102 protein-coding genes and 5 pseudogenes (1 of these 107 running past the window's edge) are annotated in these 115,343 nt (G+C 63.5%); 38 read left to right on the top strand and 69 right to left on the bottom strand.

Going from position 1 to position 115,343, the window contains the following annotated elements; translation table 11 throughout:
• Positions 1-622, top strand: the 3' portion of a protein-coding gene (locus tag H3V53_RS11790; protein WP_336598044.1) for a LysE family translocator. 17 nt of this gene lie to the left of the window's left edge; only the last 622 of its 639 coding nucleotides appear in the window; its start codon lies off the left edge, out of view; it ends in the stop codon at positions 620-622.
• Positions 623-759: 137 nt separating this feature from the next.
• On the opposite strand, the gene corA is transcribed toward H3V53_RS11790, so the two are convergent.
• From corA to H3V53_RS11770, 4 genes are all read right to left on the bottom strand, one after another.
• Positions 760-1,737 (bottom strand): magnesium/cobalt transporter CorA, encoded by a 978-nt coding sequence (gene corA / locus H3V53_RS11785; RefSeq protein ID WP_336598043.1) that lies wholly within the window; start codon positions 1,735-1,737, stop codon positions 760-762.
• Between the two features lie 224 nt (positions 1,738-1,961).
• Positions 1,962-2,516, bottom strand: a complete 555-nt coding sequence (locus H3V53_RS11780; RefSeq protein WP_336598042.1) for a hypothetical protein — start codon at positions 2,514-2,516, stop codon at positions 1,962-1,964.
• A 65-nt stretch (positions 2,517-2,581) separates the two neighbouring features.
• The gene (locus H3V53_RS11775) at positions 2,582-2,977 is read right to left on the bottom strand and encodes a type II toxin-antitoxin system VapC family toxin (protein WP_336598041.1); all 396 of its coding nucleotides are present in this window, start codon (positions 2,975-2,977) and stop codon (positions 2,582-2,584) included.
• Positions 2,964-3,242 (bottom strand): FitA-like ribbon-helix-helix domain-containing protein, encoded by a 279-nt coding sequence (locus H3V53_RS11770; protein WP_336598040.1) that lies wholly within the window; start codon positions 3,240-3,242, stop codon positions 2,964-2,966. Before H3V53_RS11770 ends, H3V53_RS11775 begins: the two co-directional genes overlap by 14 nt.
• Positions 3,243-3,408: 166 nt before the next feature.
• On the opposite strand from H3V53_RS11770, the gene H3V53_RS11765 reads away from it, so the two are divergent.
• Positions 3,409-4,029 carry a P-loop nucleotide/nucleoside kinase family protein gene (locus tag H3V53_RS11765; protein ID WP_336598039.1) on the top strand — a complete coding sequence of 207 codons (621 nt, stop codon included), beginning with the start codon at positions 3,409-3,411 and terminating at the stop codon, positions 4,027-4,029.
• 129 nt (positions 4,030-4,158) lie between these two features.
• Here H3V53_RS11765 and H3V53_RS11760 read toward each other — a convergent pair whose 3' ends face one another.
• From H3V53_RS11760 to H3V53_RS11750, 3 genes are all read right to left on the bottom strand, one after another.
• Positions 4,159-5,256, bottom strand: a complete 1,098-nt coding sequence (locus tag H3V53_RS11760) for a saccharopine dehydrogenase family protein (protein ID WP_336598038.1) — start codon at positions 5,254-5,256, stop codon at positions 4,159-4,161.
• 217 nt (positions 5,257-5,473) lie between these two features.
• Complete coding sequence (locus tag H3V53_RS11755) at positions 5,474-5,938, bottom strand: Lrp/AsnC family transcriptional regulator (protein WP_336598037.1); 465 nt, start codon at positions 5,936-5,938, stop codon at positions 5,474-5,476.
• 117 nt (positions 5,939-6,055) lie between these two features.
• A complete protein-coding gene (locus tag H3V53_RS11750) occupies positions 6,056-6,940 on the bottom strand; it encodes a LysR family transcriptional regulator (RefSeq protein ID WP_336598036.1) in 885 nt (294 codons plus the stop codon).
• 160 nt (positions 6,941-7,100) lie between these two features.
• On the opposite strand from H3V53_RS11750, the gene H3V53_RS11745 reads away from it, so the two are divergent.
• Together H3V53_RS11745 and H3V53_RS11740 are read left to right on the top strand one after the other, a co-directional pair.
• Positions 7,101-7,616, top strand: coding sequence for a Spy/CpxP family protein refolding chaperone (locus H3V53_RS11745; RefSeq protein WP_336598035.1), 516 nt, complete (start codon positions 7,101-7,103; stop codon positions 7,614-7,616).
• 213 nt (positions 7,617-7,829) lie between these two features.
• On the top strand, positions 7,830-8,267 hold the full coding sequence (locus H3V53_RS11740; protein ID WP_336598034.1) for a PGDYG domain-containing protein: 438 nt from the start codon (positions 7,830-7,832) through the stop codon (positions 8,265-8,267).
• A gap of 21 nt (positions 8,268-8,288) precedes the next feature.
• Here H3V53_RS11740 and H3V53_RS11735 read toward each other — a convergent pair whose 3' ends face one another.
• From H3V53_RS11735 to H3V53_RS11700, 8 genes are all read right to left on the bottom strand, one after another.
• Positions 8,289-8,654: a DUF3022 domain-containing protein gene (locus H3V53_RS11735; RefSeq protein ID WP_336598033.1), complete on the bottom strand. Its 366-nt coding sequence runs from the start codon at positions 8,652-8,654 to the stop codon at positions 8,289-8,291.
• 48 nt (positions 8,655-8,702) lie between these two features.
• A complete protein-coding gene (locus tag H3V53_RS11730; protein ID WP_336598032.1) occupies positions 8,703-9,518 on the bottom strand; it encodes a YhfC family intramembrane metalloprotease in 816 nt (271 codons plus the stop codon).
• 100 nt (positions 9,519-9,618) lie between these two features.
• Positions 9,619-10,689, bottom strand: coding sequence for a LacI family DNA-binding transcriptional regulator (locus tag H3V53_RS11725; protein WP_336598031.1), 1,071 nt, complete (start codon positions 10,687-10,689; stop codon positions 9,619-9,621).
• The gene (locus tag H3V53_RS11720; RefSeq protein WP_336598030.1) at positions 10,686-11,654 is read right to left on the bottom strand and encodes a 2-hydroxyacid dehydrogenase; all 969 of its coding nucleotides are present in this window, start codon (positions 11,652-11,654) and stop codon (positions 10,686-10,688) included. The genes H3V53_RS11725 and H3V53_RS11720 overlap by 4 nt, the downstream gene beginning before the upstream one ends.
• A 4-nt stretch (positions 11,655-11,658) precedes the next feature.
• The gene (locus tag H3V53_RS11715; protein WP_336598029.1) at positions 11,659-12,939 is read right to left on the bottom strand and encodes an MFS transporter; all 1,281 of its coding nucleotides are present in this window, start codon (positions 12,937-12,939) and stop codon (positions 11,659-11,661) included.
• 199 nt (positions 12,940-13,138) lie between these two features.
• The gene (locus tag H3V53_RS11710; protein ID WP_054926284.1) at positions 13,139-14,101 is read right to left on the bottom strand and encodes a PfkB family carbohydrate kinase; all 963 of its coding nucleotides are present in this window, start codon (positions 14,099-14,101) and stop codon (positions 13,139-13,141) included.
• Positions 14,102-14,147: 46 nt separating this feature from the next.
• Positions 14,148-14,912 carry a sugar phosphate isomerase/epimerase family protein gene (locus H3V53_RS11705; protein WP_336598028.1) on the bottom strand — a complete coding sequence of 255 codons (765 nt, stop codon included), beginning with the start codon at positions 14,910-14,912 and terminating at the stop codon, positions 14,148-14,150.
• 127 nt (positions 14,913-15,039) lie between these two features.
• The gene (locus H3V53_RS11700; protein ID WP_336598027.1) at positions 15,040-15,954 is read right to left on the bottom strand and encodes a LysR family transcriptional regulator; all 915 of its coding nucleotides are present in this window, start codon (positions 15,952-15,954) and stop codon (positions 15,040-15,042) included.
• A gap of 130 nt (positions 15,955-16,084) precedes the next feature.
• On the opposite strand from H3V53_RS11700, the gene H3V53_RS11695 reads away from it, so the two are divergent.
• The 8 genes from H3V53_RS11695 (at position 16,085) to H3V53_RS11660 (ending at position 23,792) form a co-directional block, all read left to right on the top strand.
• Positions 16,085-17,152, top strand: coding sequence for a YeiH family protein (locus H3V53_RS11695; protein WP_336598026.1), 1,068 nt, complete (start codon positions 16,085-16,087; stop codon positions 17,150-17,152).
• A gap of 223 nt (positions 17,153-17,375) precedes the next feature.
• Positions 17,376-18,113 carry a glutathione S-transferase gene (locus H3V53_RS11690; RefSeq protein WP_336598025.1) on the top strand — a complete coding sequence of 246 codons (738 nt, stop codon included), beginning with the start codon at positions 17,376-17,378 and terminating at the stop codon, positions 18,111-18,113.
• A gap of 144 nt (positions 18,114-18,257) precedes the next feature.
• A complete protein-coding gene (locus H3V53_RS11685) occupies positions 18,258-19,991 on the top strand; it encodes a ClcB-like voltage-gated chloride channel protein (RefSeq protein WP_336598024.1) in 1,734 nt (577 codons plus the stop codon).
• Positions 19,992-20,202: 211 nt separating this feature from the next.
• Positions 20,203-21,540 carry a C45 family peptidase gene (locus tag H3V53_RS11680; RefSeq protein WP_336598023.1) on the top strand — a complete coding sequence of 446 codons (1,338 nt, stop codon included), beginning with the start codon at positions 20,203-20,205 and terminating at the stop codon, positions 21,538-21,540.
• Between the two features lie 322 nt (positions 21,541-21,862).
• The gene (locus tag H3V53_RS11675; protein WP_054926296.1) at positions 21,863-22,114 is read left to right on the top strand and encodes a hypothetical protein; all 252 of its coding nucleotides are present in this window, start codon (positions 21,863-21,865) and stop codon (positions 22,112-22,114) included.
• A 76-nt stretch (positions 22,115-22,190) separates the two neighbouring features.
• On the top strand, positions 22,191-22,427 hold the full coding sequence (locus H3V53_RS11670) for a DUF2795 domain-containing protein (RefSeq protein WP_336598022.1): 237 nt from the start codon (positions 22,191-22,193) through the stop codon (positions 22,425-22,427).
• Positions 22,428-22,452: 25 nt separating this feature from the next.
• Entirely contained in the window at positions 22,453-23,310 is an 858-nt protein-coding gene (locus H3V53_RS11665; protein WP_336598021.1) for an AraC family transcriptional regulator, read from the top strand.
• A 107-nt stretch (positions 23,311-23,417) separates the two neighbouring features.
• Positions 23,418-23,792, top strand: coding sequence for a cupin domain-containing protein (locus tag H3V53_RS11660; protein ID WP_054926301.1), 375 nt, complete (start codon positions 23,418-23,420; stop codon positions 23,790-23,792).
• A gap of 37 nt (positions 23,793-23,829) precedes the next feature.
• On the opposite strand, the gene H3V53_RS11655 is transcribed toward H3V53_RS11660, so the two are convergent.
• On the bottom strand, positions 23,830-24,486 hold the full coding sequence (locus H3V53_RS11655) for a TetR family transcriptional regulator (RefSeq protein WP_054926303.1): 657 nt from the start codon (positions 24,484-24,486) through the stop codon (positions 23,830-23,832).
• Positions 24,487-24,775: 289 nt separating this feature from the next.
• Between H3V53_RS11655 and H3V53_RS11650 the strand changes: the two are divergent.
• From H3V53_RS11650 to H3V53_RS11640, 3 genes and pseudogenes are all read left to right on the top strand, one after another.
• Positions 24,776-25,881: pseudogene (locus tag H3V53_RS11650) on the top strand (efflux RND transporter periplasmic adaptor subunit).
• Entirely contained in the window at positions 25,878-29,000 is a 3,123-nt protein-coding gene (locus tag H3V53_RS11645) for an efflux RND transporter permease subunit (RefSeq protein WP_336598020.1), read from the top strand. The pseudogene H3V53_RS11650 and the gene H3V53_RS11645 overlap by 4 nt, the downstream one beginning before the upstream one ends.
• Positions 29,001-29,002: 2 nt before the next feature.
• Positions 29,003-30,474: pseudogene (locus tag H3V53_RS11640) on the top strand (efflux transporter outer membrane subunit).
• A gap of 93 nt (positions 30,475-30,567) precedes the next feature.
• On the opposite strand, the gene H3V53_RS11635 reads toward H3V53_RS11640, so the two are convergent.
• Positions 30,568-33,108, bottom strand: coding sequence for a penicillin-binding protein 1A (locus H3V53_RS11635; protein ID WP_336598019.1), 2,541 nt, complete (start codon positions 33,106-33,108; stop codon positions 30,568-30,570).
• Between the two features lie 633 nt (positions 33,109-33,741).
• Between H3V53_RS11635 and H3V53_RS11630 the strand changes: the two genes are divergently transcribed.
• The 4 genes and pseudogenes from H3V53_RS11630 to H3V53_RS11615 all read left to right on the top strand — a co-directional run bounded on the left by H3V53_RS11630 (position 33,742) and on the right by H3V53_RS11615 (position 36,931).
• Positions 33,742-34,020, top strand: a complete 279-nt coding sequence (locus H3V53_RS11630) for a plasmid mobilization protein (RefSeq protein ID WP_336598018.1) — start codon at positions 33,742-33,744, stop codon at positions 34,018-34,020.
• Positions 33,981-34,421: a hypothetical protein gene (locus H3V53_RS11625; protein WP_336598017.1), complete on the top strand. Its 441-nt coding sequence runs from the start codon at positions 33,981-33,983 to the stop codon at positions 34,419-34,421. Before H3V53_RS11630 ends, H3V53_RS11625 begins: the two co-directional genes overlap by 40 nt.
• Positions 34,422-34,930: 509 nt before the next feature.
• Positions 34,931-35,611: a PspA/IM30 family protein gene (locus H3V53_RS11620; RefSeq protein WP_054926344.1), complete on the top strand. Its 681-nt coding sequence runs from the start codon at positions 34,931-34,933 to the stop codon at positions 35,609-35,611.
• A 109-nt stretch (positions 35,612-35,720) separates the two neighbouring features.
• A pseudogene (locus tag H3V53_RS11615) lies at positions 35,721-36,931 on the top strand (tetratricopeptide repeat protein).
• Between the two features lie 117 nt (positions 36,932-37,048).
• Here the strand turns inward: H3V53_RS11615 and H3V53_RS11610 are convergent.
• Positions 37,049-37,688 (bottom strand): annotated as a pseudogene (locus tag H3V53_RS11610) (TetR family transcriptional regulator).
• A 196-nt stretch (positions 37,689-37,884) separates the two neighbouring features.
• On the opposite strand from H3V53_RS11610, the gene H3V53_RS11605 reads away from it, so the two are divergent.
• Positions 37,885-39,375 carry a flavin-containing monooxygenase gene (locus H3V53_RS11605; RefSeq protein ID WP_336598016.1) on the top strand — a complete coding sequence of 497 codons (1,491 nt, stop codon included), beginning with the start codon at positions 37,885-37,887 and terminating at the stop codon, positions 39,373-39,375.
• Positions 39,376-39,549: 174 nt separating this feature from the next.
• Here H3V53_RS11605 and H3V53_RS11600 read toward each other — a convergent pair whose 3' ends face one another.
• The gene (locus tag H3V53_RS11600; RefSeq protein WP_336598015.1) at positions 39,550-40,221 is read right to left on the bottom strand and encodes a class I SAM-dependent methyltransferase; all 672 of its coding nucleotides are present in this window, start codon (positions 40,219-40,221) and stop codon (positions 39,550-39,552) included.
• Positions 40,222-40,796: 575 nt separating this feature from the next.
• Between H3V53_RS11600 and H3V53_RS11595 the strand changes: the two genes are divergently transcribed.
• Entirely contained in the window at positions 40,797-42,206 is a 1,410-nt protein-coding gene (locus H3V53_RS11595; protein WP_336598014.1) for a methyl-accepting chemotaxis protein, read from the top strand.
• A gap of 107 nt (positions 42,207-42,313) precedes the next feature.
• On the opposite strand, the gene H3V53_RS11590 is transcribed toward H3V53_RS11595, so the two are convergent.
• From H3V53_RS11590 to H3V53_RS11575, 4 genes are all read right to left on the bottom strand, one after another.
• Positions 42,314-43,132: an ABC transporter permease subunit gene (locus H3V53_RS11590; RefSeq protein WP_054926316.1), complete on the bottom strand. Its 819-nt coding sequence runs from the start codon at positions 43,130-43,132 to the stop codon at positions 42,314-42,316.
• Complete coding sequence (locus tag H3V53_RS11585; RefSeq protein ID WP_336598013.1) at positions 43,129-44,061, bottom strand: ABC transporter permease subunit; 933 nt, start codon at positions 44,059-44,061, stop codon at positions 43,129-43,131. The genes H3V53_RS11590 and H3V53_RS11585 overlap by 4 nt, the downstream gene beginning before the upstream one ends.
• Positions 44,058-45,221 (bottom strand): ABC transporter ATP-binding protein, encoded by a 1,164-nt coding sequence (locus H3V53_RS11580; RefSeq protein ID WP_336598012.1) that lies wholly within the window; start codon positions 45,219-45,221, stop codon positions 44,058-44,060. Before H3V53_RS11580 ends, H3V53_RS11585 begins: the two co-directional genes overlap by 4 nt.
• A gap of 114 nt (positions 45,222-45,335) precedes the next feature.
• A complete protein-coding gene (locus H3V53_RS11575; protein WP_054926319.1) occupies positions 45,336-46,436 on the bottom strand; it encodes an extracellular solute-binding protein in 1,101 nt (366 codons plus the stop codon).
• A gap of 828 nt (positions 46,437-47,264) precedes the next feature.
• On the opposite strand from H3V53_RS11575, the gene H3V53_RS11570 reads away from it, so the two are divergent.
• The gene (locus tag H3V53_RS11570; RefSeq protein ID WP_336598011.1) at positions 47,265-47,468 is read left to right on the top strand and encodes a DUF1289 domain-containing protein; all 204 of its coding nucleotides are present in this window, start codon (positions 47,265-47,267) and stop codon (positions 47,466-47,468) included.
• A gap of 132 nt (positions 47,469-47,600) precedes the next feature.
• Here H3V53_RS11570 and H3V53_RS11565 read toward each other — a convergent pair whose 3' ends face one another.
• The 5 genes from H3V53_RS11565 to H3V53_RS11545 form a co-directional block, all read right to left on the bottom strand.
• Positions 47,601-48,245 (bottom strand): OmpW/AlkL family protein, encoded by a 645-nt coding sequence (locus H3V53_RS11565; RefSeq protein WP_336598010.1) that lies wholly within the window; start codon positions 48,243-48,245, stop codon positions 47,601-47,603.
• Between the two features lie 94 nt (positions 48,246-48,339).
• Positions 48,340-49,530 (bottom strand): NAD(P)H-dependent flavin oxidoreductase, encoded by a 1,191-nt coding sequence (locus tag H3V53_RS11560; RefSeq protein WP_336598009.1) that lies wholly within the window; start codon positions 49,528-49,530, stop codon positions 48,340-48,342.
• A gap of 182 nt (positions 49,531-49,712) precedes the next feature.
• Positions 49,713-51,149 (bottom strand): aldehyde dehydrogenase family protein, encoded by a 1,437-nt coding sequence (locus H3V53_RS11555; protein ID WP_336598008.1) that lies wholly within the window; start codon positions 51,147-51,149, stop codon positions 49,713-49,715.
• 159 nt (positions 51,150-51,308) lie between these two features.
• A complete protein-coding gene (locus tag H3V53_RS11550) occupies positions 51,309-52,901 on the bottom strand; it encodes an ABC-F family ATPase (RefSeq protein WP_054926329.1) in 1,593 nt (530 codons plus the stop codon).
• Between the two features lie 95 nt (positions 52,902-52,996).
• Positions 52,997-53,890, bottom strand: coding sequence for an NAD(P)-dependent oxidoreductase (locus H3V53_RS11545; RefSeq protein WP_336598007.1), 894 nt, complete (start codon positions 53,888-53,890; stop codon positions 52,997-52,999).
• A 189-nt stretch (positions 53,891-54,079) separates the two neighbouring features.
• On the opposite strand from H3V53_RS11545, the gene H3V53_RS11540 reads away from it, so the two are divergent.
• Entirely contained in the window at positions 54,080-54,289 is a 210-nt protein-coding gene (locus tag H3V53_RS11540; protein ID WP_336598006.1) for a dodecin, read from the top strand.
• Between the two features lie 205 nt (positions 54,290-54,494).
• Here the strand turns inward: H3V53_RS11540 and H3V53_RS11535 are convergent, their stop codons facing one another.
• The 4 genes from H3V53_RS11535 to H3V53_RS11520 form a co-directional block, all read right to left on the bottom strand.
• Positions 54,495-55,589: a BMP family ABC transporter substrate-binding protein gene (locus H3V53_RS11535; RefSeq protein WP_054926332.1), complete on the bottom strand. Its 1,095-nt coding sequence runs from the start codon at positions 55,587-55,589 to the stop codon at positions 54,495-54,497.
• 79 nt (positions 55,590-55,668) lie between these two features.
• A complete protein-coding gene (locus H3V53_RS11530) occupies positions 55,669-56,598 on the bottom strand; it encodes an ABC transporter permease (protein ID WP_336598005.1) in 930 nt (309 codons plus the stop codon).
• Positions 56,599-56,620: 22 nt separating this feature from the next.
• Positions 56,621-57,721 carry an ABC transporter permease gene (locus H3V53_RS11525; protein ID WP_336598004.1) on the bottom strand — a complete coding sequence of 367 codons (1,101 nt, stop codon included), beginning with the start codon at positions 57,719-57,721 and terminating at the stop codon, positions 56,621-56,623.
• A 60-nt stretch (positions 57,722-57,781) separates the two neighbouring features.
• On the bottom strand, positions 57,782-59,395 hold the full coding sequence (locus tag H3V53_RS11520; RefSeq protein WP_336598003.1) for an ABC transporter ATP-binding protein: 1,614 nt from the start codon (positions 59,393-59,395) through the stop codon (positions 57,782-57,784).
• A gap of 267 nt (positions 59,396-59,662) precedes the next feature.
• On the opposite strand from H3V53_RS11520, the gene H3V53_RS11515 reads away from it, so the two are divergent.
• Positions 59,663-60,592 (top strand): LysR substrate-binding domain-containing protein, encoded by a 930-nt coding sequence (locus tag H3V53_RS11515; protein WP_028370402.1) that lies wholly within the window; start codon positions 59,663-59,665, stop codon positions 60,590-60,592.
• A gap of 74 nt (positions 60,593-60,666) precedes the next feature.
• Here H3V53_RS11515 and H3V53_RS11510 read toward each other — a convergent pair whose 3' ends face one another.
• Positions 60,667-62,076 carry an 8-oxoguanine deaminase gene (locus tag H3V53_RS11510; RefSeq protein ID WP_336598002.1) on the bottom strand — a complete coding sequence of 470 codons (1,410 nt, stop codon included), beginning with the start codon at positions 62,074-62,076 and terminating at the stop codon, positions 60,667-60,669.
• 626 nt (positions 62,077-62,702) lie between these two features.
• Between H3V53_RS11510 and uraH the strand changes: the two genes are divergently transcribed.
• Positions 62,703-63,056, top strand: a complete 354-nt coding sequence (gene uraH, locus H3V53_RS11505; protein WP_336598001.1) for a hydroxyisourate hydrolase — start codon at positions 62,703-62,705, stop codon at positions 63,054-63,056.
• A gap of 230 nt (positions 63,057-63,286) precedes the next feature.
• Positions 63,287-64,480, top strand: a complete 1,194-nt coding sequence (locus H3V53_RS11500) for a urate hydroxylase PuuD (RefSeq protein WP_336598000.1) — start codon at positions 63,287-63,289, stop codon at positions 64,478-64,480.
• Between the two features lie 498 nt (positions 64,481-64,978).
• Here H3V53_RS11500 and H3V53_RS11495 read toward each other — a convergent pair whose 3' ends face one another.
• From H3V53_RS11495 to H3V53_RS11450, 10 genes are all read right to left on the bottom strand, one after another.
• Positions 64,979-65,491, bottom strand: coding sequence for an ureidoglycolate lyase (locus tag H3V53_RS11495; RefSeq protein ID WP_336597999.1), 513 nt, complete (start codon positions 65,489-65,491; stop codon positions 64,979-64,981).
• On the bottom strand, positions 65,488-66,501 hold the full coding sequence (gene alc / locus H3V53_RS11490) for an allantoicase (RefSeq protein ID WP_054926352.1): 1,014 nt from the start codon (positions 66,499-66,501) through the stop codon (positions 65,488-65,490). The genes H3V53_RS11495 and alc overlap by 4 nt, the downstream gene beginning before the upstream one ends.
• An 88-nt stretch (positions 66,502-66,589) precedes the next feature.
• The gene (gene uraD / locus H3V53_RS11485; protein ID WP_336597998.1) at positions 66,590-67,111 is read right to left on the bottom strand and encodes a 2-oxo-4-hydroxy-4-carboxy-5-ureidoimidazoline decarboxylase; all 522 of its coding nucleotides are present in this window, start codon (positions 67,109-67,111) and stop codon (positions 66,590-66,592) included.
• A complete protein-coding gene (gene puuE / locus H3V53_RS11480; protein ID WP_336597997.1) occupies positions 67,108-68,061 on the bottom strand; it encodes an allantoinase PuuE in 954 nt (317 codons plus the stop codon). Before puuE ends, uraD begins: the two co-directional genes overlap by 4 nt.
• Before the next feature lie 154 nt (positions 68,062-68,215).
• Entirely contained in the window at positions 68,216-69,082 is an 867-nt protein-coding gene (locus H3V53_RS11475; protein ID WP_336597996.1) for an aspartate/glutamate racemase family protein, read from the bottom strand.
• Between the two features lie 49 nt (positions 69,083-69,131).
• Positions 69,132-70,628 (bottom strand): NCS1 family nucleobase:cation symporter-1, encoded by a 1,497-nt coding sequence (locus H3V53_RS11470; RefSeq protein ID WP_336597995.1) that lies wholly within the window; start codon positions 70,626-70,628, stop codon positions 69,132-69,134.
• Between the two features lie 391 nt (positions 70,629-71,019).
• Positions 71,020-71,736 carry a GntR family transcriptional regulator gene (locus H3V53_RS11465; protein ID WP_336597994.1) on the bottom strand — a complete coding sequence of 239 codons (717 nt, stop codon included), beginning with the start codon at positions 71,734-71,736 and terminating at the stop codon, positions 71,020-71,022.
• A 326-nt stretch (positions 71,737-72,062) separates the two neighbouring features.
• Positions 72,063-72,989 (bottom strand): muramoyltetrapeptide carboxypeptidase, encoded by a 927-nt coding sequence (gene ldcA, locus H3V53_RS11460; protein WP_336597993.1) that lies wholly within the window; start codon positions 72,987-72,989, stop codon positions 72,063-72,065.
• Positions 72,990-73,002: 13 nt separating this feature from the next.
• Positions 73,003-73,581 (bottom strand): tRNA adenosine(34) deaminase TadA, encoded by a 579-nt coding sequence (tadA, locus tag H3V53_RS11455; protein WP_336598051.1) that lies wholly within the window; start codon positions 73,579-73,581, stop codon positions 73,003-73,005.
• An 83-nt stretch (positions 73,582-73,664) separates the two neighbouring features.
• Positions 73,665-74,066, bottom strand: coding sequence for a DnaJ family domain-containing protein (locus tag H3V53_RS11450; RefSeq protein WP_054926358.1), 402 nt, complete (start codon positions 74,064-74,066; stop codon positions 73,665-73,667).
• 277 nt (positions 74,067-74,343) lie between these two features.
• On the opposite strand from H3V53_RS11450, the gene H3V53_RS11445 reads away from it, so the two are divergent.
• Both H3V53_RS11445 and H3V53_RS11440 read left to right on the top strand, forming a co-directional pair.
• Positions 74,344-74,472, top strand: a complete 129-nt coding sequence (locus tag H3V53_RS11445; protein ID WP_336597992.1) for a hypothetical protein — start codon at positions 74,344-74,346, stop codon at positions 74,470-74,472.
• 139 nt (positions 74,473-74,611) lie between these two features.
• A complete protein-coding gene (locus tag H3V53_RS11440; protein WP_336597991.1) occupies positions 74,612-75,298 on the top strand; it encodes an outer membrane lipoprotein in 687 nt (228 codons plus the stop codon).
• 166 nt (positions 75,299-75,464) lie between these two features.
• Here the strand turns inward: H3V53_RS11440 and H3V53_RS11435 are convergent, their stop codons facing one another.
• Positions 75,465-76,283: a response regulator transcription factor gene (locus H3V53_RS11435; protein WP_336597990.1), complete on the bottom strand. Its 819-nt coding sequence runs from the start codon at positions 76,281-76,283 to the stop codon at positions 75,465-75,467.
• Between the two features lie 154 nt (positions 76,284-76,437).
• Here H3V53_RS11435 and H3V53_RS11430 point away from each other — a divergent pair, with 154 nt between their 5' ends.
• From H3V53_RS11430 to H3V53_RS11410, 5 genes and pseudogenes are all read left to right on the top strand, one after another.
• A complete protein-coding gene (locus tag H3V53_RS11430) occupies positions 76,438-77,283 on the top strand; it encodes a carbon-nitrogen hydrolase family protein (RefSeq protein WP_336597989.1) in 846 nt (281 codons plus the stop codon).
• Between the two features lie 137 nt (positions 77,284-77,420).
• The gene (locus H3V53_RS11425; RefSeq protein ID WP_336597988.1) at positions 77,421-78,761 is read left to right on the top strand and encodes an APC family permease; all 1,341 of its coding nucleotides are present in this window, start codon (positions 77,421-77,423) and stop codon (positions 78,759-78,761) included.
• Positions 78,762-78,908: 147 nt separating this feature from the next.
• On the top strand, positions 78,909-80,120 hold the full coding sequence (locus H3V53_RS11420; protein WP_336597987.1) for a putative DNA modification/repair radical SAM protein: 1,212 nt from the start codon (positions 78,909-78,911) through the stop codon (positions 80,118-80,120).
• 27 nt (positions 80,121-80,147) lie between these two features.
• Positions 80,148-81,616: pseudogene (locus H3V53_RS11415) on the top strand (UdgX family uracil-DNA binding protein).
• Between the two features lie 22 nt (positions 81,617-81,638).
• Positions 81,639-82,178: a GNAT family N-acetyltransferase gene (locus H3V53_RS11410; RefSeq protein ID WP_336597986.1), complete on the top strand. Its 540-nt coding sequence runs from the start codon at positions 81,639-81,641 to the stop codon at positions 82,176-82,178.
• A gap of 64 nt (positions 82,179-82,242) precedes the next feature.
• Here the strand turns inward: H3V53_RS11410 and guaA are convergent, their stop codons facing one another.
• Genes guaA through guaB form a run of 4 tightly spaced genes read right to left on the bottom strand, consistent with a single transcriptional unit; the run spans position 82,243 to position 86,285 of the window.
• Complete coding sequence (gene guaA, locus H3V53_RS11405) at positions 82,243-83,826, bottom strand: glutamine-hydrolyzing GMP synthase (protein WP_336597985.1); 1,584 nt, start codon at positions 83,824-83,826, stop codon at positions 82,243-82,245.
• Entirely contained in the window at positions 83,819-84,037 is a 219-nt protein-coding gene (locus tag H3V53_RS11400) for a hypothetical protein (protein WP_336597984.1), read from the bottom strand. The genes guaA and H3V53_RS11400 overlap by 8 nt, the downstream gene beginning before the upstream one ends.
• Complete coding sequence (locus H3V53_RS11395) at positions 84,030-84,818, bottom strand: hypothetical protein (protein WP_336597983.1); 789 nt, start codon at positions 84,816-84,818, stop codon at positions 84,030-84,032. The genes H3V53_RS11400 and H3V53_RS11395 overlap by 8 nt, the downstream gene beginning before the upstream one ends.
• A gap of 6 nt (positions 84,819-84,824) precedes the next feature.
• Complete coding sequence (guaB, locus tag H3V53_RS11390; RefSeq protein ID WP_054926366.1) at positions 84,825-86,285, bottom strand: IMP dehydrogenase; 1,461 nt, start codon at positions 86,283-86,285, stop codon at positions 84,825-84,827.
• A gap of 324 nt (positions 86,286-86,609) precedes the next feature.
• Here guaB and H3V53_RS11385 point away from each other — a divergent pair, with 324 nt between their 5' ends.
• Positions 86,610-87,584, top strand: a complete 975-nt coding sequence (locus tag H3V53_RS11385) for a DMT family transporter (protein ID WP_336597982.1) — start codon at positions 86,610-86,612, stop codon at positions 87,582-87,584.
• Positions 87,585-87,674: 90 nt separating this feature from the next.
• Here the strand turns inward: H3V53_RS11385 and H3V53_RS11380 are convergent, their stop codons facing one another.
• Together H3V53_RS11380 and H3V53_RS11375 are read right to left on the bottom strand one after the other, a co-directional pair.
• The gene (locus tag H3V53_RS11380) at positions 87,675-88,007 is read right to left on the bottom strand and encodes an RnfH family protein (protein WP_336597981.1); all 333 of its coding nucleotides are present in this window, start codon (positions 88,005-88,007) and stop codon (positions 87,675-87,677) included.
• Positions 88,004-88,441 carry a type II toxin-antitoxin system RatA family toxin gene (locus H3V53_RS11375; RefSeq protein ID WP_028370462.1) on the bottom strand — a complete coding sequence of 146 codons (438 nt, stop codon included), beginning with the start codon at positions 88,439-88,441 and terminating at the stop codon, positions 88,004-88,006. Before H3V53_RS11375 ends, H3V53_RS11380 begins: the two co-directional genes overlap by 4 nt.
• Before the next feature lie 131 nt (positions 88,442-88,572).
• On the opposite strand from H3V53_RS11375, the gene smpB reads away from it, so the two are divergent.
• Positions 88,573-89,019 (top strand): SsrA-binding protein SmpB, encoded by a 447-nt coding sequence (gene smpB, locus H3V53_RS11370; RefSeq protein WP_054926368.1) that lies wholly within the window; start codon positions 88,573-88,575, stop codon positions 89,017-89,019.
• A gap of 82 nt (positions 89,020-89,101) precedes the next feature.
• On the opposite strand, the gene H3V53_RS11365 is transcribed toward smpB, so the two are convergent.
• From H3V53_RS11365 to ppsA, 3 genes are all read right to left on the bottom strand, one after another.
• Entirely contained in the window at positions 89,102-90,028 is a 927-nt protein-coding gene (locus H3V53_RS11365) for an SPFH domain-containing protein (protein WP_336597980.1), read from the bottom strand.
• Between the two features lie 93 nt (positions 90,029-90,121).
• Entirely contained in the window at positions 90,122-90,565 is a 444-nt protein-coding gene (locus H3V53_RS11360; RefSeq protein WP_336598050.1) for an NfeD family protein, read from the bottom strand.
• Between the two features lie 128 nt (positions 90,566-90,693).
• Entirely contained in the window at positions 90,694-93,099 is a 2,406-nt protein-coding gene (gene ppsA / locus H3V53_RS11355; protein ID WP_336597979.1) for a phosphoenolpyruvate synthase, read from the bottom strand.
• Positions 93,100-93,630: 531 nt separating this feature from the next.
• Between ppsA and ppsR the strand changes: the two genes are divergently transcribed.
• Positions 93,631-94,446 carry a posphoenolpyruvate synthetase regulatory kinase/phosphorylase PpsR gene (gene ppsR, locus H3V53_RS11350; protein WP_054926387.1) on the top strand — a complete coding sequence of 272 codons (816 nt, stop codon included), beginning with the start codon at positions 93,631-93,633 and terminating at the stop codon, positions 94,444-94,446.
• A gap of 65 nt (positions 94,447-94,511) precedes the next feature.
• Here the strand turns inward: ppsR and H3V53_RS11345 are convergent, their stop codons facing one another.
• From H3V53_RS11345 to rpsB, 16 genes are all read right to left on the bottom strand, one after another.
• Entirely contained in the window at positions 94,512-95,294 is a 783-nt protein-coding gene (locus tag H3V53_RS11345) for a TrmH family RNA methyltransferase (protein WP_336597978.1), read from the bottom strand.
• A gap of 83 nt (positions 95,295-95,377) precedes the next feature.
• Positions 95,378-96,136 carry a ribonuclease HII gene (rnhB, locus tag H3V53_RS11340; protein WP_336597977.1) on the bottom strand — a complete coding sequence of 253 codons (759 nt, stop codon included), beginning with the start codon at positions 96,134-96,136 and terminating at the stop codon, positions 95,378-95,380.
• A complete protein-coding gene (gene lpxB, locus H3V53_RS11335) occupies positions 96,133-97,302 on the bottom strand; it encodes a lipid-A-disaccharide synthase (RefSeq protein ID WP_336597976.1) in 1,170 nt (389 codons plus the stop codon). Before lpxB ends, rnhB begins: the two co-directional genes overlap by 4 nt.
• Positions 97,303-97,305: 3 nt before the next feature.
• On the bottom strand, positions 97,306-98,094 hold the full coding sequence (gene lpxA, locus H3V53_RS11330; RefSeq protein ID WP_054926380.1) for an acyl-ACP--UDP-N-acetylglucosamine O-acyltransferase: 789 nt from the start codon (positions 98,092-98,094) through the stop codon (positions 97,306-97,308).
• A gap of 164 nt (positions 98,095-98,258) precedes the next feature.
• Positions 98,259-98,720 (bottom strand): 3-hydroxyacyl-ACP dehydratase FabZ, encoded by a 462-nt coding sequence (fabZ, locus tag H3V53_RS11325; protein ID WP_054926381.1) that lies wholly within the window; start codon positions 98,718-98,720, stop codon positions 98,259-98,261.
• Between the two features lie 205 nt (positions 98,721-98,925).
• Positions 98,926-100,002: a UDP-3-O-(3-hydroxymyristoyl)glucosamine N-acyltransferase gene (gene lpxD, locus H3V53_RS11320; protein ID WP_336597975.1), complete on the bottom strand. Its 1,077-nt coding sequence runs from the start codon at positions 100,000-100,002 to the stop codon at positions 98,926-98,928.
• A gap of 102 nt (positions 100,003-100,104) precedes the next feature.
• On the bottom strand, positions 100,105-100,635 hold the full coding sequence (locus tag H3V53_RS11315; RefSeq protein ID WP_336598049.1) for an OmpH/Skp family outer membrane protein: 531 nt from the start codon (positions 100,633-100,635) through the stop codon (positions 100,105-100,107).
• A 47-nt stretch (positions 100,636-100,682) separates the two neighbouring features.
• Positions 100,683-102,995, bottom strand: a complete 2,313-nt coding sequence (bamA, locus tag H3V53_RS11310; RefSeq protein ID WP_054926384.1) for an outer membrane protein assembly factor BamA — start codon at positions 102,993-102,995, stop codon at positions 100,683-100,685.
• 65 nt (positions 102,996-103,060) lie between these two features.
• Complete coding sequence (gene rseP, locus H3V53_RS11305; protein ID WP_336597974.1) at positions 103,061-104,446, bottom strand: RIP metalloprotease RseP; 1,386 nt, start codon at positions 104,444-104,446, stop codon at positions 103,061-103,063.
• 7 nt (positions 104,447-104,453) lie between these two features.
• Positions 104,454-105,659: a 1-deoxy-D-xylulose-5-phosphate reductoisomerase gene (locus H3V53_RS11300; protein ID WP_336597973.1), complete on the bottom strand. Its 1,206-nt coding sequence runs from the start codon at positions 105,657-105,659 to the stop codon at positions 104,454-104,456.
• 21 nt (positions 105,660-105,680) lie between these two features.
• The gene (locus H3V53_RS11295; protein WP_336597972.1) at positions 105,681-106,502 is read right to left on the bottom strand and encodes a phosphatidate cytidylyltransferase; all 822 of its coding nucleotides are present in this window, start codon (positions 106,500-106,502) and stop codon (positions 105,681-105,683) included.
• Complete coding sequence (uppS, locus tag H3V53_RS11290; protein ID WP_054926388.1) at positions 106,496-107,278, bottom strand: polyprenyl diphosphate synthase; 783 nt, start codon at positions 107,276-107,278, stop codon at positions 106,496-106,498. Before uppS ends, H3V53_RS11295 begins: the two co-directional genes overlap by 7 nt.
• Before the next feature lie 72 nt (positions 107,279-107,350).
• The gene (gene frr / locus H3V53_RS11285; RefSeq protein WP_336597971.1) at positions 107,351-107,911 is read right to left on the bottom strand and encodes a ribosome recycling factor; all 561 of its coding nucleotides are present in this window, start codon (positions 107,909-107,911) and stop codon (positions 107,351-107,353) included.
• Between the two features lie 94 nt (positions 107,912-108,005).
• Positions 108,006-108,719, bottom strand: coding sequence for a UMP kinase (gene pyrH, locus H3V53_RS11280; protein ID WP_054926390.1), 714 nt, complete (start codon positions 108,717-108,719; stop codon positions 108,006-108,008).
• A 243-nt stretch (positions 108,720-108,962) separates the two neighbouring features.
• Positions 108,963-109,844, bottom strand: coding sequence for a translation elongation factor Ts (gene tsf, locus H3V53_RS11275; protein WP_336597970.1), 882 nt, complete (start codon positions 109,842-109,844; stop codon positions 108,963-108,965).
• A 186-nt stretch (positions 109,845-110,030) separates the two neighbouring features.
• On the bottom strand, positions 110,031-110,783 hold the full coding sequence (rpsB, locus tag H3V53_RS11270) for a 30S ribosomal protein S2 (RefSeq protein ID WP_012400734.1): 753 nt from the start codon (positions 110,781-110,783) through the stop codon (positions 110,031-110,033).
• Positions 110,784-111,250: 467 nt separating this feature from the next.
• On the opposite strand from rpsB, the gene map reads away from it, so the two are divergent.
• Complete coding sequence (map, locus tag H3V53_RS11265; RefSeq protein ID WP_054926392.1) at positions 111,251-112,063, top strand: type I methionyl aminopeptidase; 813 nt, start codon at positions 111,251-111,253, stop codon at positions 112,061-112,063.
• Positions 112,064-112,085: 22 nt separating this feature from the next.
• Positions 112,086-114,665 (top strand): [protein-PII] uridylyltransferase, encoded by a 2,580-nt coding sequence (locus H3V53_RS11260; protein ID WP_336597969.1) that lies wholly within the window; start codon positions 112,086-112,088, stop codon positions 114,663-114,665.
• Positions 114,666-115,343 lie beyond the last annotated feature (678 nt).

Below are 115,343 nucleotides of genomic sequence, written 5' to 3'. Positions count from 1 at the left end.
GTTCCCGCTGTTTCTCGTCGCCGTGACCGTGCTCAATCTGACGCCCGGTCCGGACATCGCGTACGTCGCCGGACAGAGCATCGCGCAGGGGCGGCGCGCGGGATTGCTTTCCGCACTTGGGGTCGCGTTCGGCGGCTGCCTGCATACGCTCGCGTGTGCTGTTGGGATCACGGCGCTGCTGGCGGCGTCGCCGGGCGCCTTCAACGCGATCAAGTGGATGGGCGCCGCGTACCTGATGTACCTCGGCCTCAGGATGCTATGGCCGACGGCCGCCGCCGTGGCGAAAGGCGAAAGCGCGCCCGACGCGCCCCGTCTGTCGCGCGGCACGCTGCTCTTTCGCGGCTTCGTGACAAACGCGTCGAACCCGAAGGTGTTGCTGTTCTATATTGCTTTCTTCCCACAGTTCGTCAGCGCCGACAGCGCGCACAAGACCCTTGCGTTTCTCGTACTGGGCGCCGTGTTCGTCACCCTCGGGCTGATCAATGATTGCGTGATCGCGTGGCTGGCCGCGACGGCCGCGCGTGCGGTGCGTTCGCGGCCGGCCGTGCGGCGGTGGATCGATCGCGTGGTAGGCGCCGGTTTTATCGGCCTGGGCGTGCGGCTGGCGCTGACCAAACGCTGACCAAGCGCTGACGCAGCGTTGACGCAGCACGGGCTGCGAGCCGATCCCGCGACGACAGGCGGGCGCGCCAGCAAGCGTCCGTGCTCGCGCGCGCATGCGTTTGCCCGCCCCGCTCGCGCCCGTTGCGCCCGTTGCGCCTACAGCCAGTTCGCTTTCTTGAACCGCCAGTACAGAATCAGATCGACCACGATCATCGCAAGGATGCACGTGGGATAGCCGTATTGAAACTTGAGTTCAGGGATGTGCTCGAAGTTCATCCCGTAGATGCCGGCGATCATGGTCGGCACGGCAAACAGCGCCGCGAACGAGCCGAGCCGCTTGGTGACTTCGTTCTCGGCGAGCGAGATCATGCCGAGGTTCACCTGGATGGCCGTGACGATCATTTCGCGGCGGCCTTCGATGGTCCGCACGATGCGGTCGAGGTGATCGTAGACATCGCGGAAGTACGCCTGCATGCCGAGGCAGATAGTCGGGATGCGCCCGCCCGTCAGTTTGCTGATGCCTTCGAGCAGCGGCGCGATGTGATGCTGCAGCATCACCAGACGGCGCTTCAACGAGTAGAGATCTTCGATGATCGCGCGCGAAGCGGACAGATCGTGCTTGTCGAAAATGCGGTCTTCGATTTGCTCGATCTCAGTACCGATGGCCTCGAGAATCGGAAAGTAGCGATCGACGACGTTGTCCGCCAGTGCGTACAGCACGAACGCGGAGCCTTCCTTGAGCAACTGCGGTTCGCGCTCGCAACGCGCGCGCACTTCCTGGAAGCCGTGCCGCGTGCCGCGACGCACCGACAGCACATAATTCACGCCGACGAACACGTCGACTTCGCCGATCAGGAATTCGCCGTCGTCGTCGGTTTCGATTGTGTGCATGACGGCGAACAGCGAGTCGCCGTATTCCTCGATCTTCGGAGGTTGATGGCCGTGACGCACATCTTCCACGGCGAGTTCGTGCAGCCCGAACTCGTGCTTCATCACTTCGAGCTCGCCAGGGCCAGGATCTTTCAGCGCAACCCAGACGAAGCATTCAGGCTTGGCGACGTAGACGCTGATGTCGTCGATTTCGATGTCGGCCAGCTTGCGGCCATCCTGATACGCGGCGCAATTGATCAGCATGATGTTGAGTACCTTGAAAACAATCGGCTTTGCGGATTACAAATTGTTAGTCTCGACGGACAGCCGGGCGGGCCCCGATGCGCTGCCGCGCAAAGCCGCGCGACGCGCGGTTTCAAGCCACGATGTTACGTTGAGTTCGGCTCGAACGCTGTTTCCGGCTGTTTCCCGATCTTTCCGATTGTCAAGCGGTCAACAGCTGTCAACGGCGCGGAACAGCCGAGCCGTCAATTGGCCACCCGGTTCAACAATATCCTGTGGTTGTCGTTGAACGACACGCTCGCGCGATTCGAATAGCGCGTGTCCGGCGTAACGATGAAGTTGATCTCGACGACGGGATCGAACTGCGTCGACACGCCGATGCGATGCGTGCCCGGCGTGAGCCAGAATACGATGTGCTCGCCGTTCATGATGTCGGCGACCTGCTCGCCGTCGACATACACGAGCGCGTCGCGAAAGCGCACGATGACGTTGTCGGTGCGTTCACGGCGCAGGTCGACGGCGACCTTGCCCGCGGCCGGCTGCGTGTAGCCCTGCCTGACGATGCGTTCGGCGGGAACGTCCTTGAACGGCACCTTGTCGGCGGGCGTGGCGGCGCAGCCAGCGAGCGCCACCGCCAGCGCGATCGAGGCCACCGCGGCAGGCGCGCTCGCGTCGCCCGCCTTGCTCGCCGCCGCTGCAACCCGCGCTTTGCCTCGCGCTTTGACCCGCGCTTCGGTCCATGCCCCGAGCCGCGCCGATATTCGCGCCATATTCATTGCATGGCCGTGCATGCGTCGCATGCTTCGTCCCCTTCTCTTGTTGTAAGGCGGCCGGCCCGAGTCACACCGCCCCATTGCGCCTGATGTCATGCGTTGACAGGCTGGAACGGGTTGAGCACCCGCGCGCCCGTGCCATCGAAGTCTGCCACGTTGCGCGTCACGATGGTCAGGTTGTAGATCAGCGCCGTCGCTGCGATCAGCTTGTCCAGCGAGCGTTCGCCGTTCGGTACACGCAGATAACCCCATGTCTGCGCAACGTCGGTGCCGATGTTCAGGATATGGCTGCTGAACGAATCGATGATCGTGTCGAGCCAGTTCTCCAGCCGCAAAGCCTGGAGTTTGTCGCCGCGGTGCCGGATCAGGTCGACACCGCGCCGCAATTCGCCCACCGTCACCACGGACAGATAGAGACGCTGCCCCTGATCTTTCGCCGCGTCGAAAAAAGCCTGAACGCCGGGATTCGCGCGGCTACTCTTGCGCATTTCGCTGATTACATGGGTATCGATCAAATACACCCGGTCCCTCGCTTTGATCAGTTGCGTCGTTGAGGCGCTCGAAGTCAGCGTCCTCCCCGACATCGGGCATGCTCATCAGCAACTCCGCGAAGCTGAGCTTTTTTGGCTGAACGAGTGCCTGCGCCAGGATTTCCCGATGTTCTGCTTCGACGCTACGCCCATGAGCTGCCGCCTGCTCGCGCAGATTCTGTACCAGCGTATCGTCCAGACCTCGGACTAAAAGATTCGCCATGACCTATCTCTCGCACGTGTGATAGCAATGATATCACCGACTCGGCCGAATGGCATAGCGCTTGCCGCAGTACGCCGTCGCGTTCAAGATCGGTTCAGACAACTTACGCAGCAATTTAGACCGCTCTCATCCACGCTTGCATCGACTTCTCTGGAGACTCATCGTCGTGACGCATCTGGTTTTTATCTGTGGCCACGCCGGCACCGGCAAGACGACGCTCGCTCGACGGCTGATCGGCCCATTGATACGGGCGACGGGCGAGGCGTTCTGCCTGCTCGACAAAGACACGTTGTACGGCGTTTACAGCGCGGCTGCGATCGGCGCGCTGACGGGCGATCCCAACGATCGCGACAGCCCGCTTTTTCTGCAGCACTTTCGCGACCCGGAGTATCGCGGGCTGTTCGATACGGCCGCCGACAACTTGCGGCTCGGCATCGGCGTGATCGCGGTCGGCCCGCTGTCGCGCGAAGTACGCGAGCGCAAGCTGTTCGATCACGCATGGCTTGGCGTGCCGAAAGACGTGAAAATTAGTGTGGTGTGGGTGTCGGCAGACGAAGACACGGCGCGCGAGCGGATCATCGCGCGCGGCAACCCGAATGACGCCTACAAGCTCGCGCATTGGGACGAGTACCGCCAGCGCCGTTTCACGCCGACGCCCGAGCAATGCGATGGACTGCTGACATTCGACAACACCGCGCCGAAGCCCGCCGATGACGACGCGCTCGTCGCGCGGATCGTGCAAGCGCCGCGCACATCGGGCGCGACGCTGCCGCCCGTGCCCGGCTGATTTCCTCCCGCGCTGCCAACGACCAAACGGGCACCCGCCAGAGTGGCCGGACGCCCGTTTCGCTTGCCTCTTCACTGGCTCTCTGCGGAGCCTCGTTGATACGTGACGGCCCTCGTCAGCGCTTGAACCTCAGACGGTCGCCAGCGCGTCGAGCGTGCGGCCCTCGTACAGCTGGCCAAAGCGGTTGGCGAGAAACGCCTGCAGCGGCACCTGCTCCTGGCGCACGAAGCCGCTTTGCGGCAGCTTGTTCTCGCGGAACAGATCCAGCACCGCGCACATCGCGCCCGCCGTCGTGATCTGGATGGCGCTCATCGGCACGCCGCAGACGGTCTTCGCGAAGATCTTGCGCGTGAACACTTCCTGCACCAGCTGACCGTCGCGCACGCCCGTCACGGTGATGAAAACGAGCACGACGTCCTGCGCCGTCGACGGCACCGAGCGGCGCATGATCGTCTTGAGCGTGTCGCGGTCGGACGACAGGCGCAGGTCTTCGAGCAGGAACTGCATCAGGTCGCGATGGCCGGGATAGCGCACCGACTTGTAATCGAGCGTCTCGACGCGGCCCGACAGCGTCTCGCACAGCGTGCCCAGCCCGCCCGACGTGTTGAATGCCTCGTACTCGATGCCGTCCAGCGAAAAATGCTCGAGGCCTTCGAGCGGCTGCACCCATTGCGTGCGGCTATCACGGATCGCCTCGCAGGGCTGGCAGTATTCGTTGATGAGCCCGTCGACGCTCCACGTCAGGTTGTATTTCAGCGCATTGGTGGGGAATTCCGGCAGCGCGCCGACGCGCATCTTCACGTCGCGGATTTCGCTGAACCGGTTTGCCAGCTCGTGCGCGGCGATGCCGATGAAACCCGGTGCGAGACCGCACTGCGGCATGAACGCATGGTCGGCGCCATCGGCGATCGCGCGGATCGCATGCGTCGCGCGCACGTCTTCCGTCAGATCGAAGTAATGCACGCCCGCGCCTTTCGCCGCCGATGCGACGCTCACCGCGAGGTAGTACGGCAGCGCGTTGACGAGGGCGTCGAACCCCTGGATTTCGGCGCGCAACGCGGAAGCGTCGGCGGAGTCGACTCGACGGGTCGGGATGCCTTGCGCGGCCAGTTTGTCGAGCGCGTGCTGGTCGCGGTCCATCGCGAGCACTTCGTAGTCGCCCGTTTCGCGCAACATATGAGCAATGGTGTGACCGATCAGACCTGCGCCAACGATGGCAACTTTCATGCGCTTCTCCTTTGTTCTCGATTCGATTGATGTCGGCCGCCGTAGCGAACCCCTCTATTGAGCAGTTTAGGGAGAAGCGAAGCCGGTTTATAGACGCAAAGTGCTGCGCAATGACCATCGTTTTCGTCGAAATGACGATGCATTCAGACAATATGTCGAAAAGTTATCAAAACGGCGTAAACGTCGCCACGCGTGAGCGCACACGCACGCAGCCAGTTCACCCGCCGCTCATCCCGCGATCGATCTTGCGCGCGAGGATGATCGACGTCGTCGTGCGCTCGACGCCTGCGAGGCCGCCAATCTGGTCGAGCAGATCGTTCAGGCGGTCGGGCGAATCCGCGCGCAGCCACGCGACGTAATCGAACTCGCCGCTCACCGCGCACAGCAGCTGCACTTCCGGCATCCGGTTGAGCTTCCTGAGCACGTCCGCGCCGAACTTCGGCGCGATGATGATGCCGACATACGCGTGCATGCTGGCGTCGAGCACGTCCTGGCCGAGCCGCACGCTGTAGCCGGCGATCACGTTCGTCTTTTCGAGCCGCGCGATGCGCGCGATCACGGTGGTGCGCGCAACGCCCAGTTGCCGCGCGAGGTTCGCGACGCTTTCGCGCGCATTGGCCTGCAGCAGCGCAACGAGGTTGCGGTCGAGTTCGTCGAGTTGATCGAGGCGCGGTGGTCTCATCGATTGACAGCCGTCATGAAGCGTTGAAGTGGAAGCCCGCCGCGCGGCGAGCCGATGACGCGGATTATGCACCCGCGCATGCCGCGCGATGCATGCGCGCTGCACATGTCGCGACGCTCAGCCGCCGAGCCGTTCGATCACGAAGTCGATGAACGTCGTGAGCTTCGGCGTAGGCTGATGGTCGCGCGGATAAATCAGATGCACGGGGGCGCCGTCGGGCAGGAAGTCTTCGAGCACCGACACCAGTTCGCCGCTTTCGATCTCGCGCGCAAGCAGCGCCTCCGGCTGCAGCACGAGGCCGAAGCCGCGCATCGCCGCCACCTTCAGCGCCTGGCCGTTGTTCGCGCGAAAGCGTCCGGGGCGCAGCTGGCACGCAGTGTCGGTGTCGCCGTCGAGCCGCCACATGCCTTCGCGTCCCCAGTGCAGAAAACCGAGGCATTCGTGCTGTGCGAGGTCGGCGGGCGTCTGCGGCGTGCCCATGCGCCGCAAGTAGGCGGGCGATGCGCAAGCACGCATCCGGTAAGGTTTCAGCCGCCTCGCGACGAGACTCGAATCGGGCAGGCGCCCAATACGCACGGCGGCATCGAAACCTTCTTCGACCAGATCGGTGATGCGGTTGGACAGATCGAGTTCGAGGCTGACGTCGGCGTACGCCGCGAGATAGTCCGTCATCACGGGCGAGAACACCTCGACGCCATACGTGAGCGGCACCGTCACCTTCAGCGTGCCGCGCGGCGCGGACGTCATCGCTTCGGCAAGCGACTCGGCCGCTTTCACGTCGGCGAGAATCCGCCGGCACTGCTCGTAATACTGACGGCCGATTTCCGTGAGGCTCTGGCGGCGCGTCGTGCGTGTCAGCAAACGCGCGGACAGCTGCGACTCGAGCGAGCGGATATGCTTGCCGACCATCGCCGACGACAGCTCGAAGCGTTCCGCGGCTGCTGTCAGGCTGCCCGCTTCGACGACGGCGACAAAGACTTCCATGCTGACGAATTTATCCACCGGCTATTTCCCGATCGTTTCGGTTGTAAGCAGTTGTCGCAATGCGGTCGCAATGCCGCGATAACGTGATACTAATAGCCCACCGTTCGATGCACGTCGAAGAACACGCACGACGCTTCGCCAGGGTTCAGTCTCATACGAACAGACAACAGGAGTCTCAATGAAAAAAACGCTCGTTATTCTCGCCTCCGCACTCACGATGAGCGCCGCCTTCGCGCAGACGGCAGCGCCTGCGGGCGCATCCGGTCCGGCCATGGCGATGCCGGCTTCGCAGACTTCGGGCAAGGCGCAACACGAACAACGCGTCGAAGATCGCATCCAGTATCTGCACACGCAACTGAAGATCACGTCGGCGCAGGAATCGCAATGGAATGCGTTCGCCGATGTCATGCGCAACAACAGCGAAACGATGGGCAAGCTGTTCGAAGCGCGTCACGCGAACCAGAACATCTCCGCACTCGACGATATGAAGCAGTACGCCGAGATCACCCAGGCTCACGCGGACGGCACGAAGAAACTCGTGGATGCATTCGAGCCGCTCTATAACAGCTTCTCGCCGGAACAAAAGAAGCTCGCTGACCAGACCTTCCGCCGTCAGCCGCCCGAGGGCCGCCCGCACCATCATCGTCAGGGCAAGCCGGCCGCGCCGGCGTCGGATGCGACCGTCAAGCCGTAATCTGTATTTGCGCATGCTAGCCGCGCTGCGCACGACGCCTGCCCTCACCGGCAGGCGTTTTTTGTTTGGCACCGCGGGAATCTGGCATCATGCGCGCCTGCGCCGCGTTTGCTTCGATGCCGGCTTGCTTGCTTCGTTGCTTGCTTCCTGCAGCGACGTTCGCATTGGCCTTCGCTTACGCCGCCCTGTCAATCTCACTAGCCTGCCCGCCTCATGCTCGAACTGAAGAACATCGACCTGCTCACCGATCCCGCCGCGCAACGCGTCGTCAAGGACGAAACCGTCGCCGTGCAATTCGCCGAAGGCGACGGCGAACTGATGAGCCTCGAAGGGCCGAACCGCTACACGCGCGGCGATGCGCTGATCACGGGCTCGACGGGCGACCGCTGGGTCGTGTCGCGCGAGCGCTTCGACGCGAAGTACCTGCCCGCCGACGCCGCGCTCGCACACGGTCAGCCCGGTCCGTATCGCAACCGTCCCGCCGTGGTGCTTGCCCGGCAGATGACCGAAGCGTTCTCGCTCGCGCGCTCGGCGCAAGGCGGCGACATTCTGAAAGGCACGGCCGGCGACTGGATCATGCAATATGCGCCCGGCGATTACGGCGTGGTGCAGGCCGCGCGCTTCGCGAAGGTGTATCGGTTCGCCGACTGAGAAAGGCCGGCGGCCGCCGCCTCACGCGAACTCGTCGCCGAGTTCGACGCTCACCTCACGCGGCACGGTCTTGCCGGCCGCGTGCTCCTCTTCCAGCGAACCCAGCATCGCTTCCACATACGCGCGCAGCACCGCGAAGCTGCGGCCCCGCGCGCGCGGCGGCATCGCGCGATAACGCGCGAGCGCGGCGGGCGCGATCGCGATCGTCAGCTCCATCCGGCGCGCCGTCGAGCCGAACCGCATCGCCACCCAATGCACGATGATCCGCGGCACGCCGTTCTCGTCGGGACGCTCGAAAAACTGCGTCTGCTCGGGAAAGAGATCGCTGATCACGCGGGCCAGTTCTTCGATCTCCGCGTTCGCGCACTCGTACTGATAGGCTTCCATGTCGATTGGCCTCGGGCCTTGTCTATTAAGCGATAAGTCTGTTCGAATTCAGGCCGCGCGCACGCCGCGCCGGTGCAATCCGATCAGCACCGCGGCCACGGCGACGCCCGCAACGGCATACATGGCATCGACCGTGACGAGCGAGAGCAGCCCCGCCTGCGACATCGCCGCCGGTACGTCGACGAGTGCATGCGCCGCAATGGCGACGGGCAGTATCGCACGCGAGCCGGCGCGCACGCCGCGCCACATCAGCACGGACAGGCCGAGCTGGAACACCAGCGCTGCCACGCGTTCGACCACGAACACGCCTGCCATGGCCGGCGACAGATTCGCGAGCAGCAGATGAATGCGCATCAGCGCGCCGGGCGGGACGTTGGCCAGATAGCTGTCGAGCTGCCCGCGATTTTCCAGCACGCCGAACACGATCCATTGCGCCTGCACAATCACGCCGACAAGCCATGCTTCGGCACCGCCGTGGCCGAGACCGTACGCAAGCGCCGTCGCATCGCCCGCGCGGCCATTTGAGGTTTCCCGCGAATGGCGCTGCGCCAGCCAGCGCATCGCGATGAAACGCCCCACTTCCTCGCAGATGCCCGCAACAAATACGCCAAAGACGACGAACGCAACCGGGTCCGACAGCCATTCGCTCGTCGCCGGGTTCTGGCGCAACAGATAGTCGTTGAGGGCGCGCTCGATCACCATCGCGGACAATGCGAACACGGCAATGCCCGCAATCGCGTCGCGCCGGTTCAACGCAAACGGCACGCGCCAGCGGCGGTACAGCAAGATGGGAAGCAGCGCGACGACGAGCGTCGCGGCGATGAGCACGGCAAGCGTGATGGGCGATACGGGCAAGGCGGACATGGGCTCGGCGCGGCGGCATGAAACGGCCGCGAACAGTAGGCTAGCCGCGCATTGTAGCGGCGCGGCCGTCCCGATGCCGAATATCCCAACCGCCCCACGCTCAGCGCGCCGTCGACGCGCGCTCGATCAGTTCGCCCGGCAGCAGACAGTCGCGCGCGCCGGACTGCGCGCCGTCGATGCGCTCGTGCAGAAACTCGACGGCCCGATAGCCGATGTCGTAGGTCGGCTGGCGGATCGTCGTGATGCCTGCGAGTTCGGCCCATTCGGGGTCGTCGATCGACAGCAGCGCGACGCGTTTCTGCCAGTTCGCGCCGTGCCGCTGGTTCAGATGCCGCGCGAGGGCCAGCGCGACAAGGCCGTTCGCGGCAAACAGCGCGACGCGCGGCGCCGCCGCGGCGCCGTCGCGCGGCTCGTGCGCAGCGATCGCGGCATCGAGTTCTTCATCTAGCGCGGCCAACGTCTGCGCGAGTTCGTCGGCATCGCCGAGCTCGAGCACGACCGTGCGCCCGCTCACGTGCGGATACTGCGTGAGCGCCCGGTGAAAGGCCGCTTCGCGCTGACGCCGCGAGCTGACCCGCTCGAACGGCTGCACGACGAACCACAGCCGGTCGAAGCCGCGCTCGACGAGATGCCGCGTCGCGAGCACCGTTGCGCCTTCGTTGTCCAGGCCGACCATATCGGTGACGAGCCCTTCGACCGACCGGTCGACCAGCACGGCCGGAATCCCGCCGACGCCGACAGGCCGCAGCGTCTCTTCGCTGACACCGAGCGCGTTGACGATCACGCCTTCGACGCGATACGTGGTAAGCAGTTGCACGAAGCGCCGCTCCATGTCGACTTCGTTCGCGGCGTGGCAGATCAGCGGCATGTAGCCAAGCGCATGACACGCGGCTTCGACGCCTTGCAGCACCTCGACGGAATACGGGTTCGTCAGATCGGCGACGAGCATGCCGATCAGCCGGTTGCGGCCGCGCTTGAGGCCGCGCGCCATCTGGTTCGGCTGGTAGTCGAGCCGCTCGATGGCGGCCTCGATGCGCGCGCGCAGTTGCGGCGACAGCACGCTCAGCTCGCCGTTCAGATACCGCGAGATGCTCGTCTTGCCCGTGCCCGCTTCGCGGGCGACGTCGCTGATGGTTGCGCGGCGGGGCGCGCCGGCCGTGGGTGTGTTCATCGCGAAAGGACTTCGCGGTTGACGATGTTGATTTTCAGCGTGCCGTCGAGCGCGCCGACCAGATTTTCCGCCGCGCAGCGCGCCATCGCGTGGCGCGTCTCGTGCGTCGCCGAGCCGATGTGCGGCAGCGCGACCACGTTGTTCATTTTCAGCAACGGCGACTGCGGATCAAGCGGCTCCTTCTCGAACACATCGAGGCCCGCGCCGTGAATCGTGCCCGCCTGCAACGCTTCGATCAGCGCGCGTTCGTCGACTGTCTGGCCGCGCGACGCGTTGATCAGGATCGCGCTTTTCTTCATCTTGCGCAGCTCGTTCGCGCCGATCATGTGACGCGTTTGCGGCGTCAGCGGCACTTGCAGACAGACGAAATCGGATGTAGCGAGCAGTTCGTCGAGCTCGACGCGGCGCGCGCCGTAGCGCTGTTCCGCTTCCGCGTTCGCACTGCGGTTCGTGTAGAGCACCTTCATGTTGAAGCCGAGCGCCGCGCGCCGCGCGACGGCCCCGCCGATGCGCCCCAGCCCCACGATACCGAGGGTCTTGCCCTGCACGTCGACGCCATACCGCTCTGGCCCGATGCTGGCCGTCCACTCGCCCGCCTTCACCCAGTCAGCGAGTTCGACGACCCGCCGCGCGCTCGCGAGGATCAGCGAGAACACGGTATCCGCCGTGGATTCCGTCAGCACGTCGGGCGTGTGCGCGAGCACGATGCCGCGCTTCGTCAGATCGGCGACGTCGAAGTTGTCGTAGCCGACCGAGATGGTCGACAGCGCCTTCAGCTTCGATGCGCCGTCGAGCATGGCGGGCGTGATCTTCACGCTCGCGCCGATCGCGCCGTCGGCGTCTTTCAGCGCGGCGACGAACGCGTCGTGTTGCGCGGCGTCGGCCTGCATCACTTCGGCATGCTGCTGGAGATACGCGAGCACATCTTCGGGCAGCGGCTTGTACGCGACGATTTTACGTTTCATCGATTCACTTTCCTTGCAGCGGCGTGGCGAGCTTCGGAGTCTGCATCGGCTGCGGCTTGACGGCAAGCGTCAGCACGACGGCCGCGACGAGCGCAACGCTCATGAACACATACGACGCAGCGGGCGACCCCGTCGCGCCATTCAGATAGCCGACGACATACGAACCGACGAACGAACCGAGCGCGCCCATGCTGTTGATCAGCGCCATCGCGCCGCCCGCGACGTTCTTCGGCAGCAGTTCCGGCACGATTGCGAAGAACGGACCGTATGGCGCGTACATCGCAGCACCCGCGATCACGAGCAGCGCATACGACATCCAGAAATGCGTCGAGCCGAGCGCGTACGAACCCGCGAACGCCGCCGCCCCGATCAGCAGGAACGGCCACACGAAAGCACGCCGGTTATTCAGTCTATCCGACGCCCACGACGCCGCCAGCATCGCAATCGTTGCAGCCAGATAGGGCAGCGCGGACAGCCAGCCCGTTTCGACCATGCCGAGCGACGAACCGTTCTTCAGAATGGACGGCAGCCACAGCACGAAGCCGTACACGCCGATGCTCCAGCAAAAATATTGCGCGCACAGCTTCATCACGGCCGGCGTGCGAAACGCCTCGCCGTAGTTGCGCACGGGCTTGATCGCGGCCTGTTCGGCGCGCAGCGTGTCCGCGAGCTGCTTCTTGTCGGCGTCCGAGAGCCACGTCACCTGCTCCGGCTTGTCCTTCACGATGAACCACCAGCACACGGCCCACACGATGGCAGGCACGCCCTCCGCGATGAACATGTGGCGCCAGCCGAACGAGTGCACCAGATAGCCGGACACGACCGACATCCACAGCACCGTCACCGGGTTGCCGAGTATCAGGAACGTATTGGCGCGCGAGCGCTCGCGTTTCGTGAACCAGTTGGCGATGAAGATCAGCATCGCGGGCATCACGGCCGCCTCGACGACGCCGAGCACGAAACGGATCGCCATCAGCGAAGGGATATTGCTCACGACGCCCGTCAGCGCCGCGCAGCCGCCCCACAAAACGAGGCTCCAGAACACGAGCTTCTTGACGCTGCGCCGTTCCGCGTAGATCGCGCCGGGAATCTGGAAGAAGAAGTAGCCGAGAAAGAACAGCGCGCCGATCAGCGACGACAGCCCCTTGCTGATGCCCAGATCCTGATTGATGCCGGCGGCGGCCGCGAAACCGTAGTTCGCGCGGTCGAGATAGGCAAGGCTGTAGGTGATGAACACGATCGGCATGATCGTCCACCAACGGCGAATCGCGAGTGATGAGGACATATGTGTCTCCTGTGTCGCCCGAGGCTGCGCGCGTGCGTCAGCCGGGTTTCGTGCAAGAAGGTCGCCGGCGCGAGCCGGCTTCCCGACGCTGTGCTGCGTGTGCTTCGTGCGCCGCGCTTTTGCTACTGGAGCGATCGCGCGGCCGGGCATCTTGTTGTTGTGTATGTCGTTGTCTTGTTCGACGAGGCTCGCGGGCTTGTCAGGCTGCCAGCACGTCGCGGCTTTCGAGCGCGTCGAGTTCGGCGCGCGTGGGCAGGCCTTCGGAATCGCCGATCACCTGGATGGCCAGCGCGCCGATGCGGTTGCCGCGCGCCACCGCCTGCGGCAGCGTGCGCCCTTCGAGCAGTGCGCTCACGACGCCCACCGCGAAGCCATCGCCCGCGCCGACGGTATCGACGACGTTCTCGACCCGCTGCGCCGCGACGACACCCGCATCCGTCGCCGTGCGGAAGTACGCACCTTGCGCGCCGAGCTTGACGATCACGCCCTTTGCGCCGCGATCGAGGTAAAACTGCGCGATGTCCTCGGCCTTCGTGTAACCCGTCAGGATCTCGCCCTCGCCGATGCCGGGCAGCACCCAGTCGGCGAACGTGGCCAGTTCGTTCAGCGCGGCCGCCATCGCTTCGCGCGACGGCCACAGCGTCGGCCGCAGGTTCGGATCGAACGAGATCGTCTTGCCCGCCTGCCGCATTTCGCGCGCCAGATGGAATGCGAGTTCGCGCGAACTCGCCGAAATGGCGGGCGCCACGCCCGTCAGATGCAGATGGCGCGCGGGCAACACATATTCGGGCACGTAATCGTCGAGCGACAGATGGCTCGCCGCCGAACCCTTGCGAAAATATTCGATGGCGGGATCACTGCCGTCGTCGTTCTTCGACTTCAGCTGAAAGCCCGTCGGATAGCGCGCGTCCGTCATCACGCAGCCCTGGTCGATGTGCTCCTTCGCGAGCGTGTCGCGCACGAACTGGCCGAACGAATCGGCGCCGACGCGGCTCATCCAGCCCACCTTGAAGCCCAGACGCGAGAGGCCGATCGCGACGTTGAGGTCGGCGCCCGCGATGCGCTTCGTGAACTGGCCGACGCCCGCGAGCGCGCCCGTTTCGGCCGCGACGAACATCGCCATCGCTTCGCCGTAGGTGATGACATCGAGTGTCGGATGCATGGGGTCTCCTCTTGATTCAGTCGAGTTCAGTCGATGTGCGCCGTGTTCAGATGGACGCGAGCCAGGCGACGTAGTGCGGCGCGTCGGCGGCGACGCGGGCGGCGTCGAACGGAAATTCGATTCCGCGCGGCACGTCGCGCGGCAGAAGCGATAACACGGCGGCGAACAGGGGATCGTCGGCGGCGGGCGCAGCGGCGAAACGGCGCGCGCCTTCGCCCGTCACCGCCTTGCAATGGACGTACTCGACATGCGGCGCAAGCCGGTGCGCCGCTTCGACAGGATCGACGCCCGGCCATTGCCAGTTGCCGATATCGAATGTCATGCCCAGCAGGCGGTTGCGGTTTTCTTTTGCGAGCGCGCTGAAGAGTCCGTCGAACTGCTCGAGCGAGCCGCCGCGCGCCATCTGCCCGTTCTCGACGACGAGGCGCGCGGCGACGCCTTTCATGCAGGCCGCGAGCGCGTGGCGCTCGGTGCGGCCCGCGAAGCCGCCCAGCTGCAGCTTGACGAAGCGCGCGCCGAGTGCCGTCGCTTCGATCAGCGCCTCGCGCAGCGCGGGTTCGTCGAGCGCACCGTCGGCAGCGTATAGCTCGGCGGGCGTCGAATAGACGGACCACATGCCGCGTGCAGCGATGTCGGCGCCGAGCGCCCGTAGCGCTTCAGGCGATGCCTGCGCGTCCAGCGCGAACAGCTCGCGGCGCACCTCGAAGCCTGCGGCGCCCGCTTGCGCCGCCGAATTCAGCCACGCGTGATGACCGTCCCTGCGGATCGCATCCGCCCCAAACGCACTCGCGACGATAACGACTTCCGGCATGCTAGACCCTGCTTTCGTCCCTAAAACAGTCTTTGGAATCGGTTCCAAAGATCGAAATTAAAAAAGCGCGGTAGCGCTGGATGGGAATACTGCGCTGCGTTTCACGCCCGCGCCATAGTGGTAATCCCTAAAGATGGGGGTCGCCCGCCTGCGCCCGCGCGCCGCCGTCCAGGCACAGTTCGAGAAAGCGCCCCACGAGCCGCGACGGCGCGCTTGCGTGCGGAACGAGAATCGAGAAACGACGCGTGAGCGGCTCCGGCCCGATCGGCAGACGGCACAGCGTCTCGTTCTCGTGACGCATCGACATGGCCGACACGAAGCCGACGCCCATGCCCGCACGCACCGCCTCCTTCACGCCCTCGACGCCCGCGATCGCCAGCGCGACGCGCATCGGCACGCCCGCGCGCGCGAACGCGCGCTCGATCAGCTGACGCACGCCGGAGCCTTCCTCACGCAGTACGAGCGCCTGCGCGCCGAGGTCCGCGAGCGTGACGGTTTGACGGCCCGCGAGCGCGAGCGGATGCGAGCGGGGCATGATCGCCACGATTTCGTCTTCGTGCCACGGATGCACGACGGTGTCCGGTGGCAGATCGGCGCCGACCTGCCCTTCGACCAGCGCGATATCGAACGATCCGAGCGCGCCGACGATATCGGCCGTGTTGCCGTCGTCCGTATGCAGCGTGACGTCGGGGTGAAGCCGCGCAAACGCGGCGATCAAATACGGCAGCAGATAGCTCGCGGGCGTGGTGCTCGCGCCGATGCGCAGCGTGCCCTGCTCCATGCCGCGCAGCGCGTCGCGATACGCGTGCGCCTGACGAAAGGTGTCGCGCAGGCGCGCCGCGTAGCTCGCGAGCTGCTCGCCGGCGGGCGTGAGCCGCACGCCGCGGCCGTCGCGCAGATACAGCGGCTCGCCGAATTCGTCCTGCAGTTGGCGCAGCTGACCCGACACGGCGGGCTGCGACAGGTGCAGCGCGACAGCAGCTCGGCTGATATTGCGATGCTCGGCGACAGCGGCGAACGTTATAAGCTGATCCGGGGTCATGGCGTCAATCTATCAGATTGTCCGATATATTTCATTCTAAATCACGATTTCTCATATTCATATATCTAAATTAGGATTAGCCCATCGACACATACCGTTTCACGCAGCCTTTCCCAAGAGGTTGAAGCCCATGTCCACCGTTCACACCCACGCCGCTCCTGCCGCCGCCTCATCGACGCGCGGCCAGATCAACGGCATTTTGTTCGTCGCGTTGTTCGCCGCCGCCGTCACGCGCATCGCCGCGATTCCCGCTATCGCCAATCTCGGCATCAGCCCGCTGATCGTCGGCATCATCGGCGGGATGCTGTACGGCAACGCGTTGAAAGACGGCATGCCCGAAAGCTGGGCCGCCGGCGTCAATTTCTCGGCGCGCAAGCTGCTGCGCATCGCCGTTGCATTTTTCGGGCTGCGCGTGAGCATCCAGGAAATCGCGCAGGTCGGCTTGCCGGGTCTCGTCGAATCGCTGTTGATCGTCGTCAGCACGCTCGTCATCGGTACCTGGGCGGGCATGAAGCTGATGAAGCTCGACCGCGACAGCGCGTTGCTGACGGCAGCGGGCAGCGCGATCTGCGGCGCGGCCGCCGTGCTCGCGTTCGAATCGACGCTGCAGTCGAAGCCGCACAAGAGCGCGATGGCAGTGGGCAGCGTCGTGCTGTTCGGCACGCTCTCGATGTTCCTTTACCCCGCGCTGCTGCGCGCCGGCATCCTCCACCTCGACACGACGGGCGTGGGCCTCTTCTTCGGCGGCACGATCCACGAAGTCGCGCAGGTGGTCGGCGCCGCGAGCAACGTCAGCCCGGAAGCGACGCATATCGCCACCATCGTCAAGATGACCCGCGTGATGCTGCTCGTGCCCGTGCTGCTGGTGGTCGGCATGTGGGTGAGCCGCGCGGCGCGCGGCACCCAGCCGAGCGGCGCAGCGCCGCGCAAGCTCGCCGTGCCCTGGTTCGCCCTCGGCTTTCTCGCCTGCGTCGCGGTGAACTCGCTGCATGTGCTGCCCGAAGCCGCCACCAGCACGATCAACATGCTCGACACGTTTGCACTGACAATGGCCATGACCGCGCTCGGCATCGAAACGCGTCTCTCGCAGATTCGCGACGCCGGTCCGCGCGCCCTGTCCACGGGCCTGATCCTCTACGTGTGGCTCTTCGCAGGCGGTCTCGGTATCACATGGCTCGTCCAGCACCTGCTCGGCTAACACGCCCCTCGTTGCATGCAAGCCCCGCCTCGCGCGGGGCTTTCGTGCTTTCTGGCATTTGGCCACCGGATGGCGCCAAGACGGCCCTTCGCCTTGCTGCATCGAGCGCATCAGATACATCAGGCGCACCAATGTCCCGCATCGCGCGGCATACTTCTAGCTCCCTTGCGTGTTCAGGCGCGGCGCGATCCGGCGCCGCCGACAACCGAATGAGGACCGAGCGATGACTTACCGACTCTATTACTGGGACGGCCTGCAGGGCCGCGGCGAATTCGTGCGGCTCGCCCTCGAAGAAGCGGGCGCGGACTATATCGAAGTGGCGCGCGGCGACGAACAGGACGATCTCGGCACGGGCGCGATGATCGACGTGATGAACAGCAAGTCGGAGCCGTATCCGCCGTATGCGCCGCCGTTTCTGCAGGACGGCGACCTGATCGTGTCGCAGACGTCGAACATCCTGTTCTATCTCGGCCCCCGGCTGAATCTCGCGCCGTCCGTCGAAAGCCTGCGCTACGTCGCGAACGGCCTGCAATTGACCATCGCCGACATGGTCACGGAAGCGCACGACACGCACCATCCGCTCGCCTCCGGCATGTACTACGAGGAACAGAAAGACGCCGCGAAAGTTCGCGCGACGGATTTCATCGACCATCGGATTCCGAAATTCATGCGCTACTTCGAGCGCGTGCTGAAGCAGAACCCCGCGGGCGACACGCATATGGTCGGCGACACGCTCACGTACGTCGACCTGTCGATGTTCCAGCTGATCGACGCGTTGCATTACGCGTTTCCGCGCGCGATGAAACATTTCGGCGAGCACTACCCGAAGCTCGCCGCACTTCACGATGCCGTGCTCAAGCGGCCGAACGTCGCCGCGTATCTGGAATCGGATCGCCGTTTGCCGTACAACGAAACCTGTGTGTTCCGCCATTACCCCGAACTCGACAAGGACGTGCGCTGACGATGAACTGAGATCGCCCTTTCTTCACGCCCGACGGCGCGCAGGTGGATCAGGCGCGCCGCCCTCGACAACCTGTCGCGCGATTGGCATACGATTCACATACGATCCAGCGCACAAGACCAACTCGAAAAACCGCTCCTTGCCGTGCTTTCATTCCTGCTGAAACTGCGTACCCGCGCTGCCGCCCTGTTCCGTCTGTCCGATGCGCACACGATGCTGCTGTGGTCGGTGATCGTCGGCATCGCGGGCGCGTTCGCCACGATCGCGTTTCGCAACGGCATCGATCTGGTGCAGCGCATTCTCACGGGCGGCGACGGCAGTCTCGTCGAGATGGCGCGACGTCTGCCCGTGCCGGTGCGCATCGTGCTGCCGGCGTTCGGCGGGCTGATCGCGGGCTTCGTGCTGCTGTTCGCGCGGCGCGGCGTCGACAAGAAGCTGCATACCGATTACATGGAAGCCGTCGTGATCGGCGACGGCGTCGTGCCCGTGCGCCTGAGCCTGTGGCGCAGCGTGTCGTCGCTGTTCACGATCGCGAGCGGCGGCTCGATCGGGCGCGAAGGTCCGATGGTGCAACTGGCCGCGCTGTGTGCGTCGCTGATCGGACGCGTCGTGCATTTCGATCCGCCGCGCCTGCGGCTGCTCGTTGCGTGCGGCGCGGCGGCGGGCATTACGTCCGCGTACAACGCGCCGATTGCGGGCGCGTTCTTCGTCACCGAGATCGTGCTCGGCTCGATCGCGATGGAGAGCTTCGGACCTGTCGTGGTGGCGTCGGTGGTCGCGAACATCGTGATGCGCGAATTCGCCGGCTATCGGCCGCCTTACGAAATGCCCGTATTCCCGCCCGTCACGGGGCTCGAAGTGCTGCTGTTCGTCGCGCTCGGCCTGCTGTGCGGCGCGGCGGCGCCGCAGTTCCTGCGGCTCATCGATACGAGCAAGGCCGCTTTCCAGCGCCTTCCCGTGTCGGTGCCCGTGCGGCTCGCGCTCGGCGGCCTCGTTGTCGGCATTCTGTCCGTGTGGACGCCCGAGGTGTGGGGCAACGGCTATAGCGTCGTCAATTCGATCCTGCATTCGCCGTGGACGTGGACGGCACTCGTCGTCGTGCTGGTGTTCAAGCTGATCGCGACGGCGGCCACCGTCGGCTCGGGTGCCGTGGGCGGCGTGTTCACGCCGACGCTGTTCGTCGGCGCGGCGCTCGGCTCGCTGTTCGGACTCGGCATGCACGCGCTGTGGCCGCACGGCACGTCCGCGCCGTTCGCCTATGCGATGGTCGGCATGGGCGCGTTCCTCGCAGGCGCGACCCAGGCGCCGCTGATGGCCATCCTGATGATCTTCGAAATGACGTTGAGCTATCAGGTCGTGCTGCCGCTGATGCTGTCGTGCGTGGTCGCGTACTTCGCGGCGCGCGCGATCGGCAAGACCTCGATGTACGAAATCACGCTGCATCGCAACCGCGAGGAAAAAGAGCGGCTGCGGCTTCGCGCGACGCAGATGCGCGAATTGATCCGCCCGCCGCAAACGGTGGTGCAGCCCGATGCGAGCGTGCAGGACATGACGCGCGTGTTCCTCGAATATCCCGTCAAGTATCTGTACGTGACGGATGAGGCCGGCTGCTTCCTCGGCGTGGTCGCGCTGAAGGACATCACGTCGGATCTGCTCGACAAGCGCGATACGTCGACCAAAACGGCCGCCGACTACCTGCAGCCGCACTTCGACGTGCTCACGCCCGACATGCCGCTTGGCGTCGCGCTCCAGCATTTCATGGCGTTCCAGGGCGAGCGGCTGCCCGTCGTCGAGAGCACGTCGCGGCCGACGCTGGCGGGCGTCGTCTACAAGACCTCGCTGCTCGATGCGTATTTCCGGATGAACCCGGCGCGCTAGGCCTCTTGCCGCGCACGCGGCACGCGTCAGCAGGAGGTGGCGCGACCTGTCACGACGCGATGCAAGGCGGCCTGCCCGGCGCATGGCAAAGCGCGGCAGTTTCCCTACAATGAATTGACCACGAAGTTCACCACAAGCGAGCCGCATCCCGCGATGCACGGCGTCGAGCAGCGCCGGCGGCGATGACGCGCTTTCGCGAACGGGAGCGAAGATGAGCGAACCGTCCACCGATGCCGTGCGCCGCGATCACGCCGGCTGGATTTTCGTGCACCTCGAAGGCGAGCCATACGATCGCGGCGAGCAGCACGGCCAGTTGCTCGCGGTCGAGATCCAGAACGCGATCCGCACCGCCCGCTATCTCGCGAAATGGGACACGGGCGAAGATTTCGATACCTTCGTCGACGCCGCCGTCGAGCAGTTCGCGCCGCGCCTCGATACCGAATTCACCGATGAAATCCAGGGCATCGCCGACGGCGCGAAACTGTCGTTCGCCGAAGTGCTGGCATGGAACGGCTACATGGACCTGCTGCAAAGCTGGTGGCCGCAGCATGCCGCGCAGCAGAAGCCGCAGCTCGGCCTGAAACCGTGGCGCGGCCGGCGTGGCCATCATTGCAGCGCGTTCATCGCGACGGGCAACGTGACGCGCGACGGCGGCATCGTGATGGCGCACAACTCATGGGACCGCTACGCGGCGGGCGACGCGTTCAACGTCGTGTTCGACATCGCGCCCGAATCCGGCAACCGCATCCTGATGCAAGGCTTGCCTGGCTGCATTTCGAGCCTCACGGATTTCTGGGTCACGTCGGCGGGCTTGATGGTGACGGAGACGACGATCTCGAACTTCGTCGGCTACAACCCGTCGGGCGCGCCGGAGTTCTACCGCTCCCGGCGCGCGGCTCAGTATGCTGACAGCATCGGCGCGTGGTGCGAGATGTTCGCGCTCGCGAACAACGGCGGCTACGCGAACAGCTGGCTCCTCGGCGACATCAAGACAGGCGAGATCGCCCGCTACGAACTCGGTCTGCACTATTCCGGCTTCGAGAGCACGAAAGACGGCTTCTACAGCGGCTACAACACGGCCACCGATCTGAAGATCCGCAACCAGGAATGCACGGGCGAAGGCGAGGACTACACCGACGTGCGCCGCAACGGCGCGCGGCGGCTGCGCTTCATGCAGTTGGAGGAATTGCATCGCGGCCGGATCGACGTCGAGCTGGCGAAGCAGATGATCGCCGATCATCACGATGTCTACCTCGACCGGCCCGACAACCCGTGCTCGCGCACGATCTGCGGCCACCTCGAACTCGACGACCAGCGCTTCGGCGGCTCGGACCACGGGCCGTTCAATCCGTGGGGCGCAAACGACGGCAAAGTGGTCGACAGCGAGATGGCTCGCGAGATGGCCTTTTTCGCGCGTTGGGGCCATCCGTGCGGCCGACCATTCGACGCGCAGGCGTTCATGAAACGCCATCCGCAGTGGAACTGGCTGAACGGCTACATGCGCGACCGGCCGTCGTGGCCGTGGACGCGTTTCGACGTGCTGCGCTGAACGCGGCCGCCCTTCGGCTGCGGCGGGGTTAATGCGACCCGCTTTCTACATACGGGATGCAGGGTGCATCGAGCGGCCATGCCGGAGGCCCAGCCCGCTTGCGTCGCCCGGCGCCGAACGCGCGCGTAACATCCCGCATCGGACTCCAATTCCGCGCTTCGCGACGCTCTCCAGCGCTTGTAAAAGTAACTGGCGTAATATGGAGGGACCGCGCGGTGTTCGCAGACGGCAGCCGCGCGAAAGCGGCGTCCGTTCGTCGTCATGGGAATGGCATACCGCTTGCGTGCAGTTCCAGCGCTGCCTGCCATAAGGAGGGTCGAGCATGAAAACCTCGACGCTGTTGATCATGGTGACGTTGTCAGCTTCGTGTTTCGCCGCGCCCGTGCATACGGCGACGGACGGCACGATCGACACAGCCGCCGCCCGCGCCAATGCCGCCCCCGTCGCGCCTGCCGCGCCGGACGTCGCGGCCCAGTCGGACATCCGGCCGGAACGATGGGAGCACATTGCGCTACCGAAATCGCGGCATCTGGAACGCGGCTTTGTGGCACAGGACGAACACCTGCAGACATGACGGCGCGACACACCAAGATCAGCTGCACGTCCTGGCGTGCTCGCATCGACAATTTTCAGAACAAGGGAGTGCGAGCATGACGGGAACGGGATCGGCTATTCCGGGTGAATCGATTGACCTGCAGATCGCAGATGTCCTGAGCAGTGTCACCTATCCGCTCAACAAGGACGCGCTCGTCGACGCCGCGCGCGAAGCCGGCGCGAGCAACGAAGTGCTCGCGATGCTCGATGGCCTGCCCGAGCAGGACTACACGGATATCGAGTCGGTGACGAAGCTGATCGGCAGCAATTTCGGGCCAGGACTTGGCATCTGACGGGTTGGGCATGCACGAGCGCGACATGTCCGCGGCCACTGCGGCCACGTTTCCCGCGGACGCCGATCCGTCCTTTCCGCGCACTCGCGACTGGATCAGGCGCGCGCCGGCGCAAGGCGGCGTCGAGCGCATCGAGGCATTTTTTCAGCACAACGGCTATGCGCTGCACCGGCACGACACGTACGCGATCGGCCGCACGCTCGCCGGCGTGCAGAGCTTTCACTATCGGCACAGCGTGCGCAACAGCCTGCCCGGCGGCACGATGGTGCTGCATCCCGACGAATCGCACGACGGCCAGGCCGGCACCGAAGAAGGCTTTCGATACCGGATGATTTACGTCGAACCCGCGCTCTTTCAGGCGGCGCTCGGCGGCAAGCCGCTGCCGTTCATCGAAGGCGGCCTGTCGACTGATCCGCGTCTCGCGGCGGCGACGGAAGCGCTGCTGCCAGGCATCGACCGCGCCATGGACCCGCTTGAGCAGGACGACGCCCTGTTCGATCTCGCGCACGCGCTCGACGCCGTATCGGGCGCCCGTCCGCTGCGCGCATCCGCCGACTATCGGGCCGCGATGCTCGCGCGCGACTACCTGCATGCGGCGCTCGAGCGTCCCGTCACGCTCGACGAACTGGCCGCCGCGAGCGGCCGCGACCGCTGGAGCCTGTCGCGCGATTTTCGGGCGTTCTTCGGCACGAGTCCGCACCGCTATCTGACGATGCGCCGGCTCGACGCCGCGCGCCGTGCGATGCTCGGCGGCACGCCGCTCGTCGATGCCGCAGCCGCCGCCGGTTTCGCGGATCAAAGCCACATGACGCGGCACTTCGCGGCCGCGTATGGCGTCACGCCGTCGCGCTGGCTGCGGATGCTCGCCGCGCAGGCACGCTGACACGGCGCCGACGTCCGCCGCACCGCACCGGCCCTGCACAAACGTTCAAGACGCTGCGCGAGCGCGTGACTACACTCGGTTGCATCGACTTCGAACCGGGAGACATCATGTCGTCAGCGCACTACCAGTCCATCAATTTCGCGGACAAACTGAGCCGCATCCATGACCATTGGCAACCGCGCGTGGTGGCCGAGATGAACGACTATCAGTTCAAGATCGTGAAGATCGCGGGCGATTTTCTGTGGCACGAACACGCCGATACGGATGAGACGTTCATCGTGCTCGACGGCGAATTGCGCATCGACTTTCGCGACGGCGCAGTGACGCTGCGCGCGGGAGAAATGTTCGTCGTGCCGAAGGGCAAGGAGCACAAGCCGTACGCACAAGACGAAGTGAAGATGCTGCTGATCGAGCCGCGCGGCGTGAAGAATACGGGCGGCGAAACGAACGAGCGCACGGCGCAAAACGACGTCTGGATTTGAGCGACTGCCGAGTCGATCCCCAGGCCGATCCGCCGCGTCAGTCCGTGGAGTTGTCCGTTGCGCTATCTGCTGCGTCAGTCATCGTCCTGCCGAATACGACGCGCGCGAAGAAACTGCCGAGCACTTCTTCCGCGCGCTCGCCCGAAAAGCGCTGCGGATCGACCGTAAAGAAAAACTGCATGCCGTCGCACAACCCCATCAAACCGACCGCCAGCGTCGGCGCGGGCAACGGCAGCGGCGTGCCGACGCGCACCGAAAACTCCGTGATGTACGCCGACAACTGGTCGAGCTTCTCGTGCATGAACGCATTGAAGCGAACGCGGAATCGCGCGTCGCGGGCGGCGAGCAGCTTGGCCTCCGCCCACAGCAGGAAGCACTTGTTCTCGCTCGGCATGCGGCTGTAGTAGCGCAGCACGCTCGCCTCCATTTCCTCGCGGGTCGCGTTCTCCTCGAAGATGCTTTGCAGATCTGCCTGCATCGACTCGTGATCGCGCCGCAGCAGTTCCAGAAATAGCTCCGGCTTGCTGCGGAAGTTCGAATAGAACGCGCCGCGCGTGTAGCCCGCCGCTTCGGCGATGTCCTCGACGCTCGCCGCGACGAATCCCTTCTTCATGAAAATGGCCTGCGCAGCATCGAGCAGACGCTGGCGCGTCTGGTCTTTGCTCTGTTCGCGGGTGAGTCGTATGCGTTTCATATTTAACAGTCTAGCATCGATGCGTCACCAGATTCAGTTTTGCATTCAGATACATGATTGTATTAGAATTCAGCCCACCATCTGAAGCAATACGTGCATCACCTGGTGAAGCAATGCGCGAAACGATGCGGCATGCATTCGCGTCGGCGCTTTGCCCCACGTTGTCGGTAGCCCTCTGGCCTGCCGCATCCGTTTGTATCTGAGCCTTGGGGGCATCGTGAGTCGTTCCCGTCGTAGCGCGCCATCTTCAGCGCGCAAGCTGTTCGGTCTTCCCGTTTCGTCGCTGTCGATACGCCGTACGTCGATCTCTGCACTGTTCGTCGCGGGCGCGTTGACGCTCGCCGCGTGCCACAACAAGGATGCCGCCGCGCCAGCGCCGCGGCTCGTGGTCGCCGTGGCCGTGCATGCCGATGGGCTGCCGCTCGCCGCCTCGCTGCCGGGCGAAGTGCAGGCGCGTTACTCGACGCCGCTGTCGTTCCGCGTCGCCGGCAAGATCATCGACCGGCGCGTGCGTCTTGGCGACGTCGTGCAGAAGGGCCAGATCGTCGCGCACCTCGATCCCGCCGACGCGCAGAAGAACGCCGCCAGCGCCGCCGCGCAACTCGAAGCCGCGCAGCACCGGCTCGTGTATGCGAGCAGCAGCTCGAGCGCGACCGCGCGCAGGCGCGCGAAAACCTGATCGCGCAGACGCAGCTGGAGCAGACGGAAGACGCATATGCGTCGGCGGCGGCGCAGCGCGATCAGGCGGCGCAGCAGGCCGCGCTCGCGAAAGACCAGCTCCAGTACACGACGCTCGCCGCCGATCACGCGGGCGTCATCACGGCTGAGCAGGCGGACACGGGGCAAAACGTAACGGCGGGACAGGCCGTCTACAACCTGGCCTGGACAGGCGACGTCGATGTCGTCTGCGACGTGCCCGAAGGCGCCCTCGCGTCGCTGCGCGTCGGCACGCTCGCGACCGTCAAGCTCGGCGCGCTGCCCGGCCGCACGTTCAAGGCGCGCATCCGCGAACTGTCGCCCGCCGCCGATCCGCAAAGCCGCACGTATCGAGCGAAACTGACCCTCGATCAACCCGGCGCAGACGTGCGCCTCGGCATGACGGCCGATATCGACTTCGCGCACGACAACGCCGCGACTCACGCCTCGCTCTACACGCTGCCCGCCACTGCCCTCTTTCATGACGGCGCGCAGCCCGCCGTGTGGATCGTGAAGAGCGGCAGCGATCAGCTCGAATTGCGTCGCGTGCAGGTCGCGCAGTACGCCGAGCGGACCGTGGCGATTTCGCAGGGATTGAACGAAGGCGAGCGCGTCGTGTGGCAAGGCGTGCATACGGTGACAGCGGGCGAAAAGGTCCGTGTCGTGCCGCCGCTGCATCCCGAGGATTTCGCGTCATGACTGCAGCGTACGACGAAGAAGGACGCTTCAACCTGTCCGCGTGGGCGCTGCGTCACCAGGCGCTGGTCGTGTTCCTGATCACGCTCGCGACCGCGTTCGGCATCCTCGCCTACACGAAGCTCGCGCAATCGGAAGATCCGCCCTTCACGTTTCGCGTGATGGTGATCCGCACGTTCTGGCCCGGCGCGACCGCGCGTCAGGTGCAGGAGGAAGTCACCGATCGCATCGGCCGCAAGCTGCAGGAAACGCCCGCCATCGATTTTCTGCGCAGCTACTCGCGTCCCGGCGAATCGCTGATCTTCTTCACGATGAAGGACTCCGCGCCCGTCAAGGACGTGCCCGAAACGTGGTATCAGGTGCGCAAGAAAGTCGGCGACATCGCGCAGACGTTGCCGCAAGGCGTGCAAGGCCCGTTCTTCAACGACGAATTCGGCGACGTCTACACGAACATCTACACGCTGGAAGGCGACGGCTTTTCCGCCGCGCAACTGCACGACTACGCGGACGAATTGCGCACGGTGCTGCTGCGCGTGCCGGGCGTCGGCAAGGTCGACTATTTCGGCGACCCCGACCAGCACATCTATGTCGAGATCACGAACACGCAGTTGACGCGCCTGGGCATTTCGCCGAACCAGCTCGCGCAGGCGATCAACTCGCAGAACAGCGTGTCGCCGTCGGGCACGCTCACGACCTACGACGATCGCGTATTCGTGCGTCCCACGGGTCAATTCAAGGATCTGAACGCGCTCGCCGACACGCTGATCCGCATCAATGGCCGCTCGTTCCGGCTCGGCGACATCGCGACCATCAAGCGCGGCTACGACGATCCGCCCGTCACGCAGATGCGCTTTCAGGGCAAGCCCGTGCTCGGCATCGGCGTGACGATGCAGACGGGCGGCGACGTCATACAGCTCGGCAAGGCGCTCGACGCGAAGATGACGGATCTGCAGGCGCACTTGCCTGCGGGGCTGAAGCTCGTCGAAGTGTCGAGCATGCCGCATGCGGTCTCGCGTTCCGTCGACGATTTTCTCGAAGCCGTCGCCGAAGCGGTGGCGATCGTGCTGGTAGTGAGCCTCGTGTCGCTGGGCGTGCGCACGGGGATGGTCGTCGTGATCTCGATCCCTGTCGTGCTCGCGGTCACGGCGCTGTGCATGTATCTGTTCGATATCGGTCTGCACAAGGTGTCGCTCGGTACGCTGGTGCTCGCGCTGGGCCTGCTCGTCGACGACGCCATCATCGCCGTCGAAATGATGGCCGTGAAGCTCGAGCAAGGCTGGAACCGCACGCGCGCTGCCGCGTACGCCTACACCAGCACGGCGTTTCCGATGCTGACGGGCACGCTCGTCACCGTCTCCGGCTTTCTGCCCATCGCGCTCGCGAAGTCGAGCACGGGCGAATATACGCGCTCGATTTTCGAGGTGTCGGCGATTGCGCTGATCGCGTCGTGGCTTGCCGCTGTCGTGCTGATTCCAATGCTCGGCTATCACCTGTTGCCCGAGCGCAAGCGCGCGGCACACGAGCCCGAAGATCACGAACACGACATCTACGAAACGCGCTTCTATCGGCGGCTCACGGGCTGGATCAGCTCGTGCATCGAGCGGCGCTTTGTCGTGCTCGCGATCACCGTGATCCTGTTCATCGTATCGCTTGCGGGCTTCACGCTCGTGCCGCAGCAGTTCTTTCCGAGTTCGGACCGTCCCGAACTGCTCGTCGATGTGCGGCTGCCCGAAGGCGCATCGTTCGAAGCGACGCTGCGCCAGGCGCAACGCATCGAAAAAGCCCTTGAAGGCAGGCCTGAGATCGATCATTCGGTGAACTTCGTCGGCTCAGGCGCGCCGCGTTTCTATCTGCCCCTCGACCAGCAATTGCAGCAGCCCAACTTCGCGCAGTTCGTGATTACGGCGAAGTCGGTCGAAGACCGCGAAAAGCTCGCGCGCTGGCTCGAGCCGACACTGCGCAATGACTTCCCGGCGATCCGCACGCGCCTGTCGCGCCTCGAAAACGGCCCGCCCGTCGGCTATCCCGTGCAGTTTCGCGTGAGCGGCGACGACATTGCGACGGTGCGCGGTATCGCCGAGAAAGTGGCCGCGACGATGCGCGCGAACGCCGGCACCGCGAATGTGCAGTTCGATTGGGACGAGCCCGCCGAGCGCTCGGTGCGCTTCGAGGTCGATCAAAAGAAGGCGCGGGAACTCGGCGTGACATCGGCGGATGTCTCGAGCTTCCTCGCGATGACGCTGTCCGGCTACACGGTCACGCAATACCGCGAGCGCGACAAGCTGATCAGCGTCGATCTGCGCGCGCCGAAGAACGAGCGCGTCGACCCGTCGCAGTTGCTGACGCTCGCGATGCCGACACCCAACGGCGCGGTGCCGCTCGGCACACTCGGGCGCATGCGCGACGACCTCGAATATGGCGTGATCTGGGAGCGCGACCGTCAACCGACGATCACCGTGCAGTCCGATGTGCGCGGCAACGCGCAAGGCATCGACGTCACGCATGCCGTCGACAAACAGCTCGCGCAAATCCGCTCGACGCTGCCCGTCGGCTACCGGATCGAAATCGGCGGCTCGGTCGAGGAAAGCGCAAAGGGACAGACGTCGATCAACGCGCAGATGCCCATCATGATCATCGCCGTGCTGACGCTGCTGATGATCCAGTTGCAGAGCTTCGCGCGCGTGCTGATGGTCGTGCTGACGGCGCCGCTCGGGCTGATCGGCGTGGTCGCGACGCTGCTGCTGTTCGGCAAGCCGTTCGGCTTCGTCGCAATGCTCGGCGTGATCGCGATGTTCGGCATCATCATGCGCAACTCGGTGATTCTCGTCGATCAGATCGAGCAGGACATCGCGCAGGGACACAAGCGCTTCGATGCCATCGTCGGCGCGACGGTGCGGCGTTTCCGTCCCATCACGCTGACGGCGGCCGCCGCCGTGCTCGCGCTGATTCCGCTGCTGCGCTCGAACTTTTTCGGACCGATGGCGACGGCGCTGATGGGCGGCATCACCAGCGCGACGGTGCTCACGCTGTTCTATCTGCCCGCGCTGTATGCCGCCTGGTTCCGCGTGCGGGGCGACGAGCGCGATCCGAAGCCTGACGCATCCGCTCATTCGGGGAATTGATCATGATCCGCACTTCTTTGTCCGTGGCTGCGGCCCTGTTGACGACGGCCTGTTCGTTCGGCCCGAACGGCGATCCGCCCGCGATGCCCGAGCCTGCGCACTACGGCGCCGATCCGCAGCCGACGCAAACCGTGCCCGCGCAAGGCGTCACGCAGCAGTTCGTTGCTGGCGCGAAGGCGGTGCCGCAGTGGTGGCGCCTGTTCGAATCGGAGCAACTGAACGCGCTCGTCGATGAGGGCTTGCACATCAGCCCGACGCTCGCCGCCGCCGACAAGAGCCTCACGGCCGCGCGCGAGCAGTTGCGCGCGCAGATCGGCAGCAACATGCTGCCGACCATCGACGCGGGCGGCCAGGCCTCGCGCCAGCGCGCGCTGGCGATTCCTGAAATCGGTCCGAATACATTTCTCTACAACGTGTTCGTCGGCCAGTTGCAGGCGCAGTACACGTTCGACATCTTCGGCGCATCGCGGCTCGCGAATGCGGCGCTGGCGTCGCGCGTGAACGTGCAGGCCTATCAGTTCGATGCCGCGCGCCGCGCGCTGGCGGCGAACATCGTGACGGCGGCGATCTCGGCGGCGATGCTCGATGCACAGGTACGGACGACGGAGCGGCTCGTGACGCTCGCCAACGAACAGGCGCGCGACACGCAACGCCGCTACGATCTCGGCGCCGTGCCGCATGGCGATCTGCTCAATGCGCAGCAGAACGCGGCATCGCTTGCGGCGAGCCTGCCCGGCGCGCGCCAGCAACTGCTGACGACGCGCACGCGCTCGCCGTGCTGCTCGGCCGCACGCCGGATCAGGCGCCCGCGCCGCTGGATCTTGCGTCGTTGCATGTGCCGGAGCAGGTCCCCGTGTCGGTGCCTTCGGATCTGCTGAAAGCACGCCCCGACATTCAGGCCGCCGACGCGACGCTCAAGGCGGCGGCCGCCGATGTCGGCGTCGCGACGGCGCAGATGTTTCCGAGCCTGACACTGAACGCGTCGATGGGCCAGGGCGGGTTTAGCTGGCCCGTGGCGCTGTCGGGTGCGGGCGCGATCTGGAGCATTGGCGCGTCGCTGTCGCAGCCCATTTTCCATGGCGGCGCGCTGTTCGCGCAGCGGCGTGCGGCTCTCGCGTCGTACGAAGCCGCGACGTCGCAGTACAAGCAGACGGTGCTCGCCGCGTTTCAGAATGTCGCCGATACATTGGCCGCGCTCGAACATGACGCGCAATCGCTCGATGCCGCGAATATCGCGGCGCACGCCGCGCAGCGTTCGTTCGATGAGACGTCGGCGCGATATCGGCTGGGCGCCGTGCCCGTGGCGGCGTCGCGTTCCAGCGAGCAGCAGTATCGCAACGCGAGGCTCGATGAAATTCGTTATACGGGTGCGCGGTTGAATGACACGGCGGCGCTGTTTCAGGCGATGGGCAATCCGCCGCCTTCGGGTGATGAGCAGTCGGTTTCTGCTGCGGGTGCAGGCGTTGTGCAGTGAAGCTGCGGAGGGTGGATGGTTATAGCGAGCACAAAAAAACGCCCATGACTTCCATCATGGGCGTTTCTCCATCTGCAGCCGTTCAGCGCAACATCACGGCTTGTTCGACTCGAACAGATCCATGATCTGCTTCTTCTCCGTCGACGTCACGTTCGGCGGCGGCGCGGGAGGCGTCATTCCCGCCGGCCCGACGGTCCCGACAGCATCGCCGCCGCTAGCCAGCGGATTCGCCGAATCCATCCCGATGCTCGCGACAAAGCCCGCACCCGGCGTCATGTCGGCGTAGAACAGCTCGCCGTCGACGGTCGTCACGCCCGGCGGCATTTCCGGCTCCGCTTGCGGCACGCCGCGCAACGCACGCTGCATGTACTCGACCCAGATAGGCAGCGCAAGTTGCGCGCCGAATTCGCGACTGCCGAGCGACTTCGGCTGGTCGTAGCCCATCCACGCGACGGCCACCAGCGACTGCTGATAACCCGCGAACCAGCCATCCTTCGCGTCGTTCGTCGTACCCGTCTTGCCCTGCAGGTCGTTACGATGCAGCACGTTCGTGCCCGCGCCCGTGCCCGCCGTCGCGACGGAATGCAGCAGGCTGTTCATGATGTACGCGTTGCGCGGCTCGAGCGTGCGCGGCGCATCCTTGCCCGCCGTCAGCGGCTGCGCACGCGACAGCGGCTGGCCATGCGCATCGTCGACTTCGGCGATCAGATAAGGATTGATGCGGTAGCCGCCGTTGGCGAACACGCTATACGCGCCCGCCGACTGCAGCGGCGTCACGAGCCCCGCACCCAGCGCCATCGGGAGATAAGGCGGCGTCTTGTCGGCGTCGAAGCCGAAGCGCTGCGTCACGTAATCCTGCGCGTACTTCGTGCCGATGTACGACAGGATACGGATCGACACGAGGTTCTTCGACTTCTGCAGCGCGAGGCGCATCGGCATCGGACCGTCGGGCTGGTCGTCGTCCTTCGGCTCCCACGCGTCGCCGCCGGGCGCGCTCGGCGGGAAATACAGCGGCGCGTCATTGATGATCGTCGCCGGTCCGAGACCCTTGTCGAGCGCGGCGGAATAGATGAACGGCTTGAAGCTCGAACCCGGCTGGCGCCACGCCTGCGTGATGTGGTTGAACTTGTTCTTGTTGAAGTCGAACCCGCCGACGAGCGCGCGAATTGCGCCGTCCTGCGGCGTCATCGACACCAGCGCGCCCTCCACTTGCGGCAACTGCGTGATCTGCCAGTTGCCGTTCGCGTCGGCGATCAGGCGCACGATCGAACCCGGCCGGATCTTCTGCGCCTGCGCCGCGCGCGCCGACAGCGATGCCGCCGCGAAGCGCAATCCGTCGCCCGTGATGCTGGCCTGCGTGCCATCGAGCAATTGCGTCTTCACTTCCTTCGGCGTTGCCGACGTCACGACGGCCGCCACGATCTCGCCGTTGTCGGGGTGATCGTTCAGCGCGTCCTCGATGGCCTCGTCGCGGTCGTCGCCGGGCGCGGGCAGCTCGACGAAGCCCTCCGGCCCTCGATAGCCGTGACGGCGCTCGTAGTCCATCACGCCCTTGCGCACGGCGACATAGGCGGCTTCCTGGTCGGCGGAATCGATCGTCGTCCTGACGTTCAGGCCGCGCGTGTACGTTTCGTCCTTGTACTGCGAGTACATCATCTGCCGCACCATTTCCGCGATGTACTCGGCGTGCACGCTGTACTCGTTGCCCGCTGTCTTCGTGCGGATTTCCTGCTTGATGGCCTGGTTGTACTGGTCCTGCGTGATGTAGTTCAGATCGAGCATCCGCTTCAGGATGTATTCCTGGCGGATCTTCGCGCGCTTCGGATTCACCACCGGGTTGTATGCCGACGGCGCCTTCGGCAGCCCGGCCAGCATCGCCGCCTCGGCAAGCGTGATGTCCTTCAGGTCCTTGCCGAAGTACACGCGCGCCGCGGCCGCGAAGCCATACGCGCGCTCGCCCAGATAAATCTGGTTCATGTACAGCTCGAGAATCTGGTCCTTCGTCAGTGCGCGTTCGATCTTGTAAGCGAGCAGCATTTCATAGATCTTGCGCGTGTACGTCTTCTCGCTCGACAGGAAGAAGTTGCGTGCAACCTGCATCGTGATCGTGCTGGCGCCCTGTGACGAGCCGCCATGCGCGAGATCCGCGAAACCCGCGCGCAGAATGCCGATGAAGTCCACGCCGCCGTGTTCGTAAAAGCGATAGTCCTCGATAGCGAGCACGGCCTTCTTCTGTACGTCGGGGATATCCTGGAAGCGCACGAGGCTGCGGCGCTCTTCGCCGAACTCGCCGATCAGCACGTGATCGGCGGTGTAGATGCGCAGCGGCACCTTGGGCCGGTAGTCCGTCAGCGCATCGAGCGACGGCAGTTGCGGCCCCATCACGACCAGCGCATAGCCGACGATCAGCGCGCCGACCACCATCAGCGTCGCGAACAGCCCGACGAACCACAGCGCGATCGTGCCGCCGATCGAGCGGCCGCCGCGCTCGTTCCTGCCGCGTTCGTCGCGGTCGTCTTCTTCGCGCTTCGCGTACCGGTAGTCGCGGCTCGGGTTGTCGCTGCCGCCGAAGCTCGGCTCTCGGCCTGAATGCCCTGAGGAGTTGGAAGAATGCGGTCGTTTGATGATAGGCATGACTGGAATGATGGGCGCTGTGCTACACGCCGCAAAGGCACGCGCAGCGCGCTCGATCGTGATCGTGATGACGCCCGCGCGCAAAAACGCTTGGTGGCGCCGTTGCGCGCCAGAGCGGCGCCGTGCCGCTGATGCGGCGGCGCCCGGGATGCCCGCGCGCGGCGTCATGGTCTGCCGTGGCGACGCCCCCGTCCGACGCCCAATGCTTCACCCCGTCCCGTGCATCGCATGGCGCGCCACAGCACTGTCTGGCGCAACGTAACAGCGCATTTTAAAGAAATCAAGCGGCGCGAACCGTGATTTTTTTGTAAGTATTCCCTCATGATCGCGCCCCGAAGCACCAAAAAACACCGCCGCAAGACGGGAAAACGCCGCGTATCGCGCGCCGAGTCCCCGTCGCGCGCGACCGCGCAGTTATCAACAGAAAGCGTGGAAAGCCCTGTGGACAATCGTCTGGCAAAATTGCCAAGTCATTGATGTGACGGCCATTTTACGCGGCGCCCGATTTTCGTCTGCGTACAACCGCGCATCTCGATTTAGTCTTATGATGGTTCAACGCGCGCCAAGCGGGCCTCGCCGCGCTGCCCGGATTCCTCCGCAGTTCGATATCAGACCAAGAACGCGAGCCGATCTATGAACAAGCCCAGGGAACGCATCGTCGTCTTTGTAACGCCTGCGCAGAAGCGCGCCATTTCCGCGACGGCGGACAACCTCGGCATCAGCGTCAGCGAACTCATGCGCCGCGCGGTGATGAACTTTGGCGCGACCAGCGAGCAGGTCAAGGCGGCGAGCATCGTCGACCGGTTGCGGGCGCCGCGCGAGCCCGACGCGCTGAATGCGGCGCTCAGCGTGTCGCGCGAGCGGGCAAGCATGTGCGGCAAGCCACGCCGTCCGCGCTCAGGCCGTCGGTGACGCACGACGAATCCACGCGCAGTGAAAACGACATCGTTCGCGCCGCCACGGCGCCGCAGGAATCGCTCGCATCGAGCGACGCGGCGAACGCCGTCGATCCCGTCGCGGCGCTTGCCGCCCTCAATCCGCCCGAGGACGCAGACACCGACGAGGCTGCCGCCGTGCAAGCCGCCGCGCGCGTCACAGCCGCGAAAGCCGCGGCCATCGCTTCGCACGAAGCGCCGAACCCGCTCGGCGCAACGGACAACCTTTCGAATACCCACGCCACCGACACGCGCACGCCAGCGCGGACGTCCACGCTGCTGTCGTCGAACCGCAATCTCGGCGTCCAGCGACGTCACGAATCCGAAAGCGACGAGCCGGACATCGATCCTGCCGAAGGCAGCGGCCGTTTCGCCTGAGCGCCTGCTCAGCGGCCGCACATCGCCCATCACCCGGGCGCATAATCGTCGGCTATCCGAAAGAACTTCGTCACGCGTTTTTGGTAGACGCGGGCAGGCGTTCGTGAATCGCGCTATGTGGGAACACGAGCGCCGCAAGAGATTGCGCGACGAGGCCCCAAGGCGCGCAAAAATCGCACTTTAAGACCGTTTTAAGGGTACGCGTGGTCTAATATCCGCGAGTTGTTGAATACCCGCGCATCGACAGGCGAACCGATAACCGCGGCGTCAGCGCCCGAGTGACTGCGAGTTAAATTCGCACACGGCTATTGCATTCGACGCACGCGCCCCGATGTCAGGTCCGGCTGCTCCGCCGTCTTGCAACATGCGCGCATCCGCGCTGTCAGACGGCAAGCAGCCGGACCCGCAGCCTCGCGCACGACGGCGTAAACTAGGTTCGGTCGATACCGTTTCGCGCCATGTTCACCGGGCCGGGTATTCAGCGTCGATTTCATCTTATGGAGGTATTCATGTCGCTTTTTGACAGCATTACGCGGACAGTCAAAGGTCTCTTGAACGACGCAGCCGATTCCGTGCAGGACCCGTCGCGTGATGCGCGCCAGATCGTGCGCGAACTCGACGAGAGCATCGCGAAAGCGGAGAACTCGCTGATCGAAATCCAGGCGCAGGTCGCGACGCAGCAAAGCAAGCGCGACGTCGCTGCCGACAAGGCGAAGAAGTATGAGGACGGCGCAAAGCGCGCGCTGCAGGCAGGCGACGAAGCGCTCGCGCGCGAGGCGCTCGGCGCGCAGGCCACGGCGGAAGCCGAACGCGACGCGCTCGCGAAGGAACTGGCCACGCTCGAGCCATCCGTCGAACAGTTGAAGACCCAGATCGACGATATGCGTCAGCGGCGCAACGATTTGAACGCGCGCTCGAACATCCTGCAGGCCAAGCAGCAGATCGCGCAGGCAAAGGATACGGCGGCGACAGCGCTGGGCGGCATCGGCGGCAAGAATCTTGCTGAAGATTTTCAGAAGCTGGAAGACAAGGTCGCGTTGTCGAACGCACGTTCCGACGCGCGTCTGAATTCCGCCGACACGAAGAGCGGCAAGGCGCTCGACGACAAGCTCGCGGATCTGAATCGCGGCCCGTCCGTCGAAGATCGTCTCGCCGCGCTGAAGAAGCAGTTGAACACGCCTGCGGAGTAAGCCCGCTGCAGGCGATGTGCGGCGCAGGGCACGGGCATCGGCACGTACCCTGCGCCGCACGGCAACTCGATAGTCATGGAGACGGGCGCTAATCCGCCCGGCCCGCATCATGAAAAAATTCCTCGCAGCAACTGGTGTTTCCGTGGCGCTTTCGCTGATGCTCGTCTCGGGCGCGCGTTCGCGGTACCGACGGCGACGCAGATCGAAACCACGATCCAGCAGGGCAACTGGCAACAGGCCGACTCGCAGTTGAACGAGGTGCTCAAGGCGCATCCCGACAGTGCCCGCGCGCATTATCTGTACGCGCAGGTGCTCGATCGCGAAGGCCGCCCCGCCGAAGCGCTCGCGCAACTGCAACAGGCGAAGACACTCGACCCGCAAGTCCGCTTCACCGACCCCGGCCGCTTCGCGCAGACGGAGGCGCGGCTGCGCGCCGACGCGGCGCGCGTAGGCGGCGGCGTCACGCACCGCACGAGCAATCCGTTCACCCAGCAGGAAAGCGCGCCAGCTTCGCCGTCCGCGTTGCAGCAGGCACCGCAGCGGCATGGCCCGTCGATGGGGATGTGGCTCGGCATCGTCGTACTGATCGCGGCCATCGCGCTGATTTTGCGCTGGACGCTGCGCCGCGCCCGCTCGCAAGAAGACACGCGCGCGGGCGACGACCGCCGTGTCCAACTCAAGCGCGCGACCGATCTGCTCAACGAAGTGCGCTCGTTGAAGCTCGACGTCAAGCTGTCGACGGCACCTGGGCACGAAGCGCTCGAGCGCGAAGTGGAAGGCGCCGAAACGCAGTTGCGAGAGCTCGTCGAAGCGCTGTCAAACAGCAAGAACCCGGTGCCGCCCTATCAGATCGAGGATCTCGAACGGCAGGTCGCGAGTCTCAAGGCGCGTGCGGAAGGCCGTGCCGATCCGAATGCGGCGCCTGCCGCGACAGCGGGGACGGGATCGGGCGAATCTCCGTACGCGCGCGAAGCGAACGAGGCATTCGGGCGCGGCCAGCAGCAAGGCTATCCGCCGCAGGCGCCCTACCCGTATCCGCCGCAGCAACAGCAGCCGCCCGTCATCGTCCAGCAAGGAGGCGGCTTCGGCAGCGGGATGGGCGGTCTGTTGACAGGCGTGTTGCTCGGCGAGGCGCTCAACTCGGGCCGTGATCGCGTGATCGAGCGGGACGTGATCGTCGACGACGAGGCGCGCAAGCGCGGTGGCAACGATGCCGGCTCAATCGACTTCGGACAGGGCTCCAACGACTGGAGCGACGGCGGCGGCGACGGTGGCGTCGATATGGGCAGCGACGATTCGGGCGGCTGGAACGACACCTGATCGCTTCGCATCACTGCATCATCAAGCGCAAAGGGCTCCTCAGGGAGCCCTTTGCATTTCACTTCATCCGGCGTTCACGCTCGTTTCATGCGTTTCATGCACACGCAGCAAAGTGCATCAACCATGCGCTTCGTAGTGCGCCAGGGCGACAGCACCCGTAAACAGCCTGACGACGAAACGCTCCGCGTAGTCGATCAGCCTGTCGCGTTGCGCGGCATTGCCGATGAATTCATGCGACAGGTGAAAAAGCTGCAGCACGATCTGCGTGCAGATTTCCTCCACCGTTTCGCGCGGCAGCGCAGGCATCAGCTTCAACTGCATGACGTCATCGGCCATTTCAGTCGACACTTCGTGCAGATTCACGCGCACTGCGTCGCGCAACACTTTCGATGCACCGTGATACTCGGCGAGCGCGCTCATAAACGCCTCGCGATTCTCGAGCGCAAATGCGAAGAACGCCATACAACGCGCGACGCGGCACGCCGTCCGGCACATCTTTCGGCTCGTGCGCGGCAAGCCAGCGCTCGCGCCGTAACATCGGACGTAGCCGCAGGCTAATCGACTCGACGGCTTCGCGCGCGAGATCGTCGAGCGAATCGAAGTGCCGGTAGAACGTGTTCGGATTGAGGCCCGCCTCGCGCGCGAGTTCGCGCAGTCCGAGGCTCGCGAAGCTGCGCCCGCCCGCCGTCAGGCGCAACGCGGCCTCGATCAGTTTGCGTTTGCCGGGAGCAGGTTCCAGTTCGGATTCGGATTGCATGGGATTCCGGTTGCCGTGCGGGACGGGCGACGCGATGTCTCGACCTCTGAGCCAGCACTGTACAACGATCTTGACGCCCTGTGTACAGTTGTCTACCCTGCGCTTTAGCCGTCGTAGACGAATGTAGACAACCCTACTTCTTTCACACTCATCATCGCCGGATGCAGACGCCGCGATGCGTTGGAGCACCAATCTCATGCCCTCACCTCGCCGTGCCGCGCTGTCCGATCTGCGTATCGCAATTATCGGAAGCGGCTTTTCCGGCATCGGCATGGCCATACGCCTGAAGCGCGAGGGCTATGCGTCATTCACCATTTATGAGGCAGCCGGCGATCTGGGCGGCACCTGGCGCGATAACACGTATCCCGGCGCCGCTTGCGATGTGCCTTCGCACCTGTATTCGTATTCGTTCGAAGCAAACCCATCGTGGTCGCGCGTCTTCAGTCATCAGCACGAGATACTCGCTTACCTGAAGCATTGTGCGAGCAAGTATCGCGTAGACGATGCAATTCAGTTCAACGCCCGCGTGATGGCGGCGCGGTTCGACGACGTGCGGCTTGTATGGACACTCGATATCGTGCGCAATGGTGTGCATGAAACCGTCGAGACGGATGTCGTGATCGCCGCAGTGGGCCTGCTTTCGCATCCCGCGATGCCTCGATTTGAAGGAATCGACACGTTCGGCGGCAAGATATTTCATTCGTCGCAATGGGATCACGACTATCCACTCGAAGGTAAGCGCGTCGCGGTAATCGGCACGGGCGCAAGTGCAATCCAGTTCGTGCCAAAGATCCAGCCGCGCGTTGCACAGTTGCTGGTATTCCAGCGCAGCGCGCCATGGATCATGCCGAAGCCCGACAAACGGATCAGCGATCGCGCGCGCCGATTGTTCACGCATCTGCCCTTCGCGCAGCGCTGCATACGTACAGCGACGTATTGGCAGATGGAGTCTCGCGGCCTTGGGTTCTTCGTGAATCCCAAGCTGACGGAGCCCGCGATGAAGTTCGCCCGCGGCTATCTGGAGCGGCGCGTGAAAGATCCTGCATTGCGCGCCAAGCTCGCACCGGACTATCAGATCGGATGCAAGCGCGTGCTGCTGTCCAGTGACTACTATCCGGCGCTGACTCAGCCGAACGTGAACGTCGTGACGACACCCATCCGCGCTGTAGTACGCGACGGCATCGTGACGGCAGACAACGCACTTCATGCCGTCGACGCGATCATCTGCGGCACTGGATTTCAGGTGAACGACGTCGGCACGCCGTTCGAGGTAACGGGCGTTGGCGGCGCGAACCTCGGCGCCCGATGGCTGCGCGATGGTCCGGAAGCCTATCTCGGCACGAGCGTCGCAGATTTTCCGAACTTCTTCCTGATGGTGGGACCGAACACAGTGCTCGGTCACAACTCGCTGCTCTTCATGATCGAGTCACAGGTGCAATACATTGCCGATTGCCTGCGCGAACTGCAACGACGAGGCGCCCGCACGATGAACCTTCGCTCCGATGTACAACGGGCGTTCAACGAAGAATTGCAGCGCCAGATGCAGCGCTCCGTCTGGGCCAGCGGCTGCCGCAGCTGGTATCAGACGGAGAGCGGCAAGGTCACGGCGATCTGGCCGGGCTTCACGTTCAATTTTCGTCGGCGTACGCGTCGCGTACGTGGTGGCGAATACACGTTCACAGATTAGGGAGTGTGGCGACGCTCATCCTGAGGGGCGGCAAAGACGGACGCATTCCACCTGTATGCAGTAGAGTTCACGCGGGCCCCGACATTTTTCGATGGAGAGGTCACCGCAGCACGCGCTGAACGATTTATGGGCTTTTCTGGTCCGGCCTCCTACCAGATGCACTCCGGTGCACGTTTAGCTTTCGTCGCGTGCATGTCCGGCATACACGCATGTCTCATAGAGGAACTCGACTGTGCCGTCGTGGGCGGTACGGTCGAAAAGCTCGCGCAACGCGGCCAGCATCGGTTCGTGATTCGGGTGTCCGGCTTTCGGCGCATAGGACGACGACATCAACCGTCCCCTCAAACCTTCGAAGTCGAGCCGCTGCACATTCGGAAAGCGCGCCGTGCGGACACGACCGTCGCCGAACCACGCGGCCATCGAATCATCATCCGGATAGCGTTCCGCGACTGACTGATAGTCGTCGCTAAAGCGTTGCAACAGCGCTTCGTAGCCGGCGAGAAATGGCGTGTTTTCGAGCATCCGGTTATTCCAGAACAACGCGACGAGTCCGCGCCGCTTCAAAATGCGCGCGAATTCGCGCCGCGCGGCGACGGGATCGAACCAATGGAAGGCCTGCGCAGCCATCACGAGATCGACACTCGCTGCATCGAGCGTCGTGGCTTCGGCGGTGCCGGCGACGCTCGAATAGCCCGTGAAGCCGCCAAGCCACGCGTCGGCGGCGGCGCGCATCGCCTGGTTCGGCTCCACGGCGACGACGCAGTGGCCCGCGTCGAGAAGGAGCCGAGCCGAAATGCCCGTACCCGCGCCGATGTCGCGACGCGCGCGCCATCGGGCAGGCCGCATGTCGCGTGCAGGAACGTCACGACATCGCGAGGATAGCCCGGCCGGTACTTGACGTAGTCAGTCACACGATCGGTGAAGCGCTGGGTGGAATCTCGGCTCATGATTGGAACCCCAGAAAGGGCAATCGATTTAGGGTACTGGAGTTCAAGCTACATTGCATCGCATCGCAGTGCATTGCACTGCAATTCATCCGTCAACCGCCACCCAGCAGGCGCAGCAGACCCCATAGGAACTTGCAGACCATCACGATCAGCTCCCACAGATAAACCAGCTGCTCCCAGCCCGACACGCGCGCAAAGGATTCAATCATCATCGGTTGATGGGTTCGACAGACATCGGGCACGGCGTGCGCACGGACTTCCGGATCGTACCCGATCCCACTGCGGGATAGTCCCTATCAAGCGGGTGCGTAAGACGCCGTAGAGAAAATGTAAGCGTGTGAGACGTGCAATTCATGTGCCCCAGTTCATCTGCCGGTCGCATCGATGCACGTGATCTGACGCACCACATGCACTATCCGGTACTCACACAGACATCAGGACGCCCGCGTCACGCGGTCCAGGAGACGTGAAATCATGACGCGCTTCTTCCAGCGCCGCTCGCGCCGCGGCGGGACTTCATCCGTAGTCGGCCATATCGCCGCGCAGGCAGGCAAACTCGGCATCGAGATCTGCGATGTGTCCGGCCATATCGAAGAAGTCGCGGCGCGCGTCGAGCGCCAGGCGGACGTCTGTCACGCGCTGCGGCAGTCGGCAGCCGCGACGCTCGCCGGCAACCACCGCATCGCCGAGGCGGCGCGCGAAATGCGCACTGTCACCTCACAGGCCGCGAACGACGTCGAACAATCCCAGCAGACGCTCGAAGCGTCGTTGTCTGATATTCACGGACTCGTCGAGGGCGTGACGGTCATCGAAAGCCAGATTGGCGCGCTGCGCGCCGCGCTGTCGCACGTGAGCCGCGTGTCGGAAGAGATCTCGCTGATCGCGCGGCAAACGCATCTGCTCGCGCTCAACGCCGCGATCGAAGCAGCACGCGCGGGCGAGTTCGGCAAGAGCTTTGCGGTTGTCGCCGCCGAGGTCAAGACGCTGTCGGCGAAGACTGCCCAGGCAACGGGACAGATCGAGACGACGCTCGCGCAACTGACCGGGCAAACCGAGCGGCTGATCGCCGAAGGCGCCGAAAATACGGCTCGCGCGCAGCGTGTGCGCGAGGGAACTCGGATGATCGGCGACGTCGTGCACTCGACCGGCCACGCGATCATGCAATTGAATGCAGAGGCTAATCAGATCGCGACGCTGTCGGGCGAGATTGAGGAGCAATGCAATGCATTCGAGTCGCAGGTATCGGAAATCGCCACGGACGTCGAGCACTCCGGCGAGAACTTCGTGCAGGCGAAGGATCGCCTCGGCAATCTGTTGGGCGTCTCAGAAAATCTGATCGAGTTGACAGCGGCCACCGGCGTCGAGACGGCCGATACGCGGTTCATCGATGCCGTCGAACAGGCCGCCGCGAAGGTCGGCAAGCTGTTCGAGGCGGCCGTTTCGCGCGGTGAACTATCGATGAACGATCTTTTCGACGATCGCTACGTACCCGTACCGGGCACGAATCCACAGCAGTTCGTCACGCGTTTCACTGAGTTCACCGATCGCATCCTGCCGTCCGTCCAGGAGCCCTTGCTCGGCCTCGATCCACGCGTGGCGTTTTGTGCCGCCGTCGATGTGCGCGGCTATCTCCCCACGCACAACCTCAAGTTCTCGCAACCGCAGCGCGACGATCCCGTATGGAACGCCGCGAACTGCCGTAATCGGCGGCTGTTCAACGACCGGACGGGGCTCGCTGCCGGAACCAGCACGAAGCGCTTTCTGCTGCAAACGTATCGGCGCGACATGGGCGGCGGTGCATACGCGCTGATGAAGGACGCGTCAGCGCCGATTTTCGTCCACGGCAAACATTGGGGCGGGCTACGGATCGGCTATCGGATCTGAACGGATCAGAAACGCTGCTCGGGCATCCGGTGCGAACGCGAGCCTGACTCGCTTTGCGGGCGCCCATCCGCGCGCCCGCAAAAGAATGAAACGTCGGCAACCGGAAATCAGATGGCCATCGCCAGCCGCCGTTTCTCGGCGCGCTGCATGAAGTGGTTTGCCACGACGACGCCTACAGTGACGACAGCAATGAACAACGTTGCCAGCGCATTCATTTCGGGATTCAGACCCAGCCGCACGCGCGAGAACACAACCAGCGGCAACGTCGTCGAACCCGGCCCCGACAGGAATGCGGACAACACCAGATCGTCGATCGACAGCGTGAACGACAGCAGCCAACCCGCCACCAGCGCCTGCGAGATCAACGGCAGTGTAATGAAGAAAAATACACGCAGCGGCGTCGCTCCGAGGTCCAGTGCAGCCTCCTCGAGCGACGGATGTAGGTCACGCACGCGCGACTGCACAATAATCGCGACGTAGGAAATACACAGCATCACGTGGCCGATCCAGATCGTGAAGATGCCGCGCCCCGCCGGCCATCCAAGCCACTTACCCATTTCGATGAAGAGCAGAAGCAGCGAAATACCCTGGATCACTTCGGGAATCACGAGCGGTGCATTGATCATCCCGGTGTACAACGTGAAGCCACGAAACCGCCCCATGCGCGCAAGGACGAAGCCCGCCCACGTACCGATGATCACTGACGCGAACGCCGTCAACAGCGCCACCCGCAGCGATAGCCACGCGGCGGCGATCAGTTCGTCGTCCTGCAGCAGCGCGGCGTACCAGCGCGTCGAAAAGCGCGTCCACACCGTCACGAGTTGAGACTCGTTGAACGAATAGACGACGAGGCTGATGATCGGCACATAGAGGAACGCGAAGCCTATCGCCAGCGCGATGAACTGCAATACACGATTCGGTTTCATCGGCGCTTCTCCTCCAGTTCCTTCGCCTGCGAGTACTGGAACAACGCCATCGGCACGAGCAGCAGCAGCACCATTGCACACGTGACGGCAGAAGCCATCGGCCAGTCGGCGTTGTCGAAGAACTCATTCCACATCACGCGGCCGATCATCAGCGTGTTCGCGCCGCCGAGCAGTTCAGGAATCACATACTCGCCTACGGCCGGAATGAACACCAGCAGGCAGCCGGCGATAATGCCGTTCTTCGACAGCGGCAGCGTGATCTGCCAGAACGCCTTCCACGGTTTCGCGCCGAGGTCGTACGCGGCTTCGAGCAACGTCAGGTCCATCTTCACGAGATGCGCGTACAGCGGCATCACGAGGAACGGCAGGTACGAGTACACCATGCCGATATAGACGGCCGTATTCGTGTGATACAGCTCGATGGGCGAATGGATCAGACCGATCGACATCAGGAAGTTGTTCAGCAGCCCGTTGTTCTTCAGGATGCCGATCCAGGCGTACACGCGGATCAGGAACGATGTCCAGAACGGCAGCATCACGGCCATCATCAGAACGTTGCGCGTGGAAGGATTCGAGCGCGCGATGTAGTACGCCATCGGATAGCCGAGCAGCAGGCACAGCAGCGTGGAGATCGCCGCGACGACGACCGAGTTCACATACGTCGCGAAGTACAGGCTGTCCTGCACCAGGAACGCGTAGTGCGACAAGTCGAGGGCGATGTGAATCACGCCGTCCTTGATCGTCGTCAGTTCCGTGTACGGCGGAATGCCCAGTTGCAGATCCGCGAAACTGATCTTTACGACCAGCAGGAACGGCACAAGGAAGAACAGCAGCAGCCAGACGAACGGCCCCGCGACGACAGCTGTGCGCCCCGTCAAATCGAAGCGGCGCACGGGCCACATCAAAAACGAATGCAGCGCGCTTTTCATGACGTCAGCACCACACCCGCCGACGCGCTCCAGCGCACGTACACTTCGTCGCCCCACGTCGGCGTTTCAATTTCCGATAGCGCGAGGCTCGACACGTTCGCGATCACCGTCTTGCCCGCGTCGAGCTTCACGTGATACAGCGAGTAGCCGCCCATGTATGCGATGTTGGTGACCGTGCCCTTGCCCCAGTTGAATGCGCCTTCGGGCGGCTTGCGCGTGAGCGCGATGCGCTCGGGGCGCACCGAGATCGTCACGGGCATGCCGAGCGGCCCTGTGATGCCGTGGCTCACGTAGAGACGCACGGGCAGATCGGGCGTTTCGATGTACACGTGATCCGGCTCGTCCTCTACGACGTTGCCGTCGAACAGATTCGTCGAGCCGATGAACTCGGCCGAGAAGCGGCTGTTCGGATATTCGTAGACTTCATTGGGCGTGCCGAGCTGCACGATCTCGCCTTCGCTCATCACGGCGAGGCGGCTTGCCATCGTCATCGCCTCTTCCTGATCGTGCGTGACCATGATGCAGGTGACGCCGACCTTGTCGAGAATGTTGACGAGTTCGATCTGCGTGCGCTGGCGGATCTGCTTGTCGAGTGCGGACATCGGCTCGTCGAGCAGCAAGAGCTTCGGACGCTTCACGAGCGAGCGTGCGAGCGCGACGCGCTGCTGCTGCCCGCCCGACAGTTGATGCGGTTTTCTCTTCGCGAAGCGACCCATCTGCACGAGTTCGAGCGCGGACTGCACACGCTCGTTGAGTTCGGCCTTCGGCACGCCTTCCTGCTTGAGGCCGAACGCGACATTCGATTCGACCGTCATATGGGGAAAGAGCGCATACGACTGAAACATCATGTTCACAGGCCGCTTGTACGGCGGCATCTGCGCAAGGTCTTCGCCGTCGATCAGGATCTTGCCCGACGTGATCGACTCCAGCCCCGCGAGCATGCGCAACAGCGTCGACTTTCCACAACCGGAACTGCCGAGCAGCGCGAACAGTTCGCCCTTCTTCACCGACAGGTTCACGCCCTTGACAGCAACCGTCTCGCCGAACTTCTTCACGACGTCGACGATCTGCACGAAGTTTTCCGCTGCGGCCTGCGCAACGGCGGAATTGCCCGCGGACGACACGCCGGCCCCCGCCAGCACGTTCGACTGGTCACTCATGATCTGCTGCTTCTCTCCCTGCATTTGACGAACAAAGCCCCCGGCTATTTGCCGAGGGCTTCATGATGATGCTTTCCTGCATGACTGCCTGGCTCGGAACGGCTCAGTGCGAGGTCAGCGGCCGGACTTGAACTCGGTCCACAACCGCGTCTGCAGACGCTGGATTTCAGGCGGCAGCGGCTTCAACAGAAACAGCGTCTTGACGACATCCGCCGGCGGGTAGACGGCCGGGTCGTTCGCGACGTCCTTGTCCACGTACTTGCGGGCTTCGAGATTCGCGCTCGGGTAGTACACGGCGTTCGTGATCGCCGCGTGGACCTGCGGCGTCTCGATGTAGTTGATCCATTCGAGCGCGGCTTCCTTGTGCTTCGCGTCCTTCGGAATGGCCATCACGTCGAACCACACGGGTGCGCCGCCCTTCGGAATGTAATAGTCGATCTTGTACGGCTTCTTCGCTTCGGCCGCACGGTGTTTCGCGATCACGACGTCGCCCGACCAGCCGTATGCGAAGCAAACGTCGCCGCCGACCATGTCGTTGATGTAGCCCGACGAATTGAACTGCGTGATGTACGGACGGATCTTCTTCATCATCGCGAGTGCTTCGCGATAGTCGGCTGGGTTCGTGCTCATCGGATCTTTGCCGATGTAGTGCAGCGCGGCCGCGAACATCTGGTCGGGTGCGTCGAGCACGGATACGCCGCACGCCTTCAGCTTCGAAATGTTTTCCGGCTTGAACAGGATATCCCAGTTGTCGAGCGCGACGCCCTTGCCGAGAATCTGCTGCGCCTTCGTGACGTTGTAGCCGAGACCCGTCGTGCCGTACGCCCAGGGCACCGTGTACTGGTTGCCCGGATCTGCGCCCGCGACGAGCGCCATCAGCGACGGATCGAGGTATTTGAGGTTCGGGATCTTCGACTTGTCGAGCGGCGTGAAGATGCCCGCTGCGATCTGCTTGCCCGCGTAGTTGCTGGTCGGCACGACGATGTCGTAACCCGAGTTGCCCGTCAGCAGCTTGGCCTGCAGCGTATCGTCGCTGTCATAGTTGTCGTATTTGACCTGGACGCCCGTCTGCTTCGTGAAGTTCGGAATCGTGTCCTTGGCGATGTAGTCCGACCAGTTATACACGTTCAGTTGTGTATCTTTCGCAGCCGCCGACACGAAAGGCGCAGCGCACAACACCAGCGCGGCCAGTTGGCCCACCACCCGTTTTTTCATTCCGTTCTCCGTTCTAGCCGGCGTATAGCCGGTCGCTGACCCCGCTTCAGGCCGCTGCATGCTGCAGGCGGCTACCCTTGAAAAAACCGAAAGCTACCATCAATCGATGCCCGATTCAAAAAAAAACCGCCAGATGTCGCGCAAAGGGTACAGCGCGCGGCCTTCTGCGGGCCGGGTCACGCCTGCCCGGTTCCAACGTTGGAATCGGGCATTGTGAGCAGACGCTGACGCTGCGCGGCCGTTCTGTTCGCTGCGTGAACCCGACGGGTGCAACTGGGCCGCTGCAAAATTGGCCGCAATTTTATCGGGTTATCGCGTTGTGTCCACCCGAAAAAAACCTCCTCCCGGGACGCAAAGCCGTCGATTGCAGTGCATGTCGCCCGAAGCGCGGCTCATCCTGCCCGATGGGCGCACCCATCCTTCACTATAGACCGTCAATAAGCCGAGATAGCGGAAGCCGCGCGGCGCCTGAGTCGATGCACCGGAGCGCATGCCGACGCGGGATTGCCCCAACCGATGATGTCCGGCAAGTGTGGACAATGGCGCAACCGGGATGAACCCGAATGCATCCGGTAAGGAGCCGGCGCCCCGACACCGTGGAGGGTTGAACCGGATTGCATGTCAACGCATGCATCAGGCCCCGGAAACGTTCGAAGCGGGCGCCCTTGCACTTTGTAAGCCGGTTTTCACAATGCGGTTGCCTTTCCTTGCCGGAACTGCATCGTGCCTCCCCCGAGGAGGCGGCATGCGCACAGAACGACCACGGGAAACCAGATTCGCTTTTGGTTTACCATAGCGGACCGCATGCATTTCCGTTCAAGGTGTTTGATGTCCTCCAATCTGCACGATATGCCCGACAGCCCCTGTATCGGCGTCTGCTCAACACTTTTCGACGAAGTCTGCAAGGGCTGCGGCCGTACGGCCACGGAAGTGTCGAATTGGGTGTTTTTGACCGACGAGGAAAAGCGTGCCGTCTGGACGCGTATCGAACGCGAAGGCACGGCGATGCGGTTCAATTACGACAAGCTGTGATGTGACGCGCCGTGGCGCCAGTCGATCCCAGATCGCCGACGCAGACCCGGCAAGAAAAAAACGCCAGCTCATGATGCAGCTGGCGTTTTTCCTTGAAGCGATTTTCTTGAGCGTCGTTCGTCTGAACCGCACTCAAAATTTCATGCCCACGCCGACGCCCACGATCAACGGATCGATGTGCAGCGTGCCGAGCGATGCACCGTTGAGCGATGCATCCGTTTTCATCCAGACCTTCTTCACGTCGACGTTCGCGAACACCTTCTTCGTGATATCGACGTCGACGCCCATTTGCAACGCCGGACCGAAACTGCTGCGCTTGACCGCGATCTGCTGGCCGCCTGCATGCAATCCGTTGTTGTAGAAGTACGTGTAGTTCACACCCGCGCCAACATAGGGCCTGACCTGCCCCTGATGATTGAAGTGGTACTGCAGCAGCAACGTCGGCGGCAGTACGTTGACGCCGCCAAGATCGCCGATGCTGGAAGTCAGTTGATGACGAGACGTGGCAAGAATCAGTTCGACGCCGATGTTGTCACGGATCATGTACGTGAAGTCGAGTTCCGGCACCGTCGCATTGTTGACGTCGACATTTAGCGTGGACAAGGCGTCGCTCGTGCGCACCTGCGGCACGATGGAGATGGCGCGCAGCCGCACGAGCACGTCGCCAGCGTGAATACCCGGGGCCGGGTCGCTATCCCCGGCAAATGCGTGCGAGGTCAACAACGCCAATCCTGCTGTGCACAGTGCGGCCCCGATCGATCGAATTTTTCTGTTCATAAGCTACCCTGATTTTTCTGTGTGGTCGCGCGAAGTGCGAAATAACGCGCGAGAGCATTGTCGAAGCTCCGCGACACACGCTCGTTGACGCTCGTCAATTCAGGGAAAACGCGAGTCGCCCTGCGACAGCCGGTCGCGCCGCGCCGGTCAGCAGCAGTTCGAGAAGATCGCGCACGCTACGAATCGCACTGCCGAACGGCAATGCTTCGCGTCCGCGAAAGAACAGTCCGTTGTTCACGTCGCCGCGCAGTGCAGCAGCGAGCCGCGTATCGATGCAGAAGTGCCCAAACTTTTCGATGCCATCGCGCAATCCACATGCACTCAGGCATTCGAGTGCAGTTGGGCAGGCGCGCTTCAGTGCACCGATCTTCGTCCGAACGTGCGCTTCATGGCGAAGGTAGCGTTCGAGCCACGGCGTCTTCACCGCGCGTGCAGGCAAACCTGTCACGCTGACGAACTCCACGATGTCGTCCGGCAATGCTTCGGCGAGCACGCGCTTGAAATTCGGATGCGCATCGCCCTCTTCGGTGACGGCGAATGCGGTGCCGATCTGCACGCCGTTTGCCCCCGCTTCGAGGCACGCGCGCACTGCCTGATGACTGTTGATGCCGCCGGCCACGATTACGGGCACTTCAGTGCGGCTGATCTGCAGTGAAGTGAACAGTTCGTCAATGTCATGCAGTACTCGCGTGAAGTCGAAGCGCGTATCGTGCATGTCGTCCAGGTTCGCCACCCCGAGATGTCCGCCCGCATGCGCCGGGTGCTCGATCACGATTGCATCGGGCAACCGGCCTTTCTTCATCCACTTCCTGAGAACAATGCCAACACCGCGGCTGTCCGACAAAATCGGAATCAGCGCAATGTCGTGCCCTTGTGTCAGATCGGGCAGATCGAGCGGCAGGCCCGCCCCCATGACGATTGCGTCCGCCCCGTTCTCGCATGCGGTCCGCACGTAGTCCGCATACGCATTGACGGCCTTCATCACATTGACGGCGATCATCCCGCGCCCTTCGCTGAGACTGCGCGCGGCGTCGATCTCACGCGCCAGAGCGATACGGTTCGCGTGTTCGAGCGTCGCGCGATCGGGCGATGCGCGACAGCGTTCAAGCAGATCCGCGTGATGATGCCGTAGGTCGATGCTGGCGATCGTGCCGAGCGCGCCTTCGCGCGCGACGCTGCCCGCGAGACGGTGTGCAGATACGCCGACGCCCATCCCGCCCTGCACGGCGGGCAATAGCGATCGCCCACGGATCACGAGCGGCGCAAACGGATGAAAGGGAAACATGAGAGGCCTCCATCGCCGAGGAATTCGACGCAAAGCCTCGATGTTCGCAACTAGCGGATGCAGTATCTTGCGTGAAGTCAAACAAAAAGCGCGTGCCGTACGACGACACGCGCTTTCGTTGCGCCCAGTCACGCGTCACGCACGCGCACAGATGAACTGTCGTGCACCGTGCTCAAGCAAACTCATGCAGGTTTAACCACCTTCAACTGCATCGACTTGTACTCGAGATACTCTTCGAGTCCGTAAATGCCGTTCTCCCTGCCGTGTCCAGACTGTTTGAAGCCGCCGAACGGAGCAATCATGTTCCAGGCGCCGCCATTGATGTCGACCTGTCCGGTGCGGATGCGCCGCGCAATGCCGATTGCGCGCTCGTCGCTGCCGGCCCAGACCGCGCCGCCGAGGCCGTAAATGGAATCGTTCGCGATGCGTACCGCTTCTTCCTCGTCCTGGTAGGTGAGGATGGTCAACACGGGGCCGAAGATTTCCTCCTGCGCGATCGTCGCCTTCGGGTGCACGCGGCCAAACACCGTCGGCTTCACGAAGAAGCCCTTCGAGATTCCGTCAGGCATCCCCGTACCGCCCGTGATGAGTTCCGCCCCTTCATCGATACCGCGCGAAATATACTGCTGCACGCGAGACTGCTGCGGGGCAGATGCGAGCGGGCCCAGTCGAGTCGTCTCCACACGCGGATCGCCCGCGACAAATGCTTCGGCCGCTTTCTTCGCAAGTGCGCGCGCTTCATCGTAGCGCGACTCCGGCACGATCATGCGTGTGTGCGCGGAGCACGTTTGCCCCGAGTTCAGGAAACATGCACTCACTGTTCCTTTGATTGCCGCGGCGAAATCAGCATCGTCGAGAATCACCGATGCCGACTTGCCACCGAGTTCCAGCGCAACCCGCTTGACGGATGCGGCTGCAAGTTCAGCGACGCGCTTGCCCGCCCGCGTCGATCCCGTGAACGACACCATATCGACCGACGGGTGGCTCGCGAGCACTTCACCGACTACCGGCCCATACCCGCTGACAAGATTGAACACGCCAGCGGGCAGGCCCGCATCATGGATCGCCTCGGCAAGCGCGAATGCATTGAGCGGCGCCACTTCCGATGGCTTGAGCACGATAGTGCAACCGGCCGCGAGCGCCGCCGCGACCTTCAACGTAATCTGGTTCAGCGGGTAGTTCCAGGGCGTAATCGCCGCGACGACACCGACAGGTTCGCGCACGACGAGCGAATTGCCGACCTGTTCTTCAAACTGGAATTCAGCCGCAAGCTTTGCATAGGTATTCCAGTTGTAGATGGGGCCGCCGACCTGAATCGCGCGTGCGAGCTTGATCGGCATGCCGACTTCACCGCAGATGTAGCCTGCAATTTCGTCTGTACGCGCCTTCAGGTTATCGGCAATTTTCTGCAGGAAAGCACCGCGCGTTTTGGGTGGCGTGGCGGCCCAGCCGTCAAAAGCGGCGCGCGCAGCGTTGATCGCGGCTTCGGCATCCGCTTCGATGCCCTCGGGAATGCGACCCATGACTTCTTCTGTACCCGAATCGATCACATCGATCGTGCCCGTTCCGCATGGTTTAATCCACTTGCCGTCGATGTAAAATTGCTCGAAGGTTTTCATCGTTTCGCGCCCTGTCTCCTAAGTGAGTCTATTCATTTTACTCGTGAGAAACGGACGCGATTGGACACGTCGCTGCGCGGCGGTTTCATGAGAGGCGCGCATGAAATAAAAAACCCGCTTCGTATGAAGCGGGTTTCGGTAAAGCATGCAGGCTAGTGCTTATTGCACGCCCTGGCTCGCCAGGAAGTCCTCGTAGTTGCCACCGAAGTCGTTCAACGTGCCATCCGTCTTCACTTCGATGATGCGGTTTGCGAGGCCGCTGACGAATTCGCGGTCGTGGGAAACGAAAATCAGCGTGCCGTCGTACTTGTCCAATGCGACCTGCAGCGATTCGATCGACTCCATGTCCATGTGGTTCGTCGGTTCGTCCATCAGCAGCACGTTATGACGGCCCAGCATCAGCTTGCCCCAGATCATGCGCCCCTTCTCGCCACCCGACAGCACCTTCACCGACTTCTTGATGTCGTCTGCATTAAAAAGCAGACGGCCAAGCGTGCCGCGCACCATCTGCTCGTCGTCGCCTTCCTTGCGGTACTGGTCGATCCAGTCCATCAGCGTGACGTCGTTGGGAAACTCTTCATACGTGTCCTGCGGCATGTAGCCGACATTCGCGTTCTCGGCCCACTTGATCGTGCCGTGATCGAGCGTCAGATTGCCGAGCAGCGAACGCAGCAACGTGGTCTTGCCCGCGCCGTTTTCGCCGATGATCGCGATGCGCTCGCCCGGCTGCACACTCAGGTTGAAGTTATTGAAGATCGTGCGGTCGTATTTCTTCGTGATGCTGTCCGCAACCACTGCAATATTGTGCAGTTTCTTTTCGTACTCGAAGCGGATGAACGGATTCTGACGCGACGAGGGCTTGAATTCCTCGATCTTGATCTTGTCGATCATCTTCAGGCGGCTGGTGGCCTGACGCGCCTTCGACTTGTTGGCCGAGAAGCGGCGCACGAAATCCTGCAGATCAGCGACCCGCTCCTTCGCTTTCGCGTTGGCGGCCTGCTGGCGCTCCCGCGCCTGCGTGCTGGCCAGCATGTAGTCGTCGTAGTTGCCCGGATAGACCTTCAGCGTGCCGTAGTCCATGTCCGCCATGTGCGTACAGACCTGGTTCAGGAAGTGCCGGTCGTGCGAGATGATGATCATCGTCGAGTCGTACTCGTTCAGCACGTCTTCGAGCCAGCGGATCGAGTTGATGTCCAGGTTGTTGGTCGGCTCGTCGAGCAGCAGCACGTCCGGCTTCGAAAACAGCGCCTGTGCAAGCAGCACACGCAGTTTCCAGCCTGGCGCCACGTTGCTCATCGGACCATTGTGCAGGTCTATCGAGATACCGATGCCGAGCAGCAGCTCACCCGCGCGCGCTTCGGCCGTATACCCATCGTATTCAGCGAACTTTGCTTCAAGTTCGGCTGCGCGCATGTAGTCATCGTCGGTGGCCTCGGGATTCGCGTAGATGGCGTCGCGTTCCGTCATCGCCGCCCACATTTCCGTGTGGCCCATCATCACCACGTCGAGCACGCGCACGTCTTCATACGCGAACTGGTCCTGACGCAGCTTGCCGAGGCGAACGTTAGGCTCGAGCATCACGTTGCCTGCGCTCGATTCCAGGTCGCCGCCCAGGATTTTCATGAACGTCGATTTGCCGCAACCGTTCGCGCCGATCAGGCCGTAGCGGTTGCCTTCGCCGAATTTGACCGAGATGTTCTCGAACAGGGGCTTCGGCCCGAATTGCATGGTGATGTTGGCAGTAGACAGCACGGCGCGTCCCTTTGAATGATAGATCGGCGAAAAACCAAGTATTTTAGCAGGTTATCGCGTCAGGCGCGCCGGCGCGGGGCCCCACGCCTCGCCTGCTAGTCTTTTTTACGCGGCGTGTGCAACACGTCGATGAAACCGGATAAATCTGCATCTGCGAGCCCCATAGCTGCACCCAAACGCAAAAGCTGCTGCACGGTGCCCGAAACCGGCATTGGAGTTCCTGTTTGATATGCAGCGGCGGCGATCGTGTCGACGTCTTTCTGGAACGTGCTCAGCGCACCAATCGGCGGCTGGGGCGACCGCGTCATGCGCGGCACGAAAGTCTGCAGCAGCACCGAGTCCGCCCAGCCGCCCGCGAGCGCCTCCGTGAGACGCGCTGCGTCGATCCCGCTGCGTTGCGCAAGGCTGACGGCCTCGGCAATGGCCGCCACTGTCGACGTGACGATGGCCTGGTTGCATAGCTTTGTTGTTTGTCCCGCTCCCGCCGCGCCCATGTGCGTGACGCGCGCCGCGTACGCCCCGATGGCGGGCGCGACAGCCGCGACGTCAGTTGCCTCGCCGCCCGCCATGATGGCGAGGGTGCCCGCGATTGCACCCGACACACCGCCCGAAACGGGCGCATCGATCCAGCCGATGTCCACTTGCGCCGCGCGCGCCGCGAAAGCACGCGTCGCCGCAGGCGGAATACTGCCGTGATCGACGATCCAACGCACGCGACTGTCGCCGTTCGCCGCCAGCACGCCGCGCACGACCCCGTTCTCGCCGAATACGACTTCCTCCACGGCTGCAGCATCCAGCACGCACAGGAAAATGGCTTCAGCCCGCCCTGCAAGTTCGGCTGGTGTGGACGCGACAGTTGCACCGTCCGGAACCAGCGATTCCGCCTTCGCTCGCGTCCGGTTCCACACCTGCACTGTGTGTCCCGCGCCCAGCAGATGCCGGATCATCGGCGCCCCCATCAGCCCCGGCCCGCAAAAACCAATATCCACTTCTTTTCTCCTCTATCGATGCACGGCCTGCATCGCACTGCAGTTGCCATCCACAAACGACATTCGAGCTTTCCATCATACCGGCGGCACCGTACTGCAACATGCCGGGCACACGATGTGCGACATGTTTTCAGGTTCATTCATGCGCAAGCATTACCTATACTTTTCTCGACCACCAGGAGGTGCATCATGAGCGACCACGTCTACAAGCAAATCGAGCTGACCGGTTCATCGACCATGTCCAGCGATGACGCAATCCGTTGCGCGATCGAGAAAGCAGGTAAAACGCTGCGCAATCTGCACTGGTTCCAGGTCATAGAGACGCGCGGTCACATCGAGGACAACAAGGTCTCGCACTGGCAGGTCACGCTCAAGGTCGGTTTGCGTATCGACGATTGACGCTGAGCCGTCGTTCCCGCAGCGCAGCGAATCTGATGCACCGATGCATGACGCGGATGTCGCGCGCTTGCGAATGAAAAAAGCTGCATTCGAAACGAAACCGAATGCAGCTCTCCTGTTCGTGCGCGAAGCGCATGCGCGGCATGCCCAGGTGCGCAATGCCCTGAGGCACGACGCAAGTCAGCACTGCAGAGACGTCTGCCATTTATTTCGGCAGCGAGCCATCCACACCTTCGACATACCAGTTCAGGCGTTGTAGTTCAGGATCGGCCAGCGTCTTGCCCTCCGGCACCTTTACCGCTCCCGTCTGGTCCTTGATCGGTCCGGTGAACACGTCCCACTTGCCGCTTGCCAGCTGTGCGCGCTTCGCGTCGACGTCCTTCAGCGCGTTGGCGGGAATCGCCGACGTGTTCATATCCTCGAGATTGACGGCCTTTTGCGGAATGCCCCACCAGACGGGATCATTCTTCCACTTGCCATCGAGCACCTGCTGGATGGCAGCTGTGTAGTACACGCCCCAATGCGCGACGACTGAACCCAAATGCGCATCAGGACCGAACTTCTTCATGTCCGAATCCCAGCCGAACGCATGCACATGCTTTTCCGAGGCGGTTGCAAGCGTCGCGCTCGAATCTGTGTTCTGCAGGAGCACGTCCGCGCCCTGCCCGATCAGCGTTTCGGCCGCCTGCTTCTCCTTGCCGGGATCGAACCAGCTATTGATCCAGATGACCTTGGTGTGCACCTTCGGGTTCACGGAGCGTGCACCCAGCGTGTATGCATTGATGTTGCGGACCACTTCAGGAATCGGCACCGACGCGACGAAACCGAGTGTATTCGTCTTCGTCACATAGCCGGCGGCGACGCCTGCGAGATAGGCACCCTGATACATGCGTACGTCATACGTACCGAAATTCGCGGCCTTCTTATAGCCGGTTGCATGCAGAAAAACGGTGTCCGGGAAGTCCTTTGCAACTTTCAGCTCGAAGTCCTGGAAGCCGAAGCTCGAACCGAAAATGATCTTGTTGCCTTTGTTTGCGAGATCGCGGAACACGCGCTCCGAATCGGCGGATTCGGGCACATTCTCCACGCGCGTGATCTTGATCTTGTTGCCGAACTTCGCTTCCGCTTCCTTCGCGCCCTGGTCGTGCGCATAGGTCCAGCCTGCGTCGCCGGGATTGCCGAGATAGACGAACGCGACGCCGGGGACGTCGGCGGCTTGTGCCACTGGCATCAGCGCGCCGCCGGCAGCCAGCGACGCAGCCGCCAGCGCGAACGCGTGCAGCATGGTTCTTTTCTTCATGTTTTCTCCTGTCGTTGGACCTGATGTATTTTGGTTCATGAACTTGCGTGATTGGGCCTGCACCCATTCGCGCCCACGCTCAGCCTGCGGCGAAGAACGGCTTGCCGAGCGACGCGGGCGCATTCAGACGTATCGTGTTCGGATTGCGTGAGATCAACACGAGCACGACGACCGTCGCGAGGTAAGGCAGCATCGCGAGGAACTGCGTCGGCACCGGCACGCCAATCGCTTGTGCATAAAACTGCAGGCCTGTCACTGCACCGAACAACAGTGCACCGACAAGCAGACGTCCCGGACGCCACGTCGCGAATACGACGAGTGCAAGCGCAATCCAGCCCCGACCTGAAGTCAACTGCTCCTGCCACAGGTGCAGATTGACGATCGAGTAATATCCGCCTGCCAGTCCCGCCATCGCGCCGCCAAACAGCGTGGCCCCGTAGCGCACGCCGACCACGGGAAAACCAACTGAGTGCGCGACCTGCGGCGACTCGCCGACCGAGCGCAGCACGAGCCCGGCGCGCGTGCGGTACAGAAACCAGCCGACGACGGCGAACATGATGAACGCGAGATAGTCGAGCGGTGTCAGGCTGAAAAACGCCGGACCGATCACGGGAATCTTCGAGAGACCGGGAATGACCCAGGTGCCGATCGACTCGCGCACGGCCGCCGACGTGTACGGCTTGCCGACGTACGCGGACAGGCCGATGCCGAAGATCGTGAGCGAAAGTCCCGTCGCGACCTGGTTGGCGAGCATCGACAGCACAAGGAACGCGAACAACAGCGACATCGCGACGCCCGCGCCTATCGCGGCCAGCACGCCGAGCCACGGGCTGCCCGTAATCGACGTCACCGCGTAGCCCGTCACGGCGCCCATCAGCATCATGCCCTCGACGCCGAGGTTGAGCACGCCCGACTTCTCGGTAACGAGTTCGCCGACGCCGGCGAACATCAGCGGAATTGCCGCAACGACAGCGCTCGACGTGAGCGCGCTGGCTTGTTGAATATCCATGTTGACCTGGTTTCGGGCGGTTTTACGATGCCGCGATGCCGCGACGGCGCACGCGATAATTGACGAACAGCTCTGCTCCCAGCAGACAGAACAGCAGCAGCCCCTGGAACACGCCGGACAACGCCTGCGGCAACTGCATCGACGTTTGCACGGCTTCGCCGCCGAGATACAGCAACGCCATCAGCAGGCTCGCGAGGACGATGCCGAGGGGATGCAGCCGCCCGACGAACACGACAATGATGGCCGTGAAGCCGTAACCCGGCGACCACGTCGCCTGCAACTGGCCGATCGGGCCGGCGATCTCGCCCATCCCCGCCAGACCCGCCAGGCCGCCGCTGATGAGCAGCGACGTCCAGATTGTCTTCTTGTCCGAGAACCCCGCGTAGCGCGCGGCAAGCGGCGCAAGACCGCCCACGTTCATCCGGAAGCCGGCGAAGCTCTTGCGCATGAAGATCCATACGAGCGGGATTGCGACGATCGTCAGGAAGATCGAGGCGTTCAGACGCGTGCCCTTCAGAAATTTCCAGTGCCAGTCGCCGTACAGCGTTGGATAGAGCGCGTCGCCTGAGAACATTTCGGAGAGCGGGAAGTTCATGCCCTGCGGATCACGCCATGGACCGCTCACCAGATAGATCAGCAACTGCGTCGCGACGTACGTGAGCATCAGGCTCGTGAGAATCTCGTTCGTGTTGAAGCGGCTCTTGAGCAGCGCGGGTATCGCCGCCCACGCCATGCCGCCGAGCACGCCGGCGATCATCATCGCCGGCAATATCCACCAGCCTGTCGCCTGATCGAAGTAGATCGCCACGCCGCTCGCCGCAATGCCGCCAAGCAGCATCTGCCCTTCGGCGCCGATGTTCCAGACGTTCGCGCGGTAGCCGACGGCAAGACCCAGTCCGATCAGGCACAGCGGCGACGCCTTTAGCAGCAGTTCCGTCCAGCCGTTGACGCTCGACAGCGGTTCGATGAAAAACGCGTGCATCGCCTGCGCGGGATCACGCCCAACGAGTCCGAAAATGAGAAAGCCGAGCACCAGCGTGAGCAGTGCGGCGATCAGCGGCACGGCCAGCTGCATCGTTCGAGACGGCGTCGTGCGGGCTTCGAGTCGAAACGGAAGAATCATTGTGCGTGTTGTCGGTATGGTCTGTTCGTATGCATCTTTGTGCGTGTGATGCACTTCATGTCATGCATGCGCCGGCAGTTCTGCCGACGGCGGCGCGCCTTCGCGGTCGCCGAATAGCCCCGCCATCCAGCGCCCGATTTCTTCAGGGTTGGTGTCGCCCGTCTTGCGCGACGGCGACAGACGTCCGCGTGCCAGCACGGCAAGCCGGTCGCAGATGTCGAACAGTTCTTCGAGTTCCTCGGAGATCACGAGAATCGCGACGCCGCGCGACGACAGATCCAGCAGTTGCTGCCGGATGAACGCGGCCGCGCCGACATCGACGCCCCACGTCGGCTGCGCGACGACGAGCACCTTCGGCGCCTGCAGGATTTCGCGTCCGACGATGAACTTCTGCAGATTACCGCCCGACAGGCTCTGCGCAAGCGCGCCCTCGCCGCCGCAACGCACGTCGAACGCTTCGATGCAGCGCTTCGCGAACGCGCGCATCGCGCCCGCGTTGATCCAGCCCGAGCGCACCATCTGTTGGCGATGCGCGGTCAGCAGTGCGTTTTCCGCGAGCGACATCGCCGGGACCGCCCCGCGTCCGAGCCGCTCTTCCGGCACGAACGCAAAACCGAGCTTGCGACGCGCCGCCGCGCCGAGCTTGCCGGCTGGCTTGCCGCAAATCGTGACGGCATCGGCGCGGCTTCCTTTGTGCTCGCCCGACAGCGCGGCCAGCAGTTCTGCCTGGCCGTTGCCTGACACACCCGCGATGCCGAATATTTCACCCGAGTGGACGCTGAACGACACATCGTCGAGTGACGTGCCGAAAGGATCGTCACTGGCAGATGAAAGATTTTTCACGTCGAGCAGCACATCGCCGGGCGAGTGCATGCGGCGCTCGTAATCGGGCAGCGAATGGCCGACCATCAGCTGCGCGAGCGATGCATGTGTCTGCTCGCGCGGCTTGACGCTGCCCGTCACCTTGCCGCCGCGCATCACAGTGGCCGTGTCGCAGAGTTCCTGGATTTCGTCGAGCTTGTGGCTGATGTACAGGATGCTGCAGCCTTCCGACGCCAGCCGGCGCAGCGTCGCGAACAGCTTGCGCACGGCTTGCGGCGTGAGCACGGAAGTCGGCTCGTCCATGATGAGCAGGCGCGGGTTCTGCAGCAGGCAGCGCACGATCTCGACGCGCTGGCGCTCGCCGACCGTGAGACTGTGCACGTGGCGCTGCGGATCGATGTCGAGCCCGTATTCCGCGGACACTTCGCGAATGCGCTTTGCAAGCGCCTTCAGATCGAAAGGCTCATCGAGCGCGAGCGCGATGTTTTCGCCGACAGTCAGCGTCTCGAACAGAGAGAAGTGCTGGAACACCATGCCGATGCCGAGCTTGCGCGCCGCGGCCGGACTTGCGATGTCGACGCTCCGGCCTTCCCAGCGAATTTCCCCTGCATCGGGCCGCACGGCGCCGTAGATGATCTTCATCAACGTGCTCTTGCCGGCGCCATTCTCACCGAGCACTGCATGAATCTCGCCGGGCGCGACGATCAGCGTGACGTCGTCGTTCGCGCGAACTGCAGGATATTGCTTGCTAATGCCTGTCAGGGCGAGGCGCGCTGTGGCGCCGTTGCGACGGTTCACGCTGTTTGCGTGTGCGCTGCCGCCCGTCGGGCTGCCTGTCGATGTATCGCTCATGTTCTTCCGTATTACGCGTGTGGCCGACGGCGCGCGACATCCGCCGCGCTCCGCGCCCGATACCGGCGTGGAAACGCGTGTCGCGCCTCCGCAACCGATCGACAATACCGAAATCGACCCACTCAGTCGAGCCGCCAAAATTCCCGCAGACCCGCGCCGTTGCAAGGTTTGCGGGTATCCCACCCTTGACGGTTTTTTATCGCTATATTAAAACGCATATACCCCTTGCCCAGTTCGATCAGCCAGAACATATATTTCGGAGAAGTCATGAGCCAGCAACGCGAGGCGATCGATACCTATTTATTGCGCGTCTTGCATACCCTTCTGATGGAGCGCAGCGTCACGCGCGCCGCCGTCAAACTGAACCAGTCACAACCCGCGATCAGCGCCGCCTTGCGTCGCCTGCGCGACATCACCGGTGATCCACTGCTGGTGCGCGGCAAATCCGGCATGGTGCCGACCGAGTACGGACTGCGTCTGCTCGAACCCGTGCAAAATGCACTGCGCGAAATTGAACGCATTAAATTTCAGCAGCACAATTTCGATCCTGCGACCTCGATCCGCTGCTACCGGATTGGCTGCCCGGACTACCTGAACGTGCTGTTCGTGCCGACCGTCGTCGAGCGCTTTCGCCAGGCGGCGCCGAATGCGACGCTCGAATTCCACTCGCTCGGCCCGGCGTTCGATTACGAACTCGCGCTCGAAGACGGCAAGCTCGACATCGTCGTCGGGAACTGGCCGGAACCGCCAGAGCAGTTGCATCTGTCGAATCTCTTCGTCGACCAGATCGTGTGCCTGATGAGCAACACACATCCGTTCGCGAAACGCGGCGGCCTGACGCTCGACCAGTACCTGAACGCGCCGCATCTCGCGCCGACGCCGTATTCCGTCGGGCAGCGCGGCGCAATCGACGTGCACCTCGCGCGCGAGCGCCTTAAGCGCCACGTCGTCGTCACGCTGCCGTATTTCAACCTTGCGCCGTACGTGCTGATCAAGTCCGACCTGATCTTCACGACCACGCGCCTCTTCGCCGACTACTATGCGAAGTTCCTGCCGCTGACCGTCGTGCCCGCGCCGCTGGACTTCCCGCCGATGCAGTATTACCAGTTGTGGCACGAGCGCGTGCACTACTCCGATGAAGTGCGCTGGCTGCGCAGTCTCGTCGCAGAAGCAACCAAGACGTTGATCGACAAGTAATGCACGACACGTAAGGCACTATCTTGCAGGCGGCGGTCAGAGACCGCCGCTTCGCCTTTGCATGTCGCGCGCGCTCAAGCTGCACTGTGGTACAGCGTCCTCGCAAGCTGGTTATGCCGCTCGATCACGGGCCCAAGGTCCACAGTCGTCAGCACGCCGTCTTTCACCACGATTTTTCCTCCCACCACGCTCGTCGACACCTGGGACGGCGCGCAGAACACGAGCGCCGCAACGGGGTCGTGCAGCGCGCCCGCAAAAAGCGGCTGACGCAGGTCGAACGACACGAAATCGGCCGCCATGCCGGGCGCCAACGCGCCGATGTCGTCGCGGTTCAGCACCTTTGCGCCGCCAAGCGTCGCGATCTCGAGCGCCTCGCGTGCGGTCATCGCGTCCGGCCCGAAGCCGACGCGCTGCAACAGCAGCGCCTGTCGAACCTCCGCGACCATCTGCGCGCCGTCGTTCGACGCCGATCCGTCGACGCCCAAGCCAACAGGCACGCCGGCGAGCCTCATCTTCCTGACAGGCGCGATGCCCGACGCAAGCCGCATGTTCGAGCACGGACAATGCGCGACTCCCGTGCCCGTGCGCGCGAACAGCCGGATGCCCGCATCGTCGAGCTGCACACAGTGTGCATGCCATACGTCGCGGCCGATCCAGCCCAGATCCTCCGCGTATTCAGCCGGCGTCATACGGAATCTTTCACGGCTATATGCAATATCGTTCACGTTTTCGGCCAGATGCGTATGCAGCGAGACGCCATACTGCCGCGCCAGTGCTGCCGATTCGCGCATCAGGTCGCGACTCACCGAAAACGGCGAGCACGGCGCCACGACAACGCGCAGCATCGCGTAGCGGCCGTCGTCGTGATATGTCTCGATCAGGCGCTGCGTATCTTCCAGGATGTCCGATTCAGTCTCGACGACGGAATCCGGCGGCAAGCCGCCGTCTTTCTGCCCCACGCTCATGCTGCCGCGGCTTGCATGGAAGCGCATGCCGATGCGGCGCGCGGCGGCGATGCTGTCGTCGAGCCGGCTGCCGTTCGGGTAGATGTACAGGTGGTCGCTCGAGGTCGTGCAGCCCGACCGCAGCAGTTCTGCCATCGCGGTCAGCGTCGACACCTCGATCATTTCCGGCGTGAGATGCGCCCATACCTTGTACAGGCTCGTCAGCCAGCCGAACAGCTCGGCGTCCTGCGCGGCGGGGATGGCACGCGTCAGGCTCTGATACATGTGATGGTGCGTGTTGACGAGCCCGGGTATGACGAGATGCCCCGTCATGTCGAGTACCTCGTCGGCGGAGTCCGGCAGCGCGTCCGTCGGACCGACCGCGACGATACGGTTGTCTTCGATATAAAGGGCGCCGTCGCGCAGTTCGCGCCGCTCGCCGTCCATCGTGACCAGCACATCGGCGTGCTTGACCAGCATCGTTTTGCCGCGTTGGCCGCTTGCCTGCGTCGTACCCATTGCATTGCTTTGCATCGTCATTCGTTCTCCAGTGCTGCCCTGAGTCGCCACATGTCGGCACTGCATAATGCCGCACGTTGCCGTCCTGGCCGAGGCCGACTGCCCGGCGTGGGCTCAAGCTGCATCGAACTGCATGTTGCCGCCGTATGCGGCGTTCCGGGCATAGGCAAAAGCCGTTCGAACGCGATGTCGCCGGCACGCCACCGCGCCGCTACGTCCGTTCGAACGCAGTTGGCCCGGTTACCCAGCGTGCTACGCCGTCTTCGGGATGCGCGGCCGCGCCGCGCATGACCGTAACCTTCGGCTGACAAAATTGCGCTGGCAACTCGCATTCCTGCGATACCGACATTCAGGCCGCGCATATAGTCGGTATTTTTGGCGCCGGTACGATCGCAACGTGCGCCCGCTCAGCGGCCCTGGTTCGCGTATGCAGTGGATTGCAAGCGTCTGGGTGGGGCGTCATGCGTCGGCGATTATCTTTCCTATCGCTGGCTCGCGGAGATGAACAATGTTTCTACAATGGATATCACGGCGCTCGCTTCAATCCGCCGACGGGTATGTAGCCACTGACGTGGAGCCTCGATCCGCCGCAACGTGTACTGGATCGGGCCGCCACTGAAACCTCGCATCTACAAGGACAATCGCGAATGGGCAAGCTCACTACCCACGTGCTCGATACGGCGAATGGCCGTCCCGGCGCAGACATCAAGATCGAACTCTTTGCACTTGCCGGCGACACTCGCCGCGCGCTCAAAACCACGATCACCAACCACGACGGCCGCTGCAATGAGCCGCTGCTCGAAGGCGAAACACTGGCCGTCGGCGAATATGAACTCGTGTTCCACGCGGGCGACTATTTCGCGTCGATCGGCACGAAAGTGCCGGAGCCGCGCTTCGTCGATCGTGTCGTGCTGCGTTTCGGCGTCGCCGATCCCGGCGCCCATTATCACGTGCCGCTGCTGGTGTCGCCGTGGTCGTACAGCACCTACCGAGGAAGCTGAAGCAAGCCGACATCGCATGGCGTGCAATATCGAGCGCGTGCGTGCATTTCGCTGATGACATGGAGACATTCGCGAAGCGCACGCCCATCACGAGCCGGTCGGCATTCGATTTCATCCGGCCACTGTTGCATGCATCGAGCCGCTAGCAAACCTATACCAACGCATTAACCCCGTATTGCGCGCAACGCCAAGATGCTGCGCGAACAACGAATCAGGAGTGGAGGAGTTCCATGGAAGGCTTTATCACCGACTGGCTGAATCTCGCGATTCGCTGGTTTCACGTCATCGCTGCAATCGCATGGATCGGCGAATCGTTCTATTTCGTCGCGCTCGATAACAGCCTGAAACCGCCCACGGACCCGAACCAGCGCCGGCGTGGCGTGTTCGGCGAACTGTGGCACGTGCATGGCGGCGGCTTCTACAACATGCAGAAGTACACCGTCGCGCCGCCCGAAATGCCCGATGACCTGCACTGGTCGAAGTGGCCGTCGTACACGACGTGGCTGTCCGGGTTCGGTCTCTTCACGGTGCTGTACCTGTTCGCGCCGAACACGTATCTGATCGACAAGAACGTGCTTGACATGGGCCCCGTCGTCGCGATCTTCTCGGCGCTCGGCTTTCTCGCTGCGGGCTGGATCGTCTATGACTCGCTGTGCCGTCTGCTCGGCAACAAGGACAAGGTGCTCGGCATCTGCGTGGGCATCTACGTGCTGATCGCCGCGTACCTTGCATGCCATATCTTCGCGGGCCGCGCGGCTTACCTGATCATGGGCGCGATGCTGGCGACGATCATGTCGGCGAACGTGTTCTCCGTGATCATTCCGGGCCAGCGCAAGATGGTCGACGCGATGCTCAAGGGCGACACGCCGAACCCGATCTACGGCAAGCGCGGCAAGCAGCGCTCGGTGCACAACACGTATTTCACGCTGCCCGTCGTGTTCGCGATGCTGTCCAACCACTACGCGATGACGTACACGCATCCGTACAACTGGGCCGTGCTGATCGTCATCATGCTGGCGGGCGCGCTGATCCGTCAGTTCTTCGTGATGCGCCATCGCGGCCAGGTGCTGTGGTATCTGCCCCTCGCAGGCGTCGCGCTGATGTTCGGCGCCCTCTTCTGGACGATGCCGAAGCCCGTCGTGCCCGTTGCCGAAGCCGCGAACGCGCCCGTCGTGAAGACGGCCGACATCGTGCCCGTGCTGCAACAACGCTGCGTCGCGTGCCACTCCGCGCATCCCACGATGATGGGCAGCGCGCCCGCTGGCGTGCTGCTCGATACGCCGCAAGAAATTTCGACGAACGCGCAGCGCATCTATCAGCAAGCCGTAACGCTGAAGGCGATGCCGCTCGGCAACGTCACGCACATGACGGATGAGGAACGACAAAAGATCGCCGCCTGGTTCCAGAGTGGCGCGGTCAACTAACGAACGAGGTGTCGATGGACGGGCGCAAGCCCGGTTCTTCGAGGTTGGCGGGCTGTTCGCGCAAGCGGCAGCCCGTTTTTTTGTCATCGAGCGACAGGCGGTTCCGGCAGCACGATTCCTAGGCCTGTCGCGTTCATATCCGTTCGCGCTGAGCAGCGACCCGATATCGCCACGGAATGCGCTCAGGATCTTTCGCATTCGCATCGCGCCGAATGCGAGTCCGTCTTCTGCGCAGTGTCATCGACATCGAACACTAGCTTTACGGTCGCTTCAGCCGCCTTGATACCTTTCGCGGCGGGATGAATCGCATCGATCGGTTGCGCTGTAAAGAGCGGCGAAGGCCGGGTTACGCGTCATCGAACGCAGTCGGCGATCATCACACTTCAACTGTCGTGCACGACACTCACTGCAAAGCAAAAGCCCATTGCGACTCCCGTCACAATGGGCTTTTCGAGCCTCGGTCAAACGTGCTGCCCGACCGCGCAAATACCAGACGAATCAGGCGACAACGGCATTCATCGCTTCTTCCGTCAACCACTGCGACTCGCGCAAATCCTGCTCGTTGAGATTGAGTCCGTCGCCGCCGCGATCCACGACGATGAAATCCGTCACTTCACCCAACGCAAGCAGCGGATGATGCCATACGCCTTTCGCGTAATTCACGCCTTGCCAGCCGCTCGTCACGAACGCGCGGATCTTCGATTCATCCAGCTCCCCAGCGGGCGCCACCACGACGAGATACGGTCTGTCGTTCAGCGGAATGAACGCCTGCGAACCAAGCGGATGCCGCTCCATCATCTTGATCTCGAACGGCAGCGCGCGCGGCTGCCCGCGAAACAGATTGACGAGCGTGCGGCCGCCTTCGTCAGTGACGTCCACTTTGGCGAGATCGTGAAAGCGGATCGTCGTGCCGAGATTGATGGGAATCTGCTTTGCGCCTTCCAGTTCGATCACGTCGCCAAATGGCGCGAATGCTTCGCGCGTCAGCGGTTCGATAGCAAGCGTCTTCATGATGCGAGCGAGCCCCACAGACGCAGACGCGACACACCGCCGTCCGGATAGATGTTGAAGCGGATATGCGTGACGGGCCCCGCCGCCGCGATCTCGCTTTCGTAGAAGTGCTGCTTGTCCATCTGCAGCTTCTGCTCGCCGAGCAGCACGGGCCAGAACATCGCCTGCGTGATGAGCGAACTGTCCGTGCCGCCCGTCACATACGCAGCCTGAATCGAGCAGCGGTCCGGATAGTTGCCCTTGAAGTGCGCGGTATCGACTTCGATCTTCTTGATGATGCCGGGCTGCGCGAGCGCGACGATCGCCCAGTCGTTGCCCGGCTCGCGGCGGCGGCGCGTTTCCCAACCGTCGCCCATGTTGACGCCGCGCCCCGGCATCAGCAGCGTCGATGCAGCGCCGAAGTGCTGGTTGTTCGCAGCGACCAGATACGCACCGTTTTCCATCGCGGCGAGATCGAACAGATCGGTGCGGCTCGCGCCCGCCCAGTCGACTTGCGGCTGACCGTACACGCGCAGCCGCGCGATACCGCCGTCCGGATAGATGTTCACGCGCAGGTGGGTGTACGCATTCGTGTCGCCCACCTCGAGATAGTGGTGGCTGTTGCCTTGCAGCGTCGTCGACGGCACGATCTCGGTCCATTGTGTGGACTGGTTAGGCGCGCCGTCGACCACGCGCGCCGCTTCCACCGATGCCGCCGGCGGGAAGTTGCCCGTAAAGTGGCTGGTATCGAGGTCGAGCCCCTTGATGACGCCCGGCCGCGCGAGCTTGACGATGCACCAGTCGTAGCCCGTCGTACGCTTGCGGCGCGTTTCCCAGCCGTCCATCCACTTGCCGTGGTCGTCGTATTTGCCGGGGATGAAGACGGCCGGCTCCGGATTCAGCATGCGGTCTTTCGGCGCGAAGAAATCGTCGCTGGCTTCGAGCGCCTGCGCACCAAGACGCGGGTCCGCGAGATTCACGAAACGGCGCGTGAATTCGGGAGCGTTGGGATCGAGAATCGGGAGTGCCATCGTTGTCTTCCTTGCTATCTGGTTGTTGCTGTCTGGTTGTGGCTGTGTATGAGGTCCGAATGCGTTTGCCCGTCGAGGCCCGTTGCGCTTACGCGCCGATCAGATCGTCGAGACGGAAACGCGCGATCCGGTAGATCTGATCGAGGCTTTCGCGCAACTCGTCGGCGCGCGTGTTGTTCACGCGCGATTCGAAGTTCGCGATGATGCCGTGACGGTCATAGCCGCGCACGGCGAGGATGAACGGAAAGCCGAATTTCTCGCGATACGCTGCGTTCAGCCGCATCAGCTTGTCGAACTCTTCCTGCGTGCACTGATTGAGTCCGGCACCGCTTTGCTCGCGCGTCGACTCAGCCGTCAGTTCGCCGCGTACGGCCGCCTTGCCCGCGAGTTCCGGGTGGGCGTTGATCAGCGCCAGCTGCCTTGCTTCCCCCGCTGTTTCGACGGCATTCGACATCGTCTTGTGCAGGGCGTCGATATCCGCATACGGACGTTGCGCGGCCGCCGCCTCGGCGACCCACGGCGAGTGTTCGAAGATGCCCGACAGCGCCGCGACGAACGCGTCGGTCGAGATGCTGTTCAGTTGGTCCAGTGTGTATTGCATCGCCTTCATGCCGCAGCCCCGCGGTTGCCCTGTTGTTGATAAGGATGACGCTCGCGCCAGTGACGCGCGATATCGACCCGGCGCGTGACCCACACGCGCTCGTGCTTTTCGATGTGATCGAGAAAACGCTGCAGCGCGCGAAAACGCCCCGGGCGGCCGAGCAGGCGGCAGTGCATGCCGATCGACAGCATCTTCGGCGCTTCGTCGCCCTCTTCATAAAGAACGTCGAACGCGTCGCGCAGATAGGTGAAGAAGTGGTCTGCCGTGTTGAAGCCTTGCGGCGTGGCGAAACGCATGTCGTTGGAGTCGAGCGTGTACGGCACGATCAGTTGCGGCACTGTCGCGCCGCCCGACGTTTCGACGTCCATCCAGAACGGCAGGTCGTCGCCATAGTTGTCGGAGTCGTACAGGAAGCCGCCGTATTCGGCCACAAGCCGCCGCGTGTTCGGACTGTCGCGGCCCGTATACCAGCCGAGCGGCCGCTGACCCGTCACGCGCTCGATCGCTTCCATGCCGAGGCGCATATGCTCCGCTTCGCGCTCAGCCGACATGTCCTGATAGTGAATCCAGCGGTAGCCGTGACACGCGACCTCGTGTCCCAGTTCGACGAACGCGCGAGCTACCTCCGGATGCCGCTCGATCGCCATGCCGACACCGAACACGGTCAGCGGCAGGCCGCGCTTCTCGAACTCGCGCAGAATGCGCCAGACACCCGCGCGCGAGCCGTATTCGTAGATCGACTCCATGCTCATGTGCCGCGCCGGATACGACGCTGCGCCGACGATCTCCGACAGGAACTGCTCCGAGCCCGCGTCTCCGTGCAGCACGCAGTTTTCGCCGCCCTCTTCGTAGTTGAGAACGAACTGAACCGCGACGCGCGCGCGTCCTGGCCAGTCAGCCTGTACAGGGTGGCGGCCGTAGCCGATCAGATCGCGAGGATAGTTCGGGTCGAGTGACATGATGTGATTGGCGCAGCAGTTGACGTGAGCGTTGACATGACGCGCCGGCGGCCGCCATGAAGCGTGGCAAACACGCGACGGCCCGGCCGGCAGGGTAGAACCAGTGTAACGAAAAGGCCCGGGTGCGCCCATACACGCGGGCAGATAGTGCGTGTCAGACGGAGTGTATGTGCGGTGCAATATCGGCGGTGGCGGGATCGGCGCGCAGCGCGTTCGCGTTGACCCGCAACAGGCCCTCGTTCGTGGCACGCTGCGGCACGGCCGACGGCGCCGCGGCAGGCTGCGACCCCGTCGGGCTGAAGCGCGCGAAATCGCCGTCGTAGCGCTTCGCGAGCGGCCTCGCGTAGTCGCCGCGCTTGGCCGTCGCAAGGCGCAGCGCGACGAGCGCCTCGACCCACTTGACGGCTGCCGTCACGCCTTCGACGACGGGCGCGCCCAGCGCATCCTCGATTTCCCGGCACAGTTCGGCCATCCCCGCGCAACCGAGCACGATGGCGTCCGAGCCGTCCTCGTCGAGCGCGCGACGGCATTCGTCCAGAATGATGCGCCGCGCGGACGAGCCCGGCTGGTCGAGTTCGAGCACCGCGACGTCGGTCGCCCGCACGTTGCGGCAGAAGCGCTTCATGCCGTAGCGCTCGGCCAGATGCCAGGCCATCCCGCAGGTGCGCGAGAGCGTCGTCACCACCGAGAAGCCGGGCGCCAGCACGCTCGCGGCATGCATCGCCGCTTCCGCGATGCCGATCACCGGGCCGCGCGCCAGTTCGCGGGCGGCATACAGCCCGGGATCGCCGAAACATGCGATCACGTAACCGTCGAAGCCTTCGCGCTCGCCCGCTTCGATTTCCGCCAGCAGCCCCGGCGTGGCGAGCGCCTCGTCGTAATAGCCTTCGATCGACGGCGGGCCCATCGTCGGGCTCACCGCCACCAGCTCCGTACCCGGCGCCACGACGTCGCGCGCACAACGGCCCATGGCCTCCGTCATCCGTTGCGTCGTGTTCGGGTTGATCAGTTTGATACGCATGTCGACTCCTGTTGCGACCTTCTATCAGCTGTGAGCTGTGGTATGCACGTTATGCAGTCCGGTGCAGATTGCGCGCAAGCACGCGGTAGAACACTGCACCGAGGCCCGCGCCGATGAACCACGAGAAGTTTGCGAGACCGTTCAGCGACGGCACCATCACGCAGATCACCGCGATCACTGCAGCCGGCAGCAGTGCGGCCACTGCAGCATAGTTCACACCGTTGCGATACCAGTACGCGCCCTTTTCCGACACCGTGTACAGATCGTCGAGCACAACCTTCTGACGCTTCACGAGGAAGAAGTCGACAATCAGGATGCCGTACAAAGGTCCGATGAAGCTGCCGAGCACGTCAAGCGTGTAGTGGATCACAGCCGGGTTGTTGAACAGGTTCCAGGGCGTGATGAAAATCGATGCCACTGCCGCCAGCATGCCGCCTGCACGCCAGCTGATGAGCTTCGGTGCAACGTTCGAGAAGTCGAATGCAGGTGACACGAAGTTCGCGACGATATTGATGCCGATGGTTGCGATCGTGAACGTCAGCGCGCCGAGAATCACCGCCGTCGGATGATCGATGCGGCCAACCGTTTCGACGGGATCGGTAATCAGTTCGCCGAACACGGGCAGCGTCGCGGCCGTCGTGATGACCGTCACCAGCGAGAACGCGAGGAAGTTGATGGGCAGGCCCCAGAAGTTGCCGCGCTTGATGCTGCGAAAGCTCTTGCCGTAGCGGGAGAAGTCACCGAAATTCAGCATCGGGCCCGAGAAGTACGAAACCACCAGCGAGATTGCAGTGATCATCACGGGCACCACTTCCATGCCGTGATACTTGACGCCGCCCAGGTTGAGGCCGATGTTCTGCCAGCCCGCGCGCCACACCATGTAGCCGGCGAGCAAGAACATCACCACATATACGGCGGGGCCGGCGAAGTCGATGAACTTCTTGATCGTCTCCATCCCGTTCCAGAACACGAATGCCTGCAGCACCCACAGCAGCATGAAGCCCGCCCAGCCGACCGTCGACAGGCCCATGAAGCCGTGATGATGCACGTCGGCGTAGGGCAGCAGTTGCGGGAAGAACTTGAGCACGACGATCACGAGCGCGCTCGACGCGAGATATGTCTGGATGCCATACCACGCCACGGCGATCAGGCCGCGGATCACGGCGGGAATGTTCGCCCCCAGCACGCCGAACGTCGCGCGGCACGCGACCGGGTACGGCACGCCGTTCTGCTGGCTCGGCTTCGCGATCATGTTGCACAGGATGTTCACGAGTGTGATGCCCACCAGCAACGCGATCAGCACCTGCCAGCTCGTGAGGCCCAGTGCGAACAGGCTGCCCGCGAACACATAGCCGCCGACGCTGTGCACATCCGACATCCAGAACGCAAAGATGTTATAGGCGCCCCACGTCTGATGCTTGAGCGGCGCAAGGTCTTCGTTGTACAGGCGTTCGCTGTAGCCTGAGGGCAATGCGTGCGCGTTGTCCGCGCCGCTGTCGTAATCGGGAATTGCCGAACTATCGGATGCTGCACTGAACTGAGCCATGGATTCCTCCTAAAGTGGGAACGTCGACGAAAATCGACGAGCACTGCATCGTGTATGCCAGGCGCACGGCAAGCCCACTATGTGACCGATACCGATGCGCTTCGCTTACAGATTGCCGCGGTTGTCTCCGTACTTACGTACTTGTTGTGATGGCCAGGCAGGCTTTCCGCGCACGACTGCCAGGCTTTGCCGCGTGAGCGTGGCCGCTTTGTGAGCGACCATCGCCTTACGGTCTTTCGGTCTCGATGCGAGCCGGGTCCGGCTCACATCAGGTCAGGTCTCGTTCGACGTTTCAGTCAAAACCGTTCACTTCAGTGCAGCGCGCACCGCCAGAGAGCGCGGGCGACATGCATGCACTTCAATTCGTGCAACCCAGTTCATGCACTTCGACTCAGTTGCCCACGGTCCTCAGCGCACGTGTGCCGAACACTTCATGCAAATCGGTTCCGCCGCTAGCAGGCCGATCCAGCATCTTCAACTCCACGCTCTGCAGGTGGCGCGACATCAACGCGCCTGCCTTCTTTGCATCGCCGGCGTCGAGCGCCGCGAGAATCGCTTCGTGGTCTTCGAACGAACAGGGGCTTCGGCCCAGCGATTCGTATAGCGCCGAAATCAGCGTGGAGCGTGCGACGAGCCCGTTCAGGCAATCGCACAACACCGTGTTGCCCGTCAGCGAAGCCAGTTCCGTATGGAACTCGCCCGACAGCCTGATCCACGCCGGAAAATCGCGCGATTCGTACGCCCTGCGCTCGCGCGCGATCATCCCGCCGATGCTCTTCAGTCGACGCGAGCCTTGGCCTGCGCAGATCTTGTCGACGACAGCGAGTTCGATGATCCGGCGCATCTCGAACACCTCATGCACTTCCTGCAGCGACGGACTCGCGACAAACGCGCCGCGGTTCGGCTCCAGATCGACGAGGCGATCGGTGGCCAACAGGGACAGCGCCTGACGGATCGGTCCGCGCTTGACGCCGAACACTTCGCACAACTGGGCTTCCGTCAATTTGGCGCCAGGCGCGAGCCGATGCTCGAGGATCGCGGCGCGAATGCGTTCGGCGATCGCTTCGGGTTTCGTGCTGCTCGCGGTGACGTTGGGTGTCTCGGACATGATGTACGTGCTGTTATGGAGTCCATCTTAGGATGGACATAATAATTGTCAACAATTTAGTCGGCGAATTTTCGACAATTTTGGTTGGGACTGACCTGCCGAAAATAAGCCCAAACCGCCGTTAACCCTTGTACAGCGCGGCTTCTGACCTGCCATGGGCATTCGCGTGGCCTCGTTGCGAAGCCAATTTTGTCAACAAAATTTGGGTCTTCGTGGAGCGTGTCTGTTCGAAGGTTGCTTCGACGACAGACAGTTAGTTGCGAACTTGAACCGAAAATAAAGGCGAGCTACCTCGCCTTCCTCCGTCGCGAGGCAACCGGGCAGCGTCAAGCCAACACGGGATGCCCCGACACAGTCAACTTGAACCCATGCCCGCTCGCGACAAGACGCGCGTCGGCGCCGACAGGCAGCGTCAACATATCGGGGATGTGTCCAAACTGCAGGCCCGTCACGATCGGAATGCCGATCACCGACCTCACCTGCTCGACCATCGCGCGCAGGTCGTAGCCGTTGTCGTAGTCGAACGCCTTGCCGCCCGAAAAGTCGCCGAGCACGAGCGCCTGCTGCCGCTCGAGAATGCCCGCGAAATGCAGCTGATAGATCAGCCGCTCGATCCGGAACGGCTGCTCGTTCACATCCTCGACGAACAGAATGCCGCCCTCGACGGGCGGCATGTACGGCGAGCCAACCAGCGACGCCAGCACGGCGAGATTGCCGCCCCAGAGCGTGCCCGAAACATCGACGGTCTGCGCCTGCGGCACCGTGCTGGAGACCGTGAATGTCGGCGACGTCAGCGCGTTCCAGAAGTGCTTCATCGTGAAGTCGCTGACGCTCTCCGCGCCGAAATCGACGGCGAGCATCGGCCCGCCAAACGTCTTCACGTTGGCCTGCGACAGCAGCGCCAGCTGGAGCGCGGTGAAGTCGCTGTGACCGACGAGCGCGATCGGCCGCTCGCTCAAGCGACGTTGCAGCCCGCGATAATCGAGCCCGTGCAGGATACGCACCGCGCCGTAACCGCCGCGCACGGCGAGCACGATGTCCGGTAATTTCAGCGACGGGTCAGCGAGACGGTTCACTTCTGCAGCACGTTCGCCATCCGTGCCCGCGAAACGCTGATAGCGGCGCTGCGTCGCATTCACGTTTTCCACGCGATGCCCTTGCGAGTGCAACCGCTTCAGCGCGAGATGAATCGCGTTCGGATCGTGCGGATAGCCCGAAGGCGCAATCAGTTCGAAGGTGCGATGCGTGACCATATTGAGGCGCGAGTCAGTTGATCGGGTTATTGTCCGGCCTGGGGAGTTGATTGTCGGGCTGGTTATCCGCCTGAACGGTGCTCGCCACGCACGCCGGGTTTGTCGGCGCAGCCGCGGCACGCGCTTCCCGCGCAGCGCGCCGGCGATCGGCGAAAAAGCGCCGCAGCGCCGCGCCACACTCGTCCTCGAGCACACCGCCCGTCACTGTCGTGTGGTGATTGAGCTGCGGATTCGCGAAGGCGTCGACGACACTGCCGCACGCTCCCGTCTTCGGATCACGTGCGCCGAACACGACGCGTGCGATACGCGCGTGCATGATCGCGCCCGCGCACATCAGGCAAGGCTCGAGGGTCACGTAGAGTTCGCAGCCGGGCAGCCGGTAGTTCCCGACTTTTTGCGCAGCGGCCCGCAGCGCGGCCATTTCGGCATGCGCCGAAGGATCATGCCCGCCGATGGGATGATTGAAGCCGCTGGCGATCACTTCGTCGCCACGCACGAGCACCGCCCCGACGGGCACTTCGCCCGCCGCGCGCGCTTCCTCGGCGGCCGCCTGCGCGAGCGCCATGAAACGGCGATCTCGTTCGGAAATAATGACGGGTTCGCGCGCCGGGACGTTGGCGCATGCGTCGACCGTGTCCGGGCCGGAATGGGCGACGGCAGGATCGGTTTCGGGGGTCACGCCGGCTCCGCGTCGACGGCGGGATCATCGGCGACCCGTTCCGACAGGCGCTCCGCGATCCGGCGGCAGTATTCGCGCGGCATGGTGAGCGGCCCGCCGCGCAGCGATTCCAGCGCCATGTCGAGCGCCAGCATCTTCGCCTGCAGGCGGCAGCGCGTCGAGCTGTCGCTGACGGCATCCAGCTCGTTCTGGAGGTCGCGCAGCGCCCGCAATTGTTCGACGGCAGGCGGCACAAAGCCCGCGTTCTTCAGAATGCGGTTCGCTATTCGAACTTCCTCGGGCACCAAAGCGTCGTCATCGAGAGCCTGCGGCGCGCCGGCTCCCGGCAGATCGTCGAACTCGCCGCGCGCTGCCGCGGCGGCAATCCGTTGTTCGACAAGTGCATCAAGCAATTTCATTTGCAATCCACTACGTTGCGGCTCGGGCATTTTATCAGGGAGCTGCGAAATGGATTTGTCGGACGCCTAGAGGACATATCCAGGTTTAGGATTTGTCGTATGGGATGGCGTTTTCCGCCGGGATATGGTTGACGGTTTTGCGCATATTCGCCCCTTAGCCATGTCTAAATGTCGTCTTCATCCGGCCATCGTCTCGACACATCCTGTCCGTTCGGATCGTCCTGTCCGACGTCGTTCGCGCCCGCATGGTCTCGACCCACGATGGCTGCTTTCGGTCGTGCGGTCTCTGGCTGTGGGAATCGCGCTGTCGCTGGCGCTGTCCGGCTGCGGCGTGTTCTGCAATATCGGCGGCGGAAGCGGCGGTGTCGGCGGCGTTTGCGGCGTCGGCACGGGATTGCGCTTCTGATTCATCGCCCTTCATGCGTCATCGTTTTGATCCGACGCGCAATTTACACACTGTTACGCGAGCCGCGCGTCAATAACGATGCACGTTTCCCTATACTCGTCGCCGTCCACAGCTGGTGGCGCAACGACACTCACGTAACATGACCCACACCCGTTTTGCTCGCCCTCTCGTCCGGACGACGTTGTCCGCGCTTGTCGTCACGCTGCCGCTCGCGGGCTGCGTCGTTCCCGGCAATTCGCCTTATGGCTCCTCGTATGCGTCGGGCTATGCGACGCAACCTGCCTATGCGCAGCCCGCGCAGCCGGTGTACACCCAACCCGCGCAGCCGGTCTATGCGCAGCAGCCCGCATACGCGCAGCAGCCACCGCAATATCAGCAGCCGTACGCGCAACAGCCGCAGTATCAACCGCCCGGCGATAGCGAGCCGGACTGGCAAAACAGCCAGGGGTATCAGCAGCCGCAGTCAGGATATGGATACGGCGCGCAATACGGTGTGGTGTCGTCGATCCAGCCGCTCGCGAATCCGGGCGCCGTATCGGCGGGCGGCGTTGCAGGCACCGTGATCGGCGCGGTCGTAGGCGGCGTGATCGGCAATCAGTTCGGACATGGCCACGGACGCGATGCCGCCACCGCAATCGGCGTGCTGGGCGGCGCGGTCGCGGGCAATCAGCTGGGTCAACAGGCGGGCGCGTCGTCGCCGGACGGCTACCGGATATCCGTCCAGCTGAACGACGGCTCGATGCGCGCTTTCGATGTCGGCACGCCCGGCGATCTGCATCCCGGCGACCACGTCCGCATCGCGGGCAACCGGCTGGATCGGTACTGAGCCGTAATGATGCGATGCGTGCGCGCGACATCGACGCTGCGCACGCCGGCATTCACGCAGCAGGTGCAGCAGTCGCCTCACTCAGGACAGGCAGGATGAACGCGCCGCACCTGGATGCACCACAGCGCCACCTCAGTCCACGCCAGCGCGCAACGGAGCGTACCGCTCACTCCGGCTCGACTCCTTTCCCCGGCTCATAGAACATCGCAAATAGTTCGGACTGCGACCCAACGCCGAGCTTCGCATAGATGTGCTTCTTGTGCGCGCGCACCGTTTCGAACGAAATCGACAGCTTCTCCGCAATCGCACGCGACGAATAGCCGCTCAGCGACAGCATCGCCACTTCGATCTCGCGTGCCGTCAGCGCCGCGCGCCCGTTCTTGCCCGTCAGCATGCCGAAGCGCGCGTGCAGATCGGCCTCATCGCTTTGCGCTGCGGGCGGCGCGTCGTCCGCAGCGAACTTTTCGAAAAGCAGACGCTGCTGCATCAACGCGAGCACCCACGGCGAATACAGCGTGAGCAGCGCAATCTCACGCTCGTCGTACTGGCTCGTCTTGCCGAGCGAAAAGCCCATCGTATGGTCGCGATCAATCACGACGTTGAAATGCACCTCGTCGCCGACAATGTTCTTCTTGAAGTAGCGCTGGTAGTACTCGGTCATGCGGAAGTTGTCGGGCGCGACATCGGCGAGCGTGTAGAAGCCCGACGCATGCATCTCGAAGGCCGCGAGATAGAACGGATCGAGCTGATAGAGCGCGGCCAGGTAGTCCTGGAACATCACGTCGATCTTGCCGTCGGGCATCGCCTGCTCGGCGAGCACGCGCGGCGCGCCGTCGCGCGCGAAACGCAGCGCGACCCAGCTGTCGAAACCGACATGCCGTTCGAGCACGCGCGTAATACGCGCCCAGAAATGCGGCCCATCGAGGGCATCGATGGCCGAACCGATCTCCCGATGAAAAGCGAGATCTCGCCATTCGAAGTCCATCGTGTCCTCCAGTGAGGGTAACCCTCGTGGGTAATTTCAGGACAAAAATAATACCCCGATAATCCGTCTCACTACGAAAGGTGGCGGCGCAAGCAGTTTGGCTCATGAAGCAAATTGCACCACCACTGAAAGGCATCTGGAAGGAGGCAACATCATGCAGGTAGAACTGGCGCAACTGGCACTGATCGACAGCGACGTCGCGCACAACACGCGCAAGGTCGTCGAGACAATCGGACGCGTCGATGCAGCAGGCGGCACGAAGCTCGTCGTGTTTCCCGAAACCACGCTGTCGGGCTTTCCGACCCGCGAGAACGTCGCCGACGTCGCGCAGACGCTCGACGGCCCCGCCCTGAGGGCCGTGCGCGACGCCGCGCGGGAAAAAGGCGTCGCCGTGGCCGTGGGCCTCGCGGAGCGCGACGGCAGCCAGTTCTACAACACCACTGTGCTGGTCGACGAACGCGGCGAGATCGCGCTGCGCTACCGGAAAACGCACCTGTGGGCGTCGGATGTCGGCGTGTTCACGCCAGGCGACCGCTTCGAAACCTGCATGTGGAACGGCCTGACCGTGGGCCTGCTGGTGTGCTACGACATCGAATTTCCCGAGACGGCCCGCGCCGTCGCCGCGCTCGATGCCGATCTGCTGATCGTCACCAACGGCAACATGGACCCGTTCGGCCCGGTGCATCGCCGTGCGATCCAGGCACGCGCGATGGAGAACCAGATGTTCGGGCTGATGGTGAACCGTTGCGGTTCCGGCGACGACAACCTGAGCTTTCCCGGCCTCTCCGCGCTCGTCGATCCGTTCGGCGAGACGGTGCTCGAACTGGGCGGCGACGAAACCGTGACGAAGGCGACGATCGACCTGAAGCGCCTCGAAGCGAGCCGCGAGCACTACAACTATCTTCACGACGCGCGCGTGCCGCTCGGCCTCGTGCCCGTCGAACAGTCGAACGGACGTCGGGCGCTGATGATCGAAGCGCGCCGCCGCCGCAACGACTAGACGCGCCAGGCAGTTCGTCCGCGACATGACGCGCGAAGGCCATCCGCTTCGCGCGCGCGGACTCACGTCTAGCCAATGCCGGTTACAAGGCATCGATCAGGAACCATATCGGCCTTTACATAGGCTCAGGAGAAATCATGCAAGAGTCGTCTTCCCGTGAAACGTCGCACCTGAAGCGCACGCTCGGCTTGCCGTCCGTGCTGCTGTTCGGGCTTGCCTACATGGCGCCGCTGATCGTCTACGGCACCTACGGCGTGCTCGCCAAGGCCAGCGACGACACAGCCGCCCTCGCCTATCTGCTGGCGCTGATCGCGATCGCGTTCACGGCGCTCAGCTACGGCAAGCTCGCGCGCCTCTTTCCCGTGGCCGGTTCGGCGTACACGTACACGCGCAAGACGTTCAACGCGCATCTCGGTTTCCTGATCGGCTGGGCGACGCTGCTCGACTATTTCTTCCTGCCGATGGTGATCTGGCTGATCGGCGCCGCGTATCTGAACGCCGCGTTCCCGCATGTGCCGTCGTGGATCTGGATCGTGGCGTTCATCGTGCTGACGAGCGGGCTGAATATCGTCGGCATCGAACTGGCTGCGCGCTTCAACATCGTGCTGATGATCGTGCAACTGGCGATCGTCGCGATGTTCGTCGCGCTGTGCTGGCACTATGCAGCCGCGGCGGCCGCGCCCGGCGGCATCGCGATGGCCGAGCCGTTTTTCAAGCCGCATGTATCGTTCGGCGCGACGATGGCGGGCGCCGCGATTGCCGCATACTCGTATCTCGGCTTTGACGCCGTGTCCACGTTGACGGAAGAAACCATCGATCCGAAAAAGAACATGCCGCGCGCGATTTTGCTGATCGCGCTGATCGGCGGTGCGATTTTCGTGCTCGCCGCGTACACGATGCAGCTTGCCCATCCGGGCGTCGAGTTCAAGGACACGGACTCGGCCGCGTTCGAAGTCGCGAAGATGATCGGCGGCGATATTTTCGTGACCGTATTTCTCGCGGGGCTGATCCTCGCACAGTTCGCGTCGGGCATCTCGGCGCAGGCGAGCGTCGGCCGTCTGCTGTACGCGATGGGCCGCGACGAAATCCTGCCGAAGCGCATCTTCGGCTTCATTCACCCGCGCTTCAAGACGCCCGCGATCAATATCGCGATTGCGGGCATCGTCGGGCTGATCGCGCTGAAGCTGGACGTCGCCACGTCGACTTCGTTCATCAACTTCGGCGCGTTCCTCGCGTTCACGGCCGTCAATCTGTGCGTAGTGCGCATCTATCTGTCGGGCGAGCATGGCGAGCGCAAGATCGGTGTGCTCGGCGGGCTGGTGTTTCCGCTAATCGGGGCGATTTCCGATATCTGGCTGCTCGCGAGCCTCGAAAAGACGGCGCTCGTGCTCGGCTCGGTGTGGTTCGTGCTGGGTATCGCGTATCTGTGCTGGATCACGCGCCTGTTCCGCCAGGCACCGCCCGAAGTGGCCATCTGACACATCGCGCGATGCGGCTGTCCTATACCGGTTACAGGAAAGTCGAACAAAACCAGGACAGCCGCCCCGATAGCAGCGGAATCTGCATGGCGTGACGTCGGAGACGGCGTAGAATACCTGTATATTCATACAGTACCGTCGTCCGCCATGCAACTGCTGAAGAAGCTCGAAATTCTGGCCGACGCGGCCAAGTACGACGCGTCGTGCGCGAGCAGCGAAGCGCCGCGGCGCAGTTCACGCGGCGCCGAGGGCCTTGGCGCGACCACGGGTTCGGGCATCTGCCACAGCTTCACGCCCGACGGCCGCTGCGTGTCGCTGCTGAAAATTCTGCTAACCAACTTCTGTCTGTATGACTGTCAGTATTGCGTCAACCGGCGTACGAGCAACGTGCCGCGCGCGCGTTTCACACCGGAAGAAGTGGTCGGGCTGACGCTCGATTTCTACCGGCGCAATTACATCGACGGGCTCTTTTTGAGCTCAGGCGTGATCCAGTCGTCGGATTACACGATGGAGCAACTCGTGCGCGTCGCGCAGTCGTTGCGCGAAGATCATCTCTTTCGCGGCTATATCCATCTAAAGACAATTCCGGACGCCGATCCCGGGCTGATCGCGCAAGCCGGGCGCTATGCAGACCGCCTGAGCGTCAACATTGAGCTGCCAACGGAAATCAGTCTCGAGCGGCTCGCGCCCGAAAAAAGCGCACATACGATCCGTCTGGCGATGGGCTCGATCCGCCTCGCGCGCGATGAAGCCGACGGCGACACAAAGGCGCCGCCCTTTTCGCCCGCGGGACAGAGCACGCAGATGATCGTCGGCGCGGACGACACCAGCGACAGCACGATCCTGCAAACAGCCGAAGCGCTATACGGTTCGTACCGGCTCAAGCGCGTCTACTACTCGGCGTTCAGCCCGATTCCGGACGGTCCGGGCACGTTGCCCGCCAAGGCGCCGCCGCTGCTGCGCGAGCATCGTTTGTATCAGGCCGATTTCCTCCTGCGCGGCTATGGTTTTCGCGCGGACGAACTGTTCGCGAATCCCGGCAATCTCGCACTCGATATCGATCCAAAGCTCGCATGGGCGCTCGCGCATCGCGACAGCTTTCCCGTCGATCTGAATCGCGCCAACGCGCGCCTGATCGCGCGCGTGCCGGGTATCGGCCTGCGTAACGCGAAGCGGCTAGTGGCGTTGCGGCGCTCGCGGCGCGTGCGCTATCAGGATCTGGTGCAATTGCGCTGCCCGATGGACAAAATCCGGCCGTTCGTCGTGACAGCCGACTATCGTCCGTCACAGGCCGAGGCGTCGTCCGAACGGCTGCGTCACGCGTTGCGGCCACCGCCCGCGCAGTTGCCGCTGCTTTGACGCTGGTTTGACGCGGAGTCGGTCCACGTGCGCATCATCGTCATCGAAAACACCTACGCTGCCTGGCGCGAAGCCGCGCTGCACGCGCTCGCGAGCCGGGCGGCGCCGGAATCGATTGGCTGGCGGGTGATTGGCGAAGACGGCGGCGAAGCCTCGCCGGCGCTCTTCGACGAGCAGACCTGTACGCCGCCTGCCCCGGCTTCGATCGATAGCGCGACGTGCGCATCACGCGCGAACTGGCCGAGTTACTGAAAGACGCCGCGTTGTTTCGCGCCCACGATCGCTGGGCGTTCCTCTACCGCGTGCTCTGGCGCTGGCATGCCGGCGACCGAGCCGTGGCATCGCCCGCCGATGCCGATGGCGCGCGTCTGTATCGCATGGCCAAGGCCGTCCGTCGCGCGAAGCACGACATGATCGCGTACGTGAGGTTTCGGCTGCGCGCGGCGGCCGCCACGACGGATAGCGATGCGTCCGCGCCCGACCTGCCGGAATATGTCGCGTGGTACGAGCCGGAACACGATGTGCTCGCGTGGTCGGCCGAGCACTTCGCGCGACGCATGGGGCGCTCGACATGGCTGATCTCGACGCCCGACGGCGCGGCGTGCTGGGACGGCAAGGCCGTGCGGCTCGAACGTCGCGCGGCGCTGCCGCGCACCGAAGGCAGCCAGACGGCCGACGACGCGCAAGCCCTCTGGCTTGCCTACTACCGCAGCACGTTCAACCCCGCGCGCCTGAACGAGGCCGCGCTCGAACAGCACCTGCCCGTGCGCTTCTGGAAGGGGCTGCCTGAAGGCGCGCTGATTCCATCGATGATCAGCGAAGCGAAAAGCGGCGCGCGACGCATCGCGCAGGCAAGCGGCGTGGGCGCGCTCGACGGCAAGGCCGTGCCCGTCGATGCGCACCGCGCACAGCCGGCGCGCCAACCGCCGTCGACGCTCGACGCCTGCCGCCGTTGCACGCTCTGGCAGCACGCAACGCAGGCCGTCGACGGCGTGGGGCCCGACCATGCGCGCATTATGCTGATCGGTGAACAACCCGGTGATCAGGAGGATCTCGCCGGCAAGCCGTTTGTCGGGCCAGCGGGCAAGCTGCTCGATGCGGCGATAGAACGCGCCGGGCTCGCGCGCGAAAATCTGTATCTGACCAATGCCGTCAAGCATTTCAAATGGATGCTGCGCGGCAAGCGCCGGCTGCACAAAACGGCCGCGCAGCAGGAAATCGACGCGTGCGGCTATTGGTTGGCGCACGAACTGGAGCGCGTGCAGCCTGCCGTCGTCGTGACGCTGGGCGCGACGGCGTTGACGGCGCTGCTGCATGAGAAGGTCAGTTTGCGCGATCATGTCGACCGGCCTCTCGAAGTGGATGGCGTGCGGGTGGTCGCGACGTATCATCCGTCGTTTGCGTTGCGGCAGCAGAACGACGAAGCGCGCGAACGCGTGCTGGCCGCCATCAGCGCCGCGCTGGCGCAGGCGCGCGAACTGGCGGGCGTCGCGTAGAAGCGGCAATGGGCGCTGCGCCGTGGATTTTCAGGACATCGGCAACGACATGCGAACCGTGCTGCACACTGAGAGACTGCGCCTCGAACCGTTCGACGAAGTCCACTTCGTCGGGCTTCTCGCGCTCAACTCCGATGCCGCCGTGATGCGATACCTGGGCGACGGCTCGCCCGCGACGCCGGAGGAAGTGCAGCACAGCATCGACACGTCGAAGGCGCAATGGGACCGCTTGGGTTTCTCGTGGTGGGCGTTCGTCCGCACCGACGATGGCGAGCTGATCGGTGCGGGCTGCGTGCAGCACATCGAAAACGAGCCGGCCAATCCCGTCGAAGTCGGCTGGCGCCTGAAGCGCGCTTACTGGGGACGAGGCTACGCCACCGAGGCGGCCCGCGCGATGATCGAATTTGCCTTTGAGGAACTGGGTATCGCCTCGATCTTCGCGACGACACATCCGGCGAACATTAAATCGATCAACGTGATGAAGCGGCTCGGCATGCGAAGCGTGGGTCTGAGACCGTACTACGGGACGCTGGCGGCGACGTATGTGCTGGACAAGCCCTAAGCGTTGCCTGCGTTGCGAACTTATACACAAAAAAGGGCGCCGCAGCGCCCTTTTTTTACCTCTCTTATTCCCACTCGATCGTCGCAGGCGGCTTGCCCGAGATGTCGTACACGACACGATTGATGCCGCGCACTTCGTTGATGATCCGGTTCGACACATGGCCGAGCAGATCGTGCGGCAGATGCGCCCAGTGCGCCGTCATGAAATCGAGCGTCTGCACCGCGCGCAGCGCGACGACGTACTCATACGTGCGGCCATCGCCCATCACGCCGACGCTCTTCACGGGCAGGAACACCGCGAACGCCTGGCTCGTCAGGTCGTACCACGACTTGTCCGTTTCCTTGTCGATGAACGTGCGCAGCGTCTCGATGAAGATCGCGTCCGCGCGACGCAGCAGGTCCGCGTACTCGCGTTTGACGTCGCCGAGAATCCGCACGCCGAGGCCCGGGCCCGGGAACGGATGGCGATACACCATCGAAGGCGGCAAACCGAGCTTCACGCCCAGTTCGCGCACTTCGTCCTTGAACAGTTCGCGCAGCGGTTCGAGCAGCTTCAGGTTCAGCGTTTCCGGCAGGCCGCCCACGTTGTGATGGCTCTTGATCGTATGCGCGGCCTTCTTGCCCTTGCCCGCCGATTCGATCACGTCCGGATAGATCGTGCCCTGCGCGAGCCACTTCGCGTCCGTCAGCTTGCCCGCTTCCGTCTGGAACACTTCGACGAACTCAGCGCCGATGATCTTGCGCTTCGCCTCGGGGTCGGTCACGCCCTTCAGCTTCGACATGAAGGCTTCGCTCGCGTCGACGTGAATCACCTTCACGCCGAGGTTGTCGGCGAACATCGACATCACCTGCTCGGCCTCGTTCAGGCGCAGCAGGCCGTGATCGACGAACACGCAAGTCAGCTGATCGCCGATCGCGCGATGCAGCAGCGCCGCTGCCACCGACGAATCCACGCCGCCCGACAAGCCAAGAATGACGTGCTCGTCGCCGACCTGCTTGCGGATGTTCTCGACGGCTTCGTCGATGTAATTGCCCATTTCCCAATCGGGCTTCGCGCCGCAGATTTTCAGCACGAAGCGTTCGAGCATCGCGCGGCCCTGCACCGTGTGCGTGACTTCCGGATGCCATTGCAGGCCGTAGAAGTGGCGCGCCTCGTCGGCCATGGCGGCAATCGGGCACGATTCCGTCGACGCCATCAGCTGGAAGCCCTGCGGCATTTCCAGCACCTTGTCGCCGTGGCTCATCCAGACCTTCAGCATGCCGTGGCCTTCCGCCGTCGCGAAGTCCTGAATGCCGTCGAGGAAGCTCGTGTGGTTGCGTGCGCGCACTTCCGCGTAGCCGAATTCGCGCATATGGCCGGTGTCGACCTTGCCGCCGAGCTGTTCGGCCATCGTCTGCATGCCGTAGCAGATGCCGAGCACGGGCACGCCTGCTTCGAACACGGCTTGCGGCGCGCGCGGCGTGTCGCTCTCTGTCACCGAGTTCGGGCCGCCTGACAGGATGATGCCCTTCGGCTTGAATTCACGGATGAATTCGTCGCTGACGTCGTGCGGATGAATTTCCGACAGCACGTGCGCTTCGCGGATGCGGCGTGCGATCAGTTGGGTGACTTGCGAACCGAAGTCGAGGATCAGGATCTTGTCATGCATGGCAGCGGACGGAATCTAAAAGGAACGGATAGGAGAAGCCGCGCTTGTCGCTTCGCGACGCGGCGGCATGATATTCAAAACGGACGGGATCGAGGCGCACCGGGCGTCCGGGCGCCGCATTGCGGTGCACCGTCATCGACACGGCAGGACCTGCACGCAGACGGATTCCGGTTGACTCGGCAGTGGGCGTCAAGTCGCGCACGTCAGCCATGAAACGGCGGCCGGGGCGACCCGGATTTCGCTTCGGCGGCATCGCGCTCGGCGGCTGCGCGCTCACGCGCGGCGGCATCCTCATGCGCCTGAGCCAGGCGCTCGTGCGCCAGCGCGTCTTCGCGCGCGGCGGCGGCCGCTTCGGGCATCGTCGCCCGCGACGGCGTGGCCGTCAGGCCTGGCTCGACGGGATGACCCGTTGCGGGACTGACGGGCGACGCCGCAGCCGGGCTGAGCGTCGGCTCGACATACGTCCCGCTCGCGGGATAGACGACGCCCGGCCGTGCCGCATCGCGTTCACGTTCGGCCTTGCGCGCAGCGTTCTCCGCTTCGCGCGCGTTCGTGCGGTCGGCGCGTTGGGCGGCTGCTGTGCCCGCCAGCCGCTCGCGCCGCTTCACCGCGCCCGCCAGCCTCACGCCGCCGAGCCCGATCACCAGCAACACCACGCCCGCAAGCACCGCCACCAGCTGGCCCAAACCGGACAAGGGCGGCGTATGCAGGCCGACCAGCCAGACCAGCATCAACACGCCCGTCAGCCAGTTCACATGGCCGACGACTTTGGCGACCGTGGCCGTCATCGCGCCGTCGATCGACGCATGCAGCGCGAGCCACGCGAGTCCGATCAGCGCGACACCCGCACCCTGCCCGACCAGCGCCGGGTCCGTCTGCACCAGCTGCAGCGCGTCGTACAACGATTTCCATGGCGTGAGCAGCAACACCAGCCCAAACGCCAGCAGCAACAACGCATCGATGATCAGTACGGCACGCAGCAGCGGCTTCATCGGCGATCAGTCCACGTGATAGTTGGGCGCTTCCTTCGTGATCTGCACGTCATGCACATGCGATTCGCGCATGCCCGCCGCCGTGATCTGGACGAACTCGGCCTTCTCATGCAGCTCGTCGATCGTGCGGCAGCCGCAGTAACCCATCGACGCGCGCACGCCGCCCACCAGCTGGAACAGGATCGCACCGACCGCGCCCTTGTAGGCGACGCGGCCTTCGATGCCTTCCGGCACCAGCTTGTCGATGTTCGCGGAGTTGTCCTGGAAGTAGCGATCCGCTGCGCCGTCCTTCATCGCGCCGACGGAACCCATGCCGCGGTACGACTTGTACTGGCGGCCCTGATACAGGAACACGTCGCCCGGCGACTCTTCCGTGCCGGCGAACATGCTGCCCATCATGACGGCGTCTGCGCCCGCTGCGAGCGCCTTGCTGACGTCGCCCGAGAAACGCACGCCGCCGTCCGCGATCACGGGAACGCCGGAGCCCTTGAGCGCCGCCGACACGTTGGCGATAGCCGAAATCTGCGGCACGCCGACACCGGCGACGATACGCGTGGTGCAGATCGAGCCCGGGCCGATGCCGACCTTCACGCCGTCCGCGCCGTACTCGACAAGCGCCTTGGCCGCGTCAGCCGTCGCGATGTTGCCGCCGATCACTTCGACGTGCGGGAAATTCTTCTTGACCCACTGGACGCGCTCCAGCACGCCGCGGCTGTGGCCGTGCGCCGTGTCGACCACGATCACGTCGACGCCCGCCTGCACCAGCAGCGACACGCGCTCTTCGTTGTCCGGGCCGACGCCGACGGCGGCGCCCGCGCGCAGCTTGCCGTGCTCGTCCTTACAGGCGTCCGGGTGTTCCGTCTGCTTCGTGATGTCCTTCACCGTCATCAGGCCGCGCAGTTCGAACGAATCGTTGACGACCAGCACGCGCTCCAGACGGTGGCTATGCATCAGCGCCTTCGCTTCGGCGAGGGGCGTGCCTTCCTTGACGGTCACGAGGCGCTCGCGCGGCGTCATGATCGTGCGCACGGGCTCGTCCAGACGGCTTTCGAAGCGCAGGTCACGGTTGGTCACGATGCCGATCAGCTGTGCGCCTTCGACAACCGGGAAGCCGGAAATGCCATGCTGGCGCGACAGCGCGATCACGTCGCGCACTTTCATCTGCGGCGGAATCGTGATCGGGTCGCGCACCACGCCCGATTCGAAACGCTTGACCTTCGCGACTTCGCGAGCCTGCTCGGCAGGCGTCAGATTCTTGTGGATGATGCCGACGCCGCCCATCTGCGCCATCGCAATGGCGAGGCGGGCTTCCGTGACGGTATCCATCGCGGCGGAGACGAGCGGCATGTTGAGGGAGATGTTGCGGGTCAGCCGGGTTTTCAGGCTGGTGTCGCGCGGCAGAACGTCGGAGAAGGCCGGGACGAGGAGCACGTCATCGAACGTGAGTGCTTTTTGGATCAGACGCATGGCAAATCCTATAGGCGCAAAAGCGAATTATACGCGATACCTCCCCGCTTTTCACTGCGCGAACAGTCAGTTAGCGAAATTGTTCACGGTTTTATGGCATCGAACGACCGCGCTCTTTCGCTTCTGCGTTCGCCTCGCGTTCGAACACGTTTCGTTTACTCGCTCGGAGGCACGCGCGCTTTCAGACGTCGCTAGGAGGCATCGCTTGCAGACATCTTTCCCAGCATAGTCGAAGCGCGGCGGAGTGCAGAATCGAACAAGACGCCGATGCGCGGGGCGAGCTATGCTGCGCGCACTTTTCAGTTTTTTGATTCGGGGCAGGCAATGCAGCGCGGCGTGGTCTACGGGATGTTGGCGGGAGCGTTATGGGGCATGGTGTTTCTGGTGCCGCGGCTGTTGCCCGATTTTTCACCCGTGCTGCTGAGCGCCGGGCGCTATGCGATGTACGGCGCGGTGTCGCTGGTCGCCGCGCTGCCGTCGGCGCGCTCGCTGCTGCGCCGCCTGACGCGCGACGACCTGCGCGCGCTCGTCAAGCTCGCGCTCGCGGGCAACCTGCTCTATTACCTGCTGCTGACGGGCGCCGTGCATCTCGTCGGCATCGCGCCGTCGTCGCTGATCGTCGGCGTGCTGCCCGTCACGGTGACGCTGCTCGGCCGGCGCGACCACGGCGCCGTGCCGCTCGCGCGGCTCGTGTGGCCGCTCGCGCTGGTCGTCGCGGGTATCGCGTGCATCAATGTGGACGTGTTCAGCACGGCGGACGGGGCGTCGGGAACGATTGCGACGAAGCTCGTCGGGATCGCGTGCGCGATTGGCGCGCTCGCCTGCTGGACGTGGTTCGCCGTCGAGAACGCGCGCTATCTGCAGCGTCACACGCATTTCAGCGGCAATGAGTGGTCGGTGCTGTGGGGCGTCGTGACCGGCTTGCTCGGTGTGCTGCTGTGGCTCGCCGTCGCCGTGCTGCCGTCGCCTGCCGTCGATACGTCGCACGTCGATAGTCGCTGGCATCTGTTCTGGATGCTGAATCTGGCGCTCGCGATCGGCGCATCGTGGCTCGGCAACGGCCTGTGGAACGCGGCGTCCAAACGGCTGCCGCTCACGCTGTCGGGCCAGCTGATCGTGTTCGAGACGCTGTTCGCGCTGCTGTATGCGTTCATCTACGACCACCGGATGCCGCGCTCGCTCGAACTGGCCGCCATCGTGCTGCTGGTGGCGGGCGTCAGCTGGTCGGTGCGCCAGCACGCCGGCGACGATTCCCACCGCCCGACGCTCGAAGACAAGGCGCAAGCGGCCGTGCACTAGTTTCGCCAGCCGAATCTGGCGATGGACAACAAAAAAAACGGCGCGCCGCCTACGCGGTGCGCCGTTCATCGCTGTTTCGGCCGATGCGCCCTAGCGGGAATCCTTCGGCAGCCACTTGCGCCCTTCGACTGAGCCTTCCTTGCGCGACTTCTCGACGCGCGCCTGACGCGCCGCCTTCGGATCGACGATCAGCGGCCGGTAGATTTCCACGCGATCGTGATCCGCCAGCACGGCGTCGAGCGGCTTGAGCTTGCCGAACACGCCCGTCTTCTGCTGCGTCAGATCGATGCCCGGGTGCCGTTCGAGGATGCCGCTGGCGGCGATGGCCTGCTGGATGGTCGCGCCTTGCGGCAGTTCGAGCGCAATCAGCGTCTGCTCGTGCGGCAGCGCGTAGCAGACTTCGATGTTCAGCGTCGTGCTCATGCCTTGCCGTAGCGCTGGTCGGCGCGTTTCACAAATGATTCGACGAATGTGTTCGCAATATGGCTGAACACCGGTCCGATGATTTTCTCCAGCAGAATGTTCGAGAACTCGTAGTGCAGCGCGAACTCGATCTTGCACGCGTCCGCGCGCAGCGGTGTGAAGCGCCAGTAGCCGGTGAACTTCTTGAACGGGCCGTCGGCGAAGTTCATGTCGATGCGCGTCGGCCGTTCCTGCGTGTTGTGTGTCGCAAAGTGCTGCTTGATGCCCTTGAAGTTGATGTCGATCTTCGCTTCCATCAGGTTTTCTTCCTGGCGACGGATCTCGACGCCGCCGCACCACGGAAGGAAATTGGGGTAATCGGCGACGTCGGTGACGAGGTCGAACATCTGCTCCGCCGAATGGCGGATCAACACGGTTTTTTGGACATCTGCCATAAATTGAACAGCGCGTGGCAACGGTGAATGGGAAATAGCGAACGCGTGACAATCGAATGACACCGCGGCGGGTTTTCCGTGTCCCGCTTTGCTAAAATCGTGATTTTAAACGAGTTGGGCAGTTTCCATTCATGAGCATCATCGACAACAGAAAGGCGTTCTTCGATTACTCGATCGAGGAGCGTTACGAGGCGGGGCTCGTGCTGGAGGGCTGGGAGGTCAAGGCGCTGCGCGCCGGCCGCGGCCAGATCAAGGAAGGCTACGTCGTGATCAAAAACGCCGAGCTATTTCTGATCGGCACGCACATCAGCCCGCTGCCCGAGGCCTCGACGCACATCCATCCCGACCCCGTGCGCACGCGCAAGCTGCTGCTGCATGCGGAAGAGATCAGCAAGCTGATCGGCAAGGTCGAGCAGCGCGGCTATACGCTCGTGCCGCTGAATTTTCACTACAAGAACGGACGCGTCAAGTGCGAGATCGGGCTTGCCAAGGGCAAGAAGCTCCACGACAAGCGCGAAACCGAGAAGAAGCGCGATTGGGAGCGGGAAAAAGCCCGCTTGATGCGTACACCGACCTGACCCGGCTTGCTCCGTTTCAGACGCTGAAAAAATATGGCCCGCACATGTGCGCGGGCCATTTTCTTTGCCGCCGGCCTCGCCTTCAGGCCGGCGTCTTGTTCTGCTTCACGATCGTCAGCGCCGACGCGATCATCGAACTCATGTCGGCCATGTTTCCGGGCACGATCAACGTGTTCCCCGCCTTCGCGAGATTCGCAAACGCGTTCACATATTGCTCGGCAACCTTCAGATTGACGGCCTCCATGCCGCCCGTCGATTGGATCGCCGCCGCGATTTTCTGAATCGCCTGCGAGTTTGCTTCAGCCACAGCCAGAATCGCCGCGGCCTGGCCTTGCGCCTGGTTGATCGCCGCCTGACGCTCGCCTTCGGACTTCTGGATCGCCGCCTCACGCCCGCCCGACGCAATATTGATTTGCTCCTGCTTGCGCCCTTCCGACGCCGCGATCAGCGCGCGCTTCTCGCGCTCGGCCGTGATCTGCGCCTGCATCGCGTGGAGGATTTCCTTGGGCGGCGTCAGATCCTTGATCTCGTAGCGCAGCACCTTCACGCCCCAGTTCGACGCCGCTTCGTCGAGCGCGGACACGATCGAATGGTTGATGAAGTCGCGTTCCTCGAAGGTCTTGTCGAGTTCGAGTTTGCCGATCACCGAGCGCAGCGTGGTTTGCGACAGCTGCGTGATCGCGAACACGAAGTTGCTCGAACCGTACGACGCCTTCATCGGATCTGTCACCTGGAAATACAGCACCCCGTCCACCTGCAGCTGCGTGTTGTCGCGCGTGATGCAGACCTGACTCGGCACATCGAGCGGGATTTCCTTCAGCACGTGCTTGTACGCGATCCGGTCGATGAACGGCAGCACGAAGCTCAGGCCCGGCGTGAGCGTCGCATGATAGCGCCCGAGCCGCTCCATCACCCACGCGTGCTGCTGCGGCACGATCTTGATCGTCTGTGCGGCAATCACGATCACGACGATCAGCAAAACCAGCCCAACGATGCTCGACGGTTCCATTCCTGCACCCCATTCTGTTCTTGAGTTGTTGTGCGCATCCCGGATGCGCTTTTCGAGTCGCGTCTCAACAACGCCTGAACCGGTCCTAACGATTCACGTCCGCACCGCGTGCCGACTCGCGACTACGACCAGACAATTGCCGCGTAAAGCAGTGATTTCGTAGACGTTCGCATCTTCCGGCTCGCCCGGCGAGAGTTCGACATCCCAGGTCGCACCGCGATAGCTGGTCCGTGCGTGTCCGGCGTGCCATGCGGGCACGACCAGCGTCGAGCCGATATCGAGATTCACGTCGGGATTGCGCGCGGCTTCGGCGCGCGTCCTGGTTTTGCGGCCAAAGCGCGACTTGCGCAGCACCAGCACCGCGGCCAGCGCGACGACGGCCGCGATGCCGAACTGCAGCGTCAGGTCCGCGCCCGCGAGACGCGCCAGCGCCGCCGCGACGAAGCCCAGCGCCACCATCAGCAGATAGAACGTGCCGTGTATCAGTTCAAGTACGACCAGCACGCCCGCGCCGATCCACCAGAGCAGTCCAACCATGTGCGTCACTTGCGCCTCCACAAAGCAAAACACCCCGGGGCTACCGGGGTGTTTATAGCATGAAGCGTCAGCGTTTTATCGTTCGCAGCGGCACCTTTTACCGACGCCTGCTAAACGATGCGCGGTGCTTACTTCGCGGTCGTTTTCGCCAGCGCCTGCCACGTATCGATGATCGTGTCCGGGTTCAGCGAGATCGATGCGATACCTTCGTCCGTCAGCCATTGCGCGAAGTCCGGGTGATCCGACGGGCCCTGGCCGCAGATGCCGACGTACTTGTCCAGACGCAGGCACGTTTCGATCGCGCGCTTGAGCATGAACTTGACGGCGGGATCACGCTCGTCGAAGTCGACGGCGAGCAGTTCCATGCCCGAGTCGCGATCGAGGCCGAGCGTGAGCTGCGTCAGGTCGTTCGAACCGATCGAGAAACCGTCGAAGAACTGCAGGAACTCTTCGGCGAGGATCGCGTTGGACGGCACTTCGCACATCATGATCAGGCGCAGGCCGTTTTCGCCACGCTTCAGGCCGTACTTCGCCAGCAGCCCGACCACGCGCTCAGCCTGTTTCAGCGTGCGCACGAACGGCACCATGATCTCGACGTTCGTCAGGCCCATTTCTTCGCGCACGCGCTTGAGCGCCATGCACTCCATCTCGAACGCTTGCGCGAAGTCTTCAGCGATGTAACGCGATGCGCCGCGGAAGCCCAGCATCGGGTTTTCTTCGTCCGGCTCGTAGCGCGAACCGCCGATCAGCTTCTTGTACTCGTTCGACTTGAAGTCCGACAGACGCACGATCACGGGCTTCGGATAAAACGCGGCGCCGATCGTCGCGATGCCTTCCGTCAGCTTGTCGACGTAGAACGCACGCGGCGATGCGTGACCGCGCGCGACGCTTTCGACGGCCTTCTTCAGGTCCTGATCGACGTTCGGGTATTCGAGAATCGCCTTCGGGTGAACGCCGATGTTGTTGTTGATGATGAATTCCAGACGCGCGAGACCCACGCCCTTGTTCGGCAGTTGCGCGAAGTCGAACGCGAGCTGCGGATTGCCGACGTTCATCATGATCTTGACGGGGATCTCGGGCAGTTCGCCGCGCTGGACTTCCGTCACTTCCGTTTCGAGCAGACCGTCGTAGATCTTGCCTTCGTCGCCTTCCGCGCACGACACCGTCACGAGCGCGCCGTCCTTCAGGACGTCGGTTGCGTCGCCGCAGCCCACCACCGCCGGCACGCCCAGTTCACGCGCGATGATCGCCGCGTGGCAGGTCCGGCCGCCACGGTTCGTGACGATCGCCGACGCGCGCTTCATCACCGGCTCCCAGTTCGGGTCGGTCATGTCCGCGACGAGCACGTCGCCCGGCTGCACACGCTCCATCTCCGACGGATCATGAATCACGCGCACGGGACCTGCGCCGATCTTCTGGCCGATTGCCCGGCCCGTCGCCAGCACCTGCGACTGACCCTTCAGCTTGAAGCGCTGCTCGGCCTTGTTGCCGCCTTGGCTCTTCACCGTTTCCGGACGCGCCTGCAGGATGAAAATCTTGCCGTCGCGGCCGTCCTTGCCCCACTCGATGTCCATCGGACGCTGGTAGTGCTTTTCGATGATGACGGCGTACTTCGCGAGCTCGATCACGTCTTCGTCGGTGATCGAGAAGCGGTTGCGCTGCTCGTGCGGCACGTCGACGGTCTTCACGCGACCTTGCTCGCCCGCCTTCGTGAATTCCATCTTGATGAGCTTCGAGCCGATCGAGCGGCGGATGATCGGGTATTTGTTCTGTGCGAGCGTGGTCTTGAAGACGTAGAACTCGTCCGGATTCACCGCGCCTTGCACGACCGTTTCACCGAGGCCGTAGCTCGACGTGATGAAAACGGCGTCCTTGAAACCGGATTCCGTATCCAGCGTGAACATCACGCCCGCCGCGCCGACGTCCGAGCGCACCATGCGCTGCACGCCCGCCGACAACGCGACTTCAGCATGCGTGAAGCCCTTGTGGACGCGATAGGAGATGGCGCGGTCGTTGTACAGCGACGCGAACACGTGCTTCATGCGATCGAGCACGTCTTCGATGCCAACCACGTTCAGGTAGCTTTCCTGCTGGCCGGCGAACGATGCGTCGGGGAGGTCTTCCGCCGTTGCCGACGAACGGACGGCAAACGACAGCTCTTCAGGCGAGCTCTTTGTCAGCGTTTCGAACGCCGTGCGGATTTCCTCTTCGAGCCGCGACTGCAACGGGGCATCGACGATCCATTGACGGATTTCCTTGCCAGCAGCGGCGAGCGCCTTCACGTCGTCGACGTCGAGCGTCTCCAGACGTTGCGCGATGCGTTCGGTCAGATTGTTGTGATGGAGGAAATCGCGAAATGCCAGCGCCGTCGTGGCAAAGCCGGTCGGCACGCGAACGCCCGCCTGAGCGAGTTGACTGATCATCTCGCCGAGCGACGCGTTCTTGCCGCCGACGATTTCCACGTCGGTCATTCGCAACTGCTCGAATGGAACTACATACGCCTGATCCTTAGCAACGTTAACTGCGTTAGTCATACAAGCCCCTAAGTGTGGAAAAAATGCTCGATTGCGCAAGTGGGCTTGAACACAGGGCGCTTATTGGAAGCGTGGTCCCGTGCCTTGCGCAACCTGTTGGAGAAGCAATCGCGGAAGGGCCGTATGCCCCGCACGAAGCCCGACGAAGCGGGAGATTGAGCGAACTTGCAGCGTTGCCGTCCAAGTTACGTACAAATCGCGGCGGAATGGATGAAGGATCACCGGCAGTTACGCGCGATTTGGCTGCAATTGCTTATCCAACAGGTTGCCGCTATTCTACCGTGCCGACTCTCAAAATGTGACAGTCGGCGGAGAAATGCGCCTCAGACGGCGCGCGCGGCTTGCCGCCGGGGTTTGCATGTCGACCTGCGGCGTTTGCACCCGGCGCGCGACGCTCGCGGCGCCACACTGCGCCGTCGTGCCCACGTTGCAATTTCCCGGCCAGCGCCCGGGCAGCGCGCGGCACACGGCAAGGTCCGATTCGAGCGGACGTTGACGCCCGCGTTCCTGCCCTTGTTTTTTGTTCCTTCGATGCCGCCCACCGTATTCATCGTCTCCGACGGTACCGGGATTACTGCCGAAACCTTCGCGCATTCGATCCTTTCCCAGTTCGACCAGAAATTCCGCCTGGTCCGTGTCCCATTCGTCGATTCCAACGAGAAGGCGTACGCCACGCTCGAAAAGATCAACGAAGCCGCTCATCACGAAGGCCGTCGCCCGATCGTGTTCACGACGCTCGTGAACAGCGCGTCCAACCAGATCGTGAAAGACTCGAACGCGCTGGTGCTCGACATGTTTCAGACGTTCGTCGAGCCGCTCGAGCAGGAGCTGGAACTGAAGTCCAGCCACGCGATGGGCCGCGGCCATCAGAACGCCGACACCGAGGAGTACAAGAACCGGATCGAGGCGATCAATTTCTCGCTGGCGCACGACGACGGCCAGTCCAATCGCAATCTCGAAGAAGCGGACGTGATTCTCGTCGGCGTGTCGCGCAGCGGCAAGACGCCGACCAGTCTGTATCTTGCGATGCAGTATGGCGTGAAGGCGGCAAACTATCCGCTGATTCCGGAAGACTTCGAGCGCGGCAAGCTGCCCACGCCGCTGCTCGCGCATCGCTCGAAGATGTTCGGGCTGTCGATCGATCCGCAACGGCTTTCGGAGATCCGCAACGAGCGGCGCCCCGGCAGCAAGTACGCGGCGCTCGAAAATTGCCGCTACGAAATCAACGAAGCCGAGGCGATGATGCGGCGCGAAGGAATCAAGTGGCTCTCGTCGACGCACAAGTCGATTGAGGAAATCGCGACCACGATCCTGCAGGAAATCAGGCTCGACCGGTCGTCGTATTGAGGCATTGCGCTGAACTGAAAAGCCGCTGACATCAGCGGCGTTTTTGCTTTTGAAGCGGGATTCGATTAGCGCCCGCGCTGCTGGCGGCACTGCTCGAACAGACAGACGGCGGCGGCGGCCGCGACGTTCAGCGACTCCATTCCGCCCGGCTGCGGAATGGTCACGCGATACGTAACGGCATCGCGCCACGGCTGCGACACGCCCGCGCCCTCGTTGCCGAACACCCACGCGACAGGCTCCGACAGATCGATGTCGTAGATCGCCTGCGCGCCGTGCGAATCCGTAATCGCGACGGGCACGTCGAGCCGCCCGATCAGCGTCTGCGATTCGACGTCCTCGTGAATCTGCAGCAGAAAATGCGCGCCCATGCCCGAGCGCAGAACCTTCGTCGACCAGGCGTAGGCGGTGCCCGGCGCGCAGAACACATGGCCGATGCCCGCAGCTGCCGCGCTGCGCAGAATCGAGCCCACGTTGCCCGCATCCTGGACGCCGTCGAGCACGACACAGCCCGTCGTCACACGCTCGGGCAGCGGCACATCGAGTTTGTCGACCAGCAGCAGCATGCCCATGCCGTTGACGACGTTCGACAACTGCCCGAAGAGGGCATCCGGCAGCGTCACGATGCGCCGCTCGTCGATCCGCGCGACGATCGCCTGCGCTTCGTCGTGGCGCAATGCGCCCTCCGTGACGACACAGGTTTCGGGCTGGCCGGCGACGTCGAGATACGCGCTCGCGAGATGGAAACCTTCGAGCAGCGCGTGAGCGCTCTTGCGCTGTTGATGCGTCGAGCCGGCCAATGCCTTCAGGCGCTTGTAGAGCGGATTGTCCCGCGAGGTGATGGCTTTCACTGGCAGCGAAAATCGTGTCGATACGGCGAAAAAACGGTGAAAAGAAAAGCGCCCGAAGGCGCCTGGCTTGCTTGCGCGCCGGCTCAGAACGGCGCGCTGTCGTCGGCGAGCAGCGGATCGCCGTCCACGACGGGCGGCACGACGACGGCATCGTCAGGCAGATCGATCGTCATGCCGAGCCGCACATACGCTTCGCGCACGGGCGCAAACGAGCGCCGATGATGCAAGCACGGACCGTGATCGCGCAGCGCCGTCAGATGCTGCGGCGTGCCGTAGCCGGCGTGCGCGTCGAAGCCGTACACCGGGAACATCTGATGCAGTTCGAGCAGCATGCGGTCTCGCGTGACCTTCGCCAGAATCGATGCCGCCGAAATACACGGCACGAGCGCGTCGCCGCTGACGATCGCCTCGCTGCGAATGCTCAGCGTCGGGCAACGATTGCCGTCGATCTTCGCCAGTGTCGGCGTGACGCTGAGCCCTTCGACGGCCCGTTTCATCGCGAGCATCGTTGCGTGCAGGATGTTCAGCGTGTCGATTTCTTCGACGGACGCCGACGCGACGCAATACGCCAGCGAGCGGTCGATGATCTTGTCATACAGCTCGTCGCGCTTTTTCGCCGTCAACGCTTTCGAATCGTCGAGACCGCGAATGCGCGGCTTCGATGGATCGAGAATCACGGCGGCGGCCACCACGGGCCCCGCGAGCGGCCCGCGGCCGGCTTCGTCGACACCGCAAATGATGTCGTCGGGCGACGAAAAATCGAGGCCGACCTGCGCCACCGCGCGCTTCACGCTTTTCGCAGGCGCCTTGCGCGGCGCGGCGGCGCCCGTCGCGCGGGTCATGGACGCCCCCGACGCGCTTCGATGATGCCGACGACCGCTTCCGCGGCCCGTTGCGCGGTGTTCTGCTTCAGCACGTGATGCATCTCAGTGAAGATTTCCGTCAGCGTGCGCCGGTTTGCATCGTCGCGCAACTGCGTCAGCGTGGCATCCGCCAGCGCCTCGGGCGTCGCGAAATGCTGCAGGATTTCGGGCACGACGAAACGCCCCGCCAGAATATTCGGCAAACCGACGTACGGCAGATACCCCTGACGGCGCATGATCTGGCCCGTCAGCCAGGGCACCTTGTACGAGATGACCATCGGCTTTTTCAGCAGCGCCGCTTCGAGCGTGACGGTGCCGCTTTTGACGAGAATGGCGTCGGCGGCGGTCATGGCGAGCTGCGCATTGCCGTCGGTCAGCGTCAGCGGCAGACTGGCGTGCGCGTCGACGAGCGGCTTGAGCAATTCGCGCAACGCCGGCGTCGCGGCGGGCATGACGAAACGCACGCCCGGCTCGCGCTGCGCCATCAGTTCCATCGCAGCGAAAAAGGTCGGACCGATCAGCGCAATCTCCGAGCGACGGCTGCCCGGCAGCACGGCAATCACCGGCCCGTTTTCGGGCAGACCGAGCACGCGCCGAGCACCGGACATGTCCGGTTCGAGCGGAATCTCGTCGGCGAGCGGATGGCCGACGTAAGTCGCGGCGACGCCCGACTTTTCGAGCAGCGCTTTTTCGAATGGGAAGACGCACAGCATGTGATCGACGGCCTTCACGATCTTCTTGATGCGGCCGCCGCGCCACGCCCAGATCGACGGACAGACGAAGTGAATGGTCGGGATGCCCGCGTCGCGAAGCGGATGCTCGAGGCCAAAGTTGAAGTCGGGCGCGTCGACGCCGATGAAAGCCGACGGCGGCTCGGCCAGCAACTGGCGCTTCAGCTCATTGCGAATGCCGAGAATCTCGGGAATGTGCTTCAGCGCCTCGACGTAGCCGCGCACCGACAGCTTTTCCATCGGGAAATGCGCGTCGAAGCCCTTCGCGGTCATGCGCGGGCCGCCGATGCCGAAATACTGTGTGGTCTGCGGCAGACGGGCCGCGAGCCCGTCGAGCAGCGATGCCGCCAGCAGGTCGCCCGACGGCTCGCCGGCCACCATTGCGAGCCGCAGCGGACTGGTAGGCAACGGCATCGGTTAGCGGATGATGCCGCGCTGCGACTGCTCGACAAATTCGACGAGCGCGCGCACCGGCTCGTCGCCGTCGCCTCCCGCCGACGCGAGCTCACGCAATTGCACCTTCGCCTCTTCGAGCGACAGGCCGTTCTTGTACAACAGACGGTACGCGGAACGCAGCGCCGAAATCGCGTCCGGCGAAAAGCCGCGCCGGCGCAGCCCTTCGACGTTGATGCCGTGCGGCTCAGCCTTGTTGCCCGCCGCGATCACGAACGGCGGAATGTCCTGCACGAGCGCCGACGCGCCGCCCAGCATCGAGTGCGCGCCGATGCGCACGAACTGATGCACGCCCGACATGCCGCCGACGATCGCGTGATCGTCGATGATCACGTGGCCTGCCATCTGCGCGTTGCTCGACAGGATCACGTTGTTGCCGATCTGGCAGTCGTGACCGATGTGCACGTACGCCATGATCCAGTTGTCGTCGCCGAGCGTGGTGACGCCCTTGTCCTGCACCGTGCCCGTGTGGATCGTCGTGAATTCGCGGATCGTGTTGCGGCTGCCGATCACGAGCTTCGTGGGCTCGTCCCTGTACTTCATGTCCTGCGGACGTCCGCCGACCGACGCGTAATGGCCAATGCGGTTGTCCTCGCCGATCGTGGTGTGGCCTTCGATCACGCTGTGCGAGCCGACCGTCGTACGCGCACCGATGGTGACGTGCGCGCCGACAATGGCGTACGGTCCGATTTCGACCGATTCGTCGAGCTGTGCGCCCGACTCGATGATCGCAGTAGGATGAATCCTGCTCATGCGCCCTCGCTTGTGTTTCCGTTACATGGCGGGATGACGCTGCGGCGTCATCCGACGCGTTGAAGCGGCCGCGATGCAAAGCATCGTGTGACCGCCCGAGGTTTCGATTGTTCTGCCACGCGCCTTGCCGGACATCGCCCTCCGCGGCTGTCCGGCCGCGGCAATCACTGGCCGTCCGTCTGGCGTACGGCGCACATCAGGTCGGCTTCGGCGGCCACCTGGCCGTCCACTTCCGCGCGCGCCTTGAACTTCCAGATGCCGCGCATATGACGCTCGAACGTGACGTTCAGGATCAGCTGGTCGCCCGGCTCCACGACGCGCTTGAAGCGCGCATTGTCGATGCCGACGAACAGGTACAGCGTGTTGTCGGGATCATGCGGCTCTTCCGCGAAGGTCAGGAGCGCGGCCGTCTGCGCCAGCGCTTCCAGAATCAGCACGCCCGGCATCACGGGGCGCTTCGGAAAGTGGCCCATGAAGTACGGTTCGTTGATCGACACATTCTTCAGCGCTTTGATGCTCTTGTGCGGCTCGAGTTCGAGTACCCGATCGACGAGCAGGATCGGATAGCGATGGGGCAGCAGCGTGAGAATCTTGTGAATGTCGAGATTGATTTTTTCGGTGCTCATGGTGTTTCTGCTCACGCAAGGGTTGCGCGATGATAACTGCGAATGCTGGGTGCACAAACCACGTTGACGTCCACGCGCCGCGCCGCCCGTTCCTGTGCCGGCTGCGCGTCAGCCGGGCGCCGCGCGCGCCGGCGTGTCGTGTCCGGTCGTGCCGCTGGTCGTGCGTGTCGTGGTGCCTGTCGTGGTGCCTATCTTGCCGAGGTCCTTACGCCTTGTCTCCGGAGGCGCTGGCCACCGCGGCTTCGAGCGCCTTGATGCGATCCCGCAGCTTGTCGAGATTGCGCATCAATGCGGCGCTCTTGTTCCAGTCGGCGTGATCCACGGCCGGGAAAGCGCTCGTGTACATGCCGGGCTTCAGAAGCGATTTCGATACGCCCGACTTCGCGGTGATGATCACATAGTCGGCCAGTGTGACGTGGCCGGCAATGCCGACCGCGCCACCGATCATGCAATGCCGGCCGATTGTCGTGCTGCCCGCAATGCCCGCACAACCGGCGATTACCGTGTAGGCGCCGATCTTGCAGTTGTGGCCGATCTGCACAAGATTGTCGATCTTCACGCATTCCTCGATGATCGTGTCGGCCATCGCGCCGCGATCGATCGTGGTGTTCGCGCCGATTTCGACATCCGGTCCGATCGACACGCCGCCCACTTGCGGAATCTTCACCCAGCTGCCTGTGCGCGCATCGCCGTCGCCGACGAAATCAGGCGCGAAACCAAAGCCGTCCGAGCCAATCACGGCGCCGGCATGGATGATCGCGCGCTCGCCGATCTTGCAGCCGTGATACACGGCGACGTTCGGATACAGATGCGAGCCGGCGTCGATCTTCGTGCCGCGCCCGACGAACACGTTCGCGTCGAGTCGCACATGCTCGCCGATCACGGCGCCCGCTTCGACGGTCACGTTCGGACCGATCACCGCACTTGCGTCGATCTGCGCGGTGGGGTCGATGGTCGCGCTCGCATGCAGGCCCGGCTTCGCCTTCGGCGCGGCCATATCGATGAAAGCCTGCGCCAGACGCGCGAAATAAGCGTAGGGATTCGGCGTGACGATGAAGTTACGGCCGTCGCGCGACGCAACCTTCTCCAGGTCCGCTGCGTTGATCAGCACTGCGCCCGCGCGCGTCGTTTCAACTTGCGCCAGATACTTCGGGTTGGCAAGAAACGCCAAATGATCGGGACCGGCCTGATCGAGCGGTGCCAGATTGCCAACGCGGTGAGCGCGATCGCCGACGATCTCACCGCCAAACCGCTGGACGATCTCCTCGAGCGTAAATGCCATGCGTGTACTGCTCCTGCTGTTCAGTTGCCCAAGTCGCGCGCCTGTGCGGCGCGCGCCGGATTCATGGGCCGGACGGCCGGCTCGCCGCCGTCCGATCCGGCCTCAGTTGCCCGACGATGCGAGCGCCTTCAGCACCTGGTCGGTGATATCGATGCGCGGACTCACATAGACCGCTTCCTGCACGATCAGATCGTAGTGCTGCTGCTCGGCAATCTGCTTGATGACCTTGTTCGCGCGATCCAGCACGGCTGCCAGTTCTTCGTTACGGCGCTGGTTCAGGTCCTCGCGAAACTCGCGCTGCTTGCGCTGGAAATCCGTGTCGAGCTGCGACAGATCGCGCTGCTTCTGCGCGCGATCGGCGGGTGACAGCGACGCACCGTTCTTGTCGAGCGAATCGGACATCGACTTCAGGCGCTGCGCCATGTCCTGCAGATCCTTGTCGCGCTTCGCGAACTCCGCCTCGAGCTTGGTCTGCGCCGCCTTCGCCGCCGCGGACTCGCGCAGGATGCGATCCGAATTCACCGCGGCGATTCGCGCTTCCTGCGCGTGCGCGACGCTCGCCGCGCCCACGCCGAGCGTCATGGCCAGCGCCATTGCACACGCCACACGTTTCGAAAACAGTCCAGTTAGCAAAGTCATCCTCTCGATGCTGTAAGGGGTTCCAGTTCCGGAGCGCGCAATCAGAACGCCGTCCCGATCTGGAACTGGAACTTCTGATACTGGTCGCCCGTGTGCTTCTGCAACGGGAAGCCGAGCGACAGCTTGAGCGGACCGATCGGAGAAATCCACGCAAGACCGACACCGTAGCCGTAGCGCAGGCCGTTCGAACCCGTGGTGGTCGTGCCGCCCTGACGTGGATCGCCCCAGACGTTACCGGCGTCGATGAACGTGAACACACGCAGCGTGCGGTCGTAGCCCGTGCCCGGCAGCGGGAACGTCAACTCGACGTTACTGACGAACATCTTGTTACCGCCGATCGGGTCGTTCGTCGTCGCGTCGCGCGGACCCAGCGAACTCGGTTCATAGCCGCGGACCGAGCCGATACCACCCGCGTAGTAGTTCTTGAAGATCGGATACGCGTTGCCAATACCGTTACCGTAGCCGCCCTGGACGTTGAAGCCAAGCACGAAGCCGCGGGCAAACGAATAATAGTACTGCGCCTGCAGGTCGGCCTTGTAATACTGGACACCGCCCAGCGGCGTGCCGTATTCGGCGTTGGCCTGCGTGAAGTAGCCGCGGCTCGGCACGAGCGCGCTGTCGCGCGCGTCGCGCGACCAGCCGACCGTCAACGGCACGTTGTTCGACACGCGGCCGAACTGGTTCACATAGTTGATGTAGGCCGTCGGCGTATTCGCGTCGACGTCGAGCGTGTTCTGCTCGAAGCCCCCGCCAAAGTACACCGTATCCACTTCCGAGAACGGAATGCCGAACTTCAGGTCGCCACCCGCCGTCACGATACGGAAGCTCGAATCGGTCGAGTAGTACAGCGGCTCGTACGTGCGGTAGTAGACGTCGGTAATGCGCTTGATGCCGTCGACCGTGAAGTACGGATCGACCTGCGTCACCGTCAACGTGCGGTACGTCTTGGCGGTGTTCACGTTCACCGACAGGCTCGTGCCCGAACCGAAGACGTTGTCCTGCGAGACGCCCGCCGACAGCACCACCTTGTCCGTCGACGAGAAGCCCGCACCCAGCGTAATCGCGCCCGTCGGCTTTTCGGCGACCTTCACGTCGACGTCCACCTGGTCGGGCGTGCCTTCGACGGGCACCGTGGTCACGTCGACATCGGTGAAGTAGCCCAGACGGTTGATACGGTCCTTTGACAGCGCGAGGCGATTCGAATCGAACCACGAGCTTTCGAGCTGGCGCATTTCACGGCGCACCACTTCGTCGCGAGTACGCGTGTTGCCGACCACGTTGATGCGGCGCACGTACACACGGCGGCTCGGATCGACCTGCAGCGTCAGGTCGACTTTGTGATGTTCCTGATCGATCTGCGGCAGCGCATTCACGGTTGCGAACGCGTAGCCGTATTCGCCGAGCTTGTCGACGATCGACTTCGTCGTGGCCTGCAGCTTTTCCGCCGAGAAACGGTCGCCCGGCTTGATCTTGATCAGCTTGTTCAGTTCGGCTTCGCGGTCGAGCAGATTGCCCGCGAGCTTGATGCTGTTGATCGTGTACGGCTCGCCTTCATGCAGCGTCACCGTCAGATACATGTCCTTCTTGTCCGGCGAGATCGACACCTGGGTCGACTCGATGTTGAACTCGAGATAGCCGCGGTTCAGGTAGTACGAGCGAACATTCTCGAGGTCGCCCGTGAGCTTTTCTTTCGAGTACAGGTCGTTCTTCGTGTACCACGAGAACCAGTTCGGCGTGGACAGCTGCATCTCGTCGCGCAGCGTGCCTGTGCTGAACGCCTTGTTGCCGATGAAGTTGATCTGGCGGATCTTCGCGCTCGGACCTTCGATCACGGCGAACAGGACCGCAACACGGTTGCGATCGATCGGCGTGATCGTAGTCGTGACCTCAGCCGCGTAGAAACCGCGCGTCAGATACTGGCGCTTCAGTTCCTGTTCGGCTTTGTCGACGAGCGCCTTGTCATAGTAGCGGCCCTGGGACAGACCGACGGCGCGCAACGCCTTGATCAGGTTGTCCTTCTCGAACTCGTGCAGGCCGGAGAAATCGATTGTGCCGATGGCGGGACGCTCCGCGACCTGCACCACGACGACGTCGCCTTCCGTGGCGATCTTCACGTCATTGAAGAAACCCGTTGCGTACAGCGCGCGGATGGCTTCAGAAGCCTTCTCGTCGGTAAACGTATCGCCTTGCTTGATGGGAAGATAGGAGAACACCGTGCCGGGCTCGACCCGTTGCAGCCCTTCGATCCGAATGTCTTTCACCACAAAAGGTGTCGTCGCGTGGGCTACCAGCCCATGCGCGGCGAATGCCGCGGCTACAACCGTCTTTGGAACAAAGCGATGAGGTTTAAACAACGTGCTTCCCCAGTGTGTATAGCTGCATCAGGTCAGGCGGGCGCCATCGTACGCCGCCAGACACTTTAAAAATGGATTAAACGAGCAAGATCGTTGAACAGCGCGATCGCCGACAAGGCGACGATACAAGCCAGTCCCGCTCTTTGTAGAACGAGCTGCCAGCGATCCGATACGGCTTTGCCGGTAACAGCTTCAACCAGATAATATAACAGATGCCCCCCGTCCAATACCGGTATTGGTAAAAGGTTGAGCACGCCGAGGCTTATGCTGACAAGGGCGAGGAACGACAGGAATGCTGACGGACCGAGCCTCGCGCTCTTGCCCGCATAGTCCGCGATGGTCACGGGACCGGACAGGTTCTTCAGCGACGCTTCGCCCGTAATCATCCGCCCGAACATCCGCACCGAGTACACCGCGAGATCCCACGTGCGATGCGCGCCAAGGCGCAGGCTTTCGACGGGACCATAGCGGACGTCGATGGACGGCACCTGGGTCGCGAGTTCGGCGCCAATGCGGCCAATCGGCTGGCCCGTCGCTTCGTCGCGCTGCGCGGCCGGCACGATGGTCAGATTCTGTAATGCGACCGGCTGGTTCTTCGCGCCGCGCTCGATTTGCAGCACGACGGGCTTGCCCGCGTGCGACTTGATGTAGTTGATGAAGGTGGTTGCATTGTCGGCCGGACGACCGTCGACCGCGCGGATGCGATCGCCAGCCAGCAAGCCCGCGTTCAATGCCGCGCTGCCCGGCTGCACGCCCGCCACCGACAGCGTGCCGCCGCCCGGCTCGAAACCCAGGCGCGACATGAAGTCGTCATCGACCTCCTTGTCGGAAAGATTCTGCAAGTCGAGCGGAAAGTCGAAAGTGCCGTGCGCGTCCTTCGCGGTCAGCACGACTCGCTTGTGATCGAATGCGGCGCCCAGCAGCTTCCAGCGCAGATCGGACCACGAACGCACAGGCTCCGATTCGCCCGCATTCGCATCCCGCACGGCCACCACCTTCTCGCCGCCGTCGAAGCCGGCGCGCGCCGCAACCGTATCGGCAGCGGGCGCCGCGACGATCGCCGCGGGCTCGGTGACGCCTGTTGCGAACACGGCCGCGAACAGCACGATGGCGAGGATGAAGTTCGCGATCGGACCAGCCGCCACGATCGCAATGCGCTTGCCGACGGATTGACGATTAAACGCGCGCGGCAAGTCGGCGGGCGCGATGGGCGCGCCCTCTTCCCGCTCGTCGAGCATCTTGACGTAGCCGCCGAGCGGCAGCGCCGCGATGGTCCACTCGGTGCCCGTCTTCTTGCTGACCCAGCGCGCGAGCGGCTTGCCGAAGCCGATCGAGAAACGCAACACCTTGACGCCGCACAGGCGCGCGATGCTGTAGTGGCCATACTCATGGACGACCACCAGGACGCCAATCGCGACTGCGAAGGCGACCACTTCGATCAGCAGATTCATAAACGCCTCACTGGACGGCGCGTTCCGTAAGGCGTGCGCCCGCCGGCAGAGCGTCGATATAGGCGTGGGCGGCGCGGCGCGCGGCGGCGTCGGCATCGACCACGTCGGCGAGGCTCGACGCCTCGCGGTTGGGCAAAGTGTTCAGCACCGCGTCGACCACCTGCGCGATCGCCATGAAGCCGATGCGACGCGAGAGGAACGCCTCGACGGCAATCTCGTTGGCCGCGTTCAGCGCGGCGCTCGCCACACCGCCTTCGGCCAGCGCTTTCATCGCCAGCGCGAGACACGGAAAGCGCGTGTAATCGGGCTTTTCGAACGACAGCTGCGCGATCTGCGCGAGATCGAGTTGCGCGACGCCCGAATCGACACGGTCCGGAAACGCCAGCGCGTGAGCGATCGGCGTGCGCATGTCGGGATTGCCCAGTTGCGCGAGCACCGATCCGTCCGCGTACGACACCAACGAGTGAATCACGCTTTGCGGATGGATCAGCACGTCGATACGATCGCCGGGCAGATTGAACAGCCAATGCGCCTCGATCACTTCGAGGCCCTTGTTCATCATCGTCGCGGAATCGACCGAGATCTTGCGGCCCATGACCCAGTTCGGATGCTTGCAGGCTTCTTCCGGCGTAACGTCGACGAGACTGGACGGCTCGCGCGTGCGGAACGGCCCGCCCGACGCGGTCAAAATGATTTTCGACACGCCGCCATGCAGCGCCGATTCGCGCGGCAGGCACTGGAAGATCGCGTTGTGCTCGCTGTCGACGGGCAGCAGGATCGCGCCGTTATCGCGCACTGCGTCCATGAAGATCGAGCCCGACATCACGAGCGCTTCCTTGTTTGCGAGCAGGATGCGCTTGCCGGCACGCGCCGCCGCGAGACTCGGCTCGAGACCCGCCGCGCCGACAATGGCCGCGACCACGGTATCGCAGCCCTCGTTCTTCGACACGTCGACGAGCGCCTGCGGGCCGTATGTCACCTCTGTCTTGCAGCCGGCGGCGCGCAGTTTCGCGGCGACGCTCGCAGCCGTGTCGGCATCGCCGACCACGGCCACTTCGGGCTGAAAGCGCAGGCACTGCTCGACGAGCTTGTCGCCGTTGCGATGTGCCGTCAGTGCATAGACCGAAAAGCGTTCAGGATGACGCGCGACGACGTCGAGCGTGCTGTCTCCGATCGAGCCCGTGGAACCGAGCAAAGTGAGTCGTTTTTGCATATCTCTATCTCTAGCCGATGGCTACGACAACAGCAGCATCGCGAGCGGCAGCACCGGCAACAAAGCGTCGATGCGGTCGAGCACGCCGCCGTGGCCCGGCAGCAGATTGCTCGAATCCTTCACGCCGGCCTGGCGCTTGAGCATCGACTCGAACAGATCGCCCACCACGCTGAACACGACCAGCAGCGTCAGCGTGGCAAACGCACGAGCGCCGCCCAGATGGTCGGGCAGCGCGGTAAACAAGGTCGGCGCGAAGGCGTGGGTGAGAACGGCCACGGCCGCGACGATCATCACGGCGAGCCACCCGCCGATGGCCCCCTCCCAGGTCTTGCCGGGGCTAATGGACGGCGCGAGCTTGTGCTTTCCGAACGCCTTACCCGCGAAGTATGCGCCGATATCGGCCAACCAGACCACCAGCAGCAGGGAGAGCACGAACGGCACGCCCGCCATCCGCGCCGCGACGAGCGCATGCCAGCAGGCGGCGAATACGACCACGCCCGCCAGCAGCAGGAACGGCCGCCAGGCGCCCTGCGCAAGCGTGGGCTTGCGCAGCAGCACGAATGGTCCGGCGAATATCCAGAAGATTGATGACGCTTCGAAAAGCGGCCGCGGCGGCCGGATGCCCGTGCCGAGCTTCGTGCTCGCGACCAGCGCGAGCGCCGCGACGATCGCGTAGATGACGGGGCCGGCGCCCGGCAGCTTCAGCAACCGCGCCCATTCCCACGCGGCAAACACGACGACGAACGCGATCAGCGCGCCGAAGCCGCCGATCGGCGCCCACAGCGTGACGGGAATGAGAATGGCCAGCAGGACGATCGCCGTGATGACACGGGTTTTTAGCATGGAAGCGAATCGGCGTTTTGCGATTGCGGTTCGAGCTGCGCGCTGGTGCGGCCGAAGCGGCGCTCACGCCCGGTGTAGGACGCGATGGCGCGGCCAAGTGCGTCGGCGTCGAAGTCCGGCCAGTAGGTGTCGGTGAAATAGAACTCGGTGTACGCGAGCTGCCACAGCAGGAAGTTGCTGATGCGCTGCTCGCCGCCCGTGCGGATGAACAGATCCGGCTCGGGTGCGTAGGCCATCGCGAGATGCCCGGCGAAGGCTTCCTCGCTGATCTCGACGGGACGCCCTGCCGCCACCGACTGCTCGGCCAGCTTGCGCGTCGCCTGCATGATGTCCCAGCGGCCGCCGTAGTTCGCGGCGATCGTCAGCGTGAGACGCGTGTTTTTCGCCGTCTTGGTTTCGGCGCGCGCGATCAGGTCCTGTATTTTCTTGTCGAACATCGACAGATCGCCAACCACGCGCAGGCGGATGCCATTTGCGTGCAGCTTGCCGATCTCGCGCTCGAGCGCGGTGACAAACAGGCGCATCAGGAACGAGACTTCGTCAGTCGGACGGCGCCAGTTTTCGGAACTGAATGCGAACAGCGTCAGATATTCGACGCCTTGCCGCGCGCACGCCTCGACGGCTGCGCGTACGGCGTCGACGCCGCGCGTATGCCCCGCGACGCGCGGCAGACGGCGTTGAGTCGCCCAACGACCATTGCCGTCCATGATGATCGCGATATGACGCGGTACGGCTGAGACGTCAGGGACGCGAACGGTTGAGCTTGTATAGGTCATGGCCGTCGGGAAAAGCTGCAAAGGAAAAACGATGATCAGTGAAAATTCGTCTGTCTGGTGTACGCCAGACCATCAAACCGTCATGATCTCGCCTTCCTTGGTCTGCACCAGCTTGTCGATTTCGGCCACGAACTTGTCCGTCAGCTTCTGGACGTCGTCGCCTGCACGGCGCTCGTCGTCTTCCGAAATTTCCTTGTCTTTCACGAGCTTTTTCAGTTGCTCGTTGGCGTCGCGGCGCAGATTGCGCACGGCCACCTTGGCCGTTTCGCCTTCGCTCTTGACGACCTTCGTCAGCTCCTTGCGGCGCTCTTCCGTGAGGGGAGGCATCGGCACGCGGATCACGTCGCCGTGCGAAGCCGGGTTCAGGCCGAGATCCGACTCGCGGATCGCCTTTTCGACCACGCCGACCATCTTCTTTTCCCACGGCTGCACGCCGATCGTGCGGGCGTCGACGAGCGTCAGGTTCGCGACCTGCGAGATCGGCACAGGCGAGCCGTAATAGTCGACCTGGATGTGATCGAGCAGGCCCGTGTGCGCACGGCCCGTGCGGATTTTCGACAGATCGTTCTTGAACGCGTCGAGCGAGCGCTGCATCTTTTGCTCAGCGCCTTTCTTGATGTCAGCCACAGACATGATTAAACCTCCGAACCTTCAAAACGATGCGGGCCCGTCAGCGCCAGAGGCTGCGCCCAAGCCCGCGTTCAAGCCCACAGACGTGAAAGAGAGTTTACACGTGGACAAGCGTGCCTTCGTCCTCGCCCAACACGATGCGCTTGAGCGCGCCCGGCTTGACGATCGAAAACACGCGGATGGGGAGCTTCTGGTCGCGGCACAGCGCGAACGCCGTCGCGTCCATCACCTGCAGATTGCGGCCGATTGCCTCATCGAAACTGATCGTCGTGTAACGCGTGGCCGACGGGTCCTTTTTCGGGTCGGCGGAATAGACGCCGTCCACCTTGGTCGCCTTCAACACGACTTCCGCGCCCACTTCCGAACCGCGCAGCGCCGCTGCCGTGTCCGTCGTAAAGAACGGGTTACCCGTGCCGGCCGCGAAAATTACGACCTTGCCTTCTTCGAGCTGACGGATCGCGCGCGGACGGATATACGGCTCGACGACCTGGTCCATGCGCAGCGCCGACTGCACGCGAGCCTCGATGCCGGCGTGACGCATCGCGTCCTGCAGCGCCAGCGCATTCATCATCGTGGCCAGCATGCCCATGTAGTCGGCTGTCGCACGGTCCATGCCCGCTGCGCCGCCCGCCACACCGCGAAAGATGTTGCCGCCGCCGATCACGACCGCCAGCTGCGTGCCGAGCCGCACCACCTCGGCCACGTCCGCCACCATTCTTTCGATCGTCGCGCGATTGATGCCAAATGCATCATCGCCCATCAGGGCTTCGCCAGAGAGTTTGAGGAGGACGCGTTTATAGGCAGTGGGCATAGAGATATCCGGATCGCGCTGAGCAGGGCAAAAAAAGCCGCCAAACAACAGGAACTAACTGTAGGGGTGAAATACGGGTTCGGGCAAGCGCCGCCAAATTGATGCGCCTCGATGACGCTCGAGGCACGCCAACCGCTTGATGTGACGCGCCTTTTCGCGCGCACAGCCCGGCGGCGCTGCCGGCCGCGGCGAAGTCCAGCCCCGCCGCGGGTGAAACGGTAATACGTAAAACTTAAACGAGGCTTATTGTTGCTTTGCAGCAGCGACTTGCGCGGCGACTTCAGCGGCAAAGTCGTCCTGGCGCTTCTCGATGCCTTCGCCGACCACGAACAGCGCGAACTTCTGCACGCTCGAACCGGCTGCCTTCAGCATCTGTTCGATCGTCTGCTTGTCGTTCTTCACGAACGGCTGGTTCAGCAGCGAGACTTCCTTCAGATACTTCTGAACCGAACCATCGACCATCTTCGCGACGATCTCGGCCGGCTTGCCCGATTCCGCAGCCTTCTGCTCAGCGATGCTGCGCTCCTTGGCGATCAGGTCGGCCGGAACGTCGTCCGACGACAGCGAGACCGGCTTCATCGCGGCGATGTGCATCGCGACGTCCTTGCCGACCTGCTCGTCCGTGCCCGTGTACTCGACCAGCACGCCGATACGCGTGCCGTGCAGGTACGCAGCCAGCTTGTTCGACGTTTCGAAACGGGCGAAACGGCGGATCGACAGGTTTTCGCCGATCTTGCCGACCAGCGCCGAGCGCACTGCGTCGACCGTCGAGCCGTCGAGTGCCAGCGCCGATAGTGCCGCCACGTCAGCCGGATTCTGTTTGACGACCAGCTCGGCAACCTTCTTCGAGAAGGCGATGAAGTCGTCGTTCTTCGAAACGAAGTCGGTTTCGCAGTTCAGTTCGACGATCGCGCCAACGCCGCCTTCGATGAACGAAGCGATCACGCCTTCAGCCGTCACACGCGACGCCGCCTTGCTCGCCTTGTTGCCGAGCTTCACGCGCAGCAGTTCTTCCGCGCGCGCCATGTCGCCGTCGGCTTCCGTCAGCGCCTTCTTGCATTCCATCATCGGCGCGTCGGTCTTCGCGCGCAGTTCTGCCACCATGCTTGCGGTAATTGCCGCCATCATTCGCTCCTTGAGTCTGTCTGTCACACGCCGCCCGCATTCGATGCCGGCGGCAGAATTTCGTTTCAGCGCAGCGCATTTATTTCCGCACTGCCGCATGAGCGTTGCTGCCGCTCATTCAGATCGTCGCGACTTAAAAAAAGGGGGCCTATAGAGAGCCCCCTTTTTTGCCGGACACAGGGTGCTTTACGCTTCCCCGTTGACCTCGACGAACTCGTCGCCGTCGCCGCCGCGAACAGCCTGCACGACTTCGTTGACCGCGTTCGCACGGCCTTCGAGGATCGCGTCAGCCACGCCTTGCGTGTACAGCGCGACAGCCTTGCTGGCGTCGTCGTTGCCCGGGATCACGTAGTCCACGCCTTCCGGCGAGTGGTTTGTGTCGACCACGGCGATGACGGGCACGCCCAGCTTGTTTGCTTCCGTCACGGCAATCTTGTGATAGCCGACGTCGACGACGAAAATTGCGTCAGGAATGCCGCCCATGTCCTTCACGCCGCCAATCGACTTTTGCAGCTTGGCGATTTCGCGTTCGAACAGCAGCGCTTCCTTCTTGCTCATCTTTTCGAGCTCGCCCGCCTCGACTGCCGCTTCCATGTCCTTCAGGCGCTTGATCGAAACCTTCAGCGTCTTGAAGTTGGTCAGCATGCCGCCGAGCCAGCGTGCGTTGACGTACGGCATGCCCGCGCGCTGCGCCGCTTCAGCGATCGTGTCGCGCGATTGACGCTTCGTGCCAACGAACAGGATCGTGCCGCGGTTCGCTGCCAGTTGACGCACGTACTTCAGCGCGTCGTTGTACATCGGCAGCGTCTTTTCGAGGTTGATGATGTGAATCTTGTTGCGATGGCCGAAGATGAAGGGGGCCATCTTGGGGTTCCAGAAGCGCGTCTGGTGACCAAAGTGGACACCGGCTTCCAGCATCTGACGCATGGTAACTGCCATAAAAATCTCCGCTAGGGTTGGGTCTTAAGCCGGCTGCCGTATCCGCCGCGCCGTTTTCCCTCTCTGGAAAACCTGACGCCGCGGACACCCTGGGTGCGCCGGCTTGCGAATCTCGCGAACTGCGCCGCCGGAAGCTTGACGCCCCGACCCCGCTCCTTCGTTCACGAGGAAAGCCTGCCGCCAGCCAGATGACCAACACGCATTTAAACGAGTTGAACTTTCAAACTGGCGATTGACTTAGCCAATGAGTATAGCACGCGAGCATTGCAGGACTCAACCTGCGCGGTAGCCCCGCCGCCCGGCCCGGGTTGCACCGTGCTGCCGCCAACGGCACGACGCGCGCGCGCCGGAGCGGCAGCGGACGCCCGCCCATGGCATCGCCCGATGCCCAGCCGGTCTGCAAAACGCTGCGACAGCAGGAATAAGGTGCGATAATTACACGATAACCCGCTTTTCAGGCCCGACTCATGGCTATTACGCTCAAAAACGAAGACGATATCGCGCAGATGCGCATCGCCGGACGGCTCGCGAGCGAGGTGCTCGACTACATCACGCCGTTCGTCAAGCCCGGCGTCACGACGGGCGAACTCGACCGCCTGTGCCACGAATACATGACGAACGTGCAAGGCACGATTCCCGCGCCGCTCAATTACCAGCCGCCCGGCTATCCGCCGTTTCCGAAGGCCGTTTGCACGTCCGTGAACGACGTGATCTGCCACGGCATTCCCGGCGACAAGGCGCTGAAGAACGGCGACGCGCTCAATATCGACGTCACGGTCATCAAGAACGGCTATTACGGCGACACGAGCCGCATGTTCATCGTCGGCGAAGGGTCGATCATGGCGAAGCGCCTCGTCCAGACCACGTATGAATGCATGTGGCTCGGCATCGAGCAGGTGCGCCCGGGCGCGCATCTCGGCGACATCGGCTACGCGATCCAGAAGCATGCGGAAGGACTCGGCTACAGCGTCGTGCGCGAATACTGCGGCCACGGCATCGGCCAGGTGTTCCACGACGACCCGCAGGTGCTGCACTACGGCCGCCCCGGCACGGGCATCGAACTGCAGGCGGGCATGATCTTCACGATCGAGCCGATGATCAACGCCGGTCGCCGCGACATCCGCACGATGCCAGACCAGTGGACCGTCAAGACGAAGGATCGCAGCCTGTCGGCGCAATGGGAGCACACCATTCTCGTCACGCCCACGGGTTACGAGGTGCTCACCGTCTCCGCCGGCACGCCCGCCCGCCCGCACATCGTGGCCGCTGCCACGGCCTGACCATTCTCGTCGCCCGCCGCCTATGAGTAGCGTTCCCGCTGTCGCCCTTTCCGATGCCACGTCACTCAAGGCGGACTACAAGGTGGCCAAAAACCCGCTGCTGGACCGTTTTAAGAGCGCGACCAACGTCGACACGCTGATGCGTTCGCTCGCGCGCATCACCGACGACGCGCTGCGCGGCGCGTGGGCCGCGTGCGACCTTCCCGCATCGCTGGCGCTGCTGGCCGTGGGCGGATTCGGGCGCGGCGAGCTCGCGCCCCATTCGGACATCGATATCCTGGTGCTGCTGCCGGACGAGCCCGTGCCGCATCTCGAGTCCCGCATCGAGCGGTTTATTGGACTTGCATGGGATCTCGGGCTGGAACTCGGCAGCAGTGTGCGCACGGTGTCCCAGTGCATCGAAGAGGCCGCGAACGACGTGACCGTGCAAACCTCACTGCTGGAAGCGCGGCGCATCGTTGGCAGCACGACGCTGTTTGAGAGTTTTTCGCTGCGCTACCGTGACGCGCTCGATCCGCGCGCGTTTTTCCAGGCGAAAGTCCTGGAAATGCGACAGCGTCATGCGAAATTTCAGGACACACCCTACGCGCTCGAGCCGAACATCAAGGAAAGTCCGGGTGGCTTGCGAGATCTCCAGCTGATTCTGTGGGTCACGCAAGCGGCAGGTTTTGGCAGCAGCTGGCGCGAACTGGACCAGCGCGGCCTGATCACCGACCGCGAAGCACGCGAGCTGCGCCGTAACGAAGGCTTCCTGAAGACGCTGCGCGCCCGCCTGCACGTGCTGGCGGGACGTCGCCAGGACATTCTGGTGTTCGACCTGCAAAATCCGCTCGCCGAGAGTTTCGGTTTCAAGGCAACGACGACGCGGCGTGCCAGCGAGCAGTTGATGCGCCGCTACTATTGGGCCGCCAAAGCGGTCACTCAGCTGTCGACGATTCTGATCCAGAACATCGAGGCCCAGCTTTTTCCTACCACGAGCGGCATTACGCGCGTCTTGTCCGATCGCTTCGTCGAGAAACAGGGCATGCTGGAAATCGCCAGCGACGACGTATTCGAGCGCGAACCGAACGCGATTCTCGAAGCGTTCCTGCTGTATGAGGAAACGCCGGGCGTCAAGGGTCTGTCGGCGCGGACGCTGCGCGCGCTGTACAACGCCCGCGACAAGATGGATCAGCACTGGCGCCGTGACCCGGAAAACCGGCGCCTGTTCCTGGAAATCCTGAAGCAGCCGCAGGGCGTCACGCATGCAATGCGTCTGATGAACCAAACGAGCGTACTGGGGCGTTATCTGCTGAACTTCCGCCGTATCGTCGGACAGATGCAGCATGATCTGTATCACGTCTATACGGTCGATCAGCACATTCTGATGGTGCTTCGGAACATGCGGCGGTTCGCGGTTGCCGAGCATGCGCATGAATATCCGTTCTGCAGCCAGCTGATCGCCAACTTCGAGCGACCCTACGTCCTGTACGTCGCGGCACTGTTCCACGACATCGCGAAGGGCCGCGGCGGCGACCACTCGACGCTCGGCATGGCCGACGCGCGCCGCTTCTGCCGCGATCACGGCATCGGCGCGGAAGACACGGCGCTGATCGTGTGGCTGGTCCAGCATCACCTGACGATGAGCCAGGTCGCGCAGAAACAGGACACGAGCGATCCTGAAGTGATTAAACGCTTCGCGGATCTCGTCGCCAACGAGCGAAGGCTCACCGCGCTCTACCTGCTGACGGTGGCCGATATCCGCGGCACCAGCCCGAAAGTATGGAACACGTGGAAGGGCAAGCTGCTCGAAGACCTCTACCGCGCCACGCTCGCCGTGCTCGGCGGCGCCCGCCCCGATGCGCACTCGGAGCTCAAGCAACGCCAGGAAGAAGCGCTCGCGCTGCTGCGGCTCGAAACCGTGCCCGAGAACGCGCACCGCGCGCTGTGGGACAAGCTCGACGTCGGCTATTTTCTGCGCCACGACGCCGCCGATATCGCATGGCAAACGCGCGTGCTGCATCGCCACGTCGAGACGCCGACGCCGATCGTCCGCGCGCGGCCGTCGCCTATCGGCGAGGCGCTGCAGGTGCTGGTCTACGTGAAGGACCGCCCTGACCTGTTCGCAGGCATTTGCGCGTATTTCGACCGCAACGCGCTGTCCGTGCTGGACGCGCGCGTGAGCACGACCCGGCACGGTTACGCGCTCGACAACTTCCTCGTCGCGCATACGGAGCAGGACGTCCACTATCGCGACATTGCCAATCTCGTCGAGCAGGAGCTGACGGAGCGCCTGACGGCGCAGGGCACGCTGCTGCCGGAGCCGTCCAAGGGTCGTCTGTCGCGCCTGTCGCGCACGTTCCCGGTGACGCCGCGCGTCGACCTGCGGGCCGACGAGCGCGGCCAGTATTACATCCTGTCCGTGTCGGCCAACGACCGGCCGGGCCTTCTTTATTCGATCGCGCGCGTGCTGGCCGAGCACCGGGTCGGCGTCCACGCGGCGCGGATCAATACGCTCGGCGAACGCGTCGAGGACGTGTTCCTACTCGACGGACACGGCCTCTCGGACAACCGACGACAAATCCAGGTCGAAACCGAGCTGCTGCGCGCGATCGCAGTGTGAGATTTCATGCGAGTCAAACTGACAGCCAAGCATCCGCGGCCGGCTTCGTCCGAACGCGCCCTGTGCGTTCGGGCAGCAGCACCGCCCGCAAGCCGGCCCGGCCGGCCGCCAAAGCCGCTCCTTCGCTGGCGCCCCGCGGCGGGGCAGGATCTTCAGACGCTTCGTCCGCCCCCGCGCGCCGTGGCGCTTCCGCGTCCGGCGAGGCGACCAAACGTCCTGTCGGACGGCCGGCGGGCGCGCCCTCGGAACGTCGCGCACCGTCTACAGGCGCTGCGCGTAGCGGCGATCGCCCGGCGCGCGCCGCAGGCTCGCGCGAGCGTGGCGATTCGTCGTTTGAACGCCGCGCGACGGGTGATCGTCCTGCGCGCCCGGCAGGCACAGGTTCGCGCGAGCGCGGCAATTCGCCTTCGTTCGAGCGGTCTTCGTCGGAGCGCCGTGCGCCAGGCGAGCGTCCCGTCCGGAAAGATCGTGCGGACGTGGCGGGCGGATTCCGCCGGGACGCGGGAGCGCAAAGCGAACGACGCAGCTTCTCCGATCGCCCGGCGCGCTCGGGTGCTTCGACGGGCGCTGGCGAACGCCCTTCACGCTTCGCGCGCGACGACCCTGCGGCAGTGCATCGGTTTCTCAAGTGCTTGAGCCGGATTCAGTACTTATAGCGCCTTCGAAGCAACGCATTGA

Source organism: Paraburkholderia bengalensis (assembly GCF_037126505.1).
GTDB lineage: Bacteria > Pseudomonadota > Gammaproteobacteria > Burkholderiales > Burkholderiaceae > Paraburkholderia > Paraburkholderia bengalensis.
This window is presented reverse-complemented; position numbering and strand designations above follow the sequence as displayed.

Excerpts from the sequence above, each read along its gene's own strand:
- corA (WP_336598043.1), bottom strand. The coding sequence starts at position 1,737 with ATGCTGATCAATTGCGCCGCGTATCAGGATGGCCGCAAGCTGGCCGAC.
- H3V53_RS11780 (WP_336598042.1), bottom strand. The coding sequence starts at position 2,516 with ATGCGACGCATGCACGGCCATGCAATGAATATGGCGCGAATATCGGCG.
- H3V53_RS11775 (WP_336598041.1), bottom strand. The coding sequence starts at position 2,977 with ATGCGCAAGAGTAGCCGCGCGAATCCCGGCGTTCAGGCTTTTTTCGAC.
- H3V53_RS11770 (WP_336598040.1), bottom strand. The coding sequence starts at position 3,242 with ATGGCGAATCTTTTAGTCCGAGGTCTGGACGATACGCTGGTACAGAAT.
- H3V53_RS11760 (WP_336598038.1), bottom strand. The coding sequence starts at position 5,256 with ATGAAAGTTGCCATCGTTGGCGCAGGTCTGATCGGTCACACCATTGCT.
- H3V53_RS11755 (WP_336598037.1), bottom strand. The coding sequence starts at position 5,938 with ATGAGACCACCGCGCCTCGATCAACTCGACGAACTCGACCGCAACCTC.
- H3V53_RS11745 (WP_336598035.1), top strand. The coding sequence starts at position 7,101 with ATGAAAAAAACGCTCGTTATTCTCGCCTCCGCACTCACGATGAGCGCC.
- H3V53_RS11740 (WP_336598034.1), top strand. The coding sequence starts at position 7,830 with ATGCTCGAACTGAAGAACATCGACCTGCTCACCGATCCCGCCGCGCAA.
- H3V53_RS11735 (WP_336598033.1), bottom strand. The coding sequence starts at position 8,654 with ATGGAAGCCTATCAGTACGAGTGCGCGAACGCGGAGATCGAAGAACTG.
- H3V53_RS11730 (WP_336598032.1), bottom strand. The coding sequence starts at position 9,518 with ATGTCCGCCTTGCCCGTATCGCCCATCACGCTTGCCGTGCTCATCGCC.
- H3V53_RS11725 (WP_336598031.1), bottom strand. The coding sequence starts at position 10,689 with ATGAACACACCCACGGCCGGCGCGCCCCGCCGCGCAACCATCAGCGAC.
- H3V53_RS11720 (WP_336598030.1), bottom strand. The coding sequence starts at position 11,654 with ATGAAACGTAAAATCGTCGCGTACAAGCCGCTGCCCGAAGATGTGCTC.
- H3V53_RS11715 (WP_336598029.1), bottom strand. The coding sequence starts at position 12,939 with ATGTCCTCATCACTCGCGATTCGCCGTTGGTGGACGATCATGCCGATC.
- H3V53_RS11710 (WP_054926284.1), bottom strand. The coding sequence starts at position 14,101 with ATGCATCCGACACTCGATGTCATCACCTACGGCGAAGCGATGGCGATG.
- H3V53_RS11705 (WP_336598028.1), bottom strand. The coding sequence starts at position 14,912 with ATGCCGGAAGTCGTTATCGTCGCGAGTGCGTTTGGGGCGGATGCGATC.
- H3V53_RS11700 (WP_336598027.1), bottom strand. The coding sequence starts at position 15,954 with ATGACCCCGGATCAGCTTATAACGTTCGCCGCTGTCGCCGAGCATCGC.
- H3V53_RS11695 (WP_336598026.1), top strand. The coding sequence starts at position 16,085 with ATGTCCACCGTTCACACCCACGCCGCTCCTGCCGCCGCCTCATCGACG.
- H3V53_RS11690 (WP_336598025.1), top strand. The coding sequence starts at position 17,376 with ATGACTTACCGACTCTATTACTGGGACGGCCTGCAGGGCCGCGGCGAA.
- H3V53_RS11680 (WP_336598023.1), top strand. The coding sequence starts at position 20,203 with ATGAGCGAACCGTCCACCGATGCCGTGCGCCGCGATCACGCCGGCTGG.
- H3V53_RS11675 (WP_054926296.1), top strand. The coding sequence starts at position 21,863 with ATGAAAACCTCGACGCTGTTGATCATGGTGACGTTGTCAGCTTCGTGT.
- H3V53_RS11670 (WP_336598022.1), top strand. The coding sequence starts at position 22,191 with ATGACGGGAACGGGATCGGCTATTCCGGGTGAATCGATTGACCTGCAG.
- H3V53_RS11665 (WP_336598021.1), top strand. The coding sequence starts at position 22,453 with ATGTCCGCGGCCACTGCGGCCACGTTTCCCGCGGACGCCGATCCGTCC.
- H3V53_RS11660 (WP_054926301.1), top strand. The coding sequence starts at position 23,418 with ATGTCGTCAGCGCACTACCAGTCCATCAATTTCGCGGACAAACTGAGC.
- H3V53_RS11655 (WP_054926303.1), bottom strand. The coding sequence starts at position 24,486 with ATGAAACGCATACGACTCACCCGCGAACAGAGCAAAGACCAGACGCGC.
- H3V53_RS11645 (WP_336598020.1), top strand. The coding sequence starts at position 25,878 with ATGACTGCAGCGTACGACGAAGAAGGACGCTTCAACCTGTCCGCGTGG.
- H3V53_RS11635 (WP_336598019.1), bottom strand. The coding sequence starts at position 33,108 with ATGCCTATCATCAAACGACCGCATTCTTCCAACTCCTCAGGGCATTCA.
- H3V53_RS11630 (WP_336598018.1), top strand. The coding sequence starts at position 33,742 with ATGAACAAGCCCAGGGAACGCATCGTCGTCTTTGTAACGCCTGCGCAG.
- H3V53_RS11620 (WP_054926344.1), top strand. The coding sequence starts at position 34,931 with ATGTCGCTTTTTGACAGCATTACGCGGACAGTCAAAGGTCTCTTGAAC.
- H3V53_RS11605 (WP_336598016.1), top strand. The coding sequence starts at position 37,885 with ATGCCCTCACCTCGCCGTGCCGCGCTGTCCGATCTGCGTATCGCAATT.
- H3V53_RS11600 (WP_336598015.1), bottom strand. The coding sequence starts at position 40,221 with ATGCGGCCTGCCCGATGGCGCGCGCGTCGCGACATCGGCGCGGGTACG.
- H3V53_RS11595 (WP_336598014.1), top strand. The coding sequence starts at position 40,797 with ATGACGCGCTTCTTCCAGCGCCGCTCGCGCCGCGGCGGGACTTCATCC.
- H3V53_RS11590 (WP_054926316.1), bottom strand. The coding sequence starts at position 43,132 with ATGAAACCGAATCGTGTATTGCAGTTCATCGCGCTGGCGATAGGCTTC.
- H3V53_RS11585 (WP_336598013.1), bottom strand. The coding sequence starts at position 44,061 with ATGAAAAGCGCGCTGCATTCGTTTTTGATGTGGCCCGTGCGCCGCTTC.
- H3V53_RS11580 (WP_336598012.1), bottom strand. The coding sequence starts at position 45,221 with ATGAGTGACCAGTCGAACGTGCTGGCGGGGGCCGGCGTGTCGTCCGCG.
- H3V53_RS11575 (WP_054926319.1), bottom strand. The coding sequence starts at position 46,436 with ATGAAAAAACGGGTGGTGGGCCAACTGGCCGCGCTGGTGTTGTGCGCT.
- H3V53_RS11570 (WP_336598011.1), top strand. The coding sequence starts at position 47,265 with ATGTCCTCCAATCTGCACGATATGCCCGACAGCCCCTGTATCGGCGTC.
- H3V53_RS11565 (WP_336598010.1), bottom strand. The coding sequence starts at position 48,245 with ATGAACAGAAAAATTCGATCGATCGGGGCCGCACTGTGCACAGCAGGA.
- H3V53_RS11560 (WP_336598009.1), bottom strand. The coding sequence starts at position 49,530 with ATGTTTCCCTTTCATCCGTTTGCGCCGCTCGTGATCCGTGGGCGATCG.
- H3V53_RS11555 (WP_336598008.1), bottom strand. The coding sequence starts at position 51,149 with ATGAAAACCTTCGAGCAATTTTACATCGACGGCAAGTGGATTAAACCA.
- H3V53_RS11540 (WP_336598006.1), top strand. The coding sequence starts at position 54,080 with ATGAGCGACCACGTCTACAAGCAAATCGAGCTGACCGGTTCATCGACC.
- H3V53_RS11535 (WP_054926332.1), bottom strand. The coding sequence starts at position 55,589 with ATGAAGAAAAGAACCATGCTGCACGCGTTCGCGCTGGCGGCTGCGTCG.
- H3V53_RS11530 (WP_336598005.1), bottom strand. The coding sequence starts at position 56,598 with ATGGATATTCAACAAGCCAGCGCGCTCACGTCGAGCGCTGTCGTTGCG.
- H3V53_RS11525 (WP_336598004.1), bottom strand. The coding sequence starts at position 57,721 with ATGATTCTTCCGTTTCGACTCGAAGCCCGCACGACGCCGTCTCGAACG.
- H3V53_RS11520 (WP_336598003.1), bottom strand. The coding sequence starts at position 59,395 with ATGAGCGATACATCGACAGGCAGCCCGACGGGCGGCAGCGCACACGCA.
- H3V53_RS11515 (WP_028370402.1), top strand. The coding sequence starts at position 59,663 with ATGAGCCAGCAACGCGAGGCGATCGATACCTATTTATTGCGCGTCTTG.
- H3V53_RS11510 (WP_336598002.1), bottom strand. The coding sequence starts at position 62,076 with ATGACGATGCAAAGCAATGCAATGGGTACGACGCAGGCAAGCGGCCAA.
- uraH (WP_336598001.1), top strand. The coding sequence starts at position 62,703 with ATGGGCAAGCTCACTACCCACGTGCTCGATACGGCGAATGGCCGTCCC.
- H3V53_RS11500 (WP_336598000.1), top strand. The coding sequence starts at position 63,287 with ATGGAAGGCTTTATCACCGACTGGCTGAATCTCGCGATTCGCTGGTTT.
- H3V53_RS11495 (WP_336597999.1), bottom strand. The coding sequence starts at position 65,491 with ATGAAGACGCTTGCTATCGAACCGCTGACGCGCGAAGCATTCGCGCCA.
- alc (WP_054926352.1), bottom strand. The coding sequence starts at position 66,501 with ATGGCACTCCCGATTCTCGATCCCAACGCTCCCGAATTCACGCGCCGT.
- uraD (WP_336597998.1), bottom strand. The coding sequence starts at position 67,111 with ATGAAGGCGATGCAATACACACTGGACCAACTGAACAGCATCTCGACC.
- puuE (WP_336597997.1), bottom strand. The coding sequence starts at position 68,061 with ATGTCACTCGACCCGAACTATCCTCGCGATCTGATCGGCTACGGCCGC.
- H3V53_RS11475 (WP_336597996.1), bottom strand. The coding sequence starts at position 69,082 with ATGCGTATCAAACTGATCAACCCGAACACGACGCAACGGATGACGGAG.
- H3V53_RS11470 (WP_336597995.1), bottom strand. The coding sequence starts at position 70,628 with ATGGCTCAGTTCAGTGCAGCATCCGATAGTTCGGCAATTCCCGATTAC.
- H3V53_RS11465 (WP_336597994.1), bottom strand. The coding sequence starts at position 71,736 with ATGTCCGAGACACCCAACGTCACCGCGAGCAGCACGAAACCCGAAGCG.
- ldcA (WP_336597993.1), bottom strand. The coding sequence starts at position 72,989 with ATGGTCACGCATCGCACCTTCGAACTGATTGCGCCTTCGGGCTATCCG.
- H3V53_RS11450 (WP_054926358.1), bottom strand. The coding sequence starts at position 74,066 with ATGAAATTGCTTGATGCACTTGTCGAACAACGGATTGCCGCCGCGGCA.
- H3V53_RS11440 (WP_336597991.1), top strand. The coding sequence starts at position 74,612 with ATGACCCACACCCGTTTTGCTCGCCCTCTCGTCCGGACGACGTTGTCC.
- H3V53_RS11435 (WP_336597990.1), bottom strand. The coding sequence starts at position 76,283 with ATGGACTTCGAATGGCGAGATCTCGCTTTTCATCGGGAGATCGGTTCG.
- H3V53_RS11430 (WP_336597989.1), top strand. The coding sequence starts at position 76,438 with ATGCAGGTAGAACTGGCGCAACTGGCACTGATCGACAGCGACGTCGCG.
- H3V53_RS11425 (WP_336597988.1), top strand. The coding sequence starts at position 77,421 with ATGCAAGAGTCGTCTTCCCGTGAAACGTCGCACCTGAAGCGCACGCTC.
- H3V53_RS11420 (WP_336597987.1), top strand. The coding sequence starts at position 78,909 with ATGCAACTGCTGAAGAAGCTCGAAATTCTGGCCGACGCGGCCAAGTAC.
- guaA (WP_336597985.1), bottom strand. The coding sequence starts at position 83,826 with ATGCATGACAAGATCCTGATCCTCGACTTCGGTTCGCAAGTCACCCAA.
- H3V53_RS11400 (WP_336597984.1), bottom strand. The coding sequence starts at position 84,037 with ATGGCTGACGTGCGCGACTTGACGCCCACTGCCGAGTCAACCGGAATC.
- H3V53_RS11395 (WP_336597983.1), bottom strand. The coding sequence starts at position 84,818 with ATGAAGCCGCTGCTGCGTGCCGTACTGATCATCGATGCGTTGTTGCTG.
- guaB (WP_054926366.1), bottom strand. The coding sequence starts at position 86,285 with ATGCGTCTGATCCAAAAAGCACTCACGTTCGATGACGTGCTCCTCGTC.
- H3V53_RS11385 (WP_336597982.1), top strand. The coding sequence starts at position 86,610 with ATGCAGCGCGGCGTGGTCTACGGGATGTTGGCGGGAGCGTTATGGGGC.
- H3V53_RS11380 (WP_336597981.1), bottom strand. The coding sequence starts at position 88,007 with ATGAGCACGACGCTGAACATCGAAGTCTGCTACGCGCTGCCGCACGAG.
- H3V53_RS11375 (WP_028370462.1), bottom strand. The coding sequence starts at position 88,441 with ATGGCAGATGTCCAAAAAACCGTGTTGATCCGCCATTCGGCGGAGCAG.
- smpB (WP_054926368.1), top strand. The coding sequence starts at position 88,573 with ATGAGCATCATCGACAACAGAAAGGCGTTCTTCGATTACTCGATCGAG.
- H3V53_RS11365 (WP_336597980.1), bottom strand. The coding sequence starts at position 90,028 with ATGGAACCGTCGAGCATCGTTGGGCTGGTTTTGCTGATCGTCGTGATC.
- H3V53_RS11360 (WP_336598050.1), bottom strand. The coding sequence starts at position 90,565 with ATGGTTGGACTGCTCTGGTGGATCGGCGCGGGCGTGCTGGTCGTACTT.
- ppsA (WP_336597979.1), bottom strand. The coding sequence starts at position 93,099 with ATGACTAACGCAGTTAACGTTGCTAAGGATCAGGCGTATGTAGTTCCA.
- ppsR (WP_054926387.1), top strand. The coding sequence starts at position 93,631 with ATGCCGCCCACCGTATTCATCGTCTCCGACGGTACCGGGATTACTGCC.
- rnhB (WP_336597977.1), bottom strand. The coding sequence starts at position 96,136 with ATGACCCGCGCGACGGGCGCCGCCGCGCCGCGCAAGGCGCCTGCGAAA.
- lpxB (WP_336597976.1), bottom strand. The coding sequence starts at position 97,302 with ATGCCGTTGCCTACCAGTCCGCTGCGGCTCGCAATGGTGGCCGGCGAG.
- lpxA (WP_054926380.1), bottom strand. The coding sequence starts at position 98,094 with ATGAGCAGGATTCATCCTACTGCGATCATCGAGTCGGGCGCACAGCTC.
- fabZ (WP_054926381.1), bottom strand. The coding sequence starts at position 98,720 with ATGAGCACCGAAAAAATCAATCTCGACATTCACAAGATTCTCACGCTG.
- lpxD (WP_336597975.1), bottom strand. The coding sequence starts at position 100,002 with ATGGCATTTACGCTCGAGGAGATCGTCCAGCGGTTTGGCGGTGAGATC.
- rseP (WP_336597974.1), bottom strand. The coding sequence starts at position 104,446 with ATGAATCTGCTGATCGAAGTGGTCGCCTTCGCAGTCGCGATTGGCGTC.
- H3V53_RS11300 (WP_336597973.1), bottom strand. The coding sequence starts at position 105,659 with ATGCAAAAACGACTCACTTTGCTCGGTTCCACGGGCTCGATCGGAGAC.
- H3V53_RS11295 (WP_336597972.1), bottom strand. The coding sequence starts at position 106,502 with ATGCTAAAAACCCGTGTCATCACGGCGATCGTCCTGCTGGCCATTCTC.
- uppS (WP_054926388.1), bottom strand. The coding sequence starts at position 107,278 with ATGACCTATACAAGCTCAACCGTTCGCGTCCCTGACGTCTCAGCCGTA.
- frr (WP_336597971.1), bottom strand. The coding sequence starts at position 107,911 with ATGTCTGTGGCTGACATCAAGAAAGGCGCTGAGCAAAAGATGCAGCGC.
- pyrH (WP_054926390.1), bottom strand. The coding sequence starts at position 108,719 with ATGCCCACTGCCTATAAACGCGTCCTCCTCAAACTCTCTGGCGAAGCC.
- tsf (WP_336597970.1), bottom strand. The coding sequence starts at position 109,844 with ATGGCGGCAATTACCGCAAGCATGGTGGCAGAACTGCGCGCGAAGACC.
- rpsB (WP_012400734.1), bottom strand. The coding sequence starts at position 110,783 with ATGGCAGTTACCATGCGTCAGATGCTGGAAGCCGGTGTCCACTTTGGT.
- map (WP_054926392.1), top strand. The coding sequence starts at position 111,251 with ATGGCTATTACGCTCAAAAACGAAGACGATATCGCGCAGATGCGCATC.
- H3V53_RS11260 (WP_336597969.1), top strand. The coding sequence starts at position 112,086 with ATGAGTAGCGTTCCCGCTGTCGCCCTTTCCGATGCCACGTCACTCAAG.